At 57.8% G+C, this 115,343-nt stretch carries 99 protein-coding genes and 3 tRNA genes (1 of these 102 running past the window's edge); 36 read left to right on the top strand and 66 right to left on the bottom strand.

The window, feature by feature from the left end; genetic code table 11:
- Window positions 1-575: the final stretch of an acetate/propionate family kinase gene (locus tag B9Q17_RS09610; RefSeq protein WP_094625058.1), read on the top strand. Its footprint begins 610 nt before the window's first position; only the last 575 of its 1,185 coding nucleotides appear in the window; its start codon lies beyond the left edge, outside the window; it ends in the stop codon at window positions 573-575.
- A gap of 33 nt (window positions 576-608) precedes the next feature.
- Window positions 609-2,762, top strand: a complete 2,154-nt coding sequence (pta, locus tag B9Q17_RS09605) for a phosphate acetyltransferase (RefSeq protein ID WP_094625057.1) — start codon at window positions 609-611, stop codon at window positions 2,760-2,762.
- Between the two features lie 32 nt (window positions 2,763-2,794).
- Here pta and der read toward each other — a convergent pair whose 3' ends face one another.
- From der to trmJ, 13 genes are all read right to left on the bottom strand, one after another.
- Window positions 2,795-4,216, bottom strand: coding sequence for a ribosome biogenesis GTPase Der (gene der / locus B9Q17_RS09600; protein ID WP_022989213.1), 1,422 nt, complete (start codon window positions 4,214-4,216; stop codon window positions 2,795-2,797).
- 61 nt (window positions 4,217-4,277) lie between these two features.
- Window positions 4,278-5,447, bottom strand: a complete 1,170-nt coding sequence (gene bamB / locus B9Q17_RS09595) for an outer membrane protein assembly factor BamB (protein WP_094625056.1) — start codon at window positions 5,445-5,447, stop codon at window positions 4,278-4,280.
- A complete protein-coding gene (locus B9Q17_RS09590; protein WP_022989211.1) occupies window positions 5,447-6,103 on the bottom strand; it encodes a YfgM family protein in 657 nt (218 codons plus the stop codon). Before B9Q17_RS09590 ends, bamB begins: the two co-directional genes overlap by 1 nt.
- A 47-nt stretch (window positions 6,104-6,150) precedes the next feature.
- A complete protein-coding gene (hisS, locus tag B9Q17_RS09585) occupies window positions 6,151-7,425 on the bottom strand; it encodes a histidine--tRNA ligase (RefSeq protein WP_094625055.1) in 1,275 nt (424 codons plus the stop codon).
- A 41-nt stretch (window positions 7,426-7,466) separates the two neighbouring features.
- The gene (gene ispG, locus B9Q17_RS09580) at window positions 7,467-8,585 is read right to left on the bottom strand and encodes a flavodoxin-dependent (E)-4-hydroxy-3-methylbut-2-enyl-diphosphate synthase (protein ID WP_022989209.1); all 1,119 of its coding nucleotides are present in this window, start codon (window positions 8,583-8,585) and stop codon (window positions 7,467-7,469) included.
- Between the two features lie 33 nt (window positions 8,586-8,618).
- Window positions 8,619-9,620 carry a RodZ domain-containing protein gene (locus B9Q17_RS09575; protein ID WP_094625054.1) on the bottom strand — a complete coding sequence of 334 codons (1,002 nt, stop codon included), beginning with the start codon at window positions 9,618-9,620 and terminating at the stop codon, window positions 8,619-8,621.
- A complete protein-coding gene (pilW, locus tag B9Q17_RS09570) occupies window positions 9,610-10,413 on the bottom strand; it encodes a type IV pilus biogenesis/stability protein PilW (protein ID WP_208618772.1) in 804 nt (267 codons plus the stop codon). Before pilW ends, B9Q17_RS09575 begins: the two co-directional genes overlap by 11 nt.
- Before the next feature lie 40 nt (window positions 10,414-10,453).
- Window positions 10,454-11,563 (bottom strand): dual-specificity RNA methyltransferase RlmN, encoded by a 1,110-nt coding sequence (gene rlmN / locus B9Q17_RS09565; RefSeq protein ID WP_022989206.1) that lies wholly within the window; start codon window positions 11,561-11,563, stop codon window positions 10,454-10,456.
- 63 nt (window positions 11,564-11,626) lie between these two features.
- Window positions 11,627-12,055: a nucleoside-diphosphate kinase gene (gene ndk, locus B9Q17_RS09560; RefSeq protein WP_022989205.1), complete on the bottom strand. Its 429-nt coding sequence runs from the start codon at window positions 12,053-12,055 to the stop codon at window positions 11,627-11,629.
- Window positions 12,056-12,123: 68 nt separating this feature from the next.
- Window positions 12,124-13,272, bottom strand: coding sequence for an IscS subfamily cysteine desulfurase (locus B9Q17_RS09555; RefSeq protein WP_058340528.1), 1,149 nt, complete (start codon window positions 13,270-13,272; stop codon window positions 12,124-12,126).
- Window positions 13,273-13,293: 21 nt separating this feature from the next.
- Window positions 13,294-13,791, bottom strand: a complete 498-nt coding sequence (gene iscR, locus B9Q17_RS09550; RefSeq protein WP_022989203.1) for a Fe-S cluster assembly transcriptional regulator IscR — start codon at window positions 13,789-13,791, stop codon at window positions 13,294-13,296.
- 78 nt (window positions 13,792-13,869) lie between these two features.
- The gene (gene cysE, locus B9Q17_RS09545; protein ID WP_094625053.1) at window positions 13,870-14,649 is read right to left on the bottom strand and encodes a serine O-acetyltransferase; all 780 of its coding nucleotides are present in this window, start codon (window positions 14,647-14,649) and stop codon (window positions 13,870-13,872) included.
- 4 nt (window positions 14,650-14,653) lie between these two features.
- The gene (gene trmJ, locus B9Q17_RS09540) at window positions 14,654-15,514 is read right to left on the bottom strand and encodes a tRNA (cytosine(32)/uridine(32)-2'-O)-methyltransferase TrmJ (protein ID WP_094625052.1); all 861 of its coding nucleotides are present in this window, start codon (window positions 15,512-15,514) and stop codon (window positions 14,654-14,656) included.
- A gap of 204 nt (window positions 15,515-15,718) precedes the next feature.
- Here trmJ and B9Q17_RS09535 point away from each other — a divergent pair, with 204 nt between their 5' ends.
- Window positions 15,719-16,519 (top strand): inositol monophosphatase family protein, encoded by an 801-nt coding sequence (locus B9Q17_RS09535; protein ID WP_036219547.1) that lies wholly within the window; start codon window positions 15,719-15,721, stop codon window positions 16,517-16,519.
- An 82-nt stretch (window positions 16,520-16,601) separates the two neighbouring features.
- Here the strand turns inward: B9Q17_RS09535 and secF are convergent, their stop codons facing one another.
- The 7 genes from secF to B9Q17_RS09500 form a co-directional block, all read right to left on the bottom strand.
- Window positions 16,602-17,555 (bottom strand): protein translocase subunit SecF, encoded by a 954-nt coding sequence (gene secF, locus B9Q17_RS09530; RefSeq protein ID WP_094625051.1) that lies wholly within the window; start codon window positions 17,553-17,555, stop codon window positions 16,602-16,604.
- Entirely contained in the window at window positions 17,548-19,422 is a 1,875-nt protein-coding gene (gene secD, locus B9Q17_RS09525) for a protein translocase subunit SecD (RefSeq protein ID WP_094625050.1), read from the bottom strand. The genes secF and secD overlap by 8 nt, the downstream gene beginning before the upstream one ends.
- Window positions 19,423-19,511: 89 nt before the next feature.
- Window positions 19,512-19,817 carry a preprotein translocase subunit YajC gene (gene yajC, locus B9Q17_RS09520; protein ID WP_227498326.1) on the bottom strand — a complete coding sequence of 102 codons (306 nt, stop codon included), beginning with the start codon at window positions 19,815-19,817 and terminating at the stop codon, window positions 19,512-19,514.
- Between the two features lie 99 nt (window positions 19,818-19,916).
- On the bottom strand, window positions 19,917-21,038 hold the full coding sequence (tgt, locus tag B9Q17_RS09515) for a tRNA guanosine(34) transglycosylase Tgt (RefSeq protein ID WP_094625137.1): 1,122 nt from the start codon (window positions 21,036-21,038) through the stop codon (window positions 19,917-19,919).
- A 14-nt stretch (window positions 21,039-21,052) separates the two neighbouring features.
- The gene (gene queA, locus B9Q17_RS09510; RefSeq protein ID WP_094625049.1) at window positions 21,053-22,153 is read right to left on the bottom strand and encodes a tRNA preQ1(34) S-adenosylmethionine ribosyltransferase-isomerase QueA; all 1,101 of its coding nucleotides are present in this window, start codon (window positions 22,151-22,153) and stop codon (window positions 21,053-21,055) included.
- Between the two features lie 41 nt (window positions 22,154-22,194).
- A tRNA-Leu gene (locus B9Q17_RS09505) sits at window positions 22,195-22,281 on the bottom strand.
- A gap of 48 nt (window positions 22,282-22,329) precedes the next feature.
- Complete coding sequence (locus B9Q17_RS09500; protein WP_094625048.1) at window positions 22,330-22,911, bottom strand: nitroreductase family protein; 582 nt, start codon at window positions 22,909-22,911, stop codon at window positions 22,330-22,332.
- A 153-nt stretch (window positions 22,912-23,064) separates the two neighbouring features.
- On the opposite strand from B9Q17_RS09500, the gene B9Q17_RS09495 reads away from it, so the two are divergent.
- Window positions 23,065-24,507: an adenylate/guanylate cyclase domain-containing protein gene (locus B9Q17_RS09495; RefSeq protein ID WP_094625047.1), complete on the top strand. Its 1,443-nt coding sequence runs from the start codon at window positions 23,065-23,067 to the stop codon at window positions 24,505-24,507.
- Between the two features lie 9 nt (window positions 24,508-24,516).
- Here B9Q17_RS09495 and queF read toward each other — a convergent pair whose 3' ends face one another.
- From queF to B9Q17_RS09480, 3 genes are read right to left on the bottom strand one after another with little or no spacing between them, the layout of a single operon-like run.
- Entirely contained in the window at window positions 24,517-25,335 is an 819-nt protein-coding gene (gene queF / locus B9Q17_RS09490; RefSeq protein WP_094625046.1) for an NADPH-dependent 7-cyano-7-deazaguanine reductase QueF, read from the bottom strand.
- Window positions 25,336-25,353: 18 nt separating this feature from the next.
- Window positions 25,354-26,127, bottom strand: a complete 774-nt coding sequence (locus tag B9Q17_RS09485) for an ABC transporter permease (RefSeq protein WP_022989190.1) — start codon at window positions 26,125-26,127, stop codon at window positions 25,354-25,356.
- Window positions 26,124-27,074, bottom strand: coding sequence for an ABC transporter ATP-binding protein (locus tag B9Q17_RS09480; RefSeq protein WP_094625045.1), 951 nt, complete (start codon window positions 27,072-27,074; stop codon window positions 26,124-26,126). The genes B9Q17_RS09485 and B9Q17_RS09480 overlap by 4 nt, the downstream gene beginning before the upstream one ends.
- A gap of 250 nt (window positions 27,075-27,324) precedes the next feature.
- On the opposite strand from B9Q17_RS09480, the gene B9Q17_RS09475 reads away from it, so the two are divergent.
- Window positions 27,325-28,443, top strand: a complete 1,119-nt coding sequence (locus tag B9Q17_RS09475; protein ID WP_094625044.1) for an organic solvent ABC transporter permease — start codon at window positions 27,325-27,327, stop codon at window positions 28,441-28,443.
- On the opposite strand, the gene B9Q17_RS09470 is transcribed toward B9Q17_RS09475, so the two are convergent.
- On the bottom strand, window positions 28,433-29,716 hold the full coding sequence (locus tag B9Q17_RS09470; RefSeq protein ID WP_244177355.1) for a cyclic di-GMP phosphodiesterase: 1,284 nt from the start codon (window positions 29,714-29,716) through the stop codon (window positions 28,433-28,435). The genes B9Q17_RS09475 and B9Q17_RS09470 overlap by 11 nt on opposite strands.
- A gap of 198 nt (window positions 29,717-29,914) precedes the next feature.
- A complete protein-coding gene (locus tag B9Q17_RS09465; protein ID WP_094625042.1) occupies window positions 29,915-30,517 on the bottom strand; it encodes a hypothetical protein in 603 nt (200 codons plus the stop codon).
- A gap of 201 nt (window positions 30,518-30,718) precedes the next feature.
- Here B9Q17_RS09465 and B9Q17_RS09460 point away from each other — a divergent pair, with 201 nt between their 5' ends.
- On the top strand, window positions 30,719-31,732 hold the full coding sequence (locus tag B9Q17_RS09460) for a Fe(3+) ABC transporter substrate-binding protein (protein WP_058340517.1): 1,014 nt from the start codon (window positions 30,719-30,721) through the stop codon (window positions 31,730-31,732).
- Between the two features lie 174 nt (window positions 31,733-31,906).
- Entirely contained in the window at window positions 31,907-33,595 is a 1,689-nt protein-coding gene (locus B9Q17_RS09455; protein WP_094625041.1) for an ABC transporter permease, read from the top strand.
- A gap of 80 nt (window positions 33,596-33,675) precedes the next feature.
- Here the strand turns inward: B9Q17_RS09455 and B9Q17_RS09450 are convergent, their stop codons facing one another.
- The gene (locus B9Q17_RS09450) at window positions 33,676-35,343 is read right to left on the bottom strand and encodes an AMP-binding protein (protein ID WP_094625040.1); all 1,668 of its coding nucleotides are present in this window, start codon (window positions 35,341-35,343) and stop codon (window positions 33,676-33,678) included.
- Between the two features lie 284 nt (window positions 35,344-35,627).
- Here B9Q17_RS09450 and B9Q17_RS09445 point away from each other — a divergent pair, with 284 nt between their 5' ends.
- The 7 genes from B9Q17_RS09445 (at window position 35,628) to B9Q17_RS09415 (ending at window position 42,716) form a co-directional block, all read left to right on the top strand.
- Entirely contained in the window at window positions 35,628-36,602 is a 975-nt protein-coding gene (locus tag B9Q17_RS09445; RefSeq protein WP_094625039.1) for an ABC transporter substrate-binding protein, read from the top strand.
- A gap of 66 nt (window positions 36,603-36,668) precedes the next feature.
- A complete protein-coding gene (locus tag B9Q17_RS09440; protein ID WP_022989181.1) occupies window positions 36,669-37,571 on the top strand; it encodes an ABC transporter permease in 903 nt (300 codons plus the stop codon).
- Between the two features lie 9 nt (window positions 37,572-37,580).
- Window positions 37,581-38,375, top strand: a complete 795-nt coding sequence (locus tag B9Q17_RS09435; RefSeq protein ID WP_022989180.1) for an ABC transporter ATP-binding protein — start codon at window positions 37,581-37,583, stop codon at window positions 38,373-38,375.
- A gap of 288 nt (window positions 38,376-38,663) precedes the next feature.
- Window positions 38,664-40,802: an adenosylcobalamin-dependent ribonucleoside-diphosphate reductase gene (locus tag B9Q17_RS09430; RefSeq protein ID WP_094625038.1), complete on the top strand. Its 2,139-nt coding sequence runs from the start codon at window positions 38,664-38,666 to the stop codon at window positions 40,800-40,802.
- 30 nt (window positions 40,803-40,832) lie between these two features.
- Entirely contained in the window at window positions 40,833-41,531 is a 699-nt protein-coding gene (locus tag B9Q17_RS09425; protein ID WP_022989178.1) for a TSCPD domain-containing protein, read from the top strand.
- 185 nt (window positions 41,532-41,716) lie between these two features.
- Entirely contained in the window at window positions 41,717-42,202 is a 486-nt protein-coding gene (locus tag B9Q17_RS09420; RefSeq protein ID WP_094625037.1) for a GNAT family N-acetyltransferase, read from the top strand.
- A 7-nt stretch (window positions 42,203-42,209) separates the two neighbouring features.
- Window positions 42,210-42,716: a methylated-DNA--[protein]-cysteine S-methyltransferase gene (locus tag B9Q17_RS09415; protein WP_094625036.1), complete on the top strand. Its 507-nt coding sequence runs from the start codon at window positions 42,210-42,212 to the stop codon at window positions 42,714-42,716.
- Here the strand turns inward: B9Q17_RS09415 and B9Q17_RS09410 are convergent.
- Together B9Q17_RS09410 and B9Q17_RS09405 are read right to left on the bottom strand one after the other, a co-directional pair.
- A complete protein-coding gene (locus B9Q17_RS09410; protein ID WP_022989175.1) occupies window positions 42,679-43,554 on the bottom strand; it encodes a metal-dependent hydrolase in 876 nt (291 codons plus the stop codon). The genes B9Q17_RS09415 and B9Q17_RS09410 overlap by 38 nt on opposite strands.
- Before the next feature lie 94 nt (window positions 43,555-43,648).
- Window positions 43,649-45,703 (bottom strand): DUF8754 domain-containing protein, encoded by a 2,055-nt coding sequence (locus B9Q17_RS09405; RefSeq protein WP_094625035.1) that lies wholly within the window; start codon window positions 45,701-45,703, stop codon window positions 43,649-43,651.
- Window positions 45,704-45,860: 157 nt separating this feature from the next.
- Here B9Q17_RS09405 and B9Q17_RS09400 point away from each other — a divergent pair, with 157 nt between their 5' ends.
- Window positions 45,861-46,880: a class I fructose-bisphosphate aldolase gene (locus tag B9Q17_RS09400; RefSeq protein ID WP_094625034.1), complete on the top strand. Its 1,020-nt coding sequence runs from the start codon at window positions 45,861-45,863 to the stop codon at window positions 46,878-46,880.
- Here the strand turns inward: B9Q17_RS09400 and B9Q17_RS09395 are convergent.
- The 6 genes from B9Q17_RS09395 to B9Q17_RS09370 all read right to left on the bottom strand — a co-directional run bounded on the left by B9Q17_RS09395 (window position 46,877) and on the right by B9Q17_RS09370 (window position 54,406).
- Window positions 46,877-47,854, bottom strand: coding sequence for a tRNA dihydrouridine synthase (locus B9Q17_RS09395; RefSeq protein ID WP_094625033.1), 978 nt, complete (start codon window positions 47,852-47,854; stop codon window positions 46,877-46,879). The genes B9Q17_RS09400 and B9Q17_RS09395 overlap by 4 nt on opposite strands.
- Window positions 47,855-47,999: 145 nt before the next feature.
- Window positions 48,000-50,171: a catalase/peroxidase HPI gene (gene katG, locus B9Q17_RS09390; RefSeq protein ID WP_094625032.1), complete on the bottom strand. Its 2,172-nt coding sequence runs from the start codon at window positions 50,169-50,171 to the stop codon at window positions 48,000-48,002.
- Window positions 50,172-50,471: 300 nt separating this feature from the next.
- The gene (gene htpG / locus B9Q17_RS09385; RefSeq protein WP_094625031.1) at window positions 50,472-52,364 is read right to left on the bottom strand and encodes a molecular chaperone HtpG; all 1,893 of its coding nucleotides are present in this window, start codon (window positions 52,362-52,364) and stop codon (window positions 50,472-50,474) included.
- 378 nt (window positions 52,365-52,742) lie between these two features.
- Entirely contained in the window at window positions 52,743-53,177 is a 435-nt protein-coding gene (locus B9Q17_RS09380; RefSeq protein ID WP_094625030.1) for a PaaI family thioesterase, read from the bottom strand.
- A complete protein-coding gene (locus B9Q17_RS09375; RefSeq protein ID WP_094625029.1) occupies window positions 53,174-53,644 on the bottom strand; it encodes a PaaI family thioesterase in 471 nt (156 codons plus the stop codon). The genes B9Q17_RS09380 and B9Q17_RS09375 overlap by 4 nt, the downstream gene beginning before the upstream one ends.
- A gap of 18 nt (window positions 53,645-53,662) precedes the next feature.
- A complete protein-coding gene (locus B9Q17_RS09370; protein ID WP_094625028.1) occupies window positions 53,663-54,406 on the bottom strand; it encodes a DUF599 domain-containing protein in 744 nt (247 codons plus the stop codon).
- Between the two features lie 193 nt (window positions 54,407-54,599).
- Here B9Q17_RS09370 and B9Q17_RS09365 point away from each other — a divergent pair, with 193 nt between their 5' ends.
- From B9Q17_RS09365 to B9Q17_RS09350, 4 genes are all read left to right on the top strand, one after another.
- A complete protein-coding gene (locus tag B9Q17_RS09365) occupies window positions 54,600-55,877 on the top strand; it encodes a M48 family metalloprotease (protein WP_058340501.1) in 1,278 nt (425 codons plus the stop codon).
- 161 nt (window positions 55,878-56,038) lie between these two features.
- On the top strand, window positions 56,039-56,584 hold the full coding sequence (locus tag B9Q17_RS09360; RefSeq protein WP_094625027.1) for a hypothetical protein: 546 nt from the start codon (window positions 56,039-56,041) through the stop codon (window positions 56,582-56,584).
- Entirely contained in the window at window positions 56,584-57,771 is a 1,188-nt protein-coding gene (locus B9Q17_RS09355) for an iron-containing alcohol dehydrogenase (RefSeq protein WP_094625026.1), read from the top strand. Before B9Q17_RS09360 ends, B9Q17_RS09355 begins: the two co-directional genes overlap by 1 nt.
- Before the next feature lie 124 nt (window positions 57,772-57,895).
- Complete coding sequence (locus B9Q17_RS09350) at window positions 57,896-58,675, top strand: substrate-binding periplasmic protein (protein ID WP_058340498.1); 780 nt, start codon at window positions 57,896-57,898, stop codon at window positions 58,673-58,675.
- Window positions 58,676-58,693: 18 nt separating this feature from the next.
- Here the strand turns inward: B9Q17_RS09350 and B9Q17_RS09345 are convergent, their stop codons facing one another.
- Both B9Q17_RS09345 and B9Q17_RS09340 read right to left on the bottom strand, forming a co-directional pair.
- Window positions 58,694-61,180 carry an ABC transporter permease gene (locus B9Q17_RS09345; protein ID WP_094625024.1) on the bottom strand — a complete coding sequence of 829 codons (2,487 nt, stop codon included), beginning with the start codon at window positions 61,178-61,180 and terminating at the stop codon, window positions 58,694-58,696.
- A complete protein-coding gene (locus B9Q17_RS09340; RefSeq protein ID WP_081697575.1) occupies window positions 61,180-61,899 on the bottom strand; it encodes an ABC transporter ATP-binding protein in 720 nt (239 codons plus the stop codon). Before B9Q17_RS09340 ends, B9Q17_RS09345 begins: the two co-directional genes overlap by 1 nt.
- Before the next feature lie 69 nt (window positions 61,900-61,968).
- On the opposite strand from B9Q17_RS09340, the gene B9Q17_RS09335 reads away from it, so the two are divergent.
- On the top strand, window positions 61,969-62,598 hold the full coding sequence (locus B9Q17_RS09335; protein ID WP_094625023.1) for an arylesterase: 630 nt from the start codon (window positions 61,969-61,971) through the stop codon (window positions 62,596-62,598).
- Here B9Q17_RS09335 and B9Q17_RS09330 read toward each other — a convergent pair.
- A complete protein-coding gene (locus tag B9Q17_RS09330; protein ID WP_341864853.1) occupies window positions 62,595-63,554 on the bottom strand; it encodes a YheT family hydrolase in 960 nt (319 codons plus the stop codon). The genes B9Q17_RS09335 and B9Q17_RS09330 overlap by 4 nt on opposite strands.
- Before the next feature lie 73 nt (window positions 63,555-63,627).
- Between B9Q17_RS09330 and B9Q17_RS09325 the strand changes: the two genes are divergently transcribed.
- Window positions 63,628-63,703, top strand: a tRNA-Asn gene (locus tag B9Q17_RS09325).
- 53 nt (window positions 63,704-63,756) lie between these two features.
- Here B9Q17_RS09325 and B9Q17_RS09320 read toward each other — a convergent pair.
- A complete protein-coding gene (locus B9Q17_RS09320) occupies window positions 63,757-65,046 on the bottom strand; it encodes a M18 family aminopeptidase (RefSeq protein WP_094625021.1) in 1,290 nt (429 codons plus the stop codon).
- 115 nt (window positions 65,047-65,161) lie between these two features.
- On the opposite strand from B9Q17_RS09320, the gene B9Q17_RS09315 reads away from it, so the two are divergent.
- Complete coding sequence (locus B9Q17_RS09315) at window positions 65,162-65,647, top strand: hypothetical protein (RefSeq protein ID WP_058340492.1); 486 nt, start codon at window positions 65,162-65,164, stop codon at window positions 65,645-65,647.
- Between the two features lie 104 nt (window positions 65,648-65,751).
- On the top strand, window positions 65,752-66,369 hold the full coding sequence (locus tag B9Q17_RS09310) for an outer membrane beta-barrel protein (protein WP_022989155.1): 618 nt from the start codon (window positions 65,752-65,754) through the stop codon (window positions 66,367-66,369).
- A 174-nt stretch (window positions 66,370-66,543) separates the two neighbouring features.
- Here the strand turns inward: B9Q17_RS09310 and rlmKL are convergent, their stop codons facing one another.
- On the bottom strand, window positions 66,544-68,724 hold the full coding sequence (rlmKL, locus tag B9Q17_RS09305) for a bifunctional 23S rRNA (guanine(2069)-N(7))-methyltransferase RlmK/23S rRNA (guanine(2445)-N(2))-methyltransferase RlmL (RefSeq protein WP_094625136.1): 2,181 nt from the start codon (window positions 68,722-68,724) through the stop codon (window positions 66,544-66,546).
- Between the two features lie 321 nt (window positions 68,725-69,045).
- On the opposite strand from rlmKL, the gene rmf reads away from it, so the two are divergent.
- Window positions 69,046-69,258, top strand: a complete 213-nt coding sequence (rmf, locus tag B9Q17_RS09300) for a ribosome modulation factor (protein ID WP_036219531.1) — start codon at window positions 69,046-69,048, stop codon at window positions 69,256-69,258.
- A 178-nt stretch (window positions 69,259-69,436) separates the two neighbouring features.
- Here rmf and B9Q17_RS09295 read toward each other — a convergent pair whose 3' ends face one another.
- Window positions 69,437-70,465, bottom strand: a complete 1,029-nt coding sequence (locus B9Q17_RS09295) for a quinone-dependent dihydroorotate dehydrogenase (RefSeq protein ID WP_094625020.1) — start codon at window positions 70,463-70,465, stop codon at window positions 69,437-69,439.
- Between the two features lie 406 nt (window positions 70,466-70,871).
- Between B9Q17_RS09295 and B9Q17_RS09290 the strand changes: the two genes are divergently transcribed.
- A complete protein-coding gene (locus tag B9Q17_RS09290) occupies window positions 70,872-72,035 on the top strand; it encodes a cation diffusion facilitator family transporter (protein WP_094625019.1) in 1,164 nt (387 codons plus the stop codon).
- 24 nt (window positions 72,036-72,059) lie between these two features.
- Here the strand turns inward: B9Q17_RS09290 and B9Q17_RS09285 are convergent, their stop codons facing one another.
- Window positions 72,060-73,559 carry a RimK family ATP-grasp domain-containing protein gene (locus B9Q17_RS09285; RefSeq protein ID WP_094625135.1) on the bottom strand — a complete coding sequence of 500 codons (1,500 nt, stop codon included), beginning with the start codon at window positions 73,557-73,559 and terminating at the stop codon, window positions 72,060-72,062.
- Window positions 73,560-73,756: 197 nt separating this feature from the next.
- On the opposite strand from B9Q17_RS09285, the gene rimI reads away from it, so the two are divergent.
- Window positions 73,757-74,872, top strand: coding sequence for a ribosomal protein S18-alanine N-acetyltransferase (rimI, locus tag B9Q17_RS09280; protein WP_094625018.1), 1,116 nt, complete (start codon window positions 73,757-73,759; stop codon window positions 74,870-74,872).
- On the opposite strand, the gene uvrB is transcribed toward rimI, so the two are convergent.
- Window positions 74,873-76,930, bottom strand: a complete 2,058-nt coding sequence (gene uvrB, locus B9Q17_RS09275; protein WP_094625017.1) for an excinuclease ABC subunit UvrB — start codon at window positions 76,928-76,930, stop codon at window positions 74,873-74,875. It abuts the gene before it with no gap.
- Window positions 76,931-77,122: 192 nt separating this feature from the next.
- Here uvrB and B9Q17_RS09270 point away from each other — a divergent pair, with 192 nt between their 5' ends.
- Together B9Q17_RS09270 and B9Q17_RS09265 are read left to right on the top strand one after the other, a co-directional pair.
- Window positions 77,123-78,307, top strand: coding sequence for a pyridoxal phosphate-dependent aminotransferase (locus tag B9Q17_RS09270; protein ID WP_094625016.1), 1,185 nt, complete (start codon window positions 77,123-77,125; stop codon window positions 78,305-78,307).
- 70 nt (window positions 78,308-78,377) lie between these two features.
- A tRNA-Asn gene (locus tag B9Q17_RS09265) sits at window positions 78,378-78,453 on the top strand.
- Window positions 78,454-78,984: 531 nt separating this feature from the next.
- Here B9Q17_RS09265 and pyrF read toward each other — a convergent pair.
- The 12 genes from pyrF to purU form a co-directional block, all read right to left on the bottom strand.
- Window positions 78,985-79,710 carry an orotidine-5'-phosphate decarboxylase gene (gene pyrF, locus B9Q17_RS09260; protein WP_094625015.1) on the bottom strand — a complete coding sequence of 242 codons (726 nt, stop codon included), beginning with the start codon at window positions 79,708-79,710 and terminating at the stop codon, window positions 78,985-78,987.
- Between the two features lie 17 nt (window positions 79,711-79,727).
- The gene (lapB, locus tag B9Q17_RS09255) at window positions 79,728-80,897 is read right to left on the bottom strand and encodes a lipopolysaccharide assembly protein LapB (protein WP_022990027.1); all 1,170 of its coding nucleotides are present in this window, start codon (window positions 80,895-80,897) and stop codon (window positions 79,728-79,730) included.
- Entirely contained in the window at window positions 80,897-81,199 is a 303-nt protein-coding gene (locus B9Q17_RS09250; RefSeq protein ID WP_022990026.1) for a LapA family protein, read from the bottom strand. The genes lapB and B9Q17_RS09250 overlap by 1 nt, the downstream gene beginning before the upstream one ends.
- A gap of 67 nt (window positions 81,200-81,266) precedes the next feature.
- On the bottom strand, window positions 81,267-81,563 hold the full coding sequence (locus tag B9Q17_RS09245) for an integration host factor subunit beta (RefSeq protein ID WP_022990025.1): 297 nt from the start codon (window positions 81,561-81,563) through the stop codon (window positions 81,267-81,269).
- Between the two features lie 132 nt (window positions 81,564-81,695).
- The gene (gene rpsA / locus B9Q17_RS09240; RefSeq protein ID WP_022990024.1) at window positions 81,696-83,387 is read right to left on the bottom strand and encodes a 30S ribosomal protein S1; all 1,692 of its coding nucleotides are present in this window, start codon (window positions 83,385-83,387) and stop codon (window positions 81,696-81,698) included.
- Window positions 83,388-83,517: 130 nt separating this feature from the next.
- Window positions 83,518-84,198, bottom strand: coding sequence for a (d)CMP kinase (gene cmk, locus B9Q17_RS09235; protein ID WP_022990023.1), 681 nt, complete (start codon window positions 84,196-84,198; stop codon window positions 83,518-83,520).
- Window positions 84,198-86,471, bottom strand: coding sequence for a bifunctional prephenate dehydrogenase/3-phosphoshikimate 1-carboxyvinyltransferase (locus B9Q17_RS09230; protein ID WP_425268614.1), 2,274 nt, complete (start codon window positions 86,469-86,471; stop codon window positions 84,198-84,200). Before B9Q17_RS09230 ends, cmk begins: the two co-directional genes overlap by 1 nt.
- Window positions 86,428-87,552, bottom strand: a complete 1,125-nt coding sequence (gene hisC / locus B9Q17_RS09225; protein WP_094625013.1) for a histidinol-phosphate transaminase — start codon at window positions 87,550-87,552, stop codon at window positions 86,428-86,430. Before hisC ends, B9Q17_RS09230 begins: the two co-directional genes overlap by 44 nt.
- 32 nt (window positions 87,553-87,584) lie before the next feature.
- Window positions 87,585-88,682: a prephenate dehydratase gene (gene pheA, locus B9Q17_RS09220; RefSeq protein ID WP_094625012.1), complete on the bottom strand. Its 1,098-nt coding sequence runs from the start codon at window positions 88,680-88,682 to the stop codon at window positions 87,585-87,587.
- 2 nt (window positions 88,683-88,684) lie between these two features.
- The gene (serC, locus tag B9Q17_RS09215) at window positions 88,685-89,767 is read right to left on the bottom strand and encodes a 3-phosphoserine/phosphohydroxythreonine transaminase (protein WP_094625011.1); all 1,083 of its coding nucleotides are present in this window, start codon (window positions 89,765-89,767) and stop codon (window positions 88,685-88,687) included.
- Window positions 89,764-92,364, bottom strand: coding sequence for a DNA gyrase subunit A (gene gyrA, locus B9Q17_RS09210; protein WP_022990018.1), 2,601 nt, complete (start codon window positions 92,362-92,364; stop codon window positions 89,764-89,766). Before gyrA ends, serC begins: the two co-directional genes overlap by 4 nt.
- Window positions 92,365-92,490: 126 nt before the next feature.
- On the bottom strand, window positions 92,491-93,345 hold the full coding sequence (gene purU / locus B9Q17_RS09205; RefSeq protein WP_022990017.1) for a formyltetrahydrofolate deformylase: 855 nt from the start codon (window positions 93,343-93,345) through the stop codon (window positions 92,491-92,493).
- A 144-nt stretch (window positions 93,346-93,489) separates the two neighbouring features.
- Here purU and ggt point away from each other — a divergent pair, with 144 nt between their 5' ends.
- Window positions 93,490-95,250, top strand: coding sequence for a gamma-glutamyltransferase (gene ggt / locus B9Q17_RS09200; RefSeq protein ID WP_094625010.1), 1,761 nt, complete (start codon window positions 93,490-93,492; stop codon window positions 95,248-95,250).
- 18 nt (window positions 95,251-95,268) lie between these two features.
- Window positions 95,269-97,158 carry an ATP-dependent zinc metalloprotease FtsH gene (ftsH, locus tag B9Q17_RS09195; RefSeq protein WP_094625009.1) on the top strand — a complete coding sequence of 630 codons (1,890 nt, stop codon included), beginning with the start codon at window positions 95,269-95,271 and terminating at the stop codon, window positions 97,156-97,158.
- Between the two features lie 15 nt (window positions 97,159-97,173).
- Here ftsH and B9Q17_RS09190 read toward each other — a convergent pair whose 3' ends face one another.
- From B9Q17_RS09190 to yghU, 3 genes are read right to left on the bottom strand one after another with little or no spacing between them, the layout of a single operon-like run.
- A complete protein-coding gene (locus B9Q17_RS09190; protein ID WP_232901487.1) occupies window positions 97,174-98,037 on the bottom strand; it encodes a universal stress protein in 864 nt (287 codons plus the stop codon).
- Entirely contained in the window at window positions 98,015-100,426 is a 2,412-nt protein-coding gene (locus B9Q17_RS09185; RefSeq protein ID WP_094625007.1) for a Lon protease family protein, read from the bottom strand. Before B9Q17_RS09185 ends, B9Q17_RS09190 begins: the two co-directional genes overlap by 23 nt.
- 9 nt (window positions 100,427-100,435) lie before the next feature.
- Entirely contained in the window at window positions 100,436-101,311 is an 876-nt protein-coding gene (yghU, locus tag B9Q17_RS09180) for a glutathione-dependent disulfide-bond oxidoreductase (protein WP_094625006.1), read from the bottom strand.
- Window positions 101,312-101,431: 120 nt separating this feature from the next.
- On the opposite strand from yghU, the gene B9Q17_RS09175 reads away from it, so the two are divergent.
- Genes B9Q17_RS09175 through B9Q17_RS09165 form a run of 3 tightly spaced genes read left to right on the top strand, consistent with a single transcriptional unit; the run spans window position 101,432 to window position 105,774 of the window.
- A complete protein-coding gene (locus B9Q17_RS09175) occupies window positions 101,432-102,157 on the top strand; it encodes an ABC transporter ATP-binding protein (protein WP_094625005.1) in 726 nt (241 codons plus the stop codon).
- Between the two features lie 4 nt (window positions 102,158-102,161).
- Window positions 102,162-104,540, top strand: coding sequence for an ABC transporter permease (locus B9Q17_RS09170; RefSeq protein ID WP_244177354.1), 2,379 nt, complete (start codon window positions 102,162-102,164; stop codon window positions 104,538-104,540).
- Window positions 104,541-104,565: 25 nt separating this feature from the next.
- Complete coding sequence (locus B9Q17_RS09165; protein ID WP_094625004.1) at window positions 104,566-105,774, top strand: efflux RND transporter periplasmic adaptor subunit; 1,209 nt, start codon at window positions 104,566-104,568, stop codon at window positions 105,772-105,774.
- Between the two features lie 30 nt (window positions 105,775-105,804).
- Here B9Q17_RS09165 and B9Q17_RS09160 read toward each other — a convergent pair whose 3' ends face one another.
- A complete protein-coding gene (locus B9Q17_RS09160) occupies window positions 105,805-107,229 on the bottom strand; it encodes a hypothetical protein (RefSeq protein WP_094625003.1) in 1,425 nt (474 codons plus the stop codon).
- Window positions 107,230-107,327: 98 nt separating this feature from the next.
- Between B9Q17_RS09160 and B9Q17_RS09155 the strand changes: the two genes are divergently transcribed.
- On the top strand, window positions 107,328-108,818 hold the full coding sequence (locus B9Q17_RS09155) for a helicase HerA-like domain-containing protein (RefSeq protein ID WP_094625002.1): 1,491 nt from the start codon (window positions 107,328-107,330) through the stop codon (window positions 108,816-108,818).
- A 105-nt stretch (window positions 108,819-108,923) separates the two neighbouring features.
- Here B9Q17_RS09155 and B9Q17_RS09150 read toward each other — a convergent pair whose 3' ends face one another.
- The 3 genes from B9Q17_RS09150 to B9Q17_RS09140 form a co-directional block, all read right to left on the bottom strand.
- Complete coding sequence (locus B9Q17_RS09150; RefSeq protein WP_094625001.1) at window positions 108,924-109,187, bottom strand: Txe/YoeB family addiction module toxin; 264 nt, start codon at window positions 109,185-109,187, stop codon at window positions 108,924-108,926.
- On the bottom strand, window positions 109,184-109,426 hold the full coding sequence (locus B9Q17_RS09145) for a type II toxin-antitoxin system Phd/YefM family antitoxin (RefSeq protein ID WP_094625000.1): 243 nt from the start codon (window positions 109,424-109,426) through the stop codon (window positions 109,184-109,186). The genes B9Q17_RS09150 and B9Q17_RS09145 overlap by 4 nt, the downstream gene beginning before the upstream one ends.
- Before the next feature lie 158 nt (window positions 109,427-109,584).
- Complete coding sequence (locus tag B9Q17_RS09140) at window positions 109,585-110,037, bottom strand: hypothetical protein (protein ID WP_094624999.1); 453 nt, start codon at window positions 110,035-110,037, stop codon at window positions 109,585-109,587.
- A gap of 75 nt (window positions 110,038-110,112) precedes the next feature.
- On the opposite strand from B9Q17_RS09140, the gene B9Q17_RS09135 reads away from it, so the two are divergent.
- A complete protein-coding gene (locus B9Q17_RS09135; protein WP_036149681.1) occupies window positions 110,113-110,358 on the top strand; it encodes a type II toxin-antitoxin system CcdA family antitoxin in 246 nt (81 codons plus the stop codon).
- Complete coding sequence (locus tag B9Q17_RS09130; protein WP_022992581.1) at window positions 110,358-110,675, top strand: CcdB family protein; 318 nt, start codon at window positions 110,358-110,360, stop codon at window positions 110,673-110,675. Before B9Q17_RS09135 ends, B9Q17_RS09130 begins: the two co-directional genes overlap by 1 nt.
- Window positions 110,676-110,783: 108 nt before the next feature.
- Here the strand turns inward: B9Q17_RS09130 and B9Q17_RS09125 are convergent, their stop codons facing one another.
- The 5 genes from B9Q17_RS09125 to B9Q17_RS18015 all read right to left on the bottom strand — a co-directional run bounded on the left by B9Q17_RS09125 (window position 110,784) and on the right by B9Q17_RS18015 (window position 114,912).
- Window positions 110,784-111,938, bottom strand: coding sequence for a reverse transcriptase family protein (locus B9Q17_RS09125; RefSeq protein ID WP_094624998.1), 1,155 nt, complete (start codon window positions 111,936-111,938; stop codon window positions 110,784-110,786).
- 178 nt (window positions 111,939-112,116) lie between these two features.
- A complete protein-coding gene (locus tag B9Q17_RS18020) occupies window positions 112,117-113,340 on the bottom strand; it encodes a phosphoribosyltransferase-like protein (protein WP_154707626.1) in 1,224 nt (407 codons plus the stop codon).
- Between the two features lie 130 nt (window positions 113,341-113,470).
- Entirely contained in the window at window positions 113,471-113,773 is a 303-nt protein-coding gene (locus B9Q17_RS09120) for a GIY-YIG nuclease family protein (protein WP_094624997.1), read from the bottom strand.
- A 99-nt stretch (window positions 113,774-113,872) separates the two neighbouring features.
- Window positions 113,873-114,277, bottom strand: coding sequence for a hypothetical protein (locus B9Q17_RS09115; protein ID WP_094624996.1), 405 nt, complete (start codon window positions 114,275-114,277; stop codon window positions 113,873-113,875).
- A 290-nt stretch (window positions 114,278-114,567) separates the two neighbouring features.
- On the bottom strand, window positions 114,568-114,912 hold the full coding sequence (locus B9Q17_RS18015) for a hypothetical protein (RefSeq protein ID WP_154707625.1): 345 nt from the start codon (window positions 114,910-114,912) through the stop codon (window positions 114,568-114,570).
- Between the last annotated feature and the right edge of the window lie 431 nt (window positions 114,913-115,343).

Genomic DNA, 115,343 nt, shown 5'->3' with positions numbered 1-115,343 from the left:
TGGGCAATGGCTGCAGCATCACCGCCATCCGCGATGGCCTGAGCGTTGACACCAGCATGGGCCTTACGCCCCTTGAAGGCCTGGTGATGGGCACCCGAAGCGGCGACGTCGACCCCGGCCTGTTCGACTACCTGGCTACCCGGGGAGTCAGTGCCACCGAAGCCCACCGTATGCTCAACAACGACAGCGGATTGCTGGGCCTGTCCGGGCAAACCAACGATATGCGATCCCTGTGCGAGCTGGCTGATCACGGCCACGAACCCTCACAACTGGCAATCGATGTGTTCTGTTTCCGCCTAGCCCGCTATGTCGGTGCCATGACGGCCTCGCTGGCACAACTCGACGCCCTGGTGTTTACCGGCGGTATCGGTGAGAACAGCCCCCGCATCCGACAGGAAACCGTCAAACACCTGGGGCTGCTCGGAATTGAACTGGACACCGGCCTGAACCGTGATCATGGCAGGATGAGCGACGGCTTTGTCAGTAGCCCCGACTCCCGGTTCCCGGTGCTGGTGATTCCCACCAACGAAGAACTGGTTATTGCCCAGGAAGCCGAGCGCCTGGCCTCCGCCTGAACGACCGAACCCGACAGATTTACAGGACAACCCATGGCAAAAAGTCTTTTTATTGCACCTACCTCGATGGAATCCGGCCTGACCTCCGTTTGTCTTGGCCTGCTCCGGGCCCTCGAGCGTGAAGGCGTGAGCGTTGGTTTCTACAAACCGTTCAGCCAGTCGGTACACCGCGGCGAAGCCATCCATAACGACGGCCGCGATTCTTCCACGGCGTTTGTCACCGCCCGCAGCCACCTGCAACCACCCGATCCGATTCCCCTGAAAGAAGCCCAGCAACTGCTGAACCGGGGCAAGGGAGACCTGCTTCTGGAAAATATCGTTGGCGAGTACCAGAAAGTCGCCAACCAGGTCGATATCGTTATCATCGAAGGCCTGGTGCCGGACCGGAGCGAAGCCTACATCGCACGACTCAATGTGGAGGTAGCCAGGAACCTGGGCTCCGAGGTGATCCTGGTGAGCGCACCAAGAAGCTGTTCCGCCTCTGACCTTGACGAGGAACTGGATTTCTCCGCGCGCCTGTTTGCCGCCCCCTCAGATCCGGACGTCATTGCCGTCATCCTGAACAAGATTGGCGCGCCGGAGAAGTCCGGCATGACCCTGGACCACCACCGTCCGGCGAAGGGAGACGTTATTGATTACCGCTCGGCCTGCAAGGTGTTCACGTCTGGCCGTTTCCACCTGCTGGCCGAGATTCCCTGGCAGCCACACCTGCTGGCGCCACGGGTGTCCGATGTTGCAAGGGAGCTCGGGGTGCCGGTATTGCACGAAGGCCACATGCACAGCCGCCGGGTGCAGAAAGTGTCTGTGTGTGCCCGCACCATCAGGAATATGACCGACACGCTGAAGCCTGGCACCCTGATGGTCACCCCCGGTGACCGCGAAGATATCGTGGTGACCACGGCCCTGGCGGCCCTGAACGGTGTGCCCCTGGCAGGCCTGATGCTTACCGGCGGACTGATGCCGGACAACCGGGTCATCGACCTGTGCCGCAGGGCGCTGGATACCGGACTCCCGGTACTCAGTTCCGATGCCAACACCTATGAAACCGCCCATATGCTGGCCAGCCTGTCGTCCGCCATCCCGATTGATGATCCGGAACGGATCGAGGAGTCCATGGAGTCGGTTGCCCGCCGCGTGGATACCGACTGGCTCCAGGAACACCTTAAGGTTCAGCGCCAGAGCCGTCTGTCGCCACCGGCTTTCCGTTACCAGCTGTCGGAGCGGGCGAGGTCTGCCAATAAACGAATCGTATTGCCGGAGGGCTGCGAACCCCGTACCGTGCACGCAGCCATTATTTGCCACCAGCGCAAACTGGCCCGCTGCGTATTAATCGGAAATCCCCAGGAAATCCGCTCGGTAGCGGCAGCACAGGGGCTTGAGTTACCGGAAGACCTGGAGCTGATGGATCCTGCCTCGATCCGCGACCGCTACATCGCACCGATGGTGGAGTTCAGGAAGCACAAGGGGCTCACCGAAGACATGGCCGAAGCCATGCTGGAAGACAACGTGGTGCTCGGCACCATGATGGTCGCCATGGATGAAGCCGATGGCCTGGTTTCCGGGGCCATCCACACTACCGCAAACACCGTGCGCCCTGCCCTGCAGCTGATCAAAACCCACGACAACGCCAAGGTGGTGTCGTCTGTATTCTTCATGCTGTTGCCGGAACAGGTGCTGGTATACGGTGACTGTGCCATCAACCCGGACCCGAACGCCGAAGAACTGGCCGACATCGCCATCCAGAGCGCCGAGTCGGCGGAGGCCTTCGGTATCGAGCCGGTGGTTGCCATGATCAGTTACAGCACCGGCGAGTCCGGTAGTGGGCAGGATGTCGACAAGGTGCGTGAAGCCACCCGCATTGCCCGGGAACGTCGTCCGGACCTGCTGATCGACGGCCCGCTGCAATACGATGCCGCTGCGATTGAAAGTGTCGGCAAATCCAAGGCACCAGACAGCAAGGTAGCCGGTAAGGCCACGGTGTTCGTGTTCCCGGATCTCAACACCGGCAACACCACCTATAAAGCCGTACAGCGCAGCGCAAATGTGGTCAGCGTCGGCCCGATGCTTCAGGGCCTGAGAAAGCCTGTGAACGACCTGTCACGGGGTGCGATGGTGGAAGATATCGTGTTTACCATTGCCCTGACAGCCGTTCAGGCGCGCCAGGTAGAGGAAGCGGGAGTGGCGTGAGCCACTCCCGGTCGTGCGGAGAGCCCGGTTGATCAGCGTTTAACGCTTTTCTGCCGGGTTTTCTTGATCTTGCGGCCTTTCTTCAGGTCGTTATCCTTCTTGACCTTCTGCCGTGGTGTCAGCCGGTCAACCTTGTTGGCAAACGGGTTTTCACCGGACTTGAACTCGAAGCGGATGGGTGATCCCACCACTTTCAGCACCTTGCGGAAGGTGTTCTCCAGATACCGTTTGTAAGCCCCGGGCAGCGAATCCACCTGGTTACCGTGCACCACAATCACCGGCGGATTAGAGCCGCCCTGGTGTGCGTAACGCAGCTTGATTCGCCGGCCATGAACCATGGGCGGCTGATGCTGGGCTACGGCATCCTGCAGGATTGCCGTCAGGCGGTTTGTGGGCCACTTCGCCATGGCAGATTCGTAGCAGGCCTGCACCGATTCGTACATCGTGCCTACCCCCGTGCCATGCAGCGCCGAGATATAGTACTTGTCTGCATAATCCAGGAAATCGAGGCGACGGGCCACCTGCTCCTTCACCTTGCTTCGGTCTTCCGGATCCATGCCGTCCCATTTGTTGACGGCGATCACCAGTGACCGGCCGGCATCCAGCACAAAGCCGATCAGGTGCAGGTCCTGGTCTACCAGACCTTCCCGGGCGTCAATCACCAGGATCACCACATGGGCGTCGTCGATGGCCTGCAGGGTTTTGATGATGGAGAACTTCTCCACCACTTCGTGAACGTTTTTACGGCGCCGTACCCCGGCGGTATCAATCAGGGTGTACTGCTCACCATGGCGCTCGTAGGGAATGTATACGCTGTCGCGAGTGGTACCCGGCATGTCATAAACCACCACCCGGTCTTCACCCAGCATCCGGTTAACCAGTGTGGACTTGCCTACATTCGGACGGCCCACAACACCGATGCGGATACCCGGATAACGATCGGCCCGGTCCTGCTCCTCCGGATCTACCGGTTCAGGCAGCAGGGTTTCCAGCAAGGTACGGATACCGCGGTTATGGGCTGCGGCGATGGTAAAGCTGGATTCAAAGCCCAGGCGGTAGAAATCCGCCGCGGCAACATCCGGATCCTGGCCGTCGGTTTTGTTAACCACCAGGTGCGCCTGCTTGCCGGAGCGGCGCAGATGGTCAGCAATCATTTCGTCACCGGCCGTCAGCCCTGCCCGACCGTCTACCAGGAACAGGACGATATCGGCCTCTTCCACAGCCTGAAGGGACTGCCTGGCCATTTCAGCGTCCAGGCCAACTTCGTCACCAGTCAGGCCGCCGGTGTCGATAACAATGAACTTCTGCCCTTCGTAATGACCTTCCCCGTATTTTCTGTCACGGGTGAGGCCCGGAAAATCTGCCACAAGGGCATCCCGGGAACGGGTCATCTGGTTGAACAGGGTGGACTTGCCAACGTTTGGGCGGCCCACCAGGGCTATTACTGGGGTCATATTGGTCTGCTATGCAAATAAAACAGAAACCCGGCCGTAGCCGGGTAAATTCATGGGGCTGTCAGTCGTCCTGCTCAAGCCTGAGCACGGACAGTTTGCCGCCGTTTCCGTAAACCAGCAGGTTACCATCTCTCGTAACCTGAATCGGTACGCGGATACCCTCACTGTCAAACTTCACCTGGCCCTGCAGGCTACCGTCCTCGGCGGACAACACGTGCAGATAACCCTCAAAATCGCCTACCACCAGGTAGTCTCCGGAGACGGCCGGACGGGTTACCTGGCGCCAGGACAGCTGGTCCTGAACCCACAGCTCCCTGCGGTCGTTGCCACGAAGCGCCTGGATGTCACCATTGGCCGAGGCCAGGTAGATATTGCCGTTACCGATTGCCGGTGAATAGAAGCTGGATGCCGGCTTGCTCCAGATTTCCTGGCCGGAAGGAATATCCACCAGAGCCAGCTTGCCCTGATAACCCGCCACCATAATGGCGGAATCCAGCACCAGCGGCTGTCCACCAATATCCACCAGGCGCTCAAGCTCTGTTCGGCCCTGGGGCTGGCCTACTTCGTACTGCCAGACCGGCTGCCCGGCGGCTGCCGTCAACGCAATGACCCGGCCGTTGGCGAAGGACGCGATCACCACGTCTCCACCCACCAGCGGAGCCGCGCCAGTGCGCATGGTCAGAACCGGAACCTGGGCATCGTACTGCCAGAGCTGGTCACCATTCCCGGCATCAAAACCGATCACCCGGCCATCGGTGGTCTGCGCCACCACCAGGGAACCGTTAGACTGCGGCGCAGCTACCACTTCCGTGGGCAGGCTCGCGCGCCATTGTTCACTGCCATCCTCACTGGACAGGGCGATCAGTTCGGCATTCCGGCTTGCCAGGTAAAGTTGCCGGGCATCAGCACCCGGGCCCGCAAACAAACGCTCGTCCAGGTCCTGCTCCCAGATCAGCTCGCCGTTTTCGCTTTGGACCGCGACAACCTCGCCGTCTGCAGAGGCAGCATACAAGGTGTCACCCGCATACAGCGGCGCCATGTGCAGGAACTCACCGTCGTGGCCATCGCCAACCGACATGGACCACACCCGGTCGAACTCCACACGCTCGTCGATTTCCGGCAAGGGGGCAGGCTGTTCAAAGGTATCGGTGGTGCTGCATCCGGCCAGGGCCATTGCCGCAATGGATGCCGCCGCCAGGAAACCCGAGCGGATGCTTCTGGATACCGGCATCAGGCGTCCTCCCCGACGCCCAGGTCAGACAGTTTCAGTTCCAGGACACCGCTTCGGCCCTGTTGGTTCTGTTCCCGGGCGGTCAGATAGGCTTCCCGGGCACCATCCTGGTCGCCTTTGGCCAACAGGATATCGCCCCGAAGTTCGGAGAAAATGGCATTGAAGGCATCCGCTTCGCCAGCACCATCAAGCGTGGCCAGGGCATCGTCGTGGTTGCCGGCGGCAAACTGGGCCCGAGCCAGGCGGTTGCGCACCACCAGGGAAAGCGCCTTGTCATCAGCAGCCTTGTCCAGCGCCCAGCTGAGAGATTCTACTGCAGCGGCTGGATCGTTCTGTTCGGCCAGTTGCTGGCGCGCCATCACCAGGTTGCCGTAGATGGCATAGGCGCTGTCGGAGTGCTCTTCACGCAGGGTTTCGGCGACAAAGGCCATGGTGTCTGTGTCAGATTCTCCCTGCTCACCCGAAAAGGCGTTCAGCAGATTGGCGAACTGGTTGGCTGCTTCCGCCCGTTGCTGGGCCTGGTGGTTCTGCCAGGCTTGCCAGCCGAAGACAATGGCGAGTGCCGCGCCGATACCGATCAGCAGCGAACTGCCGTTCTTTTTCCACCAATCCTTGATCGCCTGGACCTGTTCTTCTTCTGTGCGCAACTCGGCCATGAAAACTCCTGATTAATTATTAAAATACAATGCGTTATCAAGAAAACTTAAAGCAAACCCTTCAGGACTGAAGCCAGTTCGGACTGGTTAACTTCCTGCTGGGGATCGTCATTTCGAAGTGGTTTCAGGGCCACCGTGCCGCTGGCAATTTCGTTCTCTCCCAGAATGACTGCATAGCGAGCATTGCTCCGGTCAGCCTTTTTCATCTGGCTCTTGAAACTTCCGCCACCACAATGGCTGACCACCACCACTCCGGGCAACTCATTACGCAGACATTCGGCCACCGCCATGGCTGGTGCAACGGCCTGCTCGCCCATGGCGGTTACGTATACGTCGGCGTTGTTGTTGACCTGCTCCGGCACCAGGCCGAGGGTTTCAAGCAGCAGAATCAGCCGCTCCAGACCCATGGCAAAACCTACCGCATCGGTGGGCTTGCCACCAAGTTGCTGAACCAGTCCATCATAACGGCCACCGGCACAGATGGTGCCCTGGGCGCCAAGGCTGTCAGTGATCCACTCGAAAACGGTTTTACCGTAGTAATCCAGGCCCCGAACCAGTGCCGGATTGACGGTGTAGCTTACACCGGCCGCATCCAGCAGTGCTTTCAGTTGCTCGAAATGGACGCGGGATTCGTCGTCCAGGTAGTCATCCAGCAACGGTGCCCCGTTCAGGATTTCACGGGTGGCCGGGTCTTTGCTGTCCAGGATGCGAAGCGGATTGGTGCCAAGACGACGCTTGCTGTCGTCATCGAGCTGGTCTTTATACTGCTCGAGATAACGAACCAGCGCCTCCCGGTACACCTTGCGGGATTCGCTGGTACCGATGGAATTGATTTCCAGCCGGGCATGCTCGGTCAGCCCGAACGCCTTCCACAGGCGGGCGGTCAGAACCAGCAGCTCCGCGTCAATGTCAGGGCCGGCCATGCCGAAGCACTCGACACCGATCTGGTGAAACTGGCGATACCGCCCTTTCTGGGGCCGCTCATGGCGAAACATCGGGCCGGTGTACCACAAACGGCGTGTCTGGTTGAACAGCAGGCCATGCTCTTCTGCGGCCCGAACGCAACCGGCTGTACCTTCAGGGCGCAGAGTCAGGCTGTCGCCATTGCGGTCGTCGAATGTATACATTTCTTTTTCGACGATATCGGTCACTTCACCGATCGAGCGCTTGAACAGCTCGGTGTGCTCTACCACCGGCATACGGATTTCCTGGTAGCCGTACTGGCCGAGCACCTGTCTTACCGTGGACTCTACATACTGCCAGACCGGGGTCTGGTCCGGGAGGATGTCATTCATCCCCCGAATTGCCTGAATTTTAGCCAAGTTTAAACCCTGAAAATCTTTGAATGGTGTCTTTGTAACGCTCAGTCTGAAGACCGGGCGATAACGGCTTCTTCCTGCTCCTGGCGCTTGGCAACCTGCTCGCGGATCAGCCGCTCGAGGTCATCAGCCAGTGCCGTGTTGTCCAGTTTCTGGTTCGGCTTTCCGCCCACATACAGCAGGTGTTTCGGGCTGCCGCCGGTCAACCCCAGGTCTGCTTCCTTGGCTTCACCCGGCCCGTTAACGATACAGCCAATGATGGCTACATCCAGTGAGGTGTTCACATCTTCAAGACGGGCTTCCAGGTCGTTCATGGTCTGGATAACGTCGAAGTTCTGGCGTGAACAACTTGGGCAGGCAATGAAATTGATGCCGCGGCTACGCAAACGCAGGCTTTTGAGGATGTCGAAGCCTACCTTGATTTCCTGTACCGGGTCTGCCGCCAGGGAGACCCGTATGGTGTCGCCAATACCATCCATCAGCAACATGCCGAGGCCGATGGCGGATTTCACGGTACCGGACCGGAAACCGCCCGCCTCGGTAATGCCCAGGTGCAAGGGCTGCTCAATCTGTGAGGCAATCTGGCGATAGGCTGCGACGGTCATGAATACGTCGGACGCCTTCAGGCTGACCTTGAAGTTCTGGAAGTCGTGCTTGTCCAGAATATCGATGTGGCGCATGGCAGATTCCACAAGCGCCTCGGGGGTCGGTTCGCCATACTTGCGTTGCAATGCCTTTTCCAGTGACCCGGCATTCACCCCGATGCGGATCGGAATATTGCGATCCTTGGCAGCGTTGATCACCGCACTCACCCGGTCGTCCCGGCCAATGTTGCCGGGGTTGATCCGCAAACAATCAACACCCAGCTCGGCAACCCGCAACGCAATCTTGTAGTCGAAATGGATATCCGAAACCAACGGCACCGAGACCCGCTCACGAATCTTGCCGAATGCCTCGGCCGCCTCCATAGACGGCACAGACACGCGGACAATATCCGCACCGGCCTCTTCAAGGGCCTTGATCTGACCGACGGTGGCATCAACATCACAGGTATTGGTGTTGGTCATGCTCTGTACCGAAATGGGCGCATCTCCGCCCACTGGCACATTGCCCACCATGATCTGGCGGGATTTACGTCTCTTGATCGGGGAATCTTGCTTCATGGTCTGGAACCAACAATCTGTTCAGGCGGTCGTTCAGGGTTCTAGGGTGAACTCTGCTCGGTTATTCACTACGCGGAAACGGCCAGGGTCCAGGGTCTCGCCCCGGAACTGGATGGTTTCAACGGCACTCATTGCGCCAACTACCACTCTCAGTGGCGCCTCACCGGATACGTCCAGCTGGTTGCCGCGGGTACGAAGACCGGCAGCCAGGCGGTTACCAGCGCCATCAGTAACCTGAATCCAGCAATCATCACTGAACGTCATCTGCAGACGGGCCGCTGCCGGCGGCTCGTTAGCCGCAACCGTTTCTTCCGGAACCGGCTCAGCGACCGCCGCAACGTCCGCCGGCGCGGTCTCAAGGGCTTGGTCGTCAGCCTCAGGGGCTGTTGCAGGGGCCATGTCAGGCTCCAGGGTCACGCCGTCTTCGGGCATAACCTGCCCTGCCTCGGGAGCGGATTCATCAACAGACTCCTGGGGCCCTGGCAGCACCACAGCAGGCTCGTCAGCTTCAATCAAAGGAGCAGTTACAGTGCTGTCCGGCTGAAACCCGGCAGGGTCTTCGGCGGCTTCGGGCTGCTCTGCTTCCGGTTGCGGTGTCGCCGGAAGCGCGGAGTCTTTGTTGCTGAGATAAGTAAAGGCCAGAAAGCCAATCAAAGCTGCGGCCACCAGCACGAGAATCAGCTTGGCGGCCCGACGCTTCTGGCGTCGGCGTCGTTCGATATTTACCAGCGGGTTAGCCTGCAGCGCCTGCTCCCGCTCCTGGCGGCGAGGCTCAAGCTCTGTGTCCAGGTCACGGATAATCGAGTCTGCATCCAGGCCTACTTGCCGCGCATAGGCACGGACATACCCCTTCAGGAACAGCTCGGTATCAATTTTGCTGTAATCACCGCTTTCAATCGCCTGGATCACGGAAACCCGAAGGTGCTGTTGGTCTGCAACCGCTGCCAGACTCAGCCCTGCCTTCTCCCGTGCCCGCCGGAGCTGCTGTCCGACAGATTCTGCGGATACGTTATTCAGCTGCTCGTCACCGGTCATTGGCAATCAGCACCTTGTATTGTTGATACTCTATGGATTCCGGGAATTCGTTCCGCAATAACAAAGCCATACTGGCTTCCTGGTCTTTGTCCCCGAAATAACGGGCAATGCGGATACCTGTGTAAAGGCTTTCTGCGGAATGGGTCAGTCGTGTATTGCCCTGAATCATGGTCTGAAGGCGACTGTAATACCGGGACGCTTCGGTGTAATTGTCCTGTTCCACCAGCACACGTGAAAGTGACAGTAACGAGCGAGCTTCGCCGCGGGTCAGCTCTACGGCTCTGCGGTAGGCTGCCTCTGCGCCTTCGAGGTTATCCAGGCGCTCTTCTGTCATGCCCAGATTGTAAAAGACACCTCCGCGCTCTCTGTACCCGGTATCCCGGGACGCAACGGAAAACTGGTTACGGGCACCTTCGTATTCTTTTTGGCCGTACAAGAAGGCACCGTAATAGACTCGCCCACGGGTATAGCTTCCGTCCGCTGACACAGCCTTGCGGAAACTTTCTTCGGCCAGCTGCTCTTCGCCTTCATAGCTGTACACCAGCCCCATGGCAGCCAATGCCTCGGCATCTCCGCTGTCAATTTCCAGGGCGCGATCAAGGTGGTGCCGGGCCCGCTCCAGGTTGCCCTGCCGGATATAGGCGGTTGCCAGCTGAACGTAGCTGCTCAAGGCTTTGTCGCGGTCAGCCTCCCGGCTGAAACGGCTGTCTGTGGTGGTTACGCATCCGGACACCAGCATCCCTGAAAAAACCAGGGCCAACACAGCCAGTTTTACCTTGGAATTCCTAACCATCAACAAACACCTTACCTTGGTTGTTTCTGCTCCCCTGTATTCAGGGATTAACTTGCTGAACGGCAATATAGCGCTGGCTTCTGCGCGTCCGGTCTTCCACCCGGCCTACCAGCTGCCCGCAGGCAGCGTCAATGTCATCACCTCGGGTGGTTCGGATGGTGGTCACGAAGCCGGCTTCGTTCAGCACATTCTGGAAGCGCCGGGTTGCGTTCATGCTGGGCCGGCGGAAATCGCTTTCCGGGAATGGATTAAACGGTATCAGGTTAATCTTGCAGGGCAACCCCTTCAAGATTACGGACAGTTCCCGGGCGTGCTCTGGCTGGTCGTTCACACCTTCTATGACCGTGTACTCGATAGTGGCCTTACGCTTGTCCGGCAGGCGCGCCAGGTAGCGGCGGGTCGCTGCCAGCAACTCGGCAATCGGGTACTTTTTATTCAGCGGCACCAGCGTGTTACGAAGTTCATCATTAGGGGCATGCAGAGAGATGGCCAGTGAAACATCGGTAACCTCACCCAGCCGGTCAAGGGCCGGAACAACACCAGAGGTACTCAGGGTAACCCGACGCTTGGAAATACCGTAAGCCAGGTCTTCCATCATCAGGTTCATGGCGTCAACCACGTTATCGAAGTTGAGCAGGGGCTCTCCCATGCCCATCATGACCACGTTGGTAATCGGCCGATCGGTGGGATCAAACGGCATGAAAGCGCGGCGCGCCACCCACACCTGGCCAATGATTTCTGCCGCTGTCAGGTTACGGTTAAAGCCCCGCTTTCCCGTCGAACAGAAAGTACAGTCCAGGCTGCAGCCAATCTGGGACGACACACACAAGGTGCCACGTTCCCCATCAGGAATAAGCACAGTTTCAACACTGTTGCCGTTATCCATGCGCATAACCCACTTGCGGGTGCCGTCTTTCGAGGTTTCGTCGTAAACCACCTCGGGGCCACGCACTTCAGCAATTTCCTTGAGCCTTTCGCGCAGAACGCGGCTCATATTGGTCATTTGATCGAAGTCATCAACGCCACGCTGGTGGATCCACTGCAGCACCTGCTGGGCCCGGAAACGTTTTTCCCCCAGGGTTTCAAAAAATGCCTCGAGCTTGGCTTTGGGCATCCCCAGAAGATTGATTTTTTCGGCAGGGGCAGTCATGACATAACCTCGATCAGATAACCAATTCAGGGGCAGCCGTAAGCTGCCCCTGAACAGACAACATCAGCCGCGCGGGCAGATTTCGTTGTCGGAGAAGAAATACGCAATTTCGCGCTCGGCAGAAGCTGCAGAGTCGGAGCCGTGAACGGCGTTTGCGTCGATGGAAGAAGCGAAGTCTGCACGGATAGTGCCGGCGTCGGCTTCTTTCGGGTTGGTTGCACCCATCAGCTCACGGTTCTTCAGGATGGCGCCTTCGCCTTCCAGAACCTGCACAACAACCGGACCGGAAGTCATGAAAGCAACCAGGTCGTTAAAGAACGGGCGCTCTTTGTGCTCGGCGTAGAAACCTTCGGCCTGCTCCTGGGTCAGGTGCATCATTTTGGCCGCAACGATTTTCAGGTCGGCTTTTTCAAAACGGCTGTAGATTTCGCCGATAACGTTCTTGGCGACCGCGTCGGGCTTGATGATAGAGAGCGTGCGCTCGTTTGCCATGATGTTTCTCCAGTCTGGTTAGGGTAAAAATTCAGGGGTGCGATTATACGCAGTCCGAGTGCAACTGCCTACCGCACCGTACGAAGTCGGGACACAACCTGCACAATCTGCTCCACGGCAAAGTCGATTTCTTCATCGGTGGTGAACCGCCCGAAGGAAAATCTTAATGCCCGATGAGCCAGCTCGTCACTCACGCCAATGCCACGCAGCACAAACGAGGGCTCTACCGTAGCCGAAGCACAGGCAGAACCGGATGACACCGCCACCTGCCGCAAGCCCAGCATCAGGGACTCGGCTTCAACACCCTCAAAGGATAGGTTGACAATGCCCGGCACCCGATGTTCCCGGCTGCCGTTGAAATGAACGCCGGAAAGCGACTCCAGCCCGCCCAGAAAGCGCTCGCGCAGGGCTTCAAGGCGCATAAGTTCGTCAGACAGTCCTTGCCCGGCCAGCTCGAAAGCCTTCCCCATGCCGGCAATCTGGTGGGTAGGCAAAGTACCGGAGCGCATGCCCCGCTCGTGGCCGCCACCATGCATCTGGGCCTCGATGCTGACCTCTGGAGACCGACGCACATACAACGCACCAACACCTTTCGGGCCGTAAACCTTATGTCCGGAAAGCGACATCAGGTCGACATTCAGTGCGGCGACATCGACCGGCATCTTTCCGGCGGCCTGCGCGGCGTCCACGTGAAACAACACGCCACGGTTACGCAACAGTTCGCCGATTGCAGCCGTATCGGTAATACAACCCAGCTCATTGTTCACCAGCATCAGGCTCACCAGTACGGTGTTTTCCCTGAGTGCACCCGCCACCGCCTCAACCGAAATACGCCCGTCGGCTTCCGGCGCCAGCCAGGTAACCTCTACGCCCTGTTGCTCCAGCCACTTGCAGGTATCAATAACTGCCTTGTGCTCGATCGTCGATGTAATCACGTGGGCACTGGCCCGGCCGGCTACGGCACCTTTAATGGCAAGGTTGTCCGATTCCGTTGCCCCGGAGGTCCAGACAATCTCCCTGGGGTCGGCATGGATAAGGTCGGCTACCTGGCGGCGGGCACCTTCAACAGCGGCCTCGGCTTGCCAGCCGTATCCGTGGGAGCGAGACGCGGGGTTGCCAAAAACTCCATCAATGGTCAGATATTTGACCATCTCATCGGCAACGGCAGGATCAACGGGCGTCGTCGCCGCATAATCAAGATATACGGGTGTTTTCATAGTCAAAGGAAGTGTCGGTTATCAGGCCGGAGCCTGGTCAATCAAACGCCGGGTATTGATGGTATCCGGATCGCCATCAGACTGTTTACGGTTCTGGCGGTCCGCCACCTGGCGGATTTCGTGTTTTCGCATCAGGTCGCCCAGGCTGATTTCGCTGAGAAACTGATGAATCTGGCTGCTCAGGTCTGACCACAAATGGTGGGTAAGGCACTTTTCGCCATTCTGGCAGTCGCCTTTATTACCGCAACGGGTGGTATCCAGGGATTCGCTGACCGCATCCACCACTTCCGCGACATAAACGTCATCGGCAGAGCGGCTCAGACGATAGCCACCACCCGGGCCCCGCACGCTCACCACCAGGCTATGACGGCGCAAGCGGGAGAACAGCTGCTCGAGATACGAGAGGGAGATTTCCTGCCGGGCTGAAATATCTGCAAGGCTTACCGGCCCCTGGGCTCCGTGCAGGGCCAGGTCAAGCATCGCCGTTACAGCGTAGCGGCCTTTGGTGGTCAGCTTCATAATTTCAGCCCCGTTAATGGGAATGAATCGCGATATGCATGCGGAAGTATGAATTGACCAACTAAAACAGTCAAGTATTCAGCCTTTTCCGTCGGCGTCGGTTTCGTCCCGCACGCAGTCAAAATCTTCCTCGTGCAAAGGTGGCAACTCGCCGTTCTGGTATTCGCTGTTCACCTTGCGAATGGCCTTGCACATGCTTTCGATGCGATCGTCCACCGCGTGCATGTGATCCAGCAGCGAACGCATGGCCCTGGCCACAGGATCCGGCATTTCTTCGGTAACCCCGTAGGCATCGAAGCCCATCCGCTCTTCCATCTGCTTGCGACGGACATCATCTTTGCCCTGACGCTTCACAATCACCCGGCCAGGAATGCCAACGACGGTCGCGCCCGCAGGCACCGCCTTGGTCACCACGGAATTGGACCCCACCTTAGCGCCCTCTCCCACTTCAAACGGCCCCAGGATCTTGGCACCGGCACCAACTACCACACCATTTCCGATGGTGGGATGGCGCTTGCCTTTATTCCAGCTGGTACCGCCCAGAGTAACCCCCTGATACAGGGTGACGTCGTCACCGATAACAGTGGTTTCGCCGATAACCACGCCCATACCATGATCAATAAAAAACCGCCGGCCAATGGTTGCGCCCGGATGAATCTCGATACCGGTAAACCAGCGGGCCAGGGTAGACAGGGTTCGGGCCAGCCACTTCAGCCCCAGGTTCCAGAGCCAGTGAGCCAGCCGGTGGAACAACAAGGCATGCAACCCGGGATAGTTGGTAAGCACCTCGAAGGTGTTCCGTGCCGCCGGATCCCGGCGGAATACGCTGTTGATGTCTTCCCTTAATCGCTCGAACATGACCTTATTCCCGCCCTTCGTCTGCGGAGGGTTCCGCCGTTGGTTTATGCTTCTTACCACTTTGCTGGGTTCCGGCGGCCTTCTGGACTGCAGAGAGTACGCCTCTCAGGATGTTTATTTCCATTTCATCCATCCGTGCCCGCTGGAACAGCCGCCTTAACCTGCTCATTAACTGACGCGGATTGTCACGGCGATGAAAATTCACATCCACCAGCACCTGCTCGAGGTGGCCAAAGAACCCTTCCACATCATTCACTGTTGCCGGCGGCACATCCCAGCCGTTATCCCCCGGCGCTACCATAGCCTCAAGGTAGGCGCTGGACTCGCCCTCTTCAAGACCCCGCAGGTACTGCATGCGCAGTTCATAGCATATCACCTGAACCGCCATGGCCAGGTTCAGCGAACTGTAATCAGGGTTCGACGGAATATGGATATGATAGTGGCAACGCTGAAGTTCGTCGTTCGACAGCCCGTGATTCTCCCTGCCAAATACCAGGGCTACCCGCCCCTTCGCACTGTGCTCTGAAGCCATGGCCGCCGCCTGCGGAGGCGCCATCACCGGCCAGGGTACCTTGCGGCCGCGGGCGCTGGTGCCCATCACCAGGATGCAGTCCGCCAGGGCTTCATCCAGCGAAGAAACCACCCGGGCCCGGTCAAGCACATCGGAAGCACCGGCCGAACGAGCGTAGGAGGCTTCATCGGGGAAAGACGAAGGATTCACCAGCCAGAGATTCCCCAGCCCCATATTCTTCATCGCCCGGGCTACCGCACCGATATTTCCGGAGTGGGAGGTTTCAACCAGAACAATCCGGACCTGATCGTTGAAAGTGTCGCTTCCTTCCTGCGGCATTGCGTGCTTGTGCATGTTCGTGGGGCCTGTGACTGGTCGTACATTCGCGAAAAAGAGCGGCATGATAGCAGAAACCCGACCGTTTCCGCTCTCCGGAAATCCCGCAACTTCGCCCGAACCCCATGGTATCCGTGGATTTCCTGAGCCAAAAAACGTACAAGCGAAGGGAGTTTTTGCTATGATAGCCGGCCTTAACACACCCGGATAATGAACACTCAGATGCAACCAGCAATCAAAATGGCCCTGCGCGTTGCCCGCCAGGGATCCGACTACCTGAAAGCCCACTTCGAGCGCCAGGAACCTAACGGTAAAGATGAGTCTGACCGCCTGCGCCAGCTGGAACGGGTTGAGCAGTCCATTTACGACAACTTTGCCGAACAGCTTGAAAAGGCCTACAAAGACCACACCATCGCTCCGATGGGCGAGGCTGATGCCAACGGTAGCGATAAAAGCTGGCACATTTTCCCGGTTCTGGGGCGTGAGAATTTTGTTCGGGGCATTCCCGAGTTCGCCCTGGCCCTGTCCCAGAAAAAGAACAACCGCACCGAGAACCTGCTACTGGTTAACCCGGTGACCGGCGAGGAATACTCCGCCAGCCGCGGCCATGGTGCCGCCCTGAACAGCCGCCGCGTGCGGGCTTCCGATGTAAAACTGCCAGCCAAGGCTGCAATCTCCACCAACCTCCTGGACCAGACCCGTCAGGGCGATGATCCGATGGTATGGGGCGAAATGGCCGCAACACTGGCCAGCGAAACCGCCATGTTCCGCACCTCTGGCTGCGTGGTCCTGGATATTGCCCGGGTTTCCGCTGGCCTGCTGGATGCAGCCGTTATCTTCCGCCCTGCCGCAGCTGACCTCGACCTCGGGGTTACCCTGGCTATGGAATCCGGCGCACTGACCGGCGACTTTTCCGGTAATCCCTCGGCTGGCAACGCCCGTCAGCTGATTGTGGCGAACCCGAAACTGTTCCGTGAAGTCCTGAAAGTACTGCACCCCTTCCGGGGTCGCCTGCCACGGTAAATTTACCGGGCACAAAAAAACCGCCATCCTTTCGGGTTGGCGGTTTTTTTATGCCGGGCCACAAGGGCCCGGCAGGCATGCATTACATGCGATTCAACCACTCGGGCGGCTGCTCTTCCTCCGCCTCGTCGCCGGCACCTTCCTTTGCAGGCACCATCAGGTCTTCGCGGGTTACACCCATCACCATCAGCATGTTCGCAGACACATAGATGGAGGAATAGGTACCCACAACCACACCGATCATCAGAGCCAGGGCGAAGTTGTTGATCGCCTCACCACCGAGGAAATAGAGCGCAATCAGCACCACCAGTGTCGTACCGGAGGTGTTGATCGTACGAGTGATGGTCTCGTGGATGGACTGGTTGATGATATCCCACGGCTCCCCTACCCGCATTTTCCGGAAATTCTCCCGGATACGGTCCGCCACGACGATGGTGTCGTTCAGGGAGTAACCGATAATGGCCAGCAAGGCTGCCAGAACAGTCAGGTCAAAGGTCCACTGGAACAGCGCGAACACACCCAGCACAATCAACACATCGTGGGCAAGCGGAATCACCGAGGCGATACCGAACTTGAACTGGAAACGCATACCGACGTAGATCAGTACTACGGCCAGCGCAATCAACAGCCCCAGACCACTGTCTTCTTTCAGCTCGTCACCCACCTGGGAGCCGACAAACTCGGAACTCACCAGCTCCAGCTCGGCGCCCGTGCGTGACAGCACCTCGGTCACCTCGTTCGCCAGCTCATCGTTACCTGCTTCCGCCATGCGGATCAGCACGATGGTGTCAGCCCCGAAGTTCTGCACCGAGAACTGCTCGTAGCCGGCTTCCGTCAGCTGGGTACGGATTTCATCAAGGCTCGGAGCCTCGGCATATTCGAACTCGACGGAGGTGCCGCCGGTAAAGTCCATGCCGAGATTGAGGCCGCGAATGCCCAGCAACGCAATAGACGCAATTACCAGGGCGATAGAGAGCACCGAAGCAATCTTTCGGAAGCCCATGAAGTCAAACGGTTGCTTTTCGGTATCAGCCATTGGCCAGCTTCCCTCCGATCGAAAGTTTCTCGACCCTGCGGCCGCCATACACCAGGTTCACCATGCTGCGCCCGACCATCAGGCCGGTAAACATGGAGGTCAGGATACCGATACACAGGGTAACGGCGAAGCCCTTGACCGGGCCGGAGCCCATAGCGAACAGAATCACCGCCACCAGCAGCGTGGTGATGTTGGCATCGAAAATGGATACAAAGGCGCGACTGTAACCGGAGTTGATCGCACTTTGTGGCGGCACGCCCGATTTCAGCTCTTCCTTTATTCGCTCAAAGATAAGCACATTGGCATCGACGGCCATACCCACCGTCAGAACGATACCGGCAATACCCGGCAGCGTCAGGGTGGCCGAAAGTATCGACATACACGCCACCAGCAACATCAGGTTGAGGGTCAGCGCCACGTTGGCCATCATGCCGAAGCCACGATAGAAGAGCGCCATGTAGATCAGGACCAGGGCAAAACCGATCATTACCGACATCAGGCCGGCATCGATGTTCTTCTGACCCAGGCTTGGCCCGATGGTCCGCTCCTGCACAAAGTACATCGGCGCCGCCAGTGCACCGGCACGCAGCAGCAGTGCGAGTTCCGCAGCTTCGGGAATGGAATCCAGGCCGGTGATACGGAAGCTGCTGCCCAGGGCAGACTGCACCGTTGCCAGGCTGATCAAGCCCTTCTCTACTACGCGCTTTTCGGTCTCGACAATCTCGCCATCGACTTCGCGGGTTTCGGTCTCGGTACGGTACTCAATAAACAGCACCGCCATCCGGCGACCGATGTTATTGCGGGTCGCGCGGTTCATCAGGTCACCACCCACAGAATCCATGGTGATGTTAACCTGCGGCTGACCGTTCTCGTCGAACGCCTGCTGGGCATTTGCCACGTTGTTACCGGTCGCAATAACGTCCCGCTCCAGGCGGGCTGAACGATTAGGCTCATCCCGGAAGCTAAACTGCTCGGTTTCGGCAGAGGCGGTGTCCTGGCGTGCTTCCATCCGGAATTCCAGGTTAGCCGTAGCCCCCAGAACCCGCTTGGCCTGCGCCGTATCCTGCACGCCCGGCAGCTCCACGATAATCCGGCTCGCGCCCTGGCGCTGTACCAGCGGCTCGGCAACACCCAGTTCGTTTACCCGGTTACGGATAGTGGTCAGGTTCTGCTCCAGGGCGTATTCCTGGATATTACGAACTTCGGCTTCAGAAAGGGCGAGCGAAATCAGGAATTCACCACCCTCGGTGCTCTCGTCGAGCAGGAATTCGTTGTAGTTGTCACGAATCAGCGTGAATGCTTCCGCCCGAGTCTCCGAATCGCGGAAACTCAGGATGATGTTGCGGTTCTCGCCCACGTCACCGCCCCGGTAGCGGATGCGCTCTTCCCGCATATCCCGCTTGATCTGGCCTGACAGGGCCTCAAGGCGCTGGTTAACCGCTGTTTCCATATCCACTTCCAGCAGGAAGTGAACACCGCCGCGAAGATCCAGGCCCAACTTCATGGGGCCGGCGCCCAGACTCTGCAGCCAACCGGGAGTCGACGGAGCCATGTTCAGGGCCACCAGGTATTCCCGACCCAGGGCCGCCTGCACTGCCGGCCTCGCCCGCAACTGGTCATCGGAACTGGTCAGGCGAATCAGTGCGTCCCGCTCTTCTAGAAGGCTGGATTTGACTTCGATACCGCGGCTTTCGAGTTCGCCAAGTGCGCGGTCGAGCACACGCTGGTCTACCTCGGTGCTACCACGGGCGCCGGTGATCTGGATGGCGTAGTCGTCGGGGAAAAAATTGGGTAAGGCGTAAATAAACCCGATGACCAGTGCAAACACGATCACCAGATTTTTCCAGAGAGGATACTTGTTCAGCATGGGATCCCTTTGAGCCGACTGGTCGCCGGTCTTGGTGTGTCAGCCAGTATGAATCAGCCGGCGCCACAGGGCGCCGGCGCCTGACCAGCTCAGATATCCTTCAGCGTACCCTTCGGCAGGGCGGCTGCTACAGCTACTTTCTGAACCTTGATTTCTACGTTATCGGACACTTCCAGAACGATGAAGTCGTCCGCAACCTTGGTAATGCGACCGGCTACGCCGCCGGAAGTAACAACTTCGTCCCCCTTGTTCAGGCCGGACATCAGAGCTTTGTGCTCTTTTGCACGCTTGGACTGCGGGCGCCAGATCAGGAAGTAGAAGATCAGGATAAAGCCTGCGAAGAAGATGATCTGACCCATCACGCTCATACCCTGGGCGCCCGGATCCTGAGCCATGGCCAATGCAGGCATCAGAGACAGCAGACCGGCGATGAGCAGTTTGATTGATTTCATTCAGGTTCTCCGTTTATTGACTTGTCTAGGTGTAAAACTTGATCAGGAATCGCCCAGCGGCGGCACACTTTCGCCGCGTAAGGCATAGAATTCGCTTACAAAGTCGGACAATGTACCTGCTTCAATGGCGCCACGCAATCCGCTCATCAGGTTCTGGTAAAAGCGCAGATTGTGGATGGTATTGAGCTGAGAGCCCAGCATTTCACCACACTTGTCCAGATGGTGCAGGTAACTCTTCGAGAAATTCTGGCAGGTGTAACAGTCACACCGCTCGTCCAGGGGCCCGGTGTCATGCCGGTTCTTGGCATTGCGAATCTTCACGATACCGGTTGAGGTGAACAGGTAACCGTTACGGGCATTCCGGGTGGGCATTACACAGTCGAACATATCGACACCGCGGCGCACGGCCTCAACAATATCTTCCGGGCGACCCACGCCCATCAGGTAGCGGGGCTTGTCTTCCGGCATCTTGGGCGGCAGATGATCCAGAATGCGGATCATGTCTTCCTTCGGCTCCCCTACCGACAGGCCACCAATGGCATAGCCGTCAAACCCGATATTAGTCAACCCTTCCAGCGAGCGGTCCCGCAGGGATTCATACATGCCACCCTGAACGATTCCGAACAGTGCCGCAGGATTACCCTCATGGGCATTCTTGCTTCTTTCTGCCCAGCGCAGGGACAACTCCATGGATTCCTTCGCCTGCTTCTCGGTGGCAGGATAAGGCGTACACTCGTCAAAAATCATGACGATATCCGAGCCCAGGTCCCGCTGCACGCCAATGGCAATCTCCGGCGACAACTCCACTTTCGAGCCATCCACCGGTGAACGGAAGGTTACGCCCTGCTCGGTGATCTTGCGCATTTCGCCCAGACTGAATACCTGGAAACCGCCGGAGTCCGTGAGGATCGGCCCCTGCCACTGGGTGAAGTCGTGCAGGTCACCATGGGCCTTGACCACTTCCGTACCCGGCCGGAGCATCAGGTGGAAGGTGTTGCCCAGAATGATTTCCGCACCGATTTCCTTGATGTCCCGGGGCAACATGCCCTTGACGGTACCGTAGGTGCCCACCGGCATGAACGCCGGCGTCTCGACCGTTCCCCTGGGGAAGGTCAGGCGGCCACGCCGGGCCTTGCCATCTTCTCCAAGTTTCTCGAAGCTCATGAAACAGGAATTACTCACAGGGATTCTCCACGGGATTCCGGTTGATCAGTATCGGCTTGGCCAGACGCAGCCTGGCGCCCAAGGCTTGGCTGCTGGCCGGTCAGGAACATGGCATCACCGTAGCTGAAAAACCGGTAACGCTCCTGAACCGCCTCACGATAAGCAGACATAATATGTTCATAGCCGGAAAACGCACTAACCAGCATGATCAGCGTGGACTCCGGCAAATGGAAATTGGTGACCATCGCGTCCACCGTCTGAAAACGATAGCCGGGATAGATAAAGATATCGGTTTCACCCCGAAAGGCCGACAGCACGCCGTTCTGACTGGCGGATTCCAGCGAGCGTACCGAGGTGGTGCCCACCGCCACTACCCGACCGCCCCTGGCGCGGGCCTGATTCACGGCATCTACCGTTTCCTGGGGAACGTGGGCAACCTCACTGTGCATCACGTGGTCTTTGACGTTATCCACCCGAACCGGCTGAAAGGTACCGGCGCCTACGTGCAAGGTGACGTAGGCAAACTCAACGCCCTTTTCTTTCAGTAGCCCCAGCAGGTCATCGTCAAAGTGAAGCCCGGCGGTAGGCGCCGCCACGGCACCCGCCTCCTTGGCGTAGACGGTCTGGTAACGCTCCCGGTCTGACTGATCGTCATCCCGCTCCATATAAGGAGGCAACGGCATGTGGCCAATGCGCTCGAGCACATCAAGAATGGGTTCTTCGCTCTCGCAGACAAAGCGGAACAGGGCATCTTCCCGACCGGTCATAAGCAGGGCCGTGCCATCCTCAAGCAACACCCGCTGCCCCGGCTTGGGAGACTTTGAAGAACGGGTGTGGGCCAGGATTTCGTGTTCACCGACCACTCGCTCAACCAGCACCTCTACCCGGCCACCGGTCTCCTTCTGGCCGAACAGGCGCGCGGGAATAACACGGGTATTATTGAACACCAGAAGGTCGCCAGGCTGAAGCAGGTCAGGCAGGTCAGTAAAACGAAGGTGCCGGGTGTGGCCGGTAGGGCCATCGAGATTCAGTAAACGGGATGCACTGCGTTGTTTGAGCGGGTAACGGGCGATGAGCTCGTCCGGCAGGTCAAAGTGGAAATCAGAGACGTTCATGGGCCGGGCTATTCACGACGCCGCAGGTTGCGGCCAATAAGTGGTAGCGGCGGGCGGACTCGAACCGCCACGGGTTTTACCCCAACGGATTTTGAATCCGTCGTGTCTACCAATTTCACCACGCCGCCATCGGAGAGTGGGAGGATTATACTGACCCTGATTCTGAAAGCAACCGATCATTCATCCCAGGATGCAAGCTGCCCCGGCGCTTGCCAATTTTCAACAAATTCACGGGTTTCCGGCCGTGGCACGGGTGGCTTTTCCTGCACCACAGTACCCGCATACAGAAAGCCGACTATCGATTCGCCTTCCGCCAGCCCAAGGCCACGATGCACCTGGGCATGGTAGGTAACCGGGCCGGTGCGCCACATGCCGCCGTAACCCGCATCGCGCAATGCCAGGCCGATAAATGCCATGCCGGTGGCAGCAGACATCACCTGCTCTACTTCCGGTACCTTGGGATGATGTTGCGGTGAGGCAATCCCGACAATCACCATCGGAGCCCTCAGCGGTGCTTTACGGGATTTTTCGACTTCCTGCTCACTGGCGGTTTCCGGGCAGGCAGAGGCGAACAGCTCGCCAAGGGCCTCCAGCGCCTCACCCTCTATCACCAGGTAGCGCCAGGGCCGCAACAAGGCATGGTCCGGAGCCCTTGCTGCACACTGGAAAGCCTGCTCGAGAACATCCCTGGGCGGAGCCGGGGCCTCCAGGCGGGGCTCGGAGGCACGGTCAAGCAGAAAGCGGGTAACAGAGCTCATAGACACCTGTAAGAATTGTGGCTTATACGTAATACTGCTAACCTTCAGTGTTAGCTCACTTCAAAACTACAAAAAACCGGCAGCACACAATGAGCGACCAAAAGAATTTTAGCAACTCTGTGTCTAAATCTGTGTCTGGGGCCCGGCTCTGAAATGATGAACGCACCGGCAGAATTACGCAACGCTACCGGGTCCGCCGCTAAAGTTGTGCATGGCGACCTCTCCAGCCACGAAACCGTGGCTATTCCGCCTATGCCGGATTACAGCGGCCGGATTCTCGGGTATGGCGTCAACACTGCCATTATTATTACCGGCGTGCTGCAAGGTATCTTCCCGGGCTGGATGCTTTGGCTGGTCGCAGGCACCATGCTCTGGCCCCACGCCGCACACCTGATATCCCGTCGCACCTTTCTGAGACGATCTCCCCGCATCCGGCAGAAAATGCTGTTCCTCGACTGCGTGATCGGCGGTGGCTTTATCGGAATGATCGGATTAGTCGCCATTCCTGCGGTATCCACCGTGCTTATGCTGATGTTCAGCTGCCTGATTGTCGGTGGCACACGCCAATGGCTGGTAGGCACCTTGTTGATGGGCGCCGCCACGGCTGTGTCGGTTGCCAGCTTCGGTGTTGCCGAAAGCTTCCAGTCGCCACTGCTGACCAGCCTGGTCTCGGTGTTCGCAACCGGCACCTATATTTGTGTTACCGCGTACTATTCCCACCAGCAAGCCCGCGCCCTGCTCCTGGCCAAAACCCAGATCCAAAACCAGCGGGAGCAATCCATTGCCCTGTCGCACAAGCTTTCCAAATACCTGTCGCCCCAGGTCTGGCAATCCATCTTTACCGGCGAGCGGGATGTCCGGCTTGAAACCCAGCGCAAAAAACTCGCTATTTTCTTCTCGGACATCAAGGGCTTTACCGAACTCTCCGAAGAAATGGAGCCGGAAGCACTGACCGAACTGCTCAACCATTACTTCAACGAAATGTCGGAAGTGGCCCTGAAATACGGTGGCACCATCGACAAGTTCGTTGGCGATTCCATCATGGTCTTTTTCGGCGACCCCACCAGCCGGGGCCAGAGAGAAGATGCCTTTGCCTGCGTATCCATGGCCATCGAGATGCGCAAGCACATGAAGATCATGCGCCAGAAGTGGCGAAGCCAGGGTATCAAGACACCGTTACAGATCCGTATGGGCATCAGCACCGGCTACACCACCGTCGGCAACTTCGGCGCTGAAAACCGCATGGACTACACCATCATCGGCAAGGAAGTAAACCTCGCCAGCCGCCTGGAGTCCCTGGCGGATTCCGGCGAAATCCTGATTTCCTATGAAACCTTCTCGCTGGTGAAAGATCGCATCATGTGCCGCGACAAGGGCGAGATCACGGTTAAAGGCTTTGCCAAGCCGGTGCCAATCTATGAAGTGGTGGACTTCCGCCGCGACATGGGCCCGCACCGCAGCTTCATGGAACACGAGCACAGCGGATTTGCCATGTATATGGATTCGGAAAAGATTACCGAGAGAGAGCGCAAGGCCATACTGGCCGCCCTCGAAGACGCCGCCGACCGGCTGCGCATCGAGGAAGACAGCGAATAACCCCCGCCTTTACTGCCGCACCAGGCGCGGCCCGGGACCCTGCTCAGGGCTGGTGCTGCGCCACGGATTGATATCCAGCCCACCCCTGCGGGTATAGCGTGCACACACCGTCAGTTGCTCCGGTTTGCAGCGGGCCATCAGGTCTGTAAACACCGTTTCCACGCAGTGCTCGTGAAAGTCCTGCTTCTGGCGAAAGCTGACGATGTAGCGCAACAGTCCGGATCGATCTATCTTCTTGCCCTGATAGCGGATCATCACCGTTGCCCAGTCCGGCTGACCGGTAACCGGGCAGTTGCTTTTCAGCAGGTGCGAACACAGCTGCTCGCTGACCTCCTCACCAGACACCATCAGGGACTCCGTCGAGTACTCGTACACCACATCATCTACCGGCTCGTCATCAATCAGCTCATACCCTTCCGGGCGCCCGATAGCCGGCGCCGAGTCATCCACACTGAGCAGACGCACATCCACCGACGCTCCACAGGCACTGGACAGGTCAGCGGTAATGGTTTCCGCCACCTGTTCGACGGTGGAGAACACGGCCTGGTTGAGGGAATTCAGGTACAGCTTGAGCGACTTGCTTTCAATGATGGACGGTGACGCGGCAGGAAAGCGGATCTCCGCCCAGGCGACCGCCGGCACGCCACCAGGCCGAAGCCAGGAGATTTCCCAGGCTTGCCAGAGATCTTCCCCGAACCAGGGCCAGCGACCGTCTTCCAGGCCGATGCGACGCCGATTCTCTTCCCGTGCGACCGGAAACAGTAGCGAAGGATCGTACTGATCCGGGTATTCGCTGGATTTACCCAGCGGAGCGTTATGCAATGCCATGTCGTAAAGATTCCCCGATCAGTGACGGATGCCTTTGCCCCGGGCCAGCATGCGCAGTGCAACGGCAGCCAACAGGACAATAAAGACGACAATCATACCAAGGGAGATGAACGGATTAACGTCCGAAACACCCAGTATGCCGTAGCGGAACCCGTTCACCATGTACAGGATCGGGTTGATCATCGACGCCCCCTGCCAGAACGCCGGCAGCAGGTCGATACTGTAGAAAACACCACCGAGATAGGTCAGCGGCGTGAGCACGAACGTCGGCACAATGGAGATGTCATCAAACTTGGTAGCCAGCATGGCATTGATAAAGCCGCCAAGGGAGAACAGTGCCGAGGTCAGGAACACCGTAATCACCACCATGGGCAGATTGTGGATAGACAGCTGGGTAAACGCCAGGGACAAGAGGGTAACAATCAGCCCGATGCTCAGGCCCCGGGCCATACCACCCGCCACATAACCTGCCAGTATCGTCCAGTTGGGTACCGGCGACACCAGCAACTCCTCGATGCTGCGCTGGAACTTCATCGAAAAGAACGACGACACCACGTTAGCGTAGGAGTTGGTGATCACCGCCATCATGATCAGGCCAGGCACGATGAACTGCATATAGTCGTAGCCGCCCATGTCGCCGATCCGGGAGCCGATCAGGTTACCGAAGATGATGAAGTACAGGGTCATGGTGACCGCCGGCGGCAACAGCGTCTGCGGCCAGATGCGGGTGAAGCGGCGGATTTCCCGCAGGACAATGGTCTGGAACGCGATCCAGAGGGCCTGAATGGTCATGCTTTCACCCCCGAGCCGTTTTCGGCTGCCCGGGCATTGTCTTCGACCATTCGCACAAACAGCTCCTCCAGCCGGTTGGCCTTGGTACGCATACTCACCACTTTGATTCCTTGACGTTCCAGTTCGACAAACAGGGAGTTCAGGCTCTGACCTTTCTCCACATCGACTTCCAGGGCGCCGTCTTCGTTAAGACTGCTACGGAAGCCGTCCAGTTCCGGCGCGGAATCCATCAATTGTTCTGTATCCAGAACAAAGGTTTCCACGTTCAGCTGCTGCAGCAGTTCCCGCTTGCTGGTGTGCCGGATAATCTCGCCGTGGTCGATAATGGCGATGTTACGGCACAGGGCTTCCGCCTCTTCCAGGTAATGGGTGGTCAGGATAATGGTGGTGCCCTGGCGGCTCATCTCTTCCAGGAACTGCCACATAGAGCGCCGTAATTCGATGTCGACACCGGCGGTCGGCTCGTCAAGAATCAGCAACCTGGGTTCATGCACCAGCGCCCGGGCAATCATCAGGCGCCGCTTCATACCGCCGGACAGCATGCGGGACGGGGTGTCTCGCTTGTCCCACAAACCAAGCTTGCGCAGGTATTTTTCGGCAGAAACCCTGGCCTGCTTGAGCGGAATGCCGTAATACCCGGCCTGGGTGGTGACGATATCAATGACTTTCTCGAACTGGTTGAAGTTGAACTCCTGTGGCACCACACCAAGGTTCAGCTTGGCGCCCGAGAGATCCGTATCGATATCGTGGCCAAACACCCTCACCTTGCCGCCACTCTTGTTCACCAGGGACGACACTATGCCCAGGGTCGTGGATTTGCCGGCACCATTGGGGCCCAGCAGGGCGAAAAAGTCCCCTTCCCTGACTTTCAGATCGATTCCCTTCAGGGCCCGGAAGCCATCGCCGTAGCTTTTCTCCAGCCCTTCGATTTCGAGTGCAAAGGTCATAAACCGTACCGTTTCCGAAATTTACCTGGCAAGCCAGGCTAAAAAGTAGAGAGCTATTGAATTGTGGCAAAAGGCGGTATTTCAAGGCCGCGGATTACAAACCGGCCAGCAGGCCAAACCCCCAAACTGCGACAGGATTCCCGATATACTCCAGGCACCGTCCCTATAATGCCGTTACAACAACTTACAAGACACCTGTCACCAGGCATCGGGTGCTTCAGGTCAACGCGAAGGGATTGTACGACATACCATGAAACTCGTTCACCTTACCCGCCTGTTTCTTCCACTTTCCGCTGCCGTGGTTTGCACCGGCTGCCTGGACAGCGGCGGCTCCGGCTCTGACGACACCCGCATCGGGCGAATCAATTACCAGGGCCTCAGCGGACTGACCTACACCACCAACAGCCAGAGCGGTGAAACCAACGAGGCCGGCGAGTTCCGCTACTATCTCGGTGAAACCCTGTCACTGAAAGTGGGCCAGTTACCGATCATCGATAACGTTCCGGCACAGGATTTTGTCAGCTTCCTGGATTTTCAGCCGGAACTGCGGGAAGCCCTGAAAACCGCCAGCGTGAACGATCGGGGCCTGAAAGATCACCGGCCGGTGGAACTCAATCTGCTCCTGAACAACACCGAACTTCAAAACCGCACACGATTCCTGCTGGCGCTGGACTGGTCCGGCAACGTGAGCGAAGGCGAAGGCATCGACATTCGCCCGAGAGTGATCGAGCAGCTGAATGCAGCGATTAACGATCCGGATATCCCTGACACCCTCGATTTCACCGTGAGCGCCCAGGATTTTTCCGCGGCAGATTCGCCAGCGAACCGCATTCTGCAAAGTATCTGCTTCTACCCTGAGGATGACCGCCTCTGTGGCGCGCCGCCCAGCCAGCAGGAAATTGAGGCAGCACCGTCTCGCCCCGAAAACGACGAGGACCTGGACCCGAACACCGTTTACAAAGAAGACCTGCAATCCCTGGCCGACCGAATCCGCGAAGCTGTCAGAACCCTGGAAGATGTCGACAGTGAGCAGGCTGAAAACTACCTTGAGCGGGAGCTGGCAAGCATCTCCAATCATTACGGCCGCCGTTACTTCCTGAAAGAATCCCGGGCCCGCCATCCCGCCAGCGACACCGGCATCAAAACCATTGAAGTACGAAAAATCGGTGGTGAGGCGGCATTAGCCGAAATCGAGGCAGTCAGCGCCCGCCCGAATGATATCGCGGTGCACTCCTGGAGCTGGCAGACGGCGGAAGTAGAGTACTATGTGGCGGGCGACACCGGTGGTGAATCCGACATCCGGATCAACTTCAGGCCCGAAGACACCTACCGGTGGATTACCAAGGATATCCGGGTAATTATCGACTGAGCAGCTTGCCCAGCGACCAGCGGGACTCGGCTCCGGTCACATCATAGCCGGCCGGGTCCAGCCCTTCCGTACCATTGGGCAAGCACTCTTTAACAGACAGCATCGCCTCTCCGGATTTCGATTCGTTATAGCTGGCCAGGTCGATAATCTTTGCCGTTTTACGGGACTGGCGACCGGCATCCTGCATCACCATGACACTGGGCCACAGCCGCCGTTCCGGCGAATGGGAAATCACAATGCCCCGCTGCCCGTCTGACAGCTCCACCAGGCTGCCGGTGGGGTAAACCCCGATTGCCTTGATGAAGGCCTCGACCAGGTCATCCTGAAACTCGATGTTACGCATTTCGTAAAGCATCGACACCGCTTTCGCCGGCGTCAGTGAATCGCGGGTTTCGCGGGGCGTAATCAGCGATTCGAAAAACTCGGCAATACCGGCGACCTTGGCCAGCAACGGAATTCTGTCGCCTTTCAGCCCTTGAGGGAAACCGGAACCGTTATGGCGCTCTCGATGGTTCTGAACCACTGTCATCACTGCCCGGGACAGCCCCGAGTTTTGCAAAAGCGCCACACCTTGCTCGATATAACCACGATAATGTGTGTACTCTTCCGCAGAAAGCTGTTGCTCGCGCTCTACCAGGTCTTTTGGCAACGCAGTCTTACCTGTCTGGGACAACAGGCAGCCCATCGCCAGGTGGTTAAGCAAACCTTCATTCAAGCCCAGTTGACGACCACAAACCAACGCCCAAACCGCTGTGTTCAGGGCGTGCTGGTAAAGAAAATCATCATAGTGGCGGGTACGGCTGAGCCACAGCAAGGCACTGGGCTGACGAACGACACTGGAAACCATCTTGCGGGTGAGATCAGCTACCGGCCGCAAATCGGGGGCCTTGGCGGAGCGAATAGAATTAAAAACCTTCTGAAGAGCCGCCTCGCCATCGTCGAGAAGTTCCCGCGAAGCCTTTATTTCCTTACGCAGAGGTACCGTAACCTGGTGGCTGACCGGCTCGCGGATACTCAGTGGCGGCAGTTTCAGCTCGTTCCGGCCATTACCCCGCCCGGAAGCCCGCTGGCTGAACAGGCGGACATTGCCCTCTTCCTGGTCAACCTTCTGCCGCGCTTCGGCAACGTCTACCTTGACCCACTTGCAATGGGAATGCAGGGCCCGGATATCGCTCTGAGAACGAATGTAGAACCCCTGAATGGGGAATGGCGTCTGGTGCCATGGACGATCGAGATCCGACACAAACATGCCGATCTCGAGGTCATGTACCATTATCTGTTTTTGACTTACGCCCACCACACACCTCGGCTCAAGCTTTTGACACTATTTTACAGTTTGCCACTTCCGCAAAAAGACGCCACCTTAATTTAGTAGCTATCCGTCAATGTACATCGCCGCCAGGTAACTCAGTTTATCTTTGTGAAACAAACTGTATCCGCGGGACACCCGTCACAGGTTCGCTCAGGCGGATCACTCTGCCTTGCACCGGGATTCATCAAAAGCCGGCAAGCGCGCACTCAAAGAGCCTCTGGGTACCCGCCTGGCGAACACGGTATAAGCCACCGCTGAGGAGCGGATGTAATCGACGTTAACTTCTTCGTCACCCCGGATTAGTTGCCGCTGCGCAGGCTCACAGGAAACCCGCAAAGAAAACTGGCCGCCCAGCTCCGCAATGCGCCCGGCTCCGTCCGGGGATGAAACTGTCATACACGCGGTGGTGCCGGATGCCGGCTGGCCTGAACCCGCCACAGTGTCCCGGGCCGGATCTGCACAGGCCCGGATGCCATCTCCGCACTCCCCTGCCTGGTCATGACTGTCATCAGCCAGCCGCCAGACCCGCTCGCTGCACTCCGTTTCCACCTTCATGGTGGTGGACTTGTCAGACAGCAACCACCAGTCAGGATAGTCGGCGCTATCCCAGTGCACCCTTACCTGGCGGCTTTCGCCGGCCGAATTCTCCGCTGGAAACATGGCGTAGTGAGTGTAATAGCTGGCACACCCCGACAACCCGAGCAGGGGCAGGAGTGGCAGTCCAAAAATCACAACACTTCGGGCGATCGACGGGCATTTCATCAGTAAAAACCTTCCTTGCTTGACTCACTCCATTATCGACGGCCTGCCGTTTTTATCTACGTACTACTCATCATTCTGCGGCACCAAATTATTCCAAAAGGGTTATTGACTCCGATGCTGATAGTAATGAGAATGGTTGACGTTTATAGTTGCTTGTAAGATTCATCCACATACAGGCCCAAAGTCCAAAGGAACGAAACCATGCGAATGAAACTTGCCGCTACCGCTGCCATCGCCCTGACGGCCCTGCCCCTGACCGCTTCTGCAGACGGCGAAGTGAATATCTATTCTTACCGCCAGGCTTACCTGCTTGAACCTCTGTTGAATGCCTTTACTGACGAAACCGGCGTCAAAACCAACGTGGTTTTCGCCAAGCAGGGCCTTGCAGAGCGCCTGGAGCGTGAAGGCCGAAACAGCCCGGCAGATATCGTAATGACGGTCGATATCTCCCGCATTAACGAGCTGGTCGAGAAAGACCTGGTTGCCGGTGTTGAGTCAGACACGCTGAACAAGAACATTCCGGAAAACCTGCGCCACCCGGAAGGCAAGTGGTATGCACTGACTACCCGTGGCCGCCTGATTTTCACCTCCAAAGAGCGCGTGGAAGCCGGTGAAATCGCCAGCTACGAAGACCTGGCCGATGACAAGTGGGAAGGCCGCATCTGTACCCGCAGTGGCAAGCACCCCTACAACATCGCCCTGATTTCTTCGATGATTGCCCACCATGGCGAGGAAGCGACCCGGGAATGGCTGGAAGGCGTTAAAGAGAACCTGGCCCGCAAACCGCAAGGTGGTGACCGAGACCAGATCAAAGCCATCGCCGAAGGCGTGTGTGACGTAGCCATTGGCAACAGCTACTACTATGGCAACATGCTGATGGACGAGAACCAGCGCCCGATTGCCGAACAGGTGAACCTGGTATTCCCGAACGCTGAAGGCCGCGGCACCCACGTAAATATCAGCGGCATCTCCCTGACCAAGAGCGCTCCCAACAAGGACAACGCCATCAAACTGATGGAGTTCCTGTCATCGCCGAGCGCCCAGCGTATCTACGCCGAGGCAAACACCGAGTACCCGGCTAACCCGGAAGTGAAGCCCACCGGCCTGGTGGCTGAATGGGGTGAGATCAACCCTGATGGCCTGTCTCTCCAGGAGATTGCCAACAACCGGAACGCCGCAGTAAAGCTGGTCGACACCGTGGATTACGACGGCTGATCCATCAGTAACTGATCGATAGCTTTTATAGCTGACTCGAAAGGTGCTCCGGAGGGTTCCGGGGCACCTTTTCTTTTAGCAGGACAAAAGGAAATGACCCGCATCATTGCAGGGAGCATGCTCAGTATCTAAAATCGGAACACTTCTCATCACCACTATCAGAACGGATCACTCATGACAGAGGTCGTTACCAGCGCCAACCCGGGTCTTTCGCAACCATTGCTGGCCAAACGAACCTCCAAACGATGGATGATCAGCGCACTGGTCACCACTGCCATCGTCGCATTACCCGTTCTGTCGGTGATTATCCTGGCCCTGTTCCCGGAAGAGAACATCTGGCCGCACCTCCTGGAAACCACCCTGCCCCGCTACCTGGTGACTACCATCAAGCTGATGATCGGTGTGGGCGTAATAACACTGGCCATCGGGCTGGCAACGGCCTGGGCCGTCACCATGTGCGAATTCCCCGGCCGCAAGTTTTTCGAATGGGCGCTGATGCTGCCCTTTGCGGTGCCCGCCTACGTGATCGCCTATGTATATACCAGCCTGCTGGATTACGCGGGCCCGGTTCAGATTGCCCTGCGGGACTGGTTTGGCTGGCAAAGCGCCGCCGACTACTGGTTTCCGGAAATACGCAGCCTGGGCGGCGCGACCATCATGATCGGACTCGTACTGTACCCCTACGTGTACCTGCTGGGCCGCGCTGCGTTTCTTGAACAGTCCCCATCGCTGTTTGCGGTCAGCCGCAGCCTTGGCCATTCTGCCCTGAGCACCTTCTTCAAGGTGGTGTTGCCCATTGCGCGCCCGGCCATCGCCGTAGGCTTGTCGCTGGTGTTGATGGAAACCCTGAACGACTTCGGCACCGTGGACTTCTTTGCGGTACAAACGCTCACCGCAGGCCTGTTCGATACCTGGATGAACCTGGGTAATCTGGGGGGAGCCGCGCAGATTGCCACCACCATGCTGATGTTCGTGGTGCTGCTGGTGACGCTGGAACGCTATTCCCGCCGCCGCCAACAACAGTTTGCCGCCCGGGACAACCGTGAGCCGCTGCACCGGTTCACCATGTCTTTCCCGCGCCAGATGATTTGCGTGGTGGTGTGTGCCGTACCACTGGTACTGGGCTTTGTCATTCCCGGTGCAACGCTCGGCTACTACGCCTGGGAATATTTCGATGTAAGCTGGAACCCCGACTTCCTGCGCAACACCATGAACAGCCTGTTCCTGTCCGGCTCGGCCGCCCTGACCACGCTGGTAATCGGGGTAACCCTGGCCTATAGCCGCCGGCTGCACAACACCCGTGGCATGCAGGTGCTGATGCGCCTGTCCTCATTGGGGTATGCCATGCCCGGTGCCGTATTGGCAGTCGGTGTGATCGTCCCCCTGGCCGGGTTTGATAACTGGCTGGATTCCCTGATGCGGGATTACCTGGGAGTCAGTACCGGCCTGCTGCTCAGCGGCAGTGCCTTTGCCCTGATCTTCGCCTACACCGTCCGCTTTCTGGCAGTATCAGCCGGCAGCGTGGAAAGCGCCCTGCAGAAAGTAACCCCAAGCATGGATATGGCGTCCCGCTCACTGGGCCACAGCCCCGGCAAAACCCTTGTGAAAGTCCACCTGCCGATGCTCAGGGGTACACTGATTACGGCGGCACTGGTGGTCTTCGTGGACTGCATGAAGGAGCTGCCGGCAACGCTGATACTGAGGCCTTTCAACTATGAAACCCTGGCCACTTACGTGTATCAGTTTGCGTCTGACGAGCAGCTTTACCATAGCGCACTGCCGGCGCTGATCATTGTACTGGCCGGTATCATCCCGATTATTCTGATGAACCGCTCCATCTCCAATTCCCGCTCCATGGCTTAGGGCCGGTTTTCAACTGGCGCAAAAAACAAAGGCCCGGCAATTTGCCGGGCCTTTGTCGTTCACCATCAATCCTGCAGCCGTTACTGCCAGATTACCGGCTGCTTCTGGGCATACCAGTTATCCACCTTCGCCTGGTAGGCATCCTCCACCACGTTACGCTTGAGCTTCAGTGTAGGTGTCAGGAAGCTGTTCTCGATGGACCATTCATCGCTGACAACCGTGATGAACGCCAGCTGCTCGTGGGGATCCACGGTCTTGTTCACGTCGGCAATCAGCTTCTTGAAGCTTTCCTCGATTTCCTTCCGGAAACCGGCGTCGGCCATCTGAGGACGGATTTCCTCGCCAAGCAGCACCAGCGCATGGGGCTGGGTCTGGTTGGCACCAGAAACGCACACCATCTCAATGGCATCGTGAGCCATCAGGCGGTTCTCGATCGGTGCAGGGGCAATGTACTTGCCTTTGCTGGTCTTGAAGATTTCCTTGATGCGGCCGGTCAGCTTGAGACGGCCCATATCGTCGATTTCGCCCTTGTCACCGGTTTTCAGGAAGCCGTCCTCGGTAAAGGTTTCCCGGGTTTTCTCCTCGTCCTTGTAATAGCCCATCATGGTGGCCGGGCTCTTCACCAGCACCTCGCCCTGCTCGCTGATCCTTACTTCAACGCCGGGCAGCGCCTCGCCAACATAACCGGTCCGGGTACGGCCGGGCTTGTTCATGTGGGAGTAGGCAAAGTTCTCGGACATACCGTAGCCTTCCAGCAGCTCCAGCCCCAGGTTGCGGTACCAGTCGAGCACATCGTTGGACAGCGGCGCCGAACCGGAGCCGGCCAGCTTGACCTTGTCGAGCCCCAGCCCCTTGAGCACTTTTTTCTTGATCAGCTTGCTGACCACCGGGATCTTCAGCAAACGCTCAAGCTTCTGCTTCGGCACTTTCTGCAGCACGCCGTGCTGGAACTTCACCCACAGGCGGGGTACAGACAGGAACAGGGTCGGCTGTGCACGCTGCAGGTCCTGGACAAAGGTATCCAGTGACTCGGCAAAATACAGCTCGAACCCGGCGTACAGTGAGCCAAGCTCCACAAAGGTCCGTTCGAACACGTGGGCAAGCGGCAGGTAAGACAACATCCGCTCACCCGGGCCCACGCCCAGGGTTTCGATACCGCCGGCGGCGGCAAAGGCCATGTTATTGAAACTCAGCATCACGCCTTTTGGCCGGCCGGTACTGCCGGAGGTGTAAACAATGGTGGCCAGCTCTTCGGGCTCACGCTCGGTCTTGCCTTCCAGCGGCGGATACTTGGCAACGATATCGTCCCAGGTTTCAAAATCATTGGGCGGGCTGAGGGGATAGGAAATGCAGCGCACGGAATCCGGCACGCCGGGCTTCATCATGTCCCAGTCGTCCAGTTTGCCCACAAACAGGACTTCACACCCAGCATGGTCGAGGATGTAGTTGACGGTATCGGCATTCAGGGTGGGATACAGCGGCACGGAGATATGGCCGGCCATCCAGATTGCCCAGTCGGTCATCACCCATTGGGCACAGTTCTTGGAAATCAGGCCGATACGGCTTTTCTCCGGCAGGTTAAGAGACTTCAGGTACGATGCCATCCGGCGGGCTTCGTCTACCGCCCGGCCCCAGGTGTATTGCACCACCTTGCCATCGCCGATGGGCTGGGTCATATAGAGGGAGTCCGCCATTGTGGCCTCCCGGTGGTAAACCATTTCCAGGGGAAGTTTCTTTGCTGTGTCCATGGACCTTCCTGCTTTGTCTTTATAGTTTTCAGAGTTGCGTTTTTAGTGTTATCCGTGGCCTGAATAGCCATTACGACTTTAGTAGCCTATTTGAACACACCTTCACTCGTCAAAACGTGATGAATGCAAAATTATCTGCAGTTCAATACATTGAGGAAAAACAACCGATAAAGTTCATCGCAATCGCTACCCCGAACCCCGCAACCCTGTGGTAAACTTGCGAACTTTGAAAATTTTCCACCCCGCTCCAAGGGGAAACCTGCAACAGACCCGGAGATCGGCATATGGCCAAGAAAACTCTGCGTACCCTGATCGGCGCGTCGCTGCTCGCCGCTGCAAGCCTGGTTCAGGCAGAAGACACTCGTGTAGTTGCCATCACCCAGATTGTTGAACACCCGGCACTGGATGCCGCCCATCAGGGCGTGGTCGACGAGCTGGCCGAACGTGGTTACCGTGAAGGCGAAAACCTGCGCCTTATGCACGAAAGTGCCCAGGGCAACTCGGCTATCGCGTCCCAGATCGCACGCAAGTTTGTGGGTGAAAGCCCGGACGTCATCGTGGCCATTGCCACACCGTCTGCCCAGACAGTTGCCGCAGCCGCCCGGGAAATTCCCGTTGTCTTCTCTGCCGTAACCGACCCGGTTGCCGCCAAGCTGGTTAAGAGCTGGGAAGCACCCGGCGCTAACATCACCGGCGTAAGCGACATGCTGCCGATCGAAAAGCACCTGGATATGCTCCAGCGTGTAATGCCGGATGCCAAGCGTATCGGTACCGTATACAACCCGGGCGAAGCCAATGCTGCTGCCCTGGTGGAACTGTTGGAAGAGCGCCTGGCTGCCCGTGGACTGGAGCTGGTTAAAGGTGCCGCCACCAAGACTTCCGAAGTACTGGGCGCTGCCCGCTCCCTGGTTGGCAAGGCCGATGCCATCTACCTGACCACCGACAACACCGTTATCAGTGCAGCTGAAGCAGTTATTTCCGTAGGCGAGCGCGCCAAGATCCCGGTCTTTGCCGCCGACACCGCTACCGTAGAGCGCGGCGCGGTTGCAGCCCTGGGCTTCAACTACTACAACCACGGCCGCCAGACCGGCGCCATGGTAGCCCGCGTACTTGAAGGTGCCAGCACCGCAGACATGCCGGTGGAAATCATGGAAGAGCTGGACCTGTATGTGAATCCTGAAGCTGGTGAGCGCATGGGCATTACCCTGTCTGAAGACCTCATCCAGGAAGCAGTAAAAGTCGTCAAGAACGACAAGTAACGCCTGACCAACACGGGCGGACCCCAAAAGGGCCCGCCCGTTTTCTTTCACGGTGAATCCATACCCATGCTCAGCGAAATTGCTTTTTACGGCGCACTCGAAACCGGCCTCATTTATGGCCTGGTTGCTTTTGGTATCTATATCTCTTTCCGTGTTCTGGACTTTCCCGACCTGACGGTAGACGGCAGCTTTCCCCTTGGCGCCGCTGTGGCAGCCGTATTGCTGCTGGAAGGCTGGAACCCCTGGCTGGCCACAGGCTGTGCCGTCCTGGCAGGCATGGCCGCCGGCGCGGTGACTGCCATCCTGAACGTCAAACTGAACATTCTTAACCTGCTGGCCTCCATCCTGACGATGATTGCGCTTTATTCGGTTAACCTGCGCATCATGGGGCGGCCCAATATTGCGCTGCTTACCGAAGAAACCGTGCTGACCCCCTGGTACGACTTGGGGCTGGATTACCACCAGGTTCCGGTACTGCTGTTCGTGATCGTGGTTTTTGTGTCACTGATCCTGCTCTGGCGTTTCATGAAATCCGAAACCGGCCTGGCCATGCGCGCCACCGGCGCCAACGCCCGAATGGCGCGCGCCCAGGGCATCGCGACTGGCGGCATGATCATTCTCGGCGTTGCCCTCTCTAACGGCCTGGTTGGCCTGGCCGGCGCCCTGTTCGCCCAGAGCCAGGGCGCGGCAGACGTGACCATGGGCGTTGGTGTGATCGTTATCGGCCTGGCCTCGCTGATTGGCGGCGAAGCGGTTATCACACCGTCTACGGTTATCCGGGCCCTGCTGGCCTGCGTGATTGGTGCCATCATCTACCGCCTTGCGATCGCCTTTGCCCTGAATGCCGACATTCTGGGTTTGCAGGCACAGGACCTGAACCTGATCACCGCAGTGCTGGTAACCCTGGCCATTGTTCTGCCGGGCGTGCGCACCAATATCGCCAACCGCTTCACCCGCAAGAAAGCCTGAGGAGGCACTATGATCAGCGCAACCGATCTGAGGCTCACCTTTGGCAAGGGAACTCCCCTGGAGAACCCGGCCTTGCGGGGCATGAGCCTGACTGTAAACCAGGGTGAATTTGTCACGGTTATCGGCAGTAACGGTGCCGGCAAGTCCACCTTCCTGAACGCCCTGGCCGGCGAGGTGATGGTCGACAGCGGCCAGATTATCGTGGACAACCAGGACGTAACCCGGCTGCCGACCTACAAGCGCGCTGCGCGGGTGGCCCGGGTTTTCCAGGATCCCCTGGCGGGCACCTGTGAAAACCTGTCCATCGAAGAAAACCTGGCGCTGGCCATCAAGCGTGGCCAGCGCCGTGGCCTCAGTGCTGCGGTGAAGAGACAGTATCTGGGCCAGTTCCGGGAAAGCCTGTCTTCCCTGAAGCTGGGCCTGGAAAGCCGCCTTGGTGATAAGATGGGACTGCTTTCCGGCGGCCAGCGCCAGGCTGTGAGCCTGCTGATGGCAAGTCTAACCCCGTCCAGCATCCTGCTGCTGGACGAACACACCGCGGCGCTGGACCCCAAAACCGCAGCCTTTGTGCTGGATCTCACCGAGCAGATCATCGAAGAGCAGAAGCTGACCGCACTGATGGTCACCCACAGCATGAAACAGGCACTGGAAGTCGGCAGTCGCACTGTGATGCTGCATCAGGGCCAGGTGGTGTTCGACATCGCCGGTAAGGATCGGGAAGGCCTGGAGGTGAAAGACCTTCTGGGACTGTTCGAGAAACAGCGTGGGCTTCAGGTAGACGACGACAGCCTGTTACTCGGCTGATTCAAACCAGAGCCTGACCTGAAAAGCGGGGCCTGGCCCCGCTTTTTTTGTTTTGTTAATTGTGGCAACGATCACCTTTTAACCACTACATCTAGTGATCTCCGCAAACGCAGGTTTCATGCGGGGTTGCGGAGTTTCAAGCCTTTTTCCATTGAATTTCTTTGCGGGGCATCGCTCCGGCAATAGTTCGTACCTTATTCACAGAACACTATATCCTGTTATACTCCATTCAAAATAAGCCCATATATAGGGTTAAAGCCAAAGACAGACTGGAAACCGAGGGTGGCAATGAACGCTAAGGCACAGGCAGTAATCACAACGATTCCGATGCAGGAAGCTTCGCTCGACATCTGGAGCAGCAAGTACCAGCTGAAAACCAAGACTGGCGAGCCGGTCGACAAGGACATCAACGCAACCTACGAACGGGTTGCCCGCGCCCTTGCCGAAGTCGAGAAAAAGAATGTACGCGACAAGTACATGAAAGAATTCCTGTGGGCCCTGCAGAACGGTGCCATTCCGGCGGGCCGTATCACCTCCAATGCCGGAGCCGAGGCTCACAAGCCGGCGACCTCGACCATCAACTGCACCGTGTCTGGCAGCATCCACGACTCCATGAATGACATTCTGGAGAAAAACCACGAAGCAGGCCTTACCCTCAAGGCTGGCTGCGGTATCGGCTATGAATTCTCCACCCTGCGCCCCCGTGGTGCCTACGTGGCCGGCGCCGGCGCCACTACTTCCGGCCCGCTGTCGTTCATGGATATCTTCGACCGCATGTGCTTCACCGTGTCGTCTGCCGGTGGCCGCCGCGGTGCACAGATGGCCACCTTTGATGTTCACCACCCGGACGTCATCGAGTTCATCCAGGCCAAGCGTGAAGATGGCCGCCTGCGCCAGTTCAACCTGTCTCTGCTGATCACCGAAGATTTCATCGAAGCCGTGCGTAACGGCGACGACTGGCACCTTTCCTTCCCGGTCACCAAAAAGGAAGTGGAAGAAGAGGGCCTGGACCTGACAGACACCAGCAAGTTCCTGTACCGCGACTTCCCGGTTCAGGACAGCTACGTTATTAACGATGAAGGCAAGGTCGCCTGCCGCATCTACAAGACGGTGAAAGCCCAGTTCATCTGGGACACCATCATGACCAGCACCTACGACTACGCCGAGCCGGGCTTCATCCTGATTGACAAGGTCAACCAGATGAACAACAACTGGTTCTGTGAAGACATCCGTGCCACCAACCCCTGTGGCGAGCAGCCCCTGCCCCCTTATGGCAGCTGCCTGCTGGGTTCGGTCAACCTGACCAAGTTCGTGGACTACCCGTTCACCGACAAGGCCAGCTTCAACTACGAGAAATACCGCAAGGTCGTTGGCACCTTCACCCGTATGCTCGATAACGTAGTGGAAATCAACGGCCTGCCGCTGGCCGAACAGCGCCACGAGATTACCTACAAGCGTCGTCATGGCATGGGCATTCTAGGCCTCGGCTCTACCCTGGCGATGCTGCGCATGCCTTACGGTTCAGATGAATCCGTGAAGTTCACCGAAGAAGTGGTTCGGGAGATGGCCGTTGAAGGCTGGCGCCAGTCCCTGGCCCTGGCCGAAGAGAAAGGCCCGGCTCCGATCATGGAAGACGAGTTCGAAGTGACTCCGAAGATGATGAGCAAGTGCCCCGAGCTGGCCAAAGACGGCTACAAGGTGGGCGACATTCTCAAGGGCAAGCTGCTGCACGCGAAGTACAGCCGCTACATGCAACAGATCGGCCACATAGAGCCGGAGCTCGTCAAGCAACTGGCCGAGAAAGGTGGCCGTTTTACCCACCACACCTCCATTGCTCCGACTGGCACCATCAGCCTGTCCCTGGCCAACAACGCCAGTAACGGTATTGAGCCGAGCTTCTCGCACCACTATGCCCGGAACATCATCCGTGAAGGCCGGAAAACCAAGGAAAAAGTGGACGTGTTCAGCTTCGAACTGCTGGCCTACCGCCACCTGGTCAACCCGGGCGCCATGCCGTTCTCCGATGACGACGACAAGAAGCTGCCCGGCTACTTCACCACATCCGATGATGTATCACCAAAGCAGCACGTAGACATTCAGGCGGCCGCCCAGAAGTGGGTTGATTCCTCCATTTCCAAGACCGCCAACGTACCGCAGGACTTCAAGTACCAGGACTTCAAGGGCATCTACCTGTACGCCTACGACATGGGCCTGAAGGGTTGCACCACTTTCCGCTTCAACCCGGAGGCGTTCCAGGGCGTGCTGGTTAAAGAGAAGGACCTTGAGAATACCCTGTATGAGTTCACCCTGGACGATGGCAGCAAAGTCACCCTGAAGGGCAATGAACAGGTAGAGTACGACGGCGAAGTCCATACCGCCGCCAACCTTTTCGACGCCCTCAAAGAAGGCACCTACGGAAAATACTGAGTCCGGAAACCGACAGACAGGAACAGCAAAATGACAGTCAAAATCAGCAACAAAATCGTCGGCTACCGGGTCAAGAAAGCCGATGCGGAAACCCCGAACGAACACCAGGCACCGGTACAGGCTGAAACCAAGCCGGTTGAGATGAATGAATACATCGAGCGGCCGGATTTCCTGTTGGGCACCACCTACAAGATCAAGCCGCCCGTGGCCGAGCACGCGATGTACATCACCATCAATGACATCCTGCTCAACGAAGGCACTGACCACGAGAGCCGCCAGCCCTATGAAGTGTTCATCAACTCCAAGTCGATGGAACATTTCCAGTGGGTTATCGCCCTCACCCGCGTTATCTCGGCGGTATTCCGCAAAGGTGGCGACGTAACCTTCCTGGTGGAAGAGCTGCGCAGCGTGTATGACCCGAACGGTGGTTACTTCAAGAAAGGCGGCGTCTTCATGCCGTCACTGGTGGCCGAAATCGGCGCCGTGATCGAGAAACACCTGAAAGCCATCGGCCTGCTGGAAAGCGACGAGTTGAGCGAAACCACCAAGCGCATTCTCGCCGAGAAGCGTGCGGAGTTCGAGGCCAGCCAGGACAAGGCCACCAACGACGACACAGGCAGCGACTACCCTGCCAACGCCACCATGTGCGGCAAGTGCAATACCAAGGCTGTGATCGTGATGGACGGCTGTGCTACCTGCCTGTCCTGCGGCGACAGCAAGTGTGGTTGAAGTAATCAGCTGACGAGTTGAAAAAAGCCCGGTTGCGCAAGCAACCGGGCTTTTTTCTGATGGCCACAACTAAAGCATTTGAGTGGGTAGGAATGCTGGATTTTCCTGCTGTACGGGGTATGCTGCGGGTATAGTGGAATAACGGTTTTAACCTGCTATCCAACACAGGTGCACACTGAGCTGACATGAACACAATCACGTCTATCACGATTCGCAAGTACCAGATTCAGGATCTGAGCCCGGTGGTTCGGCTGTTTACGGATTCCGTACATGAGCTGACCGCTGGGGCCTATGATGAAACCCAGCGCTATGCCTGGGCCTCCCGCACGCCTCACCTGGATGTCTGGCGCGAGCGGCTGGACTCGCTGGAAACCCTGGTCGCCGAGGAAGGCGACGACCTGGCCGGGTTCATTTCCTACGACAAGGACGGCACCATTGACCTGGTGTTCACCGCGCCCAACTTTGCCCGCCGGGGCATTGCCTCCACCCTCTACCATGAGGCGGAGAAGCAACTGATCGGCATGGGTGTGAAAGAGCTGAAAACCGAATCCAGCGTGGTCGCACGGCCGTTCTTTGAGCGGCACGGCTTTGAAGTGGTCGACGAGCAGCGGGTCACGGTTCGCGGGGCCCAGTTCCTGCGCTATAACATGCGCAAAGCACTGGAAGGATAATGCGGTGATGCACTATGGCATCACCCCATGCTCACAGGGCCAGCTTCTGGCCAGCTGGTCTGAAGAAGGCCTCTGCGCCATCGAGCTGGGCGACACAGACGAAGAACTTGTCGCCCTGCTTCACGCCCATTTCCCGGGCCAGGTTATCAAGCCCGCAACCGCCGGCATCGCCGACGTACTTGACCCCGTGCGGCAGCTTGTCGACACCCCCACTGGCAGCCTACCGATACCCCTGTCACCAAAAGGCTCTGTCTTCCAGAAAGAAGTCTGGCAAGCCCTTCTGAAAATTCCGGCAGGCACCACCGTCAGTTACAGCGAACTTGCCCGGATGCTGGGCCGCCCGAAAGCCACCCGCGCCGTTGCTACGGCCTGTGCAGCCAATAAACTGGCGGTGGTAATACCCTGCCACCGGGTTGTCCGGTCTGACGGCAGCCTCGGGGGCTACCGCTGGGGCATCGAGCGTAAACGCGCCCTGCTCAACCTTGAAGCGACGCTGGCAGCCAGCGCTTCTTAGCCTTCTCCACAAGATCCCGGGCGTCGTTGTTCCAGGGGTGGAAGTTCGGGCTGTAATACTTCAGGTAAGACGGTATCAACTTGCGGAACACACCCGGCTTGCCCCACATATAATTAAAGGCCCCGGCCCAGGATTTCAGGTTCCCCAGCTGGCCGTCTTCCTTCATCAGCTGAATCACGTGCAGCGTGCTGAAGAACGGGAAGATCACACTCACAACCATCATTTCCGTCACCCGGATAAACTCGCTGCCGCCGATACTCTTATAAACATCAAAGGCCACCGCCTTGTGCTCTGACTCTTCAATAGCGTGCCAGGCCCAGACTGGCGCGATCCTCGGGTCCATTTCCTCGAGCGCATCAAACTTGAGCAGAAACTCCTCTGCCATCAGGGCGGTAAAGTGCTCAACCGCCACCGTATGGGCCAGCTGGCGCTCCGGAGTGAAATTCCTGCGCAGCTTGTTCATGAACCACTGCACTTCACGCTCGAGCCGGCCCAGACCAACGCCCCGCTCCTCCAGGAAGCCGTTCATCAGCTTGTGCTCTTTCGAGTGATGAGCCTCCTGGCCGATAAATGCCCGGATCGCCTTCTTCAGCTCCGGGTCCGTAATCTGGTCCTGGTAGTGACGGACCGAATCAATGAAGAATTTTTCTCCGGGCGGGAAGCTGGCAGACAACGCCCCCAGCAACAAGGTTTTTACCGGGTCGTTATCCCACCAGTATTTTGGGAGATCCTCCGGAAACTCGAAATCCGGACTGCGCACTTCCGGAACCAGCCCCGGCGGTGTCGCACTCCGGTAGCCCCTTGTGGACTTCTTGATCTGTGTCGCTGGCGCGTTCATAGCAAACTCTCCTGAACCTGTGGGCTCGAATACTTTCCTACAGGCTACGCCCCCTTTGGCGGGGGCGTCAGGTGATTGCGGGCCAATTTCCTAATCAGGCGGGCTCTGTGGCCTCTGCGGCAAGCGCCCGTACCCGTTCGAAGTCCTCCTCGGTGAACACACCGTTAACCCCGGACACCGCCGCCAGCTGCATGCCGTGCTTCAGGCCGAGTTTGTAGATTTCCCGCACCTTCTCCCATTCGATATTACGGCCCAGGGTGAAGTTCTCGAACCGGGCTTCCAGCGCCAGTACAATGGTTTCGGCCAGGCAGGCATAGGCAATGCCTTTGGGCAGGCCAATGTCCTTCATCTTTACCGGCCCGGGAAGCTGGATTTCACCGGATTCGATGACCAACACATCCGGCCGCCGGGCTACATCTTCTGCGGGAATATCCAGCGGCCGGGCCACGTCGGTAATCACGCAGCCGGGCTTCACCTTCATGATATCCAGGATGCGCTTGCCGGCCCCTGAGGTGGCCGTTACCACCATATCCATATCCGGAAGATCGCGATCGGTGGTGGCTGCCACGTGTACGATAGCACCCGGGGTTTCCAGTTCGATGCTTTCCTTCAGGGCCAGCAGCTTGGCCGCTTCCGGAGCCACCATATAGATTTCATCCACGGCCTTGGCCAGCAACCGGGCACACACAGAACCAATGGCTCCGGTAGCGCCCACAACCATGGCCTTGCCAGCCATCTTGCCGCTTTTGCCGATACTCACCCTGCCAATACGCTGCGCCGCGTCGTGGGCGGCCCAAAGGGCACCTGAGGCGCTGTAGCTGTTGCCGGTAGTAATCGGCAGCGGTGCCCGCTTGGCCACCGTAATCCCGGCATCCCCGACTACCTTGGTAAACGCGCCCAGGCCCATAATCTGGGCACCCAGTTTCCTGGCCAGCTTTGCCGCCGCCAGCAAGCGGCTGTAGGTAAACTCCGGGTCATGGGCCATGATTTCTTTCGGGGTGCCGCCCACGGTAATCAGCCAGCCTTCCACTTCATCACCAGTGGGTGACTGAATGCCGGAGACCTTCGAATACACAAATGGCGGCGTATAGGCGATGGCTTTTTCCACCAGGTTCATCACCGCCGGCGGCGATACGCTGGCGACCCAGTCCAGGGGCGGGGTTTTGGTCAGATACTGTTGCGACAGCGGATGGATTACAAAGGCGAATCGGTTTATACGGCGGTAGCCATTGGGGTACAGAATCCGGGGTTCTACCCCGAGCCGCTCGATCACATCGAGAAAGTCATCTGCGCCCAACTGCTCCGGAGTTCGGGACAGCGCTGCGCTGATCATCGCCTCCATAACGTTCACCCCCACTGGCCGACCTTCCAGCCAGGGGCTATAGTCCACCACCATGGCGACTTTCCGGGAACGGAACCAGTCCAGGGCAGATTCGCTCACCCGGGAGGTGATCACGGTTTTGCCACCCAGCTCTTTCTCCGTGAAGGCCTCCAGATCCCCCATCGCCCCGACAATCACATGGCAGTCCCTGACCGATTCATGCAGGGAACTGCTGATCAGTTTCTCCCCCATCCGGTAAATAGGAGTGCGGTGTAGTCGCTCGATGACCTTGACGGCATTGGGGCTGAACATCACCGGTGCGGTGAGCTTGGTGTAGGCTTCCAGCTGGCTCAGGGAAGTCAGCAGACGTGGCACGCCGAAATCCAGGTAAGGATCTGCGAACAGCAGGTTGTCTGTATGTTCCGACAACGCCTTGGCAATGCGGAAACCGGCCTGGCCGTTGAGGAACAGCACCCGGGCATTGTCGAAAAAATGGCCCAGTTCGGTCTGGGTATGGCGCACGGCCCATTCCTGGAGAATGCCCCGAAGGCCGGCCCCGGTGGTGACGGGCTTATCCGGCACACAGGCTTCCAGACGCGAGGTATCCGGGTGCTGAAGCTGCTCCCGCCCTACCTGGTAATGGTCGTGGATCATACTCAGGCCAATGGCATCTGCCTGTTCACGCACCGAATCCAGAACGGCCTCGGCACGGTCCAGGTTACCATCGCTCCCCACCCTGATCACCCGGAAGTCCTGGCCCAGAAACCGGGTTTCAAGCTCGTAGTCGTACTCGGATGAGCCCTGGCTGATACTCACAACGGTTTTCATGGCGCCTTGTCCCTGTTTTTGTCCCTGTTGTTTTGTTCTATCTCAAGTCTAGAAGCTGGTGCCTTATCCTGCCTTAGCCCAGATCAAATACCACCGCGCAAATTACCGGCTACACTGAAAAGCACGTTTGATCACCACATCCTTCCACGGAGGTACCATGACCATTCAGGGCGACCTTATTACCACCATTGCCGACCTGGTGCAGCCCGGCAAAGGCATACTGGCTGCTGACGAGAGCACGCCTACCATCGCCAAGCGCTTCAAGGCAGTGGGCGTGGAGTCCACCGAAGCCACACGGCGCCAATACCGCAGCATTATTTTCTCCACGCCCGGCCTTGGCGAACACATCAGTGGCGTGATTCTGTATGAAGAGACCCTGGAACAACTGAGCCTGGATGACGTCGCTATCCCCAAGCTGCTTGCCAGTCAGGGCATTGTGCCCGGCATCAAGGTTGATCAGGGTAAAGGCCCGCTGGTGAATGCCCCGGGGGACGAGATTACCTATGGGCTGGATGGCCTGGCTGCAAGGCTGGAGCATTACAAATCTATGGGTGCGCGATTTGCCAAGTGGCGAGATGTGTTCCATATCTCGGATACCCTGCCTTCGTTCCAGGCCATCAAATCCAATGCCGAGGTACTGGCCCGCTATGCCGCCGTGTGTCAGTCCATGGATATTGTGCCGATCGTGGAGCCGGAAGTGTTGATTGACGGCAACCACAGCATCGAACGGGCCGCAGAGGTGAGCGAAGACGTATTGCTGGAAGTGTTCAAGGCCCTGCACCGGCACCGGGTGAACCTGGAATGCATGGTGCTGAAGCCCAGCATGGTGACACCGGGCAAGGAATCCGGCAAAGCCACGCCCAAACAGGTTGCCGAAGCGACACTGAGCGTGTTCCGCCGGGTAGTACCCGCCGCAGTACCGGGGATTTTCTTCCTATCCGGTGGCCAGACGCCCGAAGAATCCACCGAAAACCTCAATGCCCTGAACAGCCTGGGCTACCACCCGTGGGAGCTGAGCTTCTCCTACGGCCGGGCGCTGCAGGAACCCGCCCAGAAAGCCTGGGCCGGAAGGCTGGAGAATGCCGGGGCAGCACAGGCGGCCATGAAAAAACGGGCCAGACTCAATGGCCTGGCCCGTTCCGGTGATTACACGCCCATGATGGAGAACGAGGGCTAGGCGGCGTTAGTGCTGCGTTGCGAGAGGTCTACCGGCTGATCCAGGCAAGCCAGCATCGGCGCCACTTCCCGGATTTTACGGGCCTGGGGCCACAGGGCTTCGGCTTCGGCAAAACCCTGGCGCAGGTAGTTGAGCCATTGCTTGATGCGGCCGGTCACGTATTTGTCTTCCAGGCGGGTTTGCAGGGCAGCAGCGTATTCCCGCACCAGAACAACTGCCTCGGCCCAGGTCATGGGCTCCAGTGTTTCACCGTTCTGGGAGGCTTTGATCTGTGCCGCCAGGTCCGGCCGGGCGATCAGGCCCCGGCCGATCATGACATCGTCGCAACCGGAGACTTTCCGGCAGCGCCAGTAATCGTCCACGGTCCAGATTTCGCCATTGGCAATCACATGGCTGTTCACGGCTTCGCGTACCTTGGCGATTTCTTCCCAGTAAGCCGGCGGCTTGTAACCATCCACCTTGCTGCGGGCGTGAATAACAATCTCGGAGGCGCCGGCCGCTTCCAACGCCTGGCCACAGGCCACACCCATGGAACGGTCGTCATAGCCCAGGCGCATCTTGGCGGTGACCGGAATATCTGCAGGCACGGCTTTACGAACGGCCGCAGTGATTTCATACATCAGCTCCGGCTCGCGCATCAGTACACAGCCGCCCTTGTGTTTGTTCACCGTCTTAGCCGGGCAGCCAAAGTTGATGTCCACCTGCCCGGCTCCCAGCTCGGCGGCCTTGGCACCATGACGGCCCATCATTTCAGCGTTGGAGCCCAGTAGTTGAACGGCCACTGGCGTGCCCACTTCCGTCAGCGCGTTGTTGTGAAGTTCCGGGGCGTACTTGTAGAAAATCCGGGGCGGCAGCATGCCGTGGGTCACGCGAATAAATTCCGTCACGCACCGGTCAATCCCGCCGACCTTGGTCAGGGTTTCACGAATGGGTGCGTCGACCAGCCCTTCCATCGGGGCAAGGATGATTCGCATGAAAGCTCCAGAAACTGAGAGAAGTGAATCAGAATGCGGCTGATCAAAAATCAGGCGGAGCGGATTGTAAGGAATTCGGGGGGAAATAGGTAGCCGGGCATCCCGAAACAGGATGCCCGGCGGGTTTTACAACGTTACCGGCAGATTATGCCTGTACGTCGAAGCGGTCGTTGTTCATGACCTTGGTCCAGGCAGCGATAAAGTCCTTCACGAACTTCTCACCGTTATCGTCCTGGGCGTACACCTCTGCGTAGGAACGCAGGATGGAGTTGGAGCCGAACACCAGGTCTACGCGGCTTGCGGTCCACTTGGCCTGGTCGGTCTTGCGGTCACGGATCTCGTAGGTTCCGTTACCCACCGGCTTCCAGCTGTAGGCCATGTCGGTCAGGTTCACGAAGAAGTCGTTCGTGAGCTGGCCTTCACGGTCTGTGAACACACCGTGCTTGGTGCCACCGTGGTTGGTGCCGAGCACCCGCATGCCGCCGATCAGAACGGTCATTTCCGGTGCCGTCAGCCCCATCAGTTGGGCGCGGTCGAGCAGCAACTCTTCCGGCTTCACGACGTAGTCTTTCTTCTGCCAGTTACGGAAGCCGTCGGCTACCGGCTCCAGGTACTCGAAAGACGGTGCATCGGTCATCTCGTCGGTTGCGTCGCCCCGGCCCTTCAGGAAGGGTACGCGTACATCATAACCGGCAGCTTTCGCAGCCTTCTCGATACCCACGCTACCAGCCAGTACGATCACATCGGCCACGCTGGCACCGGTTTCGGCAGAGATCTGCTCGTACACCTTGAGTACCTTGCTCAGACGGGCCGGCTCGTTGCCTTCCCAATCTTTCTGCGGGGCCAGGCGAATGCGGGCACCGTTGGCACCGCCGCGCATGTCAGAGCCACGGAAAGTACGGGCGCTGTCCCAGGCAGTGCTGACCATCTCGCTGATGCTCAGGCCGCTGTCTGCAATCTTCTCTTTGACCACCTCTTCACAGTAGTCGATGCTTCCTGCCGGTACCGGATCCTGCCAGATCAGGTCTTCTGCCGGCGCTTCCGGGCCGATATAACGGCTCTTCGGGCCCAGATCCCGGTGAGTCAGCTTGAACCAGGCACGGGCGAAGCAATCCTTGAAGTATTCCGGATCTGCCATGAACTTCTCGCAGATGGCGCGGTACTTCGGATCCATCTTCATGGCCATATCCGCATCGGTCATGATCGGATTGTGGCGCTTGGACGGGTCGCTGGCATCCTGCGGCTTGTCCTCTTCCTTCATGTTGACCGGTTCCCACTGCCAGGCGCCGGCCGGGCTCTTCTTGAGCTCCCACTCGTAGCCGAACAGAAGGTCAAAGTAACCCATATCGAACTTGGTCGGATGGGTTGTCCAGGCACCTTCAATACCGGAAGTCACGGCATTGGCGGCCTTGCCCTTCATGTTCGGATTGCTCCAGCCAAAGCCCTGCTCTTCTACATCCGCCGCTTCCGGCTCGGCACCGAGAGCACCTGCGTCACCGTTACCGTGACACTTACCAACGGTGTGACCACCGGCAGTCAGGGCTGCGGTTTCTTCATCGTCCATCGCCATACGGGCGAAGGTTACGCGTACCTGTTCACCGGTCTTGATCGGATCCGGCTGGCCGTTTACACCTTCCGGGTTTACATAGATCAGACCCATCTGAACCGCGGCAAGCGGGTTTTCCATGGTGTCTGGCTTTTCTACGTCGCCATAACGCTCGTCAGACGGAGCCAGCCACTCTTTCTCGTTGCCCCAGTAGATGTCTTTTTCCGGGTGCCAGATGTCCTCACGGCCGAAGGAGAAGCCGTAAGACGGCAGGCCCATGGACTCATAAGCCACCGTACCGGCCAGGATAATCAGGTCAGCCCAGCTCAGTTTGTTACCGTACTTTTTCTTGACCGGCCACAGCAGACGACGGGCCTTGTCGAGGCTGACGTTGTCGGGCCAGGAATTCAGCGGAGCGAAGCGCTGGTTGCCGGTACCACCGCCACCACGGCCGTCCTGGATACGGTAAGTACCGGCTGCGTGCCAGGACATACGAATCATCAGGCCACCGTAATGGCCCCAGTCTGCCGGCCACCAGTCCTGACTGTCTGTCATCAGGGCGTGCAGGTCTTTTTTGACGGCTTCAAAATCGAGTTTCTTGACTTCTTCCCGGTAGTCGAAATCTTCACCGAGGGGATTGGTCTTGCGGTCGTGCTGGTGCAGGATGTCGAGGTTGAGGGCTTCCGGCCACCAATTCATGACATCGCGATTTTCGGTGGAGTTGGCACCGTGCATTACCGGGCACTTACCACCAGAATTATTCTCAGACATAGCACTCTCCTGTTTTCGTCATTTAGACATTCGGTCTTTCTTATCAGGGCAACACTTAATATAGATCACTCACGTTTGCCTGCTTGAATCTTTCCTAACGCCAGCATAGTGCGTGACTATAAACGGCCCCTAAAGTTCCGGGATGTGAGGTCAAGATACGCCGGAACCATGATTAGTAACAATTAATTAGAAATAACCTGGCGAAAGATTTTATTTATCGAAACATTTCTCATTGCCAACAAAAAAGGGGCGGTGATTTGCTCACCAGCCCCTTTTTCTCAACCACAGTAACGATCGCTATCAGTTCGCAAGTTCCAGCAGCAACCGGTTCAGGCGGCTGACATAGGCACCGGGATCTTTCAGCTGTTCACCGCTGGCCAATGTGGCCTGGTCAAACAGAACCGCAGACAGCTCCTTGAAGCGCTCCTCGCCCTGCTCGGTTTCCAGGCGCTGCACCAGCGGGTGGTCCACGTTGATTTCAAAGATCGGCTTGCTCTCCGGCACTTTCTGGCCGGCAGCTTCCATGATCTTCTTCATCTGGGCGCCCATATCGAACTGGCCAACCACCAGGCACGCCGGTGAATCGGTCAGGCGGTTGGTTACCCGCACTTCCTGCACCTGATCGTCCAGCACCTTCTTGATACGCTCCAGCAGATCCTTATGCTCCTTGGCGGCTTCTTCCTGGTGCTTCTTGTCTTCCTCGGTTTCCACCTCGCCCAAGTCCAGGTCACCACGGGCAACATCCTGGAACTGCTTGCCGTCGTACTCGTTCAGATAGCCCATCATCCACTCATCGATACGATCCGTCAGGATGAGTACCTCGATGCCTTTCTTACGGAATACTTCCAGATGCGGGCTGCTCTTGGCGGCCGCGAAGTTGTCACCGGTGATGTAGTAGATCTTTTTCTGGCCGTCTTTCATCCGGCCGATGTACTCGTCCAGAGAGACGTTCTGGGTCGACTCACCAGTGTGGGTAGAGGCAAACCGCAGCAAGCCGGCAATTTTCTCGCGGTTGCTGAAGTCTTCGGCCGGGCCTTCTTTCAGCACGGTGCCGAACTCGTCCCAGAAGCCCTGGTATTCATCGCCCTCTTTCTTGGCCAGCTTGGACAGCATGTCCAGCACCCGTTTGGTCATGGCGGTGCGGATGCTCTCCACGGTGCTGTCGTTCTGCAGGATTTCCCGCGATACGTTCAGGGACAGATCGTTGGAATCGATCACGCCCTTGGCGAAACGCAGGTACAACGGCAGGAACTGCTCGGCGTCGTCCATAATGAATACTCGTTGAACGTACAGTTTCAGGCCACGGGGCGCTTCCCGGTTATACAGGTCAAACGGCGCACGCTTGGGGATATACAGCAGGCTGGTGTAGTCCAGCTTGCCTTCCACCTTGTTGTGGGACCAGGTGAGCGGGTCCTCGAAGTCGTGGGCAATGTGCTTGTAGAACTCCTTGTACTCTTCGTCCTTGATCTCGGTCCGGGGCAACGTCCACAGGGCGGTGGCATCGTTGACCGTCTCTTCTTCGCCCTTCTTGTCCTCTTCCTCGGACTCGGCTTTCATCACGACCGGGAAGGAGATGTGATCAGAGTACTTCTTCACCAGGCTGCGCAGCTTCCAGCCATCCGCAAACTCTTTGTCTTCGGCTTTCAGGTGCAGCACGATTTCGGTACCGCGCTGTTCACGGCTCACCGGCTCGATGGTGAACTCGCCATCGCCCTTGGACTCCCAATGCACACCCTCTTCGACCGGTGCACCGGCACGGCGGGTGAATACATCTACCTTGTCCGCCACGATGAAGGCAGAGTAGAAGCCCACACCAAACTGGCCGATCAGCTTGCTGTCTTTCTTTTCGTCACCCGACAACTGCTTGAGGAACTCTGCAGTACCGGAGCGGGCGATGGTGCCAAGGTTGGCAATCACATCGTCACGGGTCATACCGATGCCGTTGTCGGCAATGGTGATGGTGCCGGCGTCTTTGTCGTAATCCAGGCGGATTTTGAGTTCGGAATCGCCTTCGTAGAGTTTGTCGTCTTTCAGGGCGGCGAAGCGGAGTTTGTCTTCGGCGTCTGAGGCGTTTGAGATGAGCTCACGAAGGAAGATTTCCTTGTTCGAGTACAGAGAGTGGATCATCAGGTGAAGCAGTTGCTTCACTTCGGTCTGGAATCCTAGCGTCTCTTTGTTGGTTTCTACCGTCATGGCTGTGTTTGTCTCCTGCTGGTTCTTTATGTTCGGGGGAGCGGCGTGGTCAGGTAGTCCTTTCCAAAACACGCTCCTTGCGGCACGTCCATGTGACGCTTGGGCTCCGCCATCCATGGCTCCGCACAGTTTTGGAAAGGACTACCTGACCACTCCACCGGACTTCTCAGTTAGGCCGGCTTTGCACGGAGTCTGGGCTAGCGTGTGGGGGTGCCCTTCCGAAACCGTGCGGAGCCATGGATGGCGGAGCCGAGCGTACACGGACGTATTCACAGCGTGTTTCGGAAGGGCACCCCCACACGCTTGCCTGCACCGAGGCCAGATCTTGAACCAGAGATGGGGGTCGACCGGGGCATTTCAACCCCGGCCAGAACCAACTCAGTCTTCGAGAAGGAAATGCGCGCGGGCCGTGGCTATGGGCTGGGAACGGGATTTTTGCCAGCCGGTGATCATTACATTGGCTACCCGGTTGCCCTGGCGGGTCAGGCGGCATTCGGCGTAGGTTTCGCGGTTGAGGCCGGCGCGCAGGTAGTCTAGGGAGAAGTCAACGATTCTCGGCATTCTGAAAGTGTCCTGGGACATCATCAGGTAGATCGCGGCAGACATTTCCATGAAGCCACCAATCACGCCGCCGTGGATGGCGGGCAGGATGGGGTTGCCGAGGTTTTCTTCTTTCTTGGGCAAGCGGAAAATCAGGTCGTCACCGAAGCGCTCGCACTGCAGGCCGATCCACTTGGCGTAGGGTACGGCGTCGAGCATTCTGGAGAAGTCACCGCTTTCCCGGGTGTGCTTGAGGATTTCCGGGTCGGTCATTCGGCGCCTCCGGTGATCAGGTCGCGGTAGCTTTTAGGCGTGGCTTCTTTGCCGATGCGCATGAAGGTGCCCACGCAGTTGGCGATGGTTTCGCCACCTTCCTGGTAGGCTTCGCAGCGAGTGAAGATGATGTTCTTGGTGATCTTGTAGGTTTCGGCCCGGGCGAAGACCGGTTTATGGGGTTCTGCCGGGCGCATGTAATCTACCCGCAAGTCCAGGGTCGGGCAGAGTTCGAATTCATCCAGTGCGCAGATCATCACCGAGCCGGAGGTGGTGTCCATCAGGGTGGTGATGGCGCCACCGTGGATCACGCCGGTGTCCGGGTTACCGATGATTTTGTCGCTGTAGGGCAGTTCCATGACCAGGTAGCCCTCACCCGCTTCCCTTGCAGCCAGGCCGAGTTCCCGGGCCTGGTTGAGCGTGTTCACAAACCGGTTCACCCGGTTAATTCGGGTTTCGTCATTCATTCAGGAAAATCCTGCAGGTCAGTTTTTCGATTTTGCGTCGTCACCCGTGCCGGCGGGGTTGGCTTCTTCAAATACTTTGCCGGCACGCAAGGATGCCAGGGCATCAGAGTGGAATTCCCTGCGGTAGAGCACGTATACCACCAGCGTCGCCGCCGCAATCAGGGCCAGCGGGTGTATGAACCAGGCCACCACGGCGAGCGCATAGTAATAGGAACGCAGGCCAAGGTTAAAGGTATCGCCCGCCTGGTTGCAGATGGCGCCGGCACTGCGGGCAAAGGCCTCCCTCGCCGCCGGGCTGGTTTTGCTGTCGTCGGGCATGGGGGCGCTGCCGATCATCACCGCCACGAAGTTGTACATGCGCATCGACCAGGTGAATTTAAAGAAGGCATAGACAAACACCACCATAAGCACCACCAGCCGCAACTCCCAGATTTCCCGGGAAGGCACTACGCCGAACGGCATGGTAGCGAACACTTCCATGGCTTCACTGGTGTACCCCAGTGCCGTGATGATACCCGCTAGGATCAGCAGGCAACTGGAGGCAAAGAACGCCCCGTTGCGCTCAAGGTTACCCACCACAGAGGCGTCGGAGATGCGGTTGTCCCGCTTGAGCATCACCCTCATCCAGTCTTCCCGGTAGAGGTCCAGCGTGTTGGAGAGGCAAGACCGGGAATCCGCCCGATTACGGGAGTACCAGGTATAGCCACCCCAGCAAGCCAGAAACCAGATCAGTGCCAGAAAATCCAGGTAATGCGTTGTCACAGGTAGGGGTATCCGGGCCAATTTCGGTGATTATTCAATGTGCTGATATGATACGCCAAGGCTGGTGGCCCGGCCACATTCCCGCCAGTACAGGCGAGGAAACCACCGCCCGGCTGTGCTATAAAAACAGCATCATCATGAATGGCCGGCCTCTTAACAGGACGTTGGTTACTGACCAATCAAGGAGTAAAACGTGATTTCCGGATCTCTCGCCCGTTTGTGTGTCGTTCTTTCTTTGCTGTTTGCCCTGGCGGGCTGCGCCGTGAATCCGGTGACCGGTAAGAAGCAGCTGTCCCTGATCTCGGAAAGCGAAGAACTCGCTCTGGGCGCAGAACAGTACAGCCCTACCCAACAAACCCAGGGCGGGCAGTTCTACATTGACCCTGAGCTGACGGTGTACGTTCGGGAAGTCGGCATGAAGATGGCGCAGGTCAGTGATCGTCCGGACCTCCCCTACGATTTCGTGGTGCTGAACAACAGTGTACCCAACGCCTGGGCCCTGCCGGGGGGCAAGATTGCCATCAACCGGGGGCTGTTGGTGAAGCTTGAAGACGAAGCCCAGCTGGCCTCGGTACTGGGCCATGAAATTGTTCACGCTGCGGCCCGCCACAGCGTTCAGCGCATGCAGCAAGGCATGCTGATCAGTGCAGGCATGGCGGGGATCGGCATTGCGGTCTCTGACAACGAGTGGGCAAGCCTGATTATGGGAGGCGCCGCCGTTGGCGCACAGCTGGCGCTGGCACGGTACAGCCAGGGCGACGAACTGGAATCGGATGCCTATGGCATCGAATACATGAAAGCCGCAGGCTATGATCCCCAGGCCGCCGTGGAACTCCAGGAAATTTTCCTCCAACTCTCCGACGGCCGGGAGAGCAACTGGCTGAGCGGGCTGTTTGCCAGCCACCCGCCCTCCGCCCGTCGGGTGGAGGCGAACCAGCAACTGGTGCAGGAACTCGGTGGGGGCGGCTACCGGGGCCGGGACGTGTACCAACGCCGGATTGCCAAAATCAAACAACTCCAACCCGCCTACGATGCCCACGACAAAGCCATGAAACTGGCGTCCGAGGGGGATTACGAGGCAGCCCTGGCTTCGGTAAACCAGGCCATTAAGGCAGAACCCCGTGAAGCCATGTTCTATGCCCTGCGTGGCCGCATCTACAAGGCACAGGACCAGGCTGAGAAAGCCCGTGCCGACTTCGACAAAGCCGTCTCGCTGTATCCGGAAATGTTCGAGTACCAGCTTTACAACGGCCTGAACGAGCTGCAACTGAACAACCTCACCAAAGCCCGCGAACACCTTGAACGGGCGAACCAGGTGGTGCCCACCTCTATCGCTTACCTGCGGCTGGGCGATATTTCCCGGCAGCAAGGGCGGAGAGATGAGGCGGTGCAATACTATGCAGCCGCTGCCGAAGCCGGTGGAGATGTGGGCGAGGAAGCCAGGCGTAAACTCGCCGCCATGACCAACTGACGGCAACGCCCCAAGCCCGGGAACCGGAGGCCACAAGCCTCCGGTTTTTTTGTGCCCGGTCAATTTGCCAGCCTGACGCGGAGTTCGTGTCACTGAATGCATTGACTTCTAGAGCAATAACTCTAAAAATTACTGAAACCAACAACAACCGGATTGCGAACATGCTCCTCAAGCGACTCCAACCGATGATGTTTCAGGCCAGGCGTAATTATGTGGAACTGATGTTCCAGGTAATGGGCCGGGCACTGCAGGCGATCAGTGACGTAGACGAACCCACCCGCGAAGAAGTCCGCGCCCTGCCCGAAGGTTTTCTGTTCGAGATGCAGGTTATGCCCAACGGACCGAAACTGATTGTGGAACACACCGGCGACGGCAAATTACACTTTCACGGTGACACCGCCCCGCGCCCCGTGGACCTGTCTATCCAGTTCAAACACATGGCCCACGCGTTCCTGGTGTTGTCGTTCCAGGAGAAAACCTCCGTTGCCTTCGCCAACGACCGCATGCTGGTAGATGGCGATGTCAGCTACGCCGTGCGTATGACCCGGGTGCTGAACCGCCTTGAGTCGTTCATCCTTCCGAAACTGGTGGCACAGCGGGCCGTCAAGGAATACCCCGCAGACATCCACCTGCCGGAGAAGCTCATGAGCTCAGCCCGCATCTACCTGAAAGTTGCCACCCAATTTGTCGAGACAGTGAGAGCATAATGACTAACAAATACTACGAGTTCTTCTGCCCGGTAAAAGTGATTGCCGGTAAAGCCGCCCTGGAGCATATTCCGTACGAACTGACCGGACTTGCTGCCAAACGGCCAATGATTATTACCGACAAGGGTGTGCGGGCCGCCGGCCTGCTGGATCCGGTGATTGCAGCCTGTGAAGAGAGCGGGCTGGAGATTGTCTCTATCTATGACGATGTGCCGCCGGATTCCTCCACGACCGTGGTACGGGACATTGCCGCTGTTTATCGCAAGGAAAAATGCGACTCCATCATTGCCGTCGGTGGCGGATCCGCCATCGATACCGGAAAGGCCGTCAACATCCTGGTGTCCGAGGGTGGCGATGACATTGCCAGGTACACCGGCGCGGGCGTGCTCAAACATCCGCTCAAGCCCTTTTTCGTAGTACCCACAACTGCCGGCACGGGCTCCGAGGTTACCTCGGTGGCGGTCATTACCGACGAAAAGAAAGGCGTCAAGCTGCCGTTCACCTCCAGCTTCCTGCTGCCGAATGCCGCGATTATAGACCCGCGCATGACCCTGACGCTGCCGCCGCACATTACCGCCGCCACCGGCATGGACGCCCTTACCCATGCCGTTGAAGCCTTCACTTGCATGGCCAAGAATCCGTTAAGCGATGCCTACGCCACCGCCGCCATCAAGAAAATCAGCCAGTCCCTGCTGGCGGTGATGGACAACCCAAAAGACCAGGACGGCCGGTTAGAGCTGGCTCAGGCCTCAACCATGGCCGGTATCGCCTTCTCCAACTCCATGGTAGGGCTGGTGCACTCCCTGGGGCACGCCACCGGTGCCATCTGCCATCTGCCTCACGGCCTGTGCATGAGCTTGTACCTGCCGTACGTGCTGGAGTTCAACCTTGAAAGCATCCGTGAGTCTCTGGGCGAATTGCTGCTGTATCTGGAAGGCCCGGAGGTCTATTCTGCCACTCCGGCTTCCCGCCGTGCCGAAGCCAGCATCTCCGCCATCCGCAAGCTTCGTGATGCCCTGCACAAGCGCTGTGAGTTGCCCCGTACCCTGAAGGAAACCGGCAAGGTACTGGAAACCCAACTGGAGGCGATTGCCCGTCAGGCACTGGACGACGGCTCCATCATGTTCAACCCCAGAGAGGTGACCCTCGAGGACGCATTGAGCGTTCTCCGCCGGGCCTGGGCCTGAACACGGACTCAAAATCATTGAAACAAACGGATAAAACGGTAATATTTGGCAAGCGCACTGGCAGGGAGTTGGCCGGATAAGTGCATTTTCAAAGCATAGGCCGCTTCCACCAGAGTTTCTTGCGATGACTAAACTGGTCCGACACCTCAAGAGCATTGGTTTCCGGACACTCTCCGGGCTGATAACCGCAGGCTGCTTTTCCATGGCAGCCTATAGCGGAGAAACCGGCCCGGGGGTTTTCCACTTCAATGTATCCCCTAACGGCTACCCCCCGTACCTGATCGTCCAGGACTCAGAGCCTGCCGGTATCATGTGGGATGTGGTGGAACTGATTGTTCCGCGACTCGGCTACCAGGTCGAGCCGCGAAAGATACCCCGTAAACGGGTAGACCAGATGCTGGAAGACGGGTACATCGATGGCACGCCCAGAGCCATCGAATGGACCGAAGAACCGGAAAAGTTTCTGTTCACGGATCCTGTTGTGAATGTGGAAGAAGTGTTTTTCTTTCCTGAAGTTTCAGACCTGGATTTCGAACATCCCAGTGACCTTTTCGGGAAAACCGTGGTGACTCACCTGGGTTATCTCTACCCGACACTGGCCCCCTATTTCGAAGACCAGCGTATCCGACGCTTTGACGTTTCCCGCGACCGTGACATGTTCCGTTTCCTGCAACACGGCGACCGATTCGATACCGCACTGGCAGATCGCCTGGTGGGCAAGTGGATACTGAGAAATGAGGGCATGGCGGATGAGTTCAGAAGCTCGGACAAAGCCATCAGCCAGTATGGGTTCCGGCTGATGTTGAGGCCTGACTGGACGGACTTCGCCGAATCCTTCAACCGGGAACTGGAACTGATTCGCGAGAATGGCGAACTGGACGCCATTCTCGCCAATTACCGCTAAAACGCCGTCATTGCCGGCTCACTCGAGCCGGCGCAGCAACAGCATGGGTGACACGCTGAGTACCGGCCGCAACTGCCAGCGGCCAAACAGGGCCAGCAGCAACGCGCTGATCAATGGCACTGGCAGCATCACTTCCCAATGCCACTGAAAACTGCCCTCAAACATTCTCACCTGCAAGGCATAAACCGCCGCTTCCGCCGCCAGCACGCCCAATATCCCGGCAACGAACCCAAGCAAGGCAAACTCGAGCATGGTACTGCGCACCAGCAGAGATTGTTGGCCGCCCAGCGTCCGCAACAGGGCACCTTCACGCTGACGATCCCGCAAGGTCGCGCTGACGACCGCCGCCATCACAACCAGTGCCGCCGCAAGAATCAGCGCCAGAATCGCTTCAATGGCCTGAGTGACCTGGCGGACGATATCCTGGATGCGCTCGATAATGTGGTCGATCTCCAGCACCGACACGGTGGGAAAACGGCGCGAAAACTCGTTCAGGGCCACCTTGTTGCTTGCCCCCAGATGGAAACTGGTAATCCAGGTAGCCGGCATGTCGGTCAGGCCACCGTCCGGGGGAAAGGCAATGTAGAAGTTCGGCTTCATGCTGTCCCACTGCACGGTACGGATACTGACGACCGGTTCGGTGACCTGTTCAGAGCCTATGGTAAAGGTCAGCCGGTCGCCAAGTTCCAGCCCCAGCCTCTCCGCCAGCTCGGCTTCCACCGAGACCCCCTCGGTTACGCCCGCTGCAAACCACTCCCCTTCCACAACGCGATTGTCATCGGGCAGGTCTTCCATCCAGGTCAGGTTCAGCTCCCGGTTAAGCGCGTTAATTCGCTCATCCTTACTGACCGCTTCTTTCACAGGCTGGTCGTTCAGTTCGGTCAAACGGCCACGGACCATGGGATAGACGGTGTCCAGGGGCGATCCCTTCTGCGCCCAATAGGCATCAACCTCATCTACCGTGTCCGGCGCTATGTTTATCAGGAAGTGATTGGGAGCATCGTCCGGAAGCTGGGCCTGCCAGTCGTCCAGCAGGGACGAACGGACCAGCACCAATGTCGCCGCCAGCATCAGGGTCATGGCAAATACCGCCATTTGCGCCATGCTGGCCTGCCGGTGCCGGTAAAGGCCAACAAGGGCCAGGCGCCAAGCGTTGCCACCACCTCGCACTTTGCGCAGCACCGAGACCATCAACCAGCCCACCAGCCCCAGCACTGCCAGCAATAACACCAGCCCGCCCAGCAACGATGCCACCAGGGCCAGTTCGCCGGCATACATCCACACCAGCCCGAAGATGGCCAGCACGGCGATGATCAGGTCCGGAACGGCTTCCCGGCCGGTTTCCCCGGGCTGGGAGCGCAGCACCCGCATAGCCGGCACATTGCGCAGGCGGCGAACCGGCGGGTACGCGAAGGCGAACAAGGATACCAGCGCGGTCAGCAGCGCCGGCGCCAGGGCGGCGGGGTCGAGATAAATATCAACCGGGCGCTCCAGCACACTGCCAAGCATCCTGGCCAGCAGCCAGAACAGCGGCAGCGCCAGCACCAGCCCACCAATAATGCCCGCCACGCCCCACAGGGCCAGACGGCGAAGGTACAATCGGCCGATGCCCTTACCGGTAAGCCCCAGCGTTTTCAGCAGTGCCACCGTGTCCCGTTGCGACAATGCGTACTGGCGACTGGCCACGGCAACCGCCACCGCTGCCAGCAGAACCGCCAGGCTGCCGCCAAGCAGCAAGAAGCGTTCGGCCCGCTCAAGGGAGCGGGAGAAGGTTTCGCCATCCCTCACGCCTTCCCATTCATGGCTCGGCTCCAGTTGCGGCTCCAGCCACTGGTAGTAATCGTTTAACAGGTTTTCGGCACCGGCAAACAGATAGATGTATTCCACCCGACTGCCTTCCTGAAGCACTCCGGTAGCCGGAACATCGTCTACGTGCATCATCACCCGGGGCGCCAGCGATGAAAGCCGGAAACCGCCATCGGGCTCACGTAACAGCAGGTTTGAAATCTCAAGTTTCAGGTTGCCGACTTCCAGCGTGTCGCCAACGTCCAGCTCCAGCAAGCGCAGCAGGCGCGGGTTGATCCAGATCTCGCCTTTGGCAGGGCCAGACCCCACAATTGAGCGAGTACCCTCGGCACGGGATTGCACTTCAATGTCACCGCGCAGCGGATATTCATCGCTGACCGCCTTTACCGACACCAGCTGAAAACCGCTTTCACCGAACACCATGGTGGAAAATTCGATCATCTGGCCGGTTTCGATACCGCGATCACGCGCTTCCTCAATCCAGCCTGCCGGTACCGGCCGGCCATTTTCGGCTTCCAGCTGGCGATCAGCCGCCAGGAAGGAGCTGGCCGAGGAGACCAGAGTGCGCTGCAACTGGCTTGCAAACAGGGCGATGGTAGCCACCGTGGCCACGGCGATAATCAGGGCAACCAGGACCACCCGAACGTCTCGTTCGCGCCAGTCCCGGCTTACGGACATGAGCTTCTGTGATGCTGCCATCAGCCAGACACCTCTTCCACCAACTCGGGCTCGGTGAGCACGCCCGCTTCAATATGCAGTTGCCGGCCACAGCGGGCCGCCAGGCGGTCATCGTGGGTGACCATCACCAGTGTGGTGCCCTGCTCCCGGTTAAGGTCCATCAGCAGGTCGGACACTGCCTGGCCGGTGCGGTTGTCGAGGTTACCGGTCGGTTCATCGGCAAACAGGATCACCGGGTCGGAAGCAAATGCCCGGGCAATCGCCACCCGCTGCTGCTCGCCGCCGGAGAGCTGCCGGGGCGTGTGGCTCAGCCGCTCACCCAGGCCAACCCGTTCCAGCAGTTCCCGGGCCCGTTTCTCCGGCGCTTCGATGCCGGCAAGCTCCAGCGGCAGCATGACATTTTCCAGGGCACTCAGGGCCGGCAACAGCTGGAACGACTGGAACACGAAGCCCACCCGCCGGGCCCGCAGCATGGCGCGTTCGTCCTCGCTCAGACGGCTGATTTCAGAGCCGTCCAGTTCGACCTTGCCTTCGCTGGGGGTATCCAGGCCCGCCAGCAATCCAAGTAACGTGGTTTTGCCGGAACCGGAGCGGCCAACAATGGCTACGGACTCTCCCCGATTGATTTCCAGATTGACCCCCTGCAAGATCGTCAACGTATCAGCTTCCAGGCTGACCTTGTGGGTCAAGTCTGTTACGCGCAGCATCGGGCTGGTATCGGTTTTACTGAGATCCGTCATCTGGTTCACGGTTGCTCCGTTGTCTGGTTCTGGATGTTCATGAATTGTTTAAGGGTATACGACTTTACTATGCATACGATATCCACGTTCGTCAGATCATTGGTCATCGCAGCGTTTGCCATGGTGTCGCTGCCGGTTCTGGCCAGCCAGAACACCCTGCTGGTGGTCGGCGACAGCATCAGTGCCGCCTACGGCGTACCCTCTGAAACCGCGTGGGTAGAGCTGCTCAGGGAAAGGCTGTCCGGACAAGGGCTGGACTGGCAGGTCGTGAATGCCAGCATCAGCGGCGAAACCACAGACGGCGGCCTTCGTCGCCTGCCGGGGCTGCTGGAGAAGAATGATCCGGATATCGTAGTGATCGAACTGGGTGGTAACGATGGCCTCCGGGGGTTTCCGCCAAACGTGATCGAATCCAACCTGGCCGGGATGATTGAGCTGGCACAGGATTCCGGCGCGGTTCCTTTGTTGGTGGGAATGCAGATTCCGCCAAACTACGGCCAGCGCTATACCCGGATGTTTGCCGATCTGTTCCCGACCTTGTCTGACCGCTACGGGGTCCCTTTGGTTCCGTTTTTCCTTGACGGAATCTACGACCAGGACGGATTAATGCAGGGCGATGGCATTCACCCTACCGAGGAGGCCCAGCCTTTGCTGCTGGACAATATCTGGCCGCGGCTGGAACCCCTGGTTGTGGATTAACTTCCAACAAACATTAACGCCCGTCGCTCTGACCAGTAGTAACCGTCCTTCGCATGCTCCACAAAGCCCACGTGCCCTCCCCACTTGGGCACTTCCAGCTTCACATAGGAACCCAGCACTTTCTTTGAATCCGGGAAACAGGCCGGAGACAGGAAAGGGTCGTCTGCGGCGTTGATCATCAGCGAAGGTACACGGATATCTTTCAGCCGGAACAGGGCCGAGCAATTCTCCCAGTAGTCCTGCGCATCTTTGAAACCATGCAGGGGGGCGGTGTAGCGGTTATCGAATTCATGGAAGTTACGGATATCCCTGAAACCACTCACATCGATCAGATCAGGGAATAATTCCGATTTTTCCTGCATTTTCCCATGCAGATCGTTCAAAAATCGCTGCATGTAGATCTTGCGACTGGGCAAGGCGAGCATGTCGGCGCTGCCGGCGAGATCTGCCGGTACTGAATAGACCACCGCACCACTGATGCGGCTGTCTACCTGTTCACCCTGCTGGCCCAGATACAGGAGCGTCAGGTTGCCGCCCATACTGAAACCACTCAGGAACAGGTTCTGGTAGCTTTTGCCCAGGGCGTGGTTGATCACGATTTCCAGGTCTTCCGTAGCACCACTGTGGTAAAACCGCGGCTGACGGTTCATCACGCCTCCGCAGGAGCGGAAGTTCCAGGCCAGCACATCCCAGCCGGCCGCCATCAGCGCCCGAGCCAGGCCCAGCACATAGGGGCGCCGGCTGTGGCCTTCCAGTCCGTGGGAAATAATGGCCAGGCGGTTGCTGTGTTGGCGGTACCAGTCCAGGTGGAGCTGGTCGTCATCCGGGGTGCTGATCACTTCGGTTTGTGGCTCCGGCATCTGCACCTTGCGGAACAGCGTGGGCCAGATGGACTGCACGTGTCCGTTACGCAGCCAGACCGGTGGGCGATAGCGGTTTTTGGCACTTCTGTGCAAATTTTGACCTTTCATTTCAGAGGGTTGACGAACCTGATCAAAGCGCTTAATATGCGCGCCACGTTGATGATGTTCCCCGATAGCTCAGTTGGTAGAGCAACGGACTGTTAATCCGTTTGTCCCTGGTTCGAGCCCAGGTCGGGGAGCCACTTATTCCGAAAAGCCGCTGATTGTTTCAATCAGCGGCTTTTTACTTTCTGCCTCAGAATACTTCTTCCCGCTGCATGAATTCCTTCAACACCTGGTACAGGGTGTAACCGTCCTGGGTACCAATGAGTTCCCGAATGGAATGCATGGCAAATTGCGGCACACCGATATCCAGGGTCGTTACCCCCAGATTGCCGGCAGTCAGCGGGCCGATGGTGCTGCCACAGCCCATGTCACTGCGCACCACAAAGGTCTGGTGCGGCAGGCCGAGTTCGTCACTGATGTGACGATACAACGCAGCTGAGCGGCTGTTGGTGGCGTAACGCTGGCTGTGGTTAACCTTGATCACCGGGCCCTGGTTCAGGATCGGACCATGGTTCTCATCGTGCTTGTCCATAAAGTTAGGATGCACGCCGTGGGCGTTATCGGCCGAGATCATCATGGAACGGGCGATGGCCCTGCCCTTGCCTGCACCACACCAGCGCTCCAGCACGGAACCGAGGAATGGCCCCTGAGCGCCTTCGGCCGACATGCTGCCCACTTCTTCGTGGTCGTTGCATACCAGCAAGGCCGCCTGGTCTCCGGACGTATCCAGCAACGCCTGCAGGCCGATGTAACAGCTCAGAAGGTTGTCCAGCCGCGCAGAGGCCAGGAACTCTTCCCGCAGGCCAACGTAGGAAGCGCCCTGGGCGTCATAGAAGCTCAGCTCATAACCCAGCACCTTGCGGGCTTTCAGGCCGGATTCACTGGCAATCTGCTCCCGCAACAGGTCGGTAAAAGCCGTGGTATCCGTCTCTGGCACCTGCATGACGACCGGTGGCAGGTCGGTCTGGGCATTGATCGAACGATTGCTGTTGGCTTCCCTGTCCAGGTGAATGGCCAGGCTGGGGATAATGGCCACAGGCTTGCGGAAGTTCACCAGGGTGTCCTGCACCTTGCCGGACTCATCCAGCACGGTTACCCGGCCTGCCAGGGACAGGTCCCGGTCAAACCAGGGGTTCAGCAACACGCCGCCATAGACTTCTACCCCAAGCTGGAAGAAACCTTTTCGGCGGATTTCCGGTGTCGGCTTTACCTTCAGGCAGGGGCTGTCGGTGTGGGCACCGACCATACGTACACCGGAGCTGACCACGTCATTCTTTCCGGTACGGAAGGCAATAATGGATGAGCCGTTGCGAATGGCGTAGTAGCCTTTGCCCTGCTCCAGCGCCCACTCTTCACGTTCATCCAGCTGCTGAAAACCTGCGGCATCGAGGCGGGTTTTCATGTTATTCACGGCATGCCAGGGCGTGGGTGAGGCGTTCAGAAATTCAATCAAGTCATTATTAAATTCAGTGTGTTCCATGATCTTCCTGATTGCATGATAATGGCCGCTACAGTATGGCACGAAGCCGGCAATGCTCCTACAGCGTGCGCCGTCAGTGACTATACTCACCCAACAATATTTACCGGAGTCGCCTGTGTCGATACCCCGCTTTCTGGACATCGAATACTGCCAGACCGAAGACGCCCTGTTTCCCGTTGCCATTGCCTGGTCACTTGCAGATGGCCAGATGAAAACCGTGGTGATCACGCCGGAAGAGTCCTGGCTTCCGGAAGACGGGGATCTGGGGGACATCGATCTGCTGTACCTGGAAGAACAGGGCGTGCCGCTACTGGAGCTGGTACAAGAGCTGCACCAGGACCTGCCGGACCAGACAGTTTACGTAGACGGCATAGACCCGGATGAACTCCTGGTTGACCTGATTTTCAGTGCCGTGAGCCAGGATGCCCCCTTTGAAGTCGCCCCTGTTTCCGAACTGATCTCCGGACTGGACAGCGAAGCCATCGAAGACCGCCGGCGCCAGCTGTTGTTCGATGAAGGCCTTGAACCACAGCTCCCGGAAAACGGCGTCTATGCCCTGCTCCTGCTGGCCCAGGAAGAAGGCCTGCTGGACGACCTGTAAAACCGGCCTTCAGGCGGGGAAGTGTGACCGGCGTCTGCGTAACAACGGGTTACACAAGGCAGAATCTGGCGTCAGTATCCATGACGACAGGACGCCGGACCATAATGAAAAAAATCACATCCCCCCTGCTTTGCGCCAGCCTCGTTACCGCGGTTTTATTCCCGCCGGTTGTATGCGCCCAGGAAGGTGCCGCGTCAGAAACTCCCCGCTCGGACAAACACTACATCGGATTACTGGCCACGGCACTGGAACATCGCTCCATCGGCATTTCCAAGGAAGACGGCTGGGGCCAGGCGGGTACGCTGGTGATCGGTGGCCACCTGAATGATCTGATCCACGCTGAAATCCGCCTGGGCGGTGGCTACAAGGATGCCGAGATCTCCCGAGGTGACCTGAGCCTGGCGATCGACTATTTTGGCAGCTGGTACATGGGGCTGCATTACCCGATTGGTGAGCTCGGTAACGTCTATGCGCAGGCAGGCTTCACCCACGTGAGCGGCGAGGCAACGCTGGACAACCCGGACGCCGATGCCAACGGGCAGTTCCGGGATTACGTGGGAGATTACCCTTCAAGCAGTTTCAGCTTCAGCTGGCTTGCCGGTATCGATTTCGAACTGCTGGATAGCACGTACCTGGTGCTGGAAGGTGGCAAGCTGTTCAAAGATACCGATACCAGTGCCAATGCTTTCCAGTTTTCTTCTGGTATTCGTTTCGAGTTCTGAGTTTGCTGGCTTTTTTCGGTGCATGTTAAGAGGGCCGGATAGCCTTTCCTGGAAACGCTACGAGCACATCCTTGTGCGCTTCTCTCCGGCCATCCATGGCCTCCGAAATTCCAGGAAAGGCTATCCGACCCTCTTAACACATAACTTACATGCAGGCCGCTATTAAACTGACGTTTAATCAGTAAGTTTATGTTGGATATGCCAGCAGCGGTGAATCTTCTGATTCCGCTGGAAATCCTTGTCCAGAGTGCTCGCCGTTACCTCTTTAACCTCGAACTCCTGCTCCAGATCTTCATCAAGCTTAAATTTCCGGAAGTTGTTGGAGAAGATCAGTACGCCATCACTGGATAACCGCTCCATACACTGCCGAACCATGGCGCCGTGATCCCGCTGGATGTCGAGAACGCCGGCCATTCTGGCGGAGTTCGAGAAGGTGGGCGGGTCCATGAAGATCAGGTCGAAGGTCTGGTTGGCGGTTTTGCGGTCGGCCAGCCAGGCCAGGCAGTCGGCCTGTTCCACTACGTGCTTGCGGGAGTCTGTCCGATTCAGGGCCAGGTTGTCCTGCGCCCAGCTGACGTAGGTTTTGGACATATCCAGGCTCAGGGACCGGCTGGCGCCGCCAACGGCTGCGTGAACGGTGGCTGCGCCGGTGTAGCAGAACAGGTTCAGGAAGCGTTTGCCCCGGGAATGCTGCTGTATCCAGTAGCGCACCGGTCGGTGATCCAGGAACAGGCCGGTGTCCAGGTAATCTTTCAGGTTTACTTTCAGGGTGCAGCCGTGTTCGTGCACGTTGAAGTATTCACCGGTTGCGGCCTGTTTTTCATACTGCTTGGTGCCGGTCTGGCGCTGGCGTTGTTTACAGACCAGGTTTTCCGACGCAACTTCCAGCACTTCCGGGATGACCGCCATGGCTTCGGCGAGGCGTTCCCTGGCGGCTTTTTCGTCTATAGATTTCGGAGCCAGGTATTCCTGTACATGCACCCTGCCCTCGTAGATATCGATAGCCAGGGCGTACTCCGGCATGTCCGCATCGTACAGGCGATAGCAGCCAATGTTCTGTTTCCGGGCCCACTGGCCGATGGTTTTCAGGTTTTTCTTCAGCCGGTTGCGCAGCATGTCTGCCCGCTCGGGATTAGCGATCCGGGGCATCACCTGGCCGGGCGCTGCAGGGTCCCGGGGGGTGCGGGCATTTTCGGGCTGGATTTCGAACAACAGCAGTTGTGCCGGCAGTTTGCCGTTGAAGAGTTTGTATTGCTTGAAGCTGCGCAGGCCGATGGACTTTCCGAACTCCGGAGCACCGGTAAACACCGCCAGGCGCCAGCCCGGAAGCTCACGCAGCACCACCTCGCCAAGAGCCTGGTAAAGGCCGGCCAGTTCTTTGCGCTCGCTCAGGCGTTCACCGTAAGGAGGGTTGGTCAGCACCAGGCCCTGTTCGGCCCAGCTTTCCTGCCGTTCAAATCCGGTAACCGGCCGAACCTCAACCTGCACAAGGTTATCCAGGCCAGCCCGGCGGATGTTGTTACGGGCGGTGTCGATAACACGGCTGTCCTGGTCGAAACCGGCAAAGGCCGGTATCCGTTTCTGTTTGCCTTCGTGGGCGCGGCGCTCCGCTTCCTGGCGCAGTCCAAGCCAGAGTTCCGGCTGATGGCCAGGCCATTTTTCGAAACCGAAACGCTCGACCCGGCGGCCCGGAGCGATATCCAGGGCCATCAATGCGGCTTCGATCAGCAGCGTTCCGGAGCCACACATGGGATCAACGAAGTCACCGCCGGCAGCGGCAATGTCCGGCCAGCCGGAACGCATCAGCAAGGCGGCCGCCAGGTTTTCCTTCAGGGGTGCCAGGCCTTTCTCCGTGCGATAGCCCCGCATGTGCAGGCTGTGGCCACTGAGGTCGAGCCCCACCGCCAACCGGCCCCGGTTCAGGCGAGCTGAAATGGTCACGTCCGGGTCTTTCGGGGCGACGGACGGCCGTGGCATGCCGGCACCGCGGATGCTGTCAACGATACCGTCTTTAACTTTCTGGGCACCAAACTGGGTGTTACGGATCTCTTCGTTCTGGCCCAGGAAGGTCACGCGGAAACTGCCAGACGCAGGGATATGGGCCTGCCAGTCCAGCGACACCACGCCTTCGTAAAGTTCCTCGGCACTGCGGGCGTCTACCTCGGCGATGTGCAGCATTACCCGGTTGGCCAGGCGCGACCACAGGCAGGCACGGTAGCCCGACTCCAGCGTGCCCTCTACCCAGACTCCCGCCGGCGCATTACGCACCTGTGCCAGACCAAAACTTTCCAGTTCATCAGCCAGGAGATACTCAACGCCCTTCGGGCAGGTTACGAAAAATACATGTTTGGACAAAATCAACTCCTGGTTTTCCTGATGAAGCCGGTAAGCCGCCGGATTGGCAGCAAATCCCGATTTCGGGCTGTCATCGATATGCAATAAACCTATAAGAAAAGGTTCACATAGATGAAATAAGTAGTGTACTTCCGCTCAAGGTTCGTCTTACCTTGTACATGACGCGTCGTTCCGGAAGCCAGTAGAAAGTGCTTCCGTTAACAGGATCCTGACTGCTCTGGCCCGAGCTGGCAATAGGGGGATATCCCGGATGGGTACCCATGCCATGGTCACTGCAGATGTGTACACGCTTGTTCTGTTAATCCATCAGTGAGGAACGGCATGAAAAGACAGAAGAGAGACATGTACGCTCGTGCATTCAAGCGGGGTTATCTCGCTGGCGTGTCCGGCAAATCCAAAGACAGCTGCCCCATTGATCAGCCAGAAGTACGTCAGGAATGGCTGAACGGGTGGCGCGAAGGCCGCACAGATAACTGGGAGGGCATGACCGGCGTATCCGGCATCCACAAGCTTGCCAACGTAACCGCCACGTAACTGCGGTGTTGGCAGACCCCGTTTAACCCTGATCTGTTTTTTTCACACACCAACACAACAATTAAAGCAGTAACCAGAGCAACCAAAACGGGGCCTCCCGCCCCGTACCATGCGAAGAAGCGCTACGGGGTTAGTTCCCCGCAAGGGCCCGCTCAGCGGGCCCACCTTCTTTCTGGCCTCACCGTTTTTGCTGTTCTTTTCTGATCGCTTCTACCGCTTCGTTAATCAGCGCAGGGCCTTTATAGATGAAGCCTGTGTAGATCTGTACCAGTTTCGCCCCTGCCCGGATTTTCTCTGCTGCGCTCTCGCCATCGGTAATGCCGCCCACGCCGATAATGGGCAAACGCTCACCCAGCTCGGCATACAACCCCTGAATCACCCTCAGGGAGGCCTCGCGCACCGGGGCACCGCTCAAACCACCCGCTTCCTGTTCGTGCCGGTGGCCGCGCACTGCCTCACGGCTGATCGTGGTATTGGTGGCAATCACGCCATCCAGGCCCGCCTCGAGCAGCGCGCTAGCCACAAAACGAATACCGTCATCGTCCATATCCGGCGCAATTTTGACAGCAACGGGCACATAGCGGCCCAGGGCCTGGTGGCACCTGGTCTGCTCGTCTTTGATGGCATGCAGCAACTGCTTGAGGGAGTCACCAAATTGAAGGTCCCGCAGGCCCGGCGTATTCGGCGAAGACACATTCACCGTAATGTAGTCGGCGTGTCCATAGACCGCCGCAATCCCCTTGCGGTAATCCAGCTCGGAGTCTTCGTTGGGGGTGTCTTTGTTCTTGCCCACATTAATGCCTAATACACCCCGGTAACGACGGTGCTGAACATTGTGAACCAGGTGCTCCAGCCCTTCGTTATTAAAACCCATGCGGTTGATGATGGCCTGGTGTTCCGGCAAACGGAACATACGGGGTTGAGGATTACCCGGCTGGGCCAGGGGCGTAACCGTGCCCACTTCAATAAAACCGAAGCCCAGCGCACCCAGGGCATCAAGATGGTCGGCATTTTTGTCGAGGCCTGCGGCCAGCCCGACCGGGTTCGGAAATTCCAGCCCCATGACATTGACCGGACAAGGTGCAGGATGCTTTGAAAATACATTCAACATACCCAGTTTATGGGCTACATCCAGGCTATTAAGTGTCACATTGTGAGCGGTTTCCGGGGGCAGCCGGAAAAGCAGGTTTCGAACAACGCCGTACATCAGAAAACTCCTTGCCAGAGGGTGGCCGGAGTATACCGGAAGTTTTCCACACCATCCTCCTGAACCGGTAAATGTATCCTTAAGCCCCATGTTCAAAGGGCTCGCGCGGCTTTTCCACGGAATCTGTGGATAACCCTGTTGAAAACATCGGGGCAAACGTTTCTACCCCTTGATAACTGCGCCAGCCTACAAATTGATCATTTTTTAACCAGTCTTTTTGTTGTTATTTTTCAATGTCTTACATTGCTAAAAATAAGATTTGACGAAAGTTGGAGCAAAATGCTAACGGTTAACCGATTTGTCATCATGTGCATAAATCGATCCGTCTTTCTTGATTAATCCCGCCCTGTCAAGCGCTTGTTCACGCTATACTGGCCACTGTCAGAAATCCCCGGAGCCACGGATAATGGAACAGCCTTCCCCAGCACATCACCGCGCACAGCCCGACCTGGAAAAGGAAAAGCATGCTGCCTCCCGGGTTACCCTGATCGGGATGTTTCTTGACGCCTTTCTCGGTGTCATAAAAGTCATTGGCGGTACTCTTTTCCATTCCCAGGCCCTGGTCGTCGACGGCATCCATTCCTTTACCGACGTAGTCTCTGACTGGGTGGTGCTGGCAGTCATGCGGTTATCCCGGAAAGGCCCGGATGCCGACCACCCCTACGGCCACCAGCGCATCGAAACGCTGGGCACCCTGCTTCTGGGCAGCATCCTGATTGCCGTAGGTGCAGCCCTAGCCTGGGAGAACATTCTGCGCCTGTTGTCCGGCGAAGACCTGGCAGTTCCCGGCTGGCCGGTTCTGGTCGCGGCGGCTATTTCCGTTGGCAGCAAGGAGTGGATTTACCGCTACACCCGCCACGTTGGTATCCGCATCCGTTCTGACCTGCTGATTGCCAATGCCTGGCACAGTCGCACCGATGCGTTCTCATCAGTTGTGGTGCTGGTATCCACCATCGGCGCAATGCTTGGGTTTGTGTGGCTGGACGTCGTCGCCGCGGTGGTTATTGCCGGCATCATTATCCACATTGGCTGGAAGTTCACCTGGGACAGCGTGAAGGAACTGGTCGATACCGGTCTCTCTGAAGAAGATACCCGCATGCTTATGAACATTGCCATGGAGACCGATGGCGTTCGCAATGTTCACGAACTGCGCAGCCGCCGGATGGGCCACGATATCCTGCTGGACGTTCACCTGGTGGTACGCCCGGAAATCAGCGTGTCGGAAGGCCATCAGATTGGCATGAAGGTGGTTGCCGCCATGCGGGAGGCCCTTGGCAACATCCTCGATATCAATTTCCACATCGATGCCGAGAACGACGAGAAGTACCCCCACCCCGCCGAGCCGGACCTTCCCTCCCGCGAGCAGGTGCGGGAATACCTTCAGAACGCCCTGGGCGAGCTGCCCCACCACAGCAAGCTCCGCCTTCATTACCTGAAAAACCGGGTGCACCTGGAACTGTTCCTGGACGAGGATCACCCCGCCCCGGAACTGACCAACGAAACCGTCCGCCAGGTTCTTGCCGATTACCCCTGGTTTGGCAGCGTCCGGGTCTGGGTGGCGGCCACCTGACCCGGCAGCCTCGCTTAACCGGGATCAGCGGCGGCGGTTTTCCTCCATGCGGGACAAAAACTCCTGCATGATCAGGGTATACAGTTCACCGCCCAGGAACTTGTCCTCGACGCCGGAATCGATGCTCGGGTTGTCGTTCACTTCAATCACCGCAACCCGGTTACCGGCCTGTTTGATGTCTACACCGTACAGGCCGTTACCGATCAGGCGCGTGGAGTTCAGCGCCGCCTGAATCACGTTGCGCGGCACCTCGTAGGTGGGCATGGTTTCAAAGCCGCCACTCTCCACCGACGCGCCACCATGCTGGTAAATCTGCCAGTGGCCTTTCACCATCATGTATTTGCACGCGTAAATCGCCCGGCCGCCCAGCACACCAATACGCCAGTCGTAATCGGTATAGAAGTACTCCTGGGCCAGCACCAAGGCCGATTGTTTGAACAACTCTTTCAGACCCGCCCGTAGCTCCTTCTCATCCCGGGCCTTGGCCACACCCCGCGAGAAAGCACCGTCCGGTATCTTGATCACCACCGGAAAGCCCAGTTCCTGCGCCACCTGCTCAACCGCGTTTTTCTGGTCTTTCGACAGGATCAGGGTCTTTGGCGTGGGCACCTTGTTGTTCTTCAACAGGTCCGCCAGGAACACCTTGTTGGTACAGCGCAGAATGGAAACCGGGTCATCAATCACCACCATGCCCTCGGCTTCTGCCTTGCGGGCGAACCGGTAGGTGTGATGGTCAATGGCAGTGGTTTCCCGAATAAACAGGCCGTCGTATTCCGGCAACCGCATATAGTCCCGCCGGGTAATCCGCTCCACATTGATACCCAGCTTGCGCCCTGCCTTCTCGAAGCGTTTCAGGGCAGCCTCATCACTCGGCGGCATTTCCTCATCCGGGTTCACCAGCATGGCCAGGTCGAACCGGTAACGCCGGCGGGTGCGGGGTTTGCGCCAGACCATGCTGCTGAATCGATCCAGTGCAGCGGCAAAGACATCCTGTTCAGGCTCGCCCAGGTCCGACGGAGACGCCGGCTTCATGGACTCGATCTGCCACTGTTTCCGGTGCCGGAACACTACTTCAAGAATCGGACAGGGAAAACGCTCGAACAGGGCGCGGGCCACCGGCTTCAGGTCCGGGTGCTCGGCCTGGCCAAAATACGTTCGAATCCGCACCTCATGGGTCGCTTCCCGGGCATCGGTAGACGGGTCAATTTCCCTGGCCTCTTTTTCCAGCCACTGGATAACACTGCTGTCGAGTTCCTCCAGCTCCAGGGAAAAAAGGCCCTTGCGGCTGAGGTCATTCAGCGTCATCACCGACGGCACCACATGATGGCCGCGGGCTTCGGCCAGCAAGGAGCAGTAGTATCCCCGGCTCAGGTACTTGCCACTCTGGCACAGGTTGATCACCCGCACCCGGCTGTTAGCCGGCGCGGTAAACTGCAAGTACTGGTCAAAAGTGAGCACATCTTCGCTGGGGTAGTAAGGCGCCCAGTCTTTGGCACGGTCCACAACAATCAACAAGCGGGACATCAGCGGCATTCCTCCCTGAAGGTTCAGCCGGGGTTATTTCGCGCAACAATACGCCGGCGCACAGTACTTCACAATCGGCTTTCGATGCGTGCTTTTACGCATCACGGCCGGCTATCGGAACACGGCGCTCTCTACCATAATAGCTGCAGGAACGGCGCCCGCCATTTCCGCCTGATACACCCGGGACACCCAGAAACATGACCGATGTAATTCTCCGACAAGCCGTCGCTAAAGACCTTGATGCATTGGTTCAACTGGAACAGCGGTGCTTCTCTGAAGACCGGATATCCCGCCGCAGTTTCAAGCGTTTCCTGGACATGCCCAGAGACCGGTTGATAGTCGCCCGGCAGGAATCTGAACTGGTGGGCTACTGCCTGGTGCTGATGAATGCGGCCACCCGCCTGGCCCGCATCTATTCCATTGCGGTATCACCCTCGGTTCGTGGCCGGGGCGTGGGCGAGAAGCTGGTTCGTGAGGCAGAGAAAGAAGCGGTAGAAGCAGACCGGATTCTGATGCGCCTGGAAGTCCGGGAAGACAATACGGGCGCCATCATTCTTTACAAGCGGCTGGGCTATCGCCAGTTCGGCACCTATCGGGATTACTACGAAGACCACGGCAACGCCCTGCGGTTCGAACGGCGCATTCTGTATTACGAGCCGTCCCGGGAATTCCTGCCGGTGCCCTACTACCCCCAGACGACGGAGTTTACCTGCGGGCCTTCGGCACTGATCATGGCCATGGCCGCCCTGGATGAGCAGCAGCCAGTCAGTACGCTGGAAGAGCTGAAAATCTGGCGCGAAGCCACCACCATTTTCATGCTCGCCGGCCACGGCGGTTGCGGCCCCCATGGCCTGGCGTTGTCTGCCTGGCACCGGGGCTTCGAGGCCAGTGCGTGGATCAGCCAGGAAGGCGCCCTGTTCAAGGACACCGTCCGCAACGATGACAAGAAACGGGTACTGGAACTGGTGCACGAAGGTTTCCTGCATGATATTGGCCAGACCGATATCCAGCTGCACCACGACCCACTGACGCTGGATGCCATGGAAGCAGCCCTGCACCAAGGCCGTATTCCGGTGATCCTGATCAGCACCTGGCAACTCAACCGCAGCCGGGTGCCGCACTGGGTAACGGTGTGCGCCATCGACGAAGACTTCGTATACCTGCACGACCCGGAAATCGATACCGAAGAAGGCGAAACCGTGGCCGACAAGCAATACCTGCCCATCGACAAGCGGGTGTTCGGCAAGATGTCCAGCTACGGCCGCAACCAGCCTTTGCAGGCTGCGGTTATCGTCGGGCCGAAACGGCCCTGATCAGCCGGTGCGAATAGCCGCTTCCTTCAGTTCGGAAATCTGGTCCCGCAGGCGCGCGGCCGTTTCGAAATCCAGGTCCGCGGCGGCCTTGTACATATCATCTTCCAGGCGCGCCACTTCCTTGAGCAGGTCTTCCGGCGAACGTTTGCCCGCCTTCACCAGGTAACTTTCCGCTTCTTCCGCCGCCTTCTGGCCCGGGCACTCCGCCTTGCGCCGGCCACGACCACCACCGGTGGCGCCTTCCATCACATCGGCAATCTTCTTGTTCAGCCCCTTGGGGGTAATGCCGTGTTCTTCGTTATGAGCTAACTGCTTGGCGCGACGGCGTTCGGTTTCATCAATGGCCCGCTGCATGGAACCGGTTATCCGGTCGCCGTACAGAATCGCCTTGCCGTTCAGGTTACGGGCTGCCCGGCCGATGGTCTGAATCAGGGAGCGCTCGCTGCGCAGGAAACCTTCTTTGTCTGCATCCAGAATGGTTACCAGTGACACCTCCGGCATATCCAGGCCTTCCCGCAACAGGTTAATGCCCACCAGCACATCAAACTCGCCCCGGCGCAGGTCACGGATGATCTCCACCCGCTCCACGGTATCGATGTCCGAATGCAGGTACCGGACCTTGATGTCGTGTTCCATCAGGAAGTCGGTCAGGTCTTCCGCCATGCGCTTGGTCAGGGTGGTCACCAGTACCCGCTCCTGCACCGCCACCCGCTTGTGAATTTCAGACAGCAAATCGTCCACCTGTGTAGACGCCGGGCGCACCTCGATTTCCGGGTCCAGCAGGCCCGTAGGCCGCACCACCTGCTCCACCACCTGGCCGGCGTGTTCCGCCTCGTAGTTGCCGGGGGTGGCAGACACAAAGATCATCTGCGGTGCAATCCGCTCCCATTCCTCAAACCGCATGGGCCGGTTATCCAGTGCCGACGGCAGCCGGAAGCCGTATTCCACCAGGGTTTCCTTCCGGGAGCGGTCGCCCTTGTACATGGCGCCTATTTGCGGAATGGTCACGTGGGACTCGTCCACCACCAGCAACGCATTGGGTGGCAGGTAATCAAACAAGGTAGGAGGCGGCTCGCCCGGGGCGCGGCCCGACAGATAGCGGGAGTAGTTCTCGATGCCGTTGCAGTAGCCCAGCTCCATCATCATTTCCATGTCGTAGCGGGTACGCTCCTCCAGCCGCTGGGCTTCCACCAGCCGGTGGTTGTCCCGCAATTGCTGCAGCCGTACTTCCAGCTCGGCACGGATATTCTCTACCGCATCCAGCACCTTTTGCCGGGGCGTCACGTAGTGGGATTTCGGGTAAATGGTCACCCGGGGCACCCGGCGCAGCACTTCCCCGGTGAGCGGATCGAAGTAGCTGAGGTTTTCCACCTCGTCGTCGAACAACTCAATGCGAATGGCTTCGCGCTCGGATTCCGCCGGGAACACATCGATCACGTCGCCGCGCACCCGGTAATTGGCGCGGTGGAACTCGATATCGTTACGGGTGTACTGTAGCTCGGCCAGCCGGCGCAGGATCGAGCGCTGATCAATCTGATCGCCGCGATCAAGGTGCAGCATCATCTTCAGGTAGGATTCGGGATCACCCAAACCATAGATGGAAGACACCGTGGCCACGATAATGGCATCCGGCCGCTCCAGCAGCGCCTTGGTGGCAGACAAGCGCATCTGCTCGATGTGTTCGTTGATGGAGGCGTCTTTCTCGATAAAGGTGTCGGAAGACGGCACATAGGCTTCCGGCTGGTAGTAATCGTAGTAAGACACGAAATACTCCACCGCGTTATCCGGAAAAAACTCCTTGAACTCGCCGTATAGCTGCGCTGCCAGGGTCTTGTTGTGAGCCATGATGATGGTGGGCCGCTGAACTTCCTGCACCACATTGGCAATGGTGAAGGTTTTACCGGAACCGGTTACCCCCAGCAGGGTCTGGTGCGCCAGCCCTGAATGAATGCCGTCCACCAGCCCGGCAATCGCCTTGGGCTGGTCGCCGGCAGGCTGATAGGGAGAGTCGACACGGAACACTCCTTCACGGGCGACACTGGATACTTTACTGGCCATAACGGGCGGTTAACCTCCGGGTTTGGCGCTGGCCGCAATACGGCACAACCCCTACAAGAAATTTAGTGTTCTGGCTGCTTCATGATACCATCTGTGCGATCGACGGCTGGGTAGAAAAACAGCCCGCACCTTTGGCTCCACAGTTGCCCGGCCGATCGCAGCCCATAAGACGCAGCTTTAAGGAGCTCAAGTTTGGACCTTCAACTTTCCAGCCGAGTACAGGCGATCAAGCCTTCCCCCACCCTCGCAGTCACCAACAAAGCCGCAGAACTCCGCGCGGCTGGCCAGGACATCATTGGCCTGGGTGCTGGCGAGCCGGACTTCGACACCCCCGAGCACATCAAACAGGCAGCCATTGAAGCCATTAACAACGGCCAGACCAAGTACACCGCCGTTGATGGTACGCCGGCCCTGAAGAAAGCGATTATTGCGAAGTTCAAACGGGACAACGGCCTGGATTACGAAGCCAACCAGATACTGGTAAGCAGTGGTGGCAAACAGAGCTTTTTCAACCTGGCACTGGCCACACTGAACGAAGGCGACGAAGCCATCATCCCCGCGCCTTACTGGGTGTCTTACCCGGACATGGTGCTGGTAGCGGAAGGCAAGCCGGTGATCATCGAAACCACCGTAGACACCCGCTTCAAGATCACCCCGGAACAGCTGGAAAACGCCATTACCGAGCGCACCCGCCTGTTCGTGATCAACAGCCCGTCCAACCCAAGTGGCATGGCCTACTCCCTGGAAGAGCTGCAGGCCATTGGTGAAGTGCTGAAAAAGCACCCGAACATCATGATCGCCACAGACGACATGTACGAGCCGATCCTGTGGACCGGCAAGCCGTTCTGCAACATCCTGAACGCCTGCCCGGAACTGTATGACCGCACCTTCGTACTGAACGGCGTGTCCAAGGCCTACTCCATGACTGGCTGGCGTATCGGCTACGCGGCCGGCCCGGCGAAAATCATCGGCGCCATGAAGAAAATCCAGTCCCAGAGCACCTCCAACCCCTGCTCCATCTCCCAGGCTGCCGCGACTGCCGCCCTGGATGGCGACCAGGCTTGCGTGGGTGAAATGGTCAAGGCATTCAAAGAGCGCCACGACTGGCTGGTAGACGCCCTGAACAAACTGCCGGGCGTTGAATGCCCCTACGGCGACGGCACTTTCTATGTATTCCCGAGCTTCCAGGGCGCCATCGACGCCACTGAAGGCGTGAGTACAGACGTAGAATTCGCCGAGAAACTGCTGACCGAAGCCGGCGTTGCACTGGTTCCGGGTTCTGCCTTCGGCAGCCCCGGCCATATGCGTTTGAGCTTCGCCACCAGCATGGATAACCTGCAAAAAGCCATCGAGCGTTTGCAGAAAGCCCTTGGCTAAAAATTTTAGTCAGGGGGTTGACGAGGCGGTATAGCCAACTTAATATACGCGCCTCGTCACATGACGACGTTCCCCGATAGCTCAGTTGGTAGAGCAACGGACTGTTAATCCGTTTGTCCCTGGTTCGAGCCCAGGTCGGGGAGCCACTATTTCGAAAGCCCGCTAGTTCTCTGAATTAGCGGGCTTTTTTGTTATGCCTCGTTTATGGTTTTCTTCCTGGGGCTAATGGTGGCATTGTCTGGTTCTGGCCCTAGCCTGCGGGGCCTGGAGTATGGCGAGGTGGGGAAGACCTTTCCGAAAACCGCTCCTTACGGCACATCCCTGTGGCGCTTCTGCTCCGCCATCCATGGCTCCGCAAATTTTCGGAAAGGTCTTCCCCACCCCGCCATTTGGACACTGCCAGTATAGGCAGCCAAAAGCCCGGAACAGTGTAGTGAGGTCCCCACCCCTAACACCGCAAATAACAAGCAAGACCACTTGGATCTCTTAACGACTATGCCCGCATTTGCCAGAAGGGAGCGGATGGGTGTCCCTCCCGAAAATTTCGGAGGCCATGGATGGCCGGAGAGAAGCGCCACAGGGATGTGCCGTAAGGAGCGGTTTTCGGGAGGGACACCCATCCGCGCCCTACCCGCGAACCCGGCAGGCTAGGTGCGGAGTGGGCGCTTTAACCAAAGTTAGACTGACACCACCTCAGCGTGAATGGCCTCCAAGGCAGCCAGGGGGTCAGATGCCTGGGTAATCGGGCGGCCGATGACGAGGTAGTCGGAGCCGGCTTTGAGGGCATCGGTTGGGGTCATGATGCGTTGCTGGTCGCCTTTGTCGGCAGTCAGGGGGCGGATTCCCGGGGTGATTAGCTGGAAGTCGGCACCCTGCTCAGCTTTCAGGCGCGGGGCCTCCTGAGCGGAGCAGACGACGCCATCCAGGCCGCAGTTCCTGGTGAGGGCTGCCAGGCGGGATACCTGGGCTTCTGCGGAGTCGGTGATGCCGATGCCGGCGAGGTCGGCGTCAGACATGCTGGTGAGCACGGTAACGGCAATCAGCAAGGGCTTGTCAGCACCAAAGGACTCCAAGCGCTCGCGGCAGGCCACCATCATCTTTTCGCCGCCGGAGGCGTGCACGTTCACCATCCAGACGCCCAGGTCGGCTGCCGCAGCAACGGCGGCAGAAGTGGTGTTGGGGATGTCGTGGAATTTCAGGTCCAGGAACACGTCAAAGCCCCTGCCCTGCAGCGACTTGACCAGTTCCGGGCCGGAGCGGGTGAACAGTTCCTTGCCGACTTTCAGGCGGCACTTGGCCGGGTCCAGCTGGTCAGCGAGGGCCAGCGCGGGGTCTTGGGACGGAAAGTCCAGGGCGACGATGATTTTCGGGTCGTTAAGGATTTGCACAGTAGAGTTCCGCATTCGGTAAATTAAGTTCGTTATTCCGCTTCGACGCCCTGAATGGGCCTGACGGTTTCCCATTGCTTGCAGCTCGGGCACAACCAGTGCAGTTGCTGGCCGGAGAAACCGCAGCTTACGCAGCGGTATACTGGCCGGTTGGCGAGGATCAGGTGCCCTATCCGGCTTACCAACCGGCCTTCATCGGTGGTCATGCCCTTTTCATATCCGGCAATTTCAACCAGGCGCAGCAAGCCGCGAACGGAGGGCCGGAGTTCCAGCTCCTGGCGCAGCAGGTCGATCGCTGCCGGGCGCCCTGCCGAGCGCTCGACGGATTCTACCAGCGCCAGCAGCAAACTGGTGCCGGGATATTGCTCGTAGAGTTTGCGCAGTTTCTTCGCCAACCGGCCTACGTCGCCATGCTCCCGCTCTAATTTCATCAGACGGTCCACGGCTTCCGGGCCAAAGTCCGGATTCTGCTCGAATACTTTCAGGCTTTGATTGCCGGCCTCCCGATAGTTGCCCTGGCGTATCTGCATTTTCATCAGCAGAAGGGTCGCTCTGACACAGGAGCGATCGTAATCGAGGGCTTCCTTGGCCAGCTTCTGGGATGTCCAGCGGTCGTCTTTGTTCAGAGCCGCATCGGACAGTTCGCAGGTTATGTAGGCCAGTGTCTTGAACATGGCGGGGTCAGCATCGGAGCGGGTCAGCGTCTGGGCCACCTGGGCGGCTTTCTCCCATTCCCGTTCCTGCTGGTACAGCTCGATGAGCTCCCGGGCAGCCCGGCGGCCGTACTCGCGATCGCCCATTAACTGGTGAAACAGCGCCTCGGCCCGGTCAAGGAGACCGGCGTTCAGGTAATCCATGGCCAGTTCAAAGGTAACCTGGGGGGTGTAGCGTGCCGGCAGCTCCGGACGGGCAAGCAGGTTCTGGTGTATCAGAATCGCCCGGTCGGTTTCGCCCTTGTTGCGGAAGTGGCTGCCAATAGAGAGATGAAGGCTGACGGTATCCCGGTTAACAGCCAGGGACTGCACGAAGTTTTCGACCGCCTGGTCAGAATAGTTGGTAAAGAGAAACTGCAGACGATCCCGAACCGAATCTTCGTTATCAATGCTCTTGCGGGAACGATGGCGCTGCTTACTGTAGCGGCCAACGACCCAGCCGGCGGCAACCGCTACTGTCAGAAGCAGCCAGTTAAACACCATATCCATTACAGCGTCCGGTCGTTTTCGGCCCTGGATTTTTCAAGTGCCTGCTCGGCACGATCAAGTCGTTTTTGAAGGTTACGGCGGGATACCGAGGTGCGGAAAGTTCCGAGCATGGTAATCAGCACGCCAATCAGCGCGCCAATCACAAAGGACATGATAATCCAGACTGCCACACCGTGAGGCTGGGTCTCAAACAACAGGAAATTAAGCGAGACCGCCATCTGGTTGTTGAGCGAAAACACCAGCGCCAACAATATAAGAAGCAGAACCAGAACGGTGATAAGGATCTTCTGCAGTCCAGCCATGTCGTTTGCGCTCCAGACGGGCAAATCGCCCGATGCTACGGTGTCCTTTGATCAGTGCGGGCGTGGTTCAGAAGCCTTTTTTCAGACTGTCGTTCACCTGCTCACGCAACTCTTTACCAGGCTTGAAGTGGGGCACAAACTTGGCAGGCAATTGAACCGCTTCCCCGGTTTTCGGGTTGCGACCGGTGCGGGCTTCCCGGTGATGCAGGGAAAAACTACCAAACCCCCGGATTTCAATTCTTTGACCATCAGCAAGAGCCTGGGACATATGCTCGATGACCGTTTTAACCGCGAGCTCAACATCCTTGACGGAGAGCTGAGTCTGCTTCGAGGCAATCAGTTCTACCAGTTCGGACTTCGTCATGAGGCGTTTCCCTCTGTCGTTATTATTCCGTGGTCACTTACCGGATTCCTATGCCTCTAGTTTAGCCAAACCAGAAAAAAACACAAAAAAAACGGGCTCTTAGAGCCCGTTTTTTTGACACCAATCGGAATTTTATTCCTTGTTGGCGTTCTGCTGCTGCATCTGTTCCTTGATCAGGTCACCGATAGTGGTGGCACCTGAGGACTCAGCAGCCTTGCTGCGTACATTTTCCAGGGCCTGCTTGTCGTCCTCTACGTCTTTGGACTTAACAGACAGGTTGATGACGCGGTTCTTGCGATCAATGCTGATGATCTTCGCTTCAACTTCTTCGCCTTCCTTCAGAACGTTACGCGCGTCTTCTACGCGGTCACGGCTGATTTCGGAAGCCTTCAGTACCGCTTCAACTTCTTCGTTCAGGGCAATGGTGGCGCCTTTGGCGTCAACTGCAGAAACAGTACCCTTAACGATGGAGCCCTTGTCGTTCAGCTGAACGAACTCGGCAAACGGATCGCTTTCCAGCTGCTTGATGCCCAGGGAGATACGCTCACGCTCGGGATCAACAGACAGGATAACGGTTTCAACTTCGTCGCCCTTCTTGTACTCGCGAACGGCTTCTTCGCCAGTCTCGTTCCAGCTGATATCGGACAGGTGAACCAGGCCGTCGATGCCGCCATCCAGACCGATGAAGATACCGAAGTCAGTGATTGACTTGATCTTACCGGAGATGCGGTCACCCTTGTTGAAGTTGCTGGAGAAGTCTTCCCACGGGTTGGATACGCACTGCTTGATACCCAGGGAGATACGACGACGCTCTTCGTCGATATCCAGGATCATCACTTCAACTTCGTCACCTACCTGAACAACCTTGGACGGGTGGATGTTCTTGTTGGTCCAATCCATTTCGGATACGTGAACCAGACCTTCCACACCTTCTTCCAGCTCGGCAAAGCAGCCGTAGTCAGTCAGGTTGGTTACGCGTGCAGTAACCTTGGAGCTTTCCGGGTAACGACCTTTGATGTCGACCCACGGATCTTCGCCCAGCTGCTTCAGGCCCAGGGATACGCGGTTACGCTCGCGATCAAACTTCAGGACCTTAACATTGATTTCGTCGCCCACATTCACGATTTCGCTCGGATGCTTGATGCGCTTCCAGGCCATATCAGTGATGTGCAGCAGGCCGTCAACACCGCCCAGATCTACGAACGCGCCGTAGTCGGTCAGGTTCTTGACGATACCCTTGATTTCCAGACCTTCGGTCAGGGTTTCCAGCAGAGCTTCACGCTGCTCGCTGTTTTCAGCTTCCAGAACGGCGCGGCGGGAAACAACCACGTTGTTACGCTTCTGGTCCAGCTTGATAACCTTGAACTCGAGTTCTTTGTTCTCCAGGTGCGCAGTGTCGCGAACCGGACGAACGTCTACCAGGGAACCCGGCAGGAAGGCACGGATGCCAGCCAGATCAACAGTGAAACCACCCTTGACCTTACCGTTGATGATACCCTTAACAACTTCTTCAGCTTCGAAGGACTTCTCGAGCACCTTCCATGCTTCAGCGCGCTTGGCCTTCTCACGGGACAGACGGGTTTCACCGAAACCGTCTTCAACTGCATCGAGAGCCACATCGACAACGTCGCCGACAGCTACTTCCAACTCGCCTTTTTCGTTCAGGAACTGGGAGGCGGGGATAACGCCTTCGGACTTCAGTCCGGCGTTAACGGTGACCCAGTCGTTATCGACGTCTACAACGGTTCCCTGAACAATGGAACCCGGTTGCATATCGATTTCTTTCAAACTTTCTTCGAAAAGATCCGCAAAGCTCTCGCTCATTATGTGCCCTATATGATCAACGCAAGTGTGCTCCGTGCCGCCAGCAACACGGTCTGTTAGTGATTTCCGGAATCAGCCAGCGGCTGGCAATTTGCGCTGCTTCCGGCATTCTAACGACAAAAAGGTGTAGTCAGGCCTGACCTGCTGCGGCCATACACCTGTCTAACACCTCTTCTATACTCAAACCCGTAGAATCAATGACTTGCGCATCATCTGCAGGCTTGAGAGGGGCCGCTGAACGGTTCATATCCCGCTCGTCACGTACCCGTATCTCTTCCAAAAGGGCGTCAATATTAACATCGACACCCGCTTGCATCAACTGGTTGTAGCGTCGCCTGGCCCGTTCTTCGGCGCTGGCGGTCAGGAAGATCTTGACCGGCGCGTCCGGGAACACCACGGTTCCCATATCACGGCCGTCTGCCACCAGGCCCGGTAACTGGCGAAAATCCCGTTGCCGCTGCAGCAGGGCATCGCGAACCGGCTGCATAACCGCAACCTTCGAGGCGTTATCACCACAGGTTTCGGTACGGATTTCCGAGGTGACATCCTCGCCGGCCAGAACCACTTTAACCGGGTGCCCTTCCCCGGTCGGCTCGAACGCCACATCCAGGGTCGCCGCCACTTTCACCAGCCCGGCTTCATCGTCCAGAGCAACGCCCTGCCGGGTTGCCGCCAGGGCAGTCAGGCGGTAGAGCGCGCCACTGTCCAGCAGGTGCCAGCCCAGTTTCCTGGCCAGCATCTGGGTGATGGTGCCTTTGCCGGAACCGCCCGGGCCATCAACGGCGATTACCGGAGCCTTGGTCTGGGTCATTACTGAACACCTTCTGTACTGATCTGAATTCCTGTCTGCTTTGCCAGCTCAACGAAGCCCGGGAACGAGGTAGCCACGTTCGCACAATCGTTGATACGGATCGGGCCGTTAGCCCGCAACGATGCAACGGCAAACGACATGGAAATCCGGTGATCTTCATGGCTTTCGATGGTGCCGCCACCTATTGTCTGGCCGCCGTCAATAATGATGCCATCCGGCGTTACCGTGGTTTCCACGCCCAGAGCGGCGAGGCCGTCAGCCATCACCTGAATACGGTCGCTTTCCTTCACCCGCAATTCCTCGGCGCCGCGCAGCACGGTGCGACCCTCGGCACAGGCGGCAGCAATGAACAGCACAGGGAACTCGTCAATGGCCAGCGGCACCTGGTCTTCCGGGATATCAATACCCTTCAGGCTCGCGGAGCGAACCCGCAAGTCAGCCACCGGCTCGCCACCAATCACCCGCTCTTCCAGCACCTCAATATCCGCGCCCATCTGGCGCAGAATATTGATCACACCAACACGGGTCGGGTTCATACCGACATGGCGCAGGGTCAGGTCGGAATCCGGGGCAATACTTGCCGCCACCAGGAAGAACGCTGCCGAGGAAATATCCGCCGGCACATCGATTGCACCGCCAGTCAGCTTGCCACCGCCGGTAACGCTGGCAGTGGCGCCATCATGATGCACGTGGTAGCCGAAACCCTGCAGCATGCGCTCAGTATGGTCGCGGGTAGGAGCTGGCTCGGTTACGGAGGTCACACCTTCGGCGTACAGCCCTGCCAGCAACAGGCACGACTTCACCTGGGCACTGGCCACCGGCATGTCGTAGTGAATACCAGTGAGGTGCTGCCCGCCCCGGATCTTCAGGGGCGGACGCCCACCTTCTGCGGTATCAATCACCGCACCCATGGCGCGCAACGGGTCGGCTACTCGGCCCATTGGGCGCTTGGACAGACTGGTATCCCCGGACAGTTCGGAGTCAAACGGCTGCGCAGCCAGCAGGCCGGCAAACAAACGCATCGCAGTACCGGAATTGCCCAGATACAGCGGGCCCCGAGGCGCCTGCAGGCCGTTCATGCCAACACCGTGGATGCGGACAAACCCGTCTTCCGGGCCTTCAATCGTTACACCCATATCCCGGAACGCCTGCAAAGTCGCCAGGCTGTCTTCGCCTTCCAGGAAACCCTTAACCTCGGTAATTCCCTCAGCCAGGGCACCCAGCATGATGGAGCGGTGAGACATGGACTTGTCACCCGGCACCCGGATATCACCCCGGACAGAACCGCCGGGTTGCATTAGGAAAGTCACCTGCTTGTCACTGTTATTCGTCACGTAAGCCTGCCCTGAAAGCATCTTGGAAAAATGTTCACGCGCCGCCTTGGCGCGACTGAATACCCGAAGCAGCGTAGCGCCATCACCGGCGGCGATGGCAGACCGAAGCTGGTCGAGGTCCTGGGTAAAGTGGTCAATCACCCGCAGCACAGCATCGCGGTTTGACAGGAAAATGTCGTGCCACATGACCGGATCGCTGGCGGCAATCCGGGTAAAGTCCCGGAAACCGCCGGCCGCGTACCGGAAGATGTCCATATTCTCGTCTTCACCCGCCAGCGTGTCCACCAGCGAGAAAGCGATCAGGTGCGGCAAATGGCTGGTAGCCGCCAGCACTTCGTCATGATAGGCCACAGACATGGTCAGCACCGTGGCTCCGGTGCCTTCCCACAGTGCCGTGAGCCTGCTGACACCTGAAGGAATCGCGCTATCGGCCGGCGTCAGGATGACTTTATGGTGGGCGAACAATTCCGGATTAGCCGCGCGAATACCGCTCTTCTCGGAGCCGGCAATGGGATGCCCGGGAATAACATTTGCGGGCAAGGTGCCGAACACCGCCTCCACATCCGCAATAAAGCTCGACTTGGTGCTTCCGACGTCGGTCAGCACGGCATCTTCTGCAAGAAACGGCTGAATCTGCTCGAGCACAGCACGGGTGGCCCGAACCGGAACCGCCAGCACGATAAGGTCACTGCCCTGCACCGCCTGCTCAAGACTTCCAGCGGCCTCGTCAATAACGCCGAGTTCAACCCCCAAAGCCGCATCTTCCGCTTTGCGGTCGAATCCCACTACGGTACCGGCCAGCCGGTACTTGCGCATTGCGCTGGCCAGTGAACCGCCGATCAGGCCCAGGCCTATAACGGCAACACGACGGAAAACAGGCTCAGGTGCTGCCAAATCAGCCTCCCTCACCCGCTGATACCAGTGCCTCGGCAAGAGCATCCAGAAAACGATCGATCTCTTCCGGCAGGCCCACAGAAACCCGAAGGTGACACGGCATGCCATAGCCGGCTACCGGGCGCACAATAACCCCGTGCGCCAGCAAAGCCTGGTACACACCGGCCGCCTGCTCGCCCACTTCTACCGCCACGAAATTGCCGGCGGAGGGAATGTAAGGCAGGCCCATCCGGTCAAAGCCTTCGCACAGCTGGCGCAGCCCGGCTTCGTTCACTTCCCGGGAACGGTTCAGATAGGCTTCGTCTTCCAGGACCGCGGTGGCAGCCGCCAGGGCGACGGTGTCTACGTTAAACGGTTGGCGTACGCGGTTGAGAATATCGGCAATTTCCGGCGAGCTGATGGCATAGCCAACCCTCAGAGCAGCCAGCCCCCAGGCCTTGGAGAAGGTGCGGCAGACGATCAGGTTCGGGAATCGCGCCAGCAGCTTGGTGCCGTCCGGGTATTCATCGCCGGTCAGATACTCGCAGTAGGCTTCGTCCAGAACCACCAGCACCCGCTCCGGAATGCGATCCAGGAACGCTTCAATGGCGTCAGCTTCATGCACGGTTCCGGTGGGATTATTCGGGTTGGCTACGAACACCAGCTTGGTGCGGTCTGTTACAGCAGCGGCCATGGCGTCCAGGTCATGGCCCCAATCCCTGGCAGGTACTGAAACGCCCTTGGCCCCGATGGCCTGGGTGACAATGGGGTAAACGGCAAAGGCATACTGGGAGAACACCACTTCGCTGTCGCTGTCAGCAAAGCAGCGGGCGATCACTTCCAGCACATCGTTGGAGCCGTTGCCCAGCGTGATCTGGTTCATGCCCACGCCAAAACGCTTCGAAAGCGCCTGCTTCAGGTCAAAACCGTTGCCGTCCGGGTACAGGCACATCTCTTCCAGCGCCTTACGGGCGGCAGCCATTGCCTTGTCACTGGGCCCCAGGGGATTCTCGTTGCTGGCCAGTTTAACAATCTCCGCGGGGTTCAATCCCAGCTCACGAGCCAGCTCCTCAATGGGCTTGCCCGGCTGATACGGAGACAGAGCCTGAACACCTTTCACCGCAAGACTCTGGTAATCCACTGCCATTCAACTTTCCTCCGGTTCCGGTCTGTGAAATCTTAAAGAACACCAATGGGGTATGAGCCCAGGCGTTTGAGCTCCACAGCTTCCTGATCAATTTCAGCGAGTACTTTTTTAACCTGTTCGTCGTCCATATGCCCTTCGAAATCGATGTAGAACACATAGGCCCAGGTGCCACTGGGCGACGGACGGGTTTCAATACGGGTCAGACTGATGCCGTGGCGATGGAAGGGCTCCAGCACGGCGTAAAGCGCACCCGGCTTGTTCCGCATAGACACCAGCACTGATGACTTATCCTGGCCGCTGGCAGGCACCTCTTCCTGGCCGATAATCAGGAAGCGGGTGGTGTTGTCCGGCCGGTCTTCAATACTGTTGGAAAGCTTTTCCAGCCCGTACAGCTCTGCCGCCATATCACCGGCAATCGCGGCAGTGCCCGGCTCTTCAGCCGCACGGCGGGCCGCTTCTGCGTTGCTTGAGACGGTAATCCGTTCAATGCCGTAACGATGGGTATCCAGCCACTGGCGGCACTGGGCAAAGGACTGCTGGTGGGAATAAATCCGGGTGATTTCCTGGTCTTTGTGCTTGGGCGAGACCAGCAAATGATGGTGAATCCGCAACTGCACCTCACCGCAGATTTTCAGCGATGAGCCAATAAACATATCCAGCGTGTGGTTAACCATGCCTTCGGTGGAGTTCTCCACCGGCACCACGCCGTATTGAGCCGCGCCAGATTCCACTTCACGGAACACGGCATCAATAGCCGGCAGCGGAACACTGATCACGGAATGGCCAAAATGCTTGAGCGCCGCAGCCTGGGTGAAGGTACCCAGGGGGCCCAGGAACGCGATGTGCATCGGCTTTTCCAGGGCCAGGCAGGCCGACATGATTTCCCGGAACAGGCGGGCCATCTCTTCCGCCGGCAAAGGCCCCGGGTTCTGCTCCTTGATGCGGCGCAGAACCTGGGCTTCCCGCTCCGGACGGTAGAAGAACACATCCTGCCCCGGATTGGCTGCCATCTTCACGTTAGCCACTTCCTGGGCGCATTTGGCGCGGGCACTGATCAGCTGCATGATCTGCTGATCAAGGCTGTCTATTTCATCCCGCAGCTCACCCAGACGGGTCTTCTCGTCCGTCATGATCAGCCCCGCTCCTTCGCAAATTCCGCCATGTAGGCAATCAACGCATCCACACCCTCTTCCGGCATGGCGTTGTAGATGCTGGCTCGCATGCCACCGACCGAACGGTGGCCCTGCAGGTTCAGCAGGTGCCGGGCTTCAGCACCCTTCAGGAACTCGCCGTTGAGAGCATCGTCCGCCAGGGTGAACGGCACGTTCATCCAGGAACGGAAACGCGGTTCGATCGGGTTGGCATAGAAATCGTTGGTGTCGATGAAGTCGTACAGCTTCTTCGCCTTGCGGGCATTCAACTCGCCCATCGCCTTCACGCCACCCTGCTCTTTCAGCCACTTGAACACCAGGCCGGACAGGTACCAGGAATAGGTCGCCGGCGTGTTGTACATGGAATCGTTATCGGCGATGACCTGATAGTTCATCATCGTTGGCGTTTCCTTGCGGGCCTTGCCCAGGAGGTCCTTGCGGATAATCACAACCACCAGGCCAGACGGCCCGATGTTCTTCTGGGCGCCGGCGTAAATCAGCCCGAACTTGTTGATGTCTACAGGGCGCGACAGCATGGTGGAAGACATGTCCGCCACCAGCGGCAACTTGCCGCTGTCCGGAATGAAATCGTATTCCAGGCCACCAATGGTTTCGTTCGGCGTGTAATGCAGGTACGCCGCATCGGCATTCGTAGTCCATACCGCCTGGTCCGGAATGGTGGTAAAACCGCTCTCTTCAGAGCTGGCCACCACATTCACGTTGCCGTAGCGGCTGGCTTCTGCAATGGCTTTCTTGGACCAGATACCGGTGTTCACATAATCGGCAGAGGTCTTTTCAGCGAGCAGGTTCAGCGGGATGGTAGAGAACTGGCTGGAAGCTCCACCCTGCATGAAGAGTACGGCGTAATCGTCTGATATTCCTGCAAGTTCCCGAAGGTCTTTTTCAGCCGTTTCGGCAATCGCCACAAACTCGTCACTGCGGTGACTCATCTCCATCACCGACATGCCGGTGCCGCGCCAGTCGAGCATTTCGCTCTGAGCCTGCTTCAGCACAGCCTCCGGCAAGGTGGCCGGACCCGCACAGAAATTAAACGCCCTGCTCATTCTTCGGTTTCCTCGCCTTCAACGTCTACGTCAACGCCCGCGTCGGTATCTTCCGCATCGGCATCGTCAGATTCTGCAATCCGCTCAACTCCCACCAGGCGCTCGTCTTCCTGCGCCAGGCGAATCAGGCGAACACCCTGGGTGTTCCGGCTGAGTACAGAAACCTCATCGGTACGGGTACGCACCAGCGTGCCCTTGTCCGAAATCAGCATCATCTCGTCGCCTTCGAACAGCTGCAAAGCGGTTACCAGGTTGCCGTTACGCTCGGAGCACTGCATGGCGATAACGCCCTGACTGCCACGGCTGTAGGCCGGGAATTCGTCGATGGCGGTACGCTTACCGTAGCCGTGTTCACTGGCGGTGAGAATTACGCCACCGTCCTGCGGAATAATCAGCGACACCACATGGTGGCCTTCCGGCATCTTGATACCGCGCACACCACGGGCAGTCCGGCTCATGGGCCGCACCTGGTCCTCGCGGAACCGCACCGCTTTGCCGGCGGTAGAGAACAGCATTACCTCGGCGGAACCGTCAGTGATGGCTGCACCAATCAGGGTATCGCCTTCGTCCAGGTTCAGGGCAATCAGGCCACTGCTGCGCGGACGGGAGAAGTTCGGCAGCGGGGTCTTCTTGACCACACCGGCAGAAGTAGCCATCAGCACAAACTGGTCTTCCGGATAATCACGCACCGGCAGGAAGGTGGTAATACGCTCACCTTCGTCCAGCGGCAGGATATTGACCATCGGGCGACCACGGGAACCACGGCTGCCACGGGGAATCTCGAATACCCGCAGCCAGTACACCTTACCGCGGTCGGAGAAGCACAGAATGGTATCGTGGGAGTTAGCGACCAGCAGCTTCTCAATAAAGTCTTCGTCTTTCATCGAGGTGGCAGCCTTACCGCGACCACCACGGCGCTGGGCCTGGTAATCTTCAACCGCCTGGGTCTTGGCATAACCACTGTGGGAAATGGTGACCACCAGGTCTTCTTCGTCAATGAGGTCTGCGATGGTCAGGTCACGCTGGGAACTGGTGATTTCGGTACGGCGCTCGTCACCAAACTCGGACACCACAGCTTCCAGCTCTTCACGGATAACCTGCATCAGGCGGTCCGGATCACCCAGGATTTCCAGCAGGCCGGCAATCTTCTCGAGGATTTCTTTGTACTCGTTCTGGAGCTTTTCGGTTTCCAGGCCGGTCAGGCGGTGCAGGCGCATATCCAGGATCGCCTGGGTCTGCTCCGGTGACAGGTAGTACAGGCCATCACGCAGGCCGTAGAATTCCGGCAGGTCATCCGGGCGGCAGGCATCTTCACCAGCACGTTCCAGCATGGCCAGAACGTCGCCGGGCGCCCAGCCCTTGGACATCAGCTTTTCCTTGGCTTCAACAGAACTCGGCGAAGCCTTGATCAGCTCGATCATCTCGTCGATGTTAGCCAGGGCTACGGTCAGGCCTTCCAGGATGTGACCACGCTCACGGGCCTTGCGCAGCTCATAGATGGTCCGACGGGTAACCACTTCGCGACGGTGGCGCACAAAGGCGTCGAGCATCTGCTTCAGGTTCAGGATCTTCGGCTCGCCGTTCAGCAGCGCAACCATATTGATGCCGAACACTGTCTGCAGCTGGGTGTGGGCGAACAGGTTGTTCACCACCACTTCCGGGTTTTCACCACGGCGCAGTTCGATAACAACCCGGATACCTTCCTTGTTGGACTCGTCACGCAGCTCGGTAATGCCCTCAAGGCGTTTTTCCTTGACCAGTTCGGCGATCTTTTCGATCAGCTTCGCCTTGTTCAGCTGGTAAGGCAGCTCGGTGATGATGATCGCATCGCGGTTGGTCTTGTTGTCGTGCTCGATCTCGTGACGGGCACGAATGTAAATACGACCACGGCCGGTGCGATAGGCCTCGACAATGCCTGCACGGCCGTTAATGATGCCCTGGGTCGGGAAATCCGGGCCCGGAATGTATTCCATCAGTTCATCGATGGTCAGGTCCGGGTTATCAATCAGCGCCAGGCAGCCGTTAACAACTTCGGTCAGGTTGTGGGGCGGAATGTTGGTGGCCATACCCACGGCGATACCGGAGGAGCCGTTCACCAGCAGGTTCGGTACGCGGGTGGGCAGGACTTCCGGAATACGCTCGGTGCCGTCGTAGTTGTCTACGTAGTCGACCGTTTCCTTTTCCAGGTCCGCCAGCAGCGAGTGCGCCATCTTCTCCATGCGGATTTCGGTGTAACGCATGGCGGCCGCGTTGTCGCCGTCGATGGAACCGAAGTTACCCTGGCCATCAACCAGCGGGTAGCGCAGCGAAAACGGCTGAGCCATACGAACGATGGTGTCGTATACCGCAGAGTCGCCATGGGGGTGGTATTTACCGATAACGTCACCCACCACACGGGCAGACTTCTTGTACGCCTTGTTCCAGTCGTTACCCAGCTCGGACATGGCGAACAGAACCCGCCGGTGCACCGGCTTGAGGCCGTCGCGCACATCCGGCAGGGCCCGGCCAACGATAACGCTCATGGCGTAATCGAGGTAGGACTGTTTCAATTCGTCTTCAATATTGACCGGCAGGATCTCTTTGGCTAACTCACCCATCGAGAAAGGTTCCTTTGCGTTATCTGGAAGTCGTTACGGGGCCTTTTTCCGCACCCACATTTATTCTTCAACAAGCCGCCAAGCATACCACAGTCCACCCCTCGCCGGGGCAACTGTGGTAAAGCCTTAATCAAACACTACGGTCTTGTTTTCATAGGTAATCACGCGGTCTTCAACATGCGACCGGAGCCCGCGGGCCAGTACGTTCTTCTCAACGTCCTTACCAAGGCGAACCATGTCTTCGATGGAGTCGCGATGGCTGATGCGAATAACGTCCTGCTCGATGATCGGGCCTTCATCAAGATCCTGGGTTACGTAGTGGCAGGTAGCTCCAATCAGCTTCACACCACGGCTGTAAGCCTGGTGGTATGGCCGGGCACCAGCGAAAGACGGCAGGAAGCTGTGGTGGATATTGATCACCTTGCCCGCATACTTTTCACACAGGGCAGCCGGCAGGATTTGCATGTAACGGGCCAGAACCACCACATCGGTTTCGTACTGTGCGAACAGCTCTTCAATGTGGGCAAAGGCTTCGGCCTTGTTTTCCTTGCTCACCGGCACGTGGTGGTAGGGAATGTCATGCCATTCCACCATCCGGCGCAGGTCATCGTGGTTCGAGATAACCGCCACGATTTCGCAGTTGAGTTCCTTGCTGTGCCAGCGGTGCAACAGGTCGGCCAGGCAGTGGGATTCCTTGCTGCACATCAGGATCACCCGCTTGGGGCGGGCAGAATCGGCAATGTGCCAGTTCATGTTGAACTCGCGGGCAATCGGCTCGAAGGCTGCGCGGAACTGGTCCAGCCCGAACGGAATCGATTCGGCCTTGATCTCGTGCCGCATGAAGAACCAGCCGGACTGGGTATCTGAGTGGTGGCTCGCCTCGGTAATCCAGCCATTGTAGGTGGACAGGAAATTACTCACCTTGGCAACAATTCCTACCCGGTCCGGGCAGGAAATAACAAGACGATAGGTATGCTCCATGAAGCCTTTCCTTAACTTGAATCCGGGAAAGCGGGTGCGACGGGGAACCGGCAAAACAAAGTTTGCGGCAAACGATCGGAACGCACCGTTAAAAATGACCGGCTATGATAGCCTATCTGAAAGCCAGAAACGAGGAGTGAGCGCATGGACAGACTCAACCACAGCCTTTTAAAGAAAATCCCTCTGAGGGGCCTGTGGCGCCTTACAGCCGCCAGCTTGTTCGCAGTTGCAACCACTGCTGCGGCAGCCAGTAACCAGGCCATTCTGGAAGGCGAGCGCTTTCATCCCGTTCAAGGCACCCAGGGCATGGTGGCCACCAGCCACACACTGGCGTCGGAAGTGGCCCTGCAGGTTCTCAAGAACAGCGGTAACGCCGTAGACGCTGCGGTAACCGCCGGCTTTGCCCTGGCTGTCACCCAGCCCCGCTCCGGCAACATCGGTGGTGGCGGCTTCCTGCTCTACGCGCCGGGCGATGGCTCCGCACCGGAAGCCATTGACTACCGGGAAACCGCGCCGGCGGCCGCCACCGAAACCATGTTCCAGGATGAAGACGGCAATGTGGTGAACGAGCGCAGCCGGTTCAGCCATAAAGCCGCGGGCGTTCCCGGCACCGTGGCTGGCCTGGCCATGGCCCTTGAACGCCATGGCACCCTGTCGCTGAAAGAAGCCCTGGCGCCGGCCATTCGCCTGGCCAGGGACGGCTTTGTAGTGCCACACCGGTTTACCGAGGGGCTGGAACAGGCCCGGGATCGCCTGCAACGCTGGCCCGCCACCCGCGATACCTTCTATAAGGAAGACGGCTCCGCACCGCAGCCGGGGGAAACGTTCAGGCAACCGGAGCTGGCCGCTACCCTTCAACGCATTGCTGATCAGGGCATCGAGGGCTTTTACCGGGGCGAAACCGCCCGGCTGATCGTGGAAGAAATGCAGCGCGGCGACGGGCTGATTACCCTGGAGGACCTGGCCAGCTATCAGCCTGCGGTCCGCCAGCCGGTACAGGGGAACTACCGGGGGTACGATATTTTCTCCATGTCACCGCCCTCTTCTGGCGGCACCCACATCGTCCAGATCCTGAATATTCTTGAACACTTCCCCATTGGCGAATGGGGGCACAATTCCGCCAACACCCTGCACCACATGGCCGAAGCCATGAAGCTGGCCTACGCCGACCGGGCCGAATACCTGGGCGACACCGACTTTGTGGAGGTGCCCCTGGCCGGGCTGACGAGCAAAGACTACGCCGCAGAACTGCGCAAAGGCATTGCCCCGGACAAGGCCCGCCCGTCCCTCGAGATCAAGCCCGGCCAGCCCGCGGTATTTGAAAGCCCGGAAACCACCCACTTCTCGGTGGTGGACCGTTGGGGCAATGCCGTATCCAACACCTACACCATCAATTTCAGCTACGGCTCCGGCATCACCGTGGCCGGCGCAGGCTTTTTGCTGAACAATGAAATGGACGACTTCAGCGCCAAGCCAGGCGCCGCCAACGCCTACGGCCTGATTGGTGGCGAAGCCAACAAGATTGAACCAGGCAAGCGTATGCTCAGCTCCATGTCGCCCACTATCGTGCGTAAAGACGGCAAGAATGTTCTGGTCACCGGCAGCCCGGGCGGCTCTCGTATTATCACCACCACCTTGCAGGTAGTGATGAATGTGATCGACCATAATATGAACATACAGAGTGCCGTCAGCGCCCCCCGCATGCACCATCAGTGGCTGCCGGATGAGATTCGCATCGAACAGGGCATCAGCCAGGACACTATCGAATTGCTTGAGTCCCGGGGCCATGTGGTGAGTACCAGTACCGCCATGGGCGCCATTCAGAGCATCATGATCGGCGAAGACGGCACCCTGTTTGGCGGCGCCGACCCCAGGCGAAGCACTTCATCCGCCATGGGCTTCTAATCAGACAGGAACGTAGTAATGGAACCTGAAAAGCAAGGACAAGACCAGACGCCACCACCGGCCGTACCTAACCAGTTGTCATTTTTATGGTTAAGCGCGGCCATCTTCCTGATGTTTCTGTGGCTACAGGACAGCGGCCAGCCGCAACAACAGGAACTGGCCTACTCGGAGTTCAAGGAAGCCGTGTTGAGTGGCCAGGTCTCGGAAGTGACTCTGCAGAACGAGGAAATCCGTGGCCAGTTTACAGACTCCGGCAGCAGCCAGTTCAGCTCTGATACCGGCCCGGCGTCGCGCAGCTTTAACACCGTGCGCCCGCCGGTTGAAGACACGGAGCTGCTGGCCTTGCTGGAACGGCAGGAAGTCACCATTCGCGGAGCCCGCTCTGGCAGGCCCTGGTGGCAGGAGCTGATTCTCGGGTTCCTGCCCTGGATATTGCTGCTGGCGCTGATGTTCTGGTTCTGGGGCGCGGCCCAGAAACGCATGACCGGCGGCAACAGCCCCTTCGACTATGCCAAGTCAAAGGCCCGCAGGGCCCGCAAGGAAACCTCCACCACCACGCTGGATGACGTAGCCGGCATCGAGTCGGCCAAGCGGGACATCTCCGAGATTATCGACTTCCTGAAAACCCCGGAGAAATACCGCCGGCTGGGCGCCGTTATGCCCAAGGGCGTATTGCTGGTGGGCCCGCCGGGCACCGGTAAAACCCTGCTGGCCCGGGCCATTGCCGGTGAAGCCGAAGTGCCGTTTTTCAGCATCAGTGCCTCGGAATTCATCGAAATGTTCGTGGGCGTGGGTGCCGCCCGGGTGCGGGATATGTTCCAGAATGCCCGCAAGGAAGCCCCTGCCCTGATCTTTATCGACGAACTGGATGCCATCGGCCGCTCCCGGGGTGCAGGCCTCGGTGGTGGCCATGATGAGCGGGAGCAGACCCTGAATCAGATCCTGACCGAAATGGACGGTTTCGAGGCCCACGAGAACGTCCTGGTGCTGGCAGCGACCAACCGTCCGGATGTGCTCGACAGCGCCCTGCTGCGCCCCGGCCGGTTTGACCGGAAAATAACCCTGGACCGCCCCCACAAAGATGCCCGGGAAGCCATCCTGAAAGTCCACGTGCGCAAAGTGCCCCTGGCCGGCGACGTAAACCTGGCACAACTGGCCGCCCGCACCACCGGATTTTCCGGCGCGGATCTTAAGAACCTGGTGAACGAAGCGGCCCTGACCGCAGCCCGGGAAAACCGGGATGAGGTCACCGCGCACTGCTTCGAAGTAGCCCGCGACAGAATCATCCTGGGCGAAGAGCGGGACTCCCAGCTGACCCCGGAGGAACGTGAAGTGGTGGCCTACCACGAATGTGGCCACGCGCTGATGGCGTATTACATGCCCAAAGCCGACCCGCTTACCAAGGTGACCATCATCCCCCACGGCATGGCCATGGGCGTTACTGAACAGACTCCCCGGGAAGACAAATACAACTACACCGAAAGCTACCTTCGGGATCGCATCAAAGTGATGCTGGGTGGCCGCTCTGCGGAGAAAATCATTTACGGGGAAGTCAGCACCGGTGCCCAGAACGACCTGAAAGAAGCCACCAAACTGTTGCGCCGGATGATCGGCCAGTGGGGTATGAGCGAAAAGGTGGGGCCCCTGGGGCTTGGCATTGGTGAAGAGCATGTATTCCTCGGCCGCGAAATGGGCGCACCCCGGGAATACAGCGAAAAGCTTGCCGAAATGATCGATTCCGAAATCCAGACCCAGCTGATGGACCTGGAGCGTTTTACCGTCGCCTTTCTGACTGAGCACCGCAAAGAACTGGATGCCCTGGCCAAGGCGGTGATGGAGCGGGAAACCATGGAATCCGAGGAAATCGAACAGGTACTGAACGACGCCGGCAATCGCAAGATTGCCTGAGCGCCGCACATCCGGTCAGGGCGTTACCGTAACCGGCAGGTTCAGGGCCGACAACAGGGCTTCCGCGCCCTGATCGGCGAACAGGCTGCAGCTGCGGCTGACCACCAGCTGGCTGGCCCCCTCCTCCTGCATGGCCCGCACGGCAGCACCGGCACTGGCGGCCGGTATCTGCCGAACCCGCGCCGCAATGCCCTCACTCTGCAGGTACGCCAGGATATCTTCGGCTACCGACTGATCTATCTCGGAACCGGTACGCAGTAACACGCTCAACGGTTGATGACTGCGCCGCGCCAGCTCGGCCCCCACAAGCACTGCCCGGTGATTGGCGCCCTGGTCATGGTTGAGCAGAACCACCACGCGGTTCTGGCGCTGCACTCGGGGCTCCGCCCACAGAAGCACATCGCCCGGCGCCTGCCGAAGCAGAACCCGGGCCGTTGAACCCAGGCGGGCTCCGGGAATACCGGACCAGCCAACCCGACCCAACACCACCAGGTCTTGCGGCTGCACCAGGTTCAGAACCTCTTCCGCTACACGGCCCCGGCACAGCTTCAGGGTCTGGGCCAGGCCGCGACGAGCCATCGCCTGTTGTAATGAACGGCGGGCCGCCTCGGCCAGTGCCTGCATGCGGGCCTCGATTGCAGCTGAATCCAACGGGCGGGCCAGGCCGGAACTGCCGCCCACTTCCCGGGCAAAGCCGTACCCCGCCGTGCGCAGCAGGTTAACTTCTTCCACAAAGATGCCCAGAACCTCTGCATTACGGGCCGAAGCAATCTCTGCGGCGGCTTCCAGCGCGGCAAGGCTCAGGCGCGAGCCATCCAGCAAGATCAATACCCGGCCCGCTGGTGCGTCCGGTTTGTCAGTCGTCGCTGTTGTTGCCATTGCCATTGCCTCCGTTGCCGTTCTCCTTGCCGTCGCCTTTCTTCTTGCCAACTTCGGCAAACTCCGCCAGCCGATCCGCCACCAGCCGGTTGAACGTGTTCTCCGGGTAAACGCCATCAGCATCGGGAACACCGGCTTCCATACCGGTCATCAGCTCAATGGCCTGGTCGATGTGGCTGAGCGGATAGATAGTGAACCGTCCTTCCCGCACGGCGTCACGAACCTGTTCATTGAGCATCAGGTGTTCCACGTTGCTGGCCGGCAACAGGGCGCCATGACCATTCACGCCCCTGGCTTGTGTGCACACATTGAAGAAGCCTTCGATTTTTTCGTTTACACCGCCCACGGCCTGAACCTCGCCGTGCTGGTTCATGGAACCGGTCACGGCCAGAGATTGCTTCAGGGGAACGCCGGTAATCGCCGACAGCAACACGCAGGTTTCCGCCACCGACGCCGAATCCCCTTCCACGCCCCCGTAGGACTGCTCAAAAGCCAGGCTGGCCGACAACGACAACTCGCCCAGAGGCGCATAGCGGTTGGCCAGGAAGCGGGACAGGATCATCACCGCCTTGCTGTGAATGGGTCCGCCAAGCTTGGCTTCCCGCTCGATATCCACCACCTGGCCTTTGCCGGGGCGGGCCGTCGCGGTTATGCGGGTGGGCTGGCCGAAGCGGGTAGCGCCAATCTGCAGAACCGACAAGCCATTGATCTGTGCTGCCTGTTCGCCTTCGGTGGCAATCATCATCACGCCCCGGCGAATCTGCTCCAGGCTGCGCTCACGGATACGGCTGGCACGGTATTCCCGCTCATCAATGGCCTGCTGCACGTGAACCACTTCAATGCGGGCACTACCAGCCTGGGATGCCCAGTGGTCGGCCTCGCTGAGCAAGTCTTTCAGCACGCGGTCATGGGCGGTGAGCTTTTTCTGGTCACTGGCCAGCCGGCTCGCATGCTCGATTACCCGGGCAACGGCCGCACGGTCCAGCGCACGGATGCCGGACGACGGCGCCATGGTGGCAATCACCCGGGCATACAGGGGATAGCTCTGGTCGTCCCGGTCCAGGTCGTCTTCAAAATCGGCTTCCACCTTGAACAGGTCCAGGAAATCCGGGTCGTAGTGGGACAACAGGTAATACAACATCCGGTCACCCACCAGAACCACCTTCACGTTCAGGGGGATCGGCTCCGGCTGCTGGCTGACGGTGGTCGCCAGGCCATACAAACGCTCCAGCGACTCAATGCGGATTTCACCGGAGAACAGAATCCGCTTCAGGCTCTCCCAGGCCAGTGGCTGGGTGAGGATGCGGCGGGCATCCAGGATCAGGTAACCACCATTAGCCCGGTGCAAAGAGCCGGCACGGATCAGGGTGAAATCTGTGTACAGGTTGCCCTGGTGGGCCCGGTGTTCGATCTGCCCGGTCAGGTGTTGATGGTTGGGCAGGTCTTCATAGACCACCGGTGCGCCCCGGGTTTCTGCATTGTCGACCAGCAGGTTCACCCGATACCGGTTCAGCAACCCGGCAGGCGCACCGTTCTCGTTATCCTGGAAGGCCTCAGCGTGCTCCACCACGTCTTCCCGCACCGAATCCAGGTGGGCGACCACCGCCGGAACATGGCTCCATTTCTCACGCAGTTCGCCAATGGGGCCGCCAAGCGTGAGCTGCACCATCTCTTCATTGAGCTGATGTATCCGTTCCCGCACTTCCTTGCGCAACCGGGGAACCTGCTGAATCGCCTGCTGCAGCTTCTTCTGCAGGTCTTCCACCTTGGCTTCGACAAGCTCCTTCTCTTCATCAGAGAATTTCTTGTATTCCTCGGGCTCGATGACTTCGCCATTGCGCATGGGCGCAAAGGTAAAGCCGGCCGGCGTGGTGATCATGGCAATATTGTTGGCGTTTGCCTCTTCCTGGATGGCAAACAGGCCTTTTTGCTGCCGCCGGGTGACCTCTTCCTGAAGCTCCTGAATCCGGGCCTGGTATTCCTCGCTCTCGAAGGTAGCGGGAATAGCCGTTTTCAGCTCGTTGGCCAGGTCGTTCATGTCGCTTTTGAACTTGCGACCCTCGCCCGGCGGCAACTCGATAGCGCCAGGTTTGTCTGACTGCTGAAAGTTAAAAACATGGCACCAGTCACACGGCACCGGCTTGCCTGCGGCGTGGGTGGCCAGAAAACGCTTCACCAGTTCATGCTTGCCGGCGCCCGAGGGGCCCAGCACAAACAGGTTGAAGCCACTGGCGGCCATACTGGCTCCGAACTCCAGTGCCCGGAGCACCCGGTCCTGCCCGAACGGCAATTCCAGGTCTTCCAGTGCATCCGTGGTGTCGAAATCCAGCTTTTCAGGCGGACAGCGGTGGTAAATCTGGTCCTCGGTTAACGCCGCAGGTACAGCCATTCTTGCTCCTTAAGATTGCTTGCCTTCGAGTTTATCCTGGGTGCGCAAGTCAAAATCGCTCGCATCGTGGCGCTCGTGCAGCTGGGACGACAACTCGCCCCAGGCACGGTTCACCATGCGGCCACGCTGCACTGCCGGGCGCTTGGCCAGTTCATTCGTCCAGCGCAGTACGTTGGTATAAGTATGGGCTTCCAGGAATTCGGCGGCCTCATACACGGTATTCTTCACCAGCGAGCCATACCAGGGCCACACCGCCATATCGGCGATGGTGTACTCGTCACCGGCAACATACTGGTTGTCCGCCAGCTGCCGATCCAGCACATCCAGCTGGCGCTTCACCTCCATGGTGTAGCGGTTGATGGGGTACTCGTATTTTTCCGGGGCATAGGCATAGAAATGCCCGAATCCACCACCCAGAATCGGTGCGCTGGCCATCTGCCAGAACAGCCAGTTCATGGTTTCTGCGCGCCGGGCACGGTCCGTTGGCAGGAAGGCACCAAACTTCTCTGCCAGATAGAACAGGATAGAACCGGATTCGAATACCCGCACGGCCGGGTCTTCACTGCGATCCAGCAACGCGGGGATCTTGGAGTTGGGGTTAACCTCCACAAAACCGCTACTGAACTGGTCACCTTCCATAATCTGGATCAGCCAGGCATCGTATTCGGCTTCCTTGATGCCTTTCTCCAGCAATTCCTCAAACATGATGGTGGCTTTAACACCGTTGGGCGTTGCCAGGGAATACAGCTGGAACGGATGCTCGCCCACCGGCAAGTCTTTATCGTGGGTGGCACCGGCAATCGGGCGGTTGATGCTGGCAAACCTGCCGCCGTTGCCCTGCTCCCATTTCCAGACTTTCGGTGGCGTGTAGGTCGGATCGCTCATCAGTTGTTTCTCCCCTTTACGTTGAAAGATGCGTGGCATGACTGTAACTGAATCCGGCACAGGAAAGCACCCATGAACTATACTCGGCTCTACAAACAATGGCTTACACCGGAATGAACCATGAAGGCCGCATCACTCCCGGAAACCCCCGTTTTCCACACCACCGGCCTGACCAAGACCTACCATCAGGGCGAGGTAGAAGTGCATGCCCTGCGGGGCGTGGATCTCGATCTTTACCCCGGCGAACTGGTGGTGATGCTCGGTGCATCCGGCTCTGGCAAATCCACCCTGCTGAACATTCTTGGCGGCCTGGATGTGCCCACCAGCGGTGAAGTGAGGTACCTGGACACAGACCTTGCCCGGGCCACCGACAAGCAACTCACCCGTTACCGCAGGGACTACGTCGGTTTCGTGTTCCAGTTCTACAACCTGATCCCGAGCCTGACCGCCCGGGAAAACGTGGTCGCCGTCACCGAGATCGCCCGTAACCCGATGGAGCCGGATGCAGCCCTCGAGTTGGTGGGGCTGGCCAACCGGGCCGATCACTTCCCGGCACAGCTGTCCGGTGGCGAACAACAGCGGGTAGCCATCGCCCGGGCCATCGCCAAACAACCCAACGTTTTACTGTGCGACGAACCCACCGGCGCACTCGATTCTGCCACTGGCATTCTGGTGCTGGCCGCGCTCGAAAAAGCCAACCGGGAAACCGGCACCACCACGGTGATCATCACCCACAACGCCTCCATTGCTCAGATGGCGGACCGGGTAATCACCCTCTCCGACGGCCAGATCAGTGGTGAACACCGCAACCCAACGCGGCAAGACCCGCGCACCCTGAGCTGGTAACGCCGTGTTCCCTTTTCACCCCAGTATTCTGCACACCAAACTGCGCCGGGAAATCTGGCAGATGCGAGGGCAATTGCTGGCCATTGCGTTAGTGATTGCCGGTGGCATTGCCGTGTGCCTGCTGTCGCTGGTGAACTACGCTTCCCTGAACGCCACCCGTGGCCAGTACTACCAGCAACACCAGTTTGCCGATGTGTTCGTGTCGCTGAAGCGGGCGCCTCGCCACCTGTTGCAGCAGGTGGCGGAGATTCCGGGTGTTACCCGGCTGAGTGGCCGCGTGGAAGGCGGGGCAAAACTGGAAGTGGCTGGCTTTCAGGAGCCGGTGTCCGCGCACCTGATCTCGGTTCCGGAAACCGGCCAGCCAGATGTAAACCAGCTCTACCTGCGCCAGGGCCGGTTACCGGATGCCAGCCGCAGTGATGAGGTAACCATCATCGGCAGCTTTGCCGATGCTCATAACCTTCAACTGGATGCTCAGCTGACCGCCATCATCAATGGCTGCAGGCAAACACTCACCATTGTCGGCATCGCCGAATCGCCGGAATTCGTTTACGTAATTCCCCCCGGCGGCATGCTGCCGGATTACCAGCGCTTCGGTGTGCTCTGGATGTCGCAGGCGGGGCTGGCGCCGGCCATGGATATGGAAGGGGCCTTCAACAGCCTGGTTCTGAAAACCGCACCAGATCGGCCCGTGAAAGACGTCATTAACCGGCTCGACCGCCTGCTGGACCGCTATGGCAGCACCGGGGCCTACGCCCGGGCCGACCAGTTCTCTCATCGCTTTCTAAGTGATGAGCTGGAACAACTGAAGGCCATGGCCCTGATCTTCCCCGCCATTTTTATGGGCGTGGCCATGTTCTTGCTCAATGTGGTGGTGGGCCGGTTGATCAGTACCCAGCGGGAAGTGATCGCCATACTTAAGGCCTTTGGTTACAGCAACCGCCAGATCGGCTGGCACTACAGCCAGCTGGTCATCGCCATTGCCCTGGCCGGCCTGCTGATCGGCACCGTCGCCGGCCTTTGGCTGGGGCGGATGCTGGGTGGGCTGTACATGGAGTTTTACCGTTTTCCCGAATTGCTGTTCCGGATCAGCCCGATGTGGATCCTGATTCTGGCCGCTGCCAGCCTGGCCGCCGCCTGGCTTGGCGGCTGGCGCTCTATCCGTAACGCCGCAGCCCTGCCGCCAGCCGAGGCCATGCAACCGGAGGGCCCGGCAAAGTTCCGGATAACGTTGCCCGAACGGTTATTGTCCTGGGTGCGGTTGCGGCAACCGTCTCGCATGATTGTCCGGCAACTGGCCCGCCGCCCCGCCCGTACCGCGCTGTCTGTTGCCGGAATCGCCATGGCCACCGCCATTGTGGTGGTGGGCAATTTCCAGTTCAGCTCGGTATCACTGATGGTGCATACCCAGTTTGCCCGGGTACAGAAGCAGGACCTGACGGTTACCCTGACCGACCCGGTCAATCAGACCGCCCTCTACGGCATGGCCCGGCAACCGGGCGTACTGTATACCGAAGGCCGGCGCCAGGTGGCTGTGGAACTGGTGAACGGCCACCGCAGCTGGCGCACGGCGCTGACCGGCCTGCCAGAACAGGCTGAACTGCAGTTTGTGGTAGACCGCCAGCTGAACAACGTAGCCATGCCGCCAGCGGGTTTGCTGCTGACCGATTACCTGGCCCAGGCCCTGGAAGTGACACCGGGCGACCAGCTGGTTGTGCGGGTGCTGGAAGGCAAGCGCCCTACCCTGACCATTCCGGTGGCCGGCACCACCAGCGAGTTTCTCGGTGTTGGCGCCTACATGAACCTGGCGGCCATGAACCGGGCCCTGGGCGAAGGCCCGCTGGTCAATCAGGTACTGCTGAACCTTGAGGGCGACCTTGCAGACACCGTATACCGGGATCTGCGCGATACTCCCAAAGTAGTCGGCACCAACCTGCGCCAGGCCATGCTGGACAGCTTTTTCGAAACCCTGGCCCGCACCTTCCTCACCTACACCTTCGTGATCAGCCTGCTGGGGGGCATTATTGCCTTTGGCGTAATCTACAACACGGCCCGGATATCCCTGGCCGAGCGCGGGCGGGACCTCGCCAGCCTGCGGGTACTGGGTTACAGCCACAATGAGGTGTCGCACATCCTGTTGGGTGAACTGGCCATTCTGCTGATTATTGGCATACCGCTGGGCTGGGCCATCGGCCTTGGCCTGGGTCAACTGGTGGTCACCGCCCTGCAAACCGAGCTGTACCGGGTGCCGCTTATCATCACGCCCAGAACCCTGGCACTCGCCGCCAACGTGGTGATTGCCTCGGCCTTGCTGTCGGGTTTCATTACCTGGCTAAGACTCCGTAAACTGGACCTGGTCGCGGTACTGAAAACCCGGGAATAACCCACAACCCTTTAAGAGAAACACTATGGCCACACACGCAAACGCACCGGGAAAATGGATCTTCTGGATCATCATTGCCTTGCTGGTGGCTGCCGTGTTTTTCTTCATACTGCGCCCGGAACCCGAGTGGGTAGACCTGGCCACCGCAGAACCGGGCCCGATGGAAGTCACCATCCGCGAGGAAGGCAAAACCCGGGTAAAAGACCGCTACCAGATCTCCGCACCGGTCACCGGTTACCTGCACCGGGTGCAGATGGATGTGGGCGACCCGGTCAGCCCCGGCCAGCTACTAACCCGGATAGACCCCATGCCCGCCAGCATCCTGGACGCTCGCACCCGGGCTGAAGCCGAAGCCCGAGCCGCCGCCGCGGCCTCCGCGCTGCAATCCATTCGCCAGAAAGTGGCCGCCGCCCAGGCCGAATACGATTTCGCACGGCAGGAGTACCAGCGCCTGCAGTCCCTGGCTGCCTCCCGTTTTATCTCCGGCGAACAGCTGCAGCAGGCCGAAACCACCGCCACCCGGGCCGCGGCCATTCTGCGCTCGACAAGGTTCGATGAAGAAGTCGCCGAACACGAACTGGCCGCCGCAAGAACCCGGTTGCAGGTTTCAGATAGCGGACAAAACGGAGGCCAGCCAGCCGAACAAGTGGCCGTCCGCTCACCGGTCACCGGAGCACTGCTCAACATCAACCGCAAAAGTGAAGGCGTGATCCAGGCCGGTGAAGCCATCCTGGAGCTGGGCGACCCGAGTGCCCTGGAAGTGGTGATCGACGTGCTCAGTTTTGATGCCACCAAACTGGAGACCGGCCTGGCAACCCGCCTGACCGGCTGGGGCGGCCCGGCGCTGGAAGCCGTAGTGCGGCGCGTGGAGCCCATCGGCTTTGAAGACGTGTCTGCCCTGGGCGTGGAAGAACAGCGAGTTAAAGTGATTGCCGATATGGTCAGCCCCTACGACCAGTGGAAACTGCTGGGCGACGGCTATCGGGTAGATGCCGAATTCATCCTCTGGCAATCCGACAACAGCCTGCAAATCCCCGCCTCTGCCCTGTTTCGGCATGACGGCGGGCACGCGGTATTTCGGGTGCGGGACGACGTGGCAAGGCTGACGAAAGTGCAAGCGGCAGAGAGCAACGGCCTGAGCACCGTTATAATCGGCGGCCTTTCCGAAGGCGATACGGTGGTGCGGCACCCGGGGCGTGGTTTGAGTGACGGCAGCCGGGTTCGGGTGCGATAACGCACAGGCACCCCCCCGGGATTTCGCAACCTAGTTTTTCTTCAACACAGCCGTTATCCGATCCCACCAACTGCGCTTCATCTGCTCTTCAGGGCTGGGCCAATTTGGCTCCTTGCTTTTGCTCTGCACAATGCCGCTGTTACCCAGCCGCAGGCGCCACAGCTGGGCCGACGACTGATCCTGCCCCGGCTGCTCAGACACCAGCAATAAATGGAAGTCCTGCTGCCTCTCGATCGGATGAACCTGTACTGAAAACCCGGACTCCTCATCCTCCTCACACACATACAGTCGATCCCGGCTCACCTTGATCATTTCACACAGAGCTTCGAAATCCAGCGTTATACGCTCCCTGATTTCATCGTGTTCCAGAGTGTCTTTGTCCGGTTTGAGCAGAGACCGGTAACAGATAACTTGTGCATCATCGTTGTTGGCCGAGCGTCCGATGGCACTGGCGACCACCTGCGGCAAATCCGAGAGATTCCGATAATCCACCCACACCAGCTGCCTGGCCACCTGCTGTCTGGTGTAAGGCATTCGCAGGCGAATCCGCCAACGGGGCTTGCCCCGGCGTAACCGGCGGGTAATCACGTTGATCATGTCTTCGCGCACCATGTCACGAACGCCGTACATCAACGCGATAACCAGCAACAACGTGATGGAAAGCGTTTCGCTGGCATTGCGCACGTTAAACAGCATGTAGGTCAGTATCGACATGATGAACATTGTGGTGGCGGCCTTCACCAGCTTGCGCGTACCGGAGCCGAGTTCGGCAACTTTTGGCCGTAGCGAGATGGGGTACTCCAGCAACCGGTCGTAGAGGCTCATACGATTCCAAAGCGCGGTGGGCGTGCCCTGAAAATCACGCAGGTAATCCTGCTCTTTACGATGGGTTCGCTCCTGCTGGAGAAAATCCGTAATGCTCTGGCGGAGCGCCTCGTCCAGTTCGGAAAAGCTGTCGCGGGTCATGCATTCGAGGAAGAACTGCTCCGCGAACCAGGAAAAGTAAATGTCCATCTGGCGCAGATACCGCTTCTGGCGGTCCCGCGAGGGCTGAGTCTCACGCATGCGTTGCGCAAAAGCCTGGCTGAGCCGCAGGGCACGCGCAATGGTCTCGCCCGGCGTGTCGGTATTGTTCAACTGCCCTCGCAACCGCCCCATAGACGCCTTGTACCGAAGCAACCAGGAACTGTTGGCGATTTCGAAGTACGGGGATAGCAGGGCAAAGGACTCATCATTCTTGACGGCCCTGTCGCCACCCTGCAAACCCATCAACCCAAAACTGTGGTCAACAGAGCCGAAGAAGAACTGCTGCTCTGAAAGCGTTCTGGCAGAAAGCGTGGTTTCTGGCGGGATAAACAGATACAGCTCAACCGAATATCGTCCGGGCGTGTTCACCGTACGAGTCAGCCGGAGCTCATAATCGCCCTTCCGCCGTGTACTCCATTTATCGACCATACTGATAGTTCTTGTACCTCCATCAACAAACACATCTTAGGCTAAGCTTGCCTTATTACCGCCAACAAATTTGTCTAATAACCAACGAGGTGCACCCGGTGCCGGAAAATTCCGTATTCATAGGCAATGGCAGTCACGTTCAGAGCCTGCTGCTAAGCCGTGCTAACCGTCATGGCCTGATTGCCGGCGCCACAGGTACCGGCAAAACTGTCACCCTGCAGATTCTGGCGGAAGGCTTTTCCGCCCAGGGTGTGCCGGTCTTCATGGCCGATGTAAAAGGCGACTTGTCTGGCATCTCCCAGCCCGGCACGCCCAAGCCTGCGCTGCTCAAGCGCGCGGAGAAGATAGGCCTTGAACCCTACACCTTCCATGGTTTCCCCACCGTTTTCTGGGATGTATTCGGCGCTGAAGGCCACCCCATGCGGGCCACCATTTCAGATATGGGGCCACTTTTGCTGTCCCGGTTGCTGGAACTCAACGACACCCAGGAAGGCGTTCTGAACATCGCGTTCAAAGTGGCGGACGAGCACGGCATGGCCCTGCTGGACCTGAAAGACCTGCGGGCCCTGGTGACCTTTGTGGCCGAGCAGTCACAAGAGCTTACGGCAATCTACGGCAACGTCAGCAAATCCTCTGTGGGCGCCATACAGCGCCGGTTACTTCAACTTGAGCAAGAAGGCGGAGACCGGTTTTTCGGTGAACCCGCACTGGAACTGGCAGACCTCATGCGTTGCGACGCAGCAGGCCACGGGCACATTAACCTGCTGGCAGCAGACCAGTTGATTCAACGCCCACGACTGTATGCCACCATACTGCTCTGGTTGCTTGCCGAATTGTTTGAAGAGTTACCGGAAGTGGGCGACCCCGACAAACCCAAACTCGTTTTCTTTTTCGACGAAGCACACTTGTTGTTTGATGATGCCCCGAAAGCGCTCCTGCAGAAGGTGGAACAGGTAGTTCGGCTGATCCGCTCCAAGGGTGTGGGTGTTTATTTTGTCTCCCAGAACCCCACAGACATCCCGGACACCGTGCTGGGCCAGCTGGGCAACCGTGTGCAACACGCACTCAGAGCCTTTACCCCCCGAGACCAGAAAGCCGTTCGTTCTGCCGCCTCCACCTTCCGGCAAAACCCGAATCTGGATACTGAAAAAGTCATCACCGAACTGGGTATTGGCGAAGCCCTGGTATCCACCCTGGACGCCAAAGGCATGCCATCGATAGTAGACAAAACACTGATCCGACCGCCCTCCTCCCGCCTGGGCCCAGCCACGGCCGAAGAACGCAGGCAAATCATCAATGCCAGCGAGTTTGGCCCACGGTACAACGCCACTATTGACCGCGAATCCGCCTACGAGAAGCTGAAAGAACGGGCAGAGCAAGCCGCCAGGGAAGCCGAACAGGCAACGCTTGATGACAGCCGGATGTACAAAGCGCCAACCAACAAACGAAAAGCCCCGGCGCGAGCAAGAACATCGTCGCGCCAGGGCGTTTTTGAAACCATGGCAAAAAGCGTGGCCCGCACCGCAGGGCGGGAGATGACCCGGAGCATTTTGCGGGGGTTGTTGGGGTCTTTGTTTAAGGGGCGCTAATGCGAAGCGCACCAGTGACTTTGGACTTTGACGTAGCGAGACGGAGACAAGGGCATCCGAGCGACGCGGCGGAGAAATTGTCCGGCAACAGCGGCTGGTTATGCTTTATTCGTAGTGGCTCCAGAGCCTGAGGACTTTCACCACTTGCTTGTCCTCAAGCACTTGGTAGACCAGGCGATGCTGAATATTGATGCGGCGTGAATGGGCTCCCGCAAGATCACCGATGAGCTTCTCAAATGGAGGCGGTTTGCGGTACGAATCTTCCGCTATCAGCGCTAACAGTTCCCGGGCTTTTGGTTTAAGGCCCCTGGAGTCCAACTTCTTTGCATCTTTCTGGGCTTGCCTGGTGTAAACCAACTTCCATGTCACCAGTCCAGCTCCTCATCGCATTCATCCACGGGGGCACCCATCCCCTCACGAATAGACTCCCGCATACCGGGTACGGAGAGCAGGTAAAGTGTTTCCTGAATTGCAGACCAGTCTTCCTCGGAAACCAGAACGGCTTTGTTCCGCTTACCCATGATGACGATTGGTTGGTGGGACTCGGCGGTCTCGTCAATCAACCGATATAGGTTGCTGCGCGCCTCAGTTGCTGTGATTCCGGTCACGACGCACCTATTGTGTGTTCAACTTGCAACCAAGTGTACGCTTTTAAGTACGTACGTCAAGGCGAGCGTCTCGCATAACGCCAGCCAGCATGCGCGGCTACGGAATGGAGGCGAAGCCGCAATGTAGTATGCGTCGCCGTGACTGGCCTTGTTAGCACCTAGCGCTCCCCGGCCCATTTCCCGTTAACATTGATAATCTTGCACGGATATTCAGCTTCATGTCTTTTGTTATTTTTTTGACAATCTATCAGAGAGTTCTCTATCGCGTGCTTTATTGAGGTTCTATTTGACTTCCAAGACCAGGCACCAACATCTGATTGAGCAAAAGCTTTGTGTTGGGTTGCATTGACATATTCCTCCCGGTACGACTTCAAGGCCTGATTCGTCATGATCGAGGCCTCTCCAACAGCTTCGTGCTCAAAAGTGGGCTCAACGGTTCCGCCTGCACTTGTTGCTGCAGGAACGGGTTGCTGATGGGCCGCACATCCAGCTAGTAAAGCAATAAATACAAGGAAGATTCCCAATCTCAATTTTGACTCCTTCTTCGATGCTAACGCCTTGGCTTTGCGGCGTGACGGAGCGCCAGCGTAGGCACGTCCGACAACCGCCATTGGTTAAATGCTTGCATGCGCATAGCTATGCGCATAAGATCAAACTTTGTATTCTATATCTTCTGGGAGGCCCTCATGGCCGAACTCTATAACTCAGCCGCCCCCAAAAAAGCAGCGAACCTCTCAATCAACAGCGATCTTCTGCGTAAAACCCGGGAACTGAACATTAACTTGTCTGCCACCCTGGAACGAGCTCTGAAAGAAGAGCTTTCGAAACGCGAAGCCGCTCAATGGGTTGAAGATAATCGCGCTGCGATAAAAAGCTACAACGATTTCGTCGAACAACATGGATGCTTCGGCGACGAATTCAGGGAGTTCTGATGGCACAGTTCGATGTGTACCCCAACCCGAGCAAAATCAGCAAGGCTCACTATCCTTACCTGGTGGATATTCAAAGCAGCCTTCTGAGCGATTTGGCAACTCGCATTGTTATCCCTTTGGGCAAACGTTCTGCCTTCGGTGGCGAAGCCATGCAAGGGCTCACTCCCGAAATCAGCTTTGCCGATGAGGAGCTGTTGCTGTTAACTCCGCAAATTTCCTCCGTGCCTGAAAAACATCTCAAGAGCCCTATTGGCTCTCTCTCACATTTCAGAGACCAGATTGTTGGAGCTTTGGACTTGGCTATCACCGGCATTTAACGCTTGCAGCATGCGCGCCCACGGAATGGAGCCGAAGGCGCAATGTAGTGGGCGTCGCCGTGCCTGCACTTGTTAGGGCTGTACCAAGATGGCGTGATCAAGTCACCTTTACCAATTATCTAATGGTGGCCAACTGATACTTTCAAACTTTTCTAAACACAATGCACCAAACTCCGGTTCAACTTTTTCAGCCCATGCTATCTTGCCCCTGACGTGATGAAACAAAGTCGACACCGAAAGTTTTCGGGCCTCTGCGTGCTTAGATGGACCATGCTCTTGTGAACGCAAATAGTATAGGTGTTGACGTAGTTGGTCCTTATACTCCTTACTCAATCTTGGATTTTTACTATCAACCAAAATTCCCAGTATAATCCTTCTTGCGCCCGGCCCACGAATAGCAGTCTTTCTTCTATTAGGGTTAAATCCTGCCTCAATCAATAGGCGATTAACTTCTTTCTTAAATCTATTTATATCCGCTATTGTTGCATTTTTTTCTGTTGAAAACGCAAGATCATCAGCATATCTTGTATACGTAAACCCGTTACAATTAGCCAAATATTCTAGATCTTTATCAATGGCCTTCATAACAAGATTCGAAAGCATTGGACTTGAGGGAGCTCCTTGAGGGAGGAATCCCTCATCAGAGCAATAGTAGTTTGGAATCGAAGGCCACCGGGAAGAATCTGATCGGAAAATGTCTTCACTTTTTTTATTACTAAGGCCTGTGGTCGTAGTTATGCGGGCCAATTCAAACGATAATAATTTCGTATAACCAAGGTCTCTAAATACCTTATAAACCATACGCTCAGATATACTGTGGAAGAAATTCTCGATATCGATCTTTAGTAGCCACTTACATCCGCAGTGCCTACTAGCAGCAAAAATAGGCTGCGAATCAGGGTGATAGGCAAAACTTGAAGGATGTGCGCTGGTGTTGCTTAGTATTTTGGCCGTTATCCATTTCTGAACTGCAAGCAATGAAGCTTCAGGAATATGTATTTCTCGGTAACGAGACCTACCAGGCACTTTCTTCTTGAAAAGAACACGCTTGTATTTTCCAGACTCTCGACTTACAACTTTCCTTAAATATCCGTAGTTAGTATCCGTTAGCCAGCTTAAATGACGAAGCGTTAGAACAATTGGCAACCGCGCATTAATATTCTGAATTCGTTTAATTACTTCAACGGAAGCAGCGATAGCATCGTCATCTATCCCGTGCTTTTCACCTTCAAATTGGTAGCGCTGAGGACTCCAGAAAGACATTACTTTGACCCACCTCGGTGGGGATCAGTGCGATCTAGCCCTAAGACATCGCCCGGGCTAGATCGCACTGAAGCGCAGCATGAAAAGACTGCTCCGCGATCTGAGCACAGGAACTCCCATACCCTGGGCTCCGCAGAAGGAACCCCTTGCCACTTTCGTGGCAAATATCTAATCTCTTTCATAGAGCCCTCAGCTGGGTTGGATAATAAAAGCTTTCATCGCTACCTACAAGCAATGGTGCTTTTCGACGGCGCCGACGGAAACGTGCGAGTTCACGCATTCCCAATTGCGTCAATCGGTGTTCACAATTCAGCCACCGCGCTTGAATCGCTAACATAAGGATGTTGTTCACAGAATTAATTTTCATGCGAACCCTCGCTGAAATCTCATCTGGGTCCCTTAACCCTGTTTCAGCTGCCGCCAAGACCTTTAAAACCGCCACCCACTTTTCGTTTTTGGAGCTATCCAGCTTATTTCTTGCATCTCTTATGTCGAGAAGACGATGCGTTCGTTGGTCATGAGCGTTGCACTCATCAATTCTGAATAGCTCACTTGGAAGCTCACTGGTGCTCCGCCCATAAAATAAAGGTCTCCATCCCGATCTCCTGCTATGAAGAATTGGGGGGGTGTTGTTAGGACAACCATGAGAAAATGCTATGAGCGCACCGCTGGCTAGAAAGCCCAGCGGCTCCGGATGCCTTTTTGGCTGCGAATGGCATATCCTTTCCACTTCTTTGCGTCTTTCGCCTACGAAAGAATTTTGTATAGTAGGGCACCCCATTACCACACGGACTTCGGGCCGCAACCTGTGAGACCGGACTACCTTTAGCCCTTCTGTTGTTCCAGAGTAAGCGAGGACCACAAATTTAATAAGTTTATAAGAAGTCCAGCTATTAAGAGTCGCAACAGAACCGAGTGAGTCAAGCATTCTGATAATACGTTGTCCCGAACCAATAAAATCGGTTACGACGCCAATAACTCTAACCTTTTCACTACGTAATTTATTTGGTCCTGGGTGGGAAAAACAAAACCCTCCTTTCCTTCGGGAATAGTCAGTAATAAGGTTTGCGACAATTCCCTCACTTCCTACTTCTTGGTTCCTAGGATCAGCAACTATGGGAGGCACTCCACTCCCTTCCGCTCGTCCATGTCTCGAATTTGGAAAAAAGCAAGGGGTATTACCAAAAACCTTTTTTATCGGACGCTCGGCATAAAGGGCGATTTTTTTAGGGCAGGCTTTTGACCCACTGATCGAATCTAACAGCGAATTCAACTCTTCGATAAAGTCATCCCTACTGACCAGCAACACTTCGTTAACCAAATCAATTGCCGCTTGTCGATCTTGGTCTTCAAAATTGTCAAGCCATGACTTAACGGTGTCTGCCTCTGAGAGAGATGCCATTTAATAATCTCTAATTAAATAATTTGATTTATGCCAACCAATTCACCCTAACGCCTATGGTAACCGGCACCGGAGCGCCAGCGGAGGGAACCAAAAGCAGTAGGCTTTTGGTGTCCGGTTGACCGTCTGGTTATATGGTTTTCTCGCCATTGAACTTAGGCCAACGGTTGTACCCAATCTCTGGGTCATTGGAGCGGAACTCTCGGATAAACTCAACTTCCTTGGCTGACAACTCACTCTCGGAACAATCCTCTGACTCCCAGAGTATTTGCTTGCGAATAGTGTAATCCTGACGAACCGACTTTGGCAGGCTGGCAAAGTCCTCGTTTACTACCTGCATATCCGGACTCCCGTAATATCGGTAGCTACCAATACTATCCTTGCCGATGTAAATCTTGCCGGTTGGGTACGTGATTTTGTAGATCTGCTTCATTAAGACAACCGGGCTGTGCCCATATAACGCCCGCAGCATGCGCGGCTTTGGGATGGAGGCGAAGCCGCAATGGAAAAGACGTCGCCGTGCCTGCGATGGTTAGGCATCACTGTCTTCCCCGACTTCTCGTCTTAGCTTCAGGAGACTCAGCCTCGCTATTTCATCTTGCACGGGCTGGACTTCGGTGTGCCATTTCTTGAATCCATACCAGACCATGAAGCACCCGGCTGCAATGATCACCGAAAGACAAAACATGAAAGTCTTCTTGTTTAGCCCCGCGATTTCGAGCTTTTTATCTAATACCGTAAATCGGGCCTCGTCTGCTACGGAGCGCATTGGGTCAGCCTTCAACGTTTCATATTCGACGGCCACCTCGAAAGCCAAGTCGTTGGTTGACTGATTCACGTAAAGCATTGCACCGATTGAGAAAATAACCAGTAGAAGGCCAAACAAGGCATAGAACTTGTAGATATTGTCCGTCGGCAGTGGAACACGATTTTCCATTTAGATTCCTAGGCTTAGTTCTTGCTTAACGCCGCCAACACGCGCAGCTTTGGAGTGGAGGCGAAGCCTCAACGGAAAAGCTGTCGCCGTGCTTGGCCTGATGAGCTCTGATTCTAACGGATATTAGAAAATGCTCCCGGCCCGTAGACCGGGATAGCTTGCTGCCCAAACATAACCGCTTCTCCCGTCGCAGGCCTAACAGTTTATTAAATGGTTGAAGGCGCGGCTTTAAATAACTTTCAGGCAGAGACTAGAGCATTAATCACCGTTTTTCTCACCTTTTTGTTAAGTTAATTTTTTAGGAAAAAGTAGAGCACAAACACGGAAACAGCAATCCCAACAACAATTTTTATGACCTTATTTCTTTTGAATTTCTCCAGCTGGAAAAGAAGTTCTTGATCAGTTGGCGGCTCCTTGCTTACAAAAAATGGGGAATTTTGCCCTGAAATATTCGATTCATAAAAAACGTTTTTTTCAGATCTATCAGTTACGAATGTCTGTTCATAAAGTAAATTAATATCTTGCTCGCCATATTCATCGGTAGGTGGCTCACTACATTCTAATATAGTTATCTTTTCGCCACCAACTTCAAAGTCACTTCTGTAAATAACTCGAGTTAGTCCATCGTTATACACAAGGCCACCTATAATTAGCTTTTTATTGGAGAAATTATTTCGGAGTGTCTGCCACTTTATGGCGCCTCTCCTTATGATGTATCTAGTAGCAATTTCATCGTTGGAAACCTTAAAAGTTTATAGGCGCAGCAACTCTGAGACGCGGCTTTAACCCTTACTACGGCGTCCCGCCAGCACTGAACCCGCCCGCGGCCAATACCGTCAGACTAGCACCGATTCTGCACGCCATTTCTCGTACGCCATAAACAGAACCCAGCTGCTGAAATAAAGGGGACACCCGGCGCTAACGCCGCTAAGCAGTAACCGTCCGGTAAACCCATCTTGAGCCAGGCGCTGCGGCCGTCAGGATAGTGTCCACTTATTTTTAAGTGGACACTTAACATGACCAACATAAGCGTAACCAAGCCCTACCAAAAACGTCGTCGTTACTC

The sequence above is a fragment of the Marinobacter vinifirmus genome, from assembly GCF_002258215.1.
Taxonomy (GTDB): domain Bacteria; phylum Pseudomonadota; class Gammaproteobacteria; order Pseudomonadales; family Oleiphilaceae; genus Marinobacter; species Marinobacter vinifirmus.
This window is presented reverse-complemented; position numbering and strand designations above follow the sequence as displayed.

Bases quoted from the DNA above. Each gene is read 5' to 3' on its own strand.
- pta (WP_094625057.1), top strand. From the start codon at position 609: ATGGCAAAAAGTCTTTTTATTGCACCTACCTCGATGGAATCCGGCCTG.
- der (WP_022989213.1), bottom strand. From the start codon at position 4,216: ATGACCCCAGTAATAGCCCTGGTGGGCCGCCCAAACGTTGGCAAGTCC.
- bamB (WP_094625056.1), bottom strand. From the start codon at position 5,447: ATGCCGGTATCCAGAAGCATCCGCTCGGGTTTCCTGGCGGCGGCATCC.
- B9Q17_RS09590 (WP_022989211.1), bottom strand. From the start codon at position 6,103: ATGGCCGAGTTGCGCACAGAAGAAGAACAGGTCCAGGCGATCAAGGAT.
- ispG (WP_022989209.1), bottom strand. From the start codon at position 8,585: ATGAAGCAAGATTCCCCGATCAAGAGACGTAAATCCCGCCAGATCATG.
- B9Q17_RS09575 (WP_094625054.1), bottom strand. From the start codon at position 9,620: ATGACCGGTGACGAGCAGCTGAATAACGTATCCGCAGAATCTGTCGGA.
- pilW (WP_208618772.1), bottom strand. From the start codon at position 10,413: ATGGTTAGGAATTCCAAGGTAAAACTGGCTGTGTTGGCCCTGGTTTTT.
- rlmN (WP_022989206.1), bottom strand. From the start codon at position 11,563: ATGACTGCCCCTGCCGAAAAAATCAATCTTCTGGGGATGCCCAAAGCC.
- ndk (WP_022989205.1), bottom strand. From the start codon at position 12,055: ATGGCAAACGAGCGCACGCTCTCTATCATCAAGCCCGACGCGGTCGCC.
- B9Q17_RS09555 (WP_058340528.1), bottom strand. From the start codon at position 13,272: ATGAAAACACCCGTATATCTTGATTATGCGGCGACGACGCCCGTTGAT.
- iscR (WP_022989203.1), bottom strand. From the start codon at position 13,791: ATGAAGCTGACCACCAAAGGCCGCTACGCTGTAACGGCGATGCTTGAC.
- cysE (WP_094625053.1), bottom strand. From the start codon at position 14,649: ATGTTCGAGCGATTAAGGGAAGACATCAACAGCGTATTCCGCCGGGAT.
- trmJ (WP_094625052.1), bottom strand. From the start codon at position 15,514: ATGCACAAGCACGCAATGCCGCAGGAAGGAAGCGACACTTTCAACGAT.
- B9Q17_RS09535 (WP_036219547.1), top strand. From the start codon at position 15,719: ATGCAACCAGCAATCAAAATGGCCCTGCGCGTTGCCCGCCAGGGATCC.
- secF (WP_094625051.1), bottom strand. From the start codon at position 17,555: ATGGCTGATACCGAAAAGCAACCGTTTGACTTCATGGGCTTCCGAAAG.
- secD (WP_094625050.1), bottom strand. From the start codon at position 19,422: ATGCTGAACAAGTATCCTCTCTGGAAAAATCTGGTGATCGTGTTTGCA.
- yajC (WP_227498326.1), bottom strand. From the start codon at position 19,817: ATGGCTCAGGATCCGGGCGCCCAGGGTATGAGCGTGATGGGTCAGATC.
- tgt (WP_094625137.1), bottom strand. From the start codon at position 21,038: ATGAGCTTCGAGAAACTTGGAGAAGATGGCAAGGCCCGGCGTGGCCGC.
- queA (WP_094625049.1), bottom strand. From the start codon at position 22,153: ATGAACGTCTCTGATTTCCACTTTGACCTGCCGGACGAGCTCATCGCC.
- B9Q17_RS09500 (WP_094625048.1), bottom strand. From the start codon at position 22,911: ATGAGCTCTGTTACCCGCTTTCTGCTTGACCGTGCCTCCGAGCCCCGC.
- B9Q17_RS09495 (WP_094625047.1), top strand. From the start codon at position 23,065: ATGATGAACGCACCGGCAGAATTACGCAACGCTACCGGGTCCGCCGCT.
- queF (WP_094625046.1), bottom strand. From the start codon at position 25,335: ATGGCATTGCATAACGCTCCGCTGGGTAAATCCAGCGAATACCCGGAT.
- B9Q17_RS09485 (WP_022989190.1), bottom strand. From the start codon at position 26,127: ATGACCATTCAGGCCCTCTGGATCGCGTTCCAGACCATTGTCCTGCGG.
- B9Q17_RS09480 (WP_094625045.1), bottom strand. From the start codon at position 27,074: ATGACCTTTGCACTCGAAATCGAAGGGCTGGAGAAAAGCTACGGCGAT.
- B9Q17_RS09475 (WP_094625044.1), top strand. From the start codon at position 27,325: ATGAAACTCGTTCACCTTACCCGCCTGTTTCTTCCACTTTCCGCTGCC.
- B9Q17_RS09470 (WP_244177355.1), bottom strand. From the start codon at position 29,716: ATGGTACATGACCTCGAGATCGGCATGTTTGTGTCGGATCTCGATCGT.
- B9Q17_RS09465 (WP_094625042.1), bottom strand. From the start codon at position 30,517: ATGAAATGCCCGTCGATCGCCCGAAGTGTTGTGATTTTTGGACTGCCA.
- B9Q17_RS09460 (WP_058340517.1), top strand. From the start codon at position 30,719: ATGCGAATGAAACTTGCCGCTACCGCTGCCATCGCCCTGACGGCCCTG.
- B9Q17_RS09455 (WP_094625041.1), top strand. From the start codon at position 31,907: ATGACAGAGGTCGTTACCAGCGCCAACCCGGGTCTTTCGCAACCATTG.
- B9Q17_RS09450 (WP_094625040.1), bottom strand. From the start codon at position 35,343: ATGGACACAGCAAAGAAACTTCCCCTGGAAATGGTTTACCACCGGGAG.
- B9Q17_RS09445 (WP_094625039.1), top strand. From the start codon at position 35,628: ATGGCCAAGAAAACTCTGCGTACCCTGATCGGCGCGTCGCTGCTCGCC.
- B9Q17_RS09440 (WP_022989181.1), top strand. From the start codon at position 36,669: ATGCTCAGCGAAATTGCTTTTTACGGCGCACTCGAAACCGGCCTCATT.
- B9Q17_RS09435 (WP_022989180.1), top strand. From the start codon at position 37,581: ATGATCAGCGCAACCGATCTGAGGCTCACCTTTGGCAAGGGAACTCCC.
- B9Q17_RS09430 (WP_094625038.1), top strand. From the start codon at position 38,664: ATGAACGCTAAGGCACAGGCAGTAATCACAACGATTCCGATGCAGGAA.
- B9Q17_RS09425 (WP_022989178.1), top strand. From the start codon at position 40,833: ATGACAGTCAAAATCAGCAACAAAATCGTCGGCTACCGGGTCAAGAAA.
- B9Q17_RS09420 (WP_094625037.1), top strand. From the start codon at position 41,717: ATGAACACAATCACGTCTATCACGATTCGCAAGTACCAGATTCAGGAT.
- B9Q17_RS09415 (WP_094625036.1), top strand. From the start codon at position 42,210: ATGCACTATGGCATCACCCCATGCTCACAGGGCCAGCTTCTGGCCAGC.
- B9Q17_RS09410 (WP_022989175.1), bottom strand. From the start codon at position 43,554: ATGAACGCGCCAGCGACACAGATCAAGAAGTCCACAAGGGGCTACCGG.
- B9Q17_RS09405 (WP_094625035.1), bottom strand. From the start codon at position 45,703: ATGAAAACCGTTGTGAGTATCAGCCAGGGCTCATCCGAGTACGACTAC.
- B9Q17_RS09400 (WP_094625034.1), top strand. From the start codon at position 45,861: ATGACCATTCAGGGCGACCTTATTACCACCATTGCCGACCTGGTGCAG.
- B9Q17_RS09395 (WP_094625033.1), bottom strand. From the start codon at position 47,854: ATGCGAATCATCCTTGCCCCGATGGAAGGGCTGGTCGACGCACCCATT.
- katG (WP_094625032.1), bottom strand. From the start codon at position 50,171: ATGTCTGAGAATAATTCTGGTGGTAAGTGCCCGGTAATGCACGGTGCC.
- htpG (WP_094625031.1), bottom strand. From the start codon at position 52,364: ATGACGGTAGAAACCAACAAAGAGACGCTAGGATTCCAGACCGAAGTG.
- B9Q17_RS09380 (WP_094625030.1), bottom strand. From the start codon at position 53,177: ATGACCGACCCGGAAATCCTCAAGCACACCCGGGAAAGCGGTGACTTC.
- B9Q17_RS09375 (WP_094625029.1), bottom strand. From the start codon at position 53,644: ATGAATGACGAAACCCGAATTAACCGGGTGAACCGGTTTGTGAACACG.
- B9Q17_RS09360 (WP_094625027.1), top strand. From the start codon at position 56,039: ATGCTCCTCAAGCGACTCCAACCGATGATGTTTCAGGCCAGGCGTAAT.
- B9Q17_RS09355 (WP_094625026.1), top strand. From the start codon at position 56,584: ATGACTAACAAATACTACGAGTTCTTCTGCCCGGTAAAAGTGATTGCC.
- B9Q17_RS09350 (WP_058340498.1), top strand. From the start codon at position 57,896: ATGACTAAACTGGTCCGACACCTCAAGAGCATTGGTTTCCGGACACTC.
- B9Q17_RS09345 (WP_094625024.1), bottom strand. From the start codon at position 61,180: ATGGCAGCATCACAGAAGCTCATGTCCGTAAGCCGGGACTGGCGCGAA.
- B9Q17_RS09340 (WP_081697575.1), bottom strand. From the start codon at position 61,899: ATGACGGATCTCAGTAAAACCGATACCAGCCCGATGCTGCGCGTAACA.
- B9Q17_RS09335 (WP_094625023.1), top strand. From the start codon at position 61,969: ATGCATACGATATCCACGTTCGTCAGATCATTGGTCATCGCAGCGTTT.
- B9Q17_RS09320 (WP_094625021.1), bottom strand. From the start codon at position 65,046: ATGGAACACACTGAATTTAATAATGACTTGATTGAATTTCTGAACGCC.
- B9Q17_RS09310 (WP_022989155.1), top strand. From the start codon at position 65,752: ATGAAAAAAATCACATCCCCCCTGCTTTGCGCCAGCCTCGTTACCGCG.
- rmf (WP_036219531.1), top strand. From the start codon at position 69,046: ATGAAAAGACAGAAGAGAGACATGTACGCTCGTGCATTCAAGCGGGGT.
- B9Q17_RS09295 (WP_094625020.1), bottom strand. From the start codon at position 70,465: ATGTACGGCGTTGTTCGAAACCTGCTTTTCCGGCTGCCCCCGGAAACC.
- B9Q17_RS09290 (WP_094625019.1), top strand. From the start codon at position 70,872: ATGGAACAGCCTTCCCCAGCACATCACCGCGCACAGCCCGACCTGGAA.
- B9Q17_RS09285 (WP_094625135.1), bottom strand. From the start codon at position 73,559: ATGTCCCGCTTGTTGATTGTTGTGGACCGTGCCAAAGACTGGGCGCCT.
- rimI (WP_094625018.1), top strand. From the start codon at position 73,757: ATGACCGATGTAATTCTCCGACAAGCCGTCGCTAAAGACCTTGATGCA.
- uvrB (WP_094625017.1), bottom strand. From the start codon at position 76,930: ATGGCCAGTAAAGTATCCAGTGTCGCCCGTGAAGGAGTGTTCCGTGTC.
- pyrF (WP_094625015.1), bottom strand. From the start codon at position 79,710: ATGCGGAACTCTACTGTGCAAATCCTTAACGACCCGAAAATCATCGTC.
- lapB (WP_022990027.1), bottom strand. From the start codon at position 80,897: ATGGATATGGTGTTTAACTGGCTGCTTCTGACAGTAGCGGTTGCCGCC.
- B9Q17_RS09250 (WP_022990026.1), bottom strand. From the start codon at position 81,199: ATGGCTGGACTGCAGAAGATCCTTATCACCGTTCTGGTTCTGCTTCTT.
- B9Q17_RS09245 (WP_022990025.1), bottom strand. From the start codon at position 81,563: ATGACGAAGTCCGAACTGGTAGAACTGATTGCCTCGAAGCAGACTCAG.
- rpsA (WP_022990024.1), bottom strand. From the start codon at position 83,387: ATGAGCGAGAGCTTTGCGGATCTTTTCGAAGAAAGTTTGAAAGAAATC.
- cmk (WP_022990023.1), bottom strand. From the start codon at position 84,198: ATGACCCAGACCAAGGCTCCGGTAATCGCCGTTGATGGCCCGGGCGGT.
- B9Q17_RS09230 (WP_425268614.1), bottom strand. From the start codon at position 86,471: ATGCTCTTGCCGAGGCACTGGTATCAGCGGGTGAGGGAGGCTGATTTG.
- hisC (WP_094625013.1), bottom strand. From the start codon at position 87,552: ATGGCAGTGGATTACCAGAGTCTTGCGGTGAAAGGTGTTCAGGCTCTG.
- pheA (WP_094625012.1), bottom strand. From the start codon at position 88,682: ATGACGGACGAGAAGACCCGTCTGGGTGAGCTGCGGGATGAAATAGAC.
- serC (WP_094625011.1), bottom strand. From the start codon at position 89,767: ATGAGCAGGGCGTTTAATTTCTGTGCGGGTCCGGCCACCTTGCCGGAG.
- gyrA (WP_022990018.1), bottom strand. From the start codon at position 92,364: ATGGGTGAGTTAGCCAAAGAGATCCTGCCGGTCAATATTGAAGACGAA.
- purU (WP_022990017.1), bottom strand. From the start codon at position 93,345: ATGGAGCATACCTATCGTCTTGTTATTTCCTGCCCGGACCGGGTAGGA.
- ggt (WP_094625010.1), top strand. From the start codon at position 93,490: ATGGACAGACTCAACCACAGCCTTTTAAAGAAAATCCCTCTGAGGGGC.
- ftsH (WP_094625009.1), top strand. From the start codon at position 95,269: ATGGAACCTGAAAAGCAAGGACAAGACCAGACGCCACCACCGGCCGTA.
- B9Q17_RS09190 (WP_232901487.1), bottom strand. From the start codon at position 98,037: ATGGCAACAACAGCGACGACTGACAAACCGGACGCACCAGCGGGCCGG.
- B9Q17_RS09185 (WP_094625007.1), bottom strand. From the start codon at position 100,426: ATGGCTGTACCTGCGGCGTTAACCGAGGACCAGATTTACCACCGCTGT.
- yghU (WP_094625006.1), bottom strand. From the start codon at position 101,311: ATGAGCGATCCGACCTACACGCCACCGAAAGTCTGGAAATGGGAGCAG.
- B9Q17_RS09175 (WP_094625005.1), top strand. From the start codon at position 101,432: ATGAAGGCCGCATCACTCCCGGAAACCCCCGTTTTCCACACCACCGGC.
- B9Q17_RS09165 (WP_094625004.1), top strand. From the start codon at position 104,566: ATGGCCACACACGCAAACGCACCGGGAAAATGGATCTTCTGGATCATC.
- B9Q17_RS09160 (WP_094625003.1), bottom strand. From the start codon at position 107,229: ATGGTCGATAAATGGAGTACACGGCGGAAGGGCGATTATGAGCTCCGG.
- B9Q17_RS09140 (WP_094624999.1), bottom strand. From the start codon at position 110,037: ATGGCGGTTGTCGGACGTGCCTACGCTGGCGCTCCGTCACGCCGCAAA.
- B9Q17_RS09135 (WP_036149681.1), top strand. From the start codon at position 110,113: ATGGCCGAACTCTATAACTCAGCCGCCCCCAAAAAAGCAGCGAACCTC.
- B9Q17_RS09130 (WP_022992581.1), top strand. From the start codon at position 110,358: ATGGCACAGTTCGATGTGTACCCCAACCCGAGCAAAATCAGCAAGGCT.
- B9Q17_RS09125 (WP_094624998.1), bottom strand. From the start codon at position 111,938: ATGTCTTTCTGGAGTCCTCAGCGCTACCAATTTGAAGGTGAAAAGCAC.
- B9Q17_RS18020 (WP_154707626.1), bottom strand. From the start codon at position 113,340: ATGGCATCTCTCTCAGAGGCAGACACCGTTAAGTCATGGCTTGACAAT.
- B9Q17_RS09120 (WP_094624997.1), bottom strand. From the start codon at position 113,773: ATGAAGCAGATCTACAAAATCACGTACCCAACCGGCAAGATTTACATC.
- B9Q17_RS09115 (WP_094624996.1), bottom strand. From the start codon at position 114,277: ATGGAAAATCGTGTTCCACTGCCGACGGACAATATCTACAAGTTCTAT.